This window comes from Breznakia pachnodae, from assembly GCF_030814225.1.
GTDB lineage: Bacteria > Bacillota_I > Bacilli_A > Erysipelotrichales > Erysipelotrichaceae > Breznakia > Breznakia pachnodae.
Window position 1 is genome coordinate 1,151,035 of record NZ_JAUSUR010000001.1, and the last position, 115,343, is coordinate 1,266,377.

Below are 115,343 nucleotides of genomic sequence, written 5' to 3' on the forward strand. Positions count from 1 at the left end.
AACCTTAACACCAACTCCTGGAGCTGCATGTGCTAATGCAAACTGTGGCATAATCACAATATAAGGTCCTAACTCTTTAACGCTATTCACCATGTTCTCTACATAGATTGGTTCGATTGAATTGTTTTCCAGTAATGGTTTACTAGTAATACGAATTGCTTCTTCCCAATCATTTACTTTTTGATTTAATTGAATATTTTTTATATTAATTATTTCACTCATACTTCTCTTCCTTTCACTAATCATGCATACTAAATACTATTTCCTTGGAAATATCTTTTGCTTCCAATTTTTCAATATTCCATTCTTTTTCTAATATATAAGCAATATTCAATAAATCATTTTCTTGCTTATTTTTAATTCCTAAAATTACTATCGTTCTTACTAATTTAGGATTCATATATCCAAACATAATCGGATTCTTTAATATCAGAATTGCGGTACAATTCTGATAAATCCCATCATTCACACCTGCATGCACATATGCTGTCTGTGGTGTCATTACCATATAGGTACCATATTCATTTACTGCATAAATCATTGTCTCTACATATTGCTGTTCTATATAATGTTTCTCTAGCAGTGGTTTCGCAGCAACTTGAATTGCTTCTTCCCAACCATTTACTTCATCTACAATCTGAATGTATTCTGCATCAATGTAATCTTTAAGATAATGCTTCTCTATCTGCTCTATTGCTGGTGCAACCGAATTAATAAAGGATGAACACATCTTTGAATAAGAGAACTGATATAGTTTGCTCTTAATTCGTTCAATATCTATCTGATTTAACATTGGATTTACTGTAATTACAGGTATATCTTCATGTTCATATTCACTGGTTGATATAATTAGATCTATTTCATTATTTTCTAGATAACTAACTGATTGCTTTTCTGATACTGGTCCAATAATTGCTAACTCTGGTAAGAACTGAGATAGCCTAGATTTTAGAATTGAACTAGTTGCCAACCCGAAGGAACAAATCAATAGAACATTTACCATATTGCGATTTTTATTTCCTGTTTCATAAATTGAAGCAATGTACATTGCAATATATGCAATTTCATTTTCATCAAAGATTAAGTTGTATTGTTTCTCAACCTGATGTAATTGTTTTCTAGTAAATTCATAAAATAAGGAAATCATCATTTGCGTCTGATCAACTAAATCATTCTTTACTTTTAGATTATTTCGACAACGATGAATCGCCGTCTTTAAATGTAAAGTTAAACCATCTATCATTTCCTGAACCGAGTCTTTCTCAAGTGGTTGTAATGACTGTAAGGAATCTACCAAGAACATTGCAATCTGATATGCTTCATCATCTTCGTTCTTATCACCATACATCAAATCTGATAACTGACTCATTCGTTCACTAATCATAATCGTACTTAAGTAAATACATTCCTTTTCATTTGGAAGATATGGGCTTAAGAATTCAATAAAGAAATTCAAACTATCATGTGGTGGAAACTCAGGAAGTTTAAAATCATCCGATAATAAATTTCCATTTTCTATTCTCAATAACACAAAGGATATAAATCGTTTTAATCGATTGGTATCTTTAAATGAAATATCATGCTCACTATCTAATCGATTGAATATTTCTTCTGCTGTTTCATTCAATCGATAAATATGATCATTTGTACCTAATAACTCGTCTATTTCATTTGGACAAGGATTATCATTTAATATCTGCAGAAACATTCTGCGTATATCAATTTCACTTCCACTTAGCTGTAATCCAACTCCTTGAATTTTTTCAACTTTTATATTTGATGTTGCTACATCTTTTATAATGTCATCAAATCCATTAATAATTGTCTGCTTACAAACCAGACAGATATCTGCCAAATCCTGAAATGTATTTGTTGGAAGTAAACACAGATAAACCTTTATTAGACTATTACGTTCTTCCTTAGAGAAGTTTCTTGTGTAAATCATATCCATATCTTTTCTTACAGCTGCTTTTTCACTTTCATCACAATTTAGCAAAACACCAACACCTGCTTTTTTAACTAACTCAATTCCTTTTTCCATGAGGAAAAATTCAATTTGCTTCATGTCATTTCGAATTGTTCGATTACTGACAGATAATTTCTTTGCAATTGAATTAAATGTAATATAGTCATTCTGTAAAGATAATAAATCTAAAATTTCTTTTTGCCTTTTCGTTAAAACAATCATGTCGCTTCTCCTAAGTTCATTATATAAAGTACCCAATTTTTTCCAATACTAAAAGTTTACCGTAGTTGTGGCAACTTTTTTGTTTTTGCACATTCACACACATCACCTCTCTTCCAACAAAAAAAGGAATCAGCTAAGTTTTACCAACTTGAGTTAATCCCTTTTCGTTCCTATTTACTTTCGTCCAATTTAAAATAATTATTTATTCCTACATACATTACCAGTATGGAAACAATAAGCGCTCCAGCTCGAATGAAATAATTCATTCCTATTATCTGAAAATCACTTGTAATGTATAGTCCACTTTCACTTGTCAGCATTAGTGGTATTAATAGAATTAATAGTCCTACTACAATATGTATTATTAATTTTTTCTTCTTCATAATCTATTCCCGCCTTATATAAATCTCAATCTATACACCTATTTTACTATATTTTAGTAAAAATAAAAAGATAAGGCTGTTTCACCTTATCTCTACACTATAAACTTACTGGTTTTCTTTGATATTTCCCTTTAGGAATAATTAATGGTGTATTCGATACTGGATCATTGATGACTTCGCAATCCAAGTTAAATACAGTACTAATTAAACTTTCATCTACAATATCACAAGGATCACCTTCAGCGATTAACTGTCCATCTTTCAATGCAATCATATGATCAGAATAACGTGCTGATAAATTGATATCATGTAGCACCATTACAATTGTAGTTCCGTTCTTCTGGTTTAATTCTCTCAATAAATCTAGAATTTCAATCTGATGAGTTACATCTAAAAATGTTGTTGGTTCATCTAAGAATAGGATATCGGTCTGCTGGGCAAGTGCCATGGCAATCCATACTCTTTGACGTTGTCCTCCACTTAGTTCATCTACCTCACGATTAGCAAGGTCAGTGATTCCCATTGCATCTAAGGCATCATTCACTGCTTCATAATCTTCACTTTTCATTCCACCCATAAATCCCTGATAAGGAAAGCGTCCTCTTGCGACTAAGTCCGATACTCGAATTCCTTCTGGTGCAATTGGTGACTGTGGTAACAATCCAAGCGTCTGTGCCAGTTGTTTGGATGGTATCTGATCAATCTTTTTTCCATCGAGAATTACTTCTCCATCACTTGGTAGAAGTAAGCGTGAAAAAGTTTTTAGTAGTGTTGATTTTCCACAGGCATTGGAACCTATGATTACACTAACTTTGTGATCTGGTATATCTACCTGTAAATCATGTAATACGGTTTTCTTGTCATATCCTGCTATTATTCTATTTGCACTTAATGTATGTTGGCTCATGATGTACCTCCTGAACGATTTAATTGAATTAATAAGATTAATAAATATGGTGCTCCTAGGATTCCTGTAATAACTCCTACTGGAAATCTGGTTGTAAAGAAGAATTGACCAATTAGGTCACCACCCAATACCAGAATTGCACCTACACATGCAGAAGCAATCGAATTGGATTGACCTGATCCAACAAGTCGTTGTGCAATTGGTCCTGCTAAGAATGCTACAAAGGATATCGGTCCAGTTACTGCTGTAGAAAAGGCAATTAAGATTACTGCACTAATCATTAAAGCAATACGAATATAATTCACTCGAATTCCTAAAATAATAGCAAGGTCATCACCCAACTCCATCGCTTTTAAATGTTTTTGCAGTGCTAGAATGATTGTAACAAACACAATTACTACTACAGCTAATAATGGAATATTCTTCATTTGTACTCCATTTAGACTTCCACTCAACCAACGCATCGCACCTGATACCTCATATTGATTTGCTTTCAACAATAAGTAAGAAATAATAGCATTGACCATTGCCTGAATACCAATCCCAATTAAGATTAATCTTCCTCCTGAAAACTTACCAATACTAGAAAGTGCATAGACTAACATGGTTACAACTAATCCACTGATAACAGCTGCTAGTGATACACCAAATCCACTCATATTTAGAATTAGAATACAGAATACGGCTGCTACACTTGATCCTGAACTTACCCCAATAATATCTGGACTGGCTAGTGGATTATGTAACATTTTCTGGAATAGATTTCCTGCAATACCTAGTGAAATACCGACAAGTAATCCTGCTAGCATTCTTGGTAGACGAATCGTCATAACTGCAAACTTTGCACCTTGAATTTCTTCACCAAGAAGGGTTCTTACAATTACATCTAAGGAATATTGAGTGTTACCAAAAATCAGCATACAAGCCATTAAAACAAGTACAATAACTACCAGTACTGAAACAGCTATGATTGCACGATATTTACGTTTTCTCATTCCCTGCATGATTAAATTTGAATGATCGATCATAATGCTTTCACCTTCGTTTTAATTGCAATGATAATAAAAATTGGCGCCCCAATAAAGGCAGTTATAATACCTACTTCGATCTCTCCAGGGTTTGCTAACACTCTACCTATTACATCCGATAATACAAGTAGGATTGCTCCACCCATTGCTGATAGAGGAACCAATATTTTAACATTACTTCCAAATAATAAACGCATTGCATGCGGTACCATCAGTCCAACAAATGCAATTGGTCCTGCAAGTGCTGTAACACTTCCACATAACAACACTCCAGCAATTGCACTAATTGCTCGTGTACGATTTACTTTTACTCCAAGCCCCGTTGCCATTTCATCACCAAGGGCCATTGCATTAAGTGATGGAGAGACTGCAATCGCAATTACAAAGGCAATAATGACAACTGGTAATACTGTCATAATAGAATCCCATGTTGCTCCACTCACACTACCTACCTGCCAGAAACGAAATGATGTCAATGACTGTACTCTTGGTAATAAAATAAGATTTATCATAGAGGTAATAGCCGTACTTGTGGTTGCTCCTGCTAAGGTTAATTTAATCGGGGTGGCTCCTCCTCTTCCCAAAGATGCAATTGCATATACAAAAAATGCACTCAATCCTGCACCAGCAATTGCAAGTACAATATATTGTGTAGCACTATTAATATGAAAGAATGCAAGTCCAATAACAACTGCTAAAGCTGCCCCTGAATTTACTCCCAAGATACTTGGATCAGCAACTGGATTACGAGTTAATGACTGCATCAAAATACCAGATACTCCAAGTGATGCTCCAGCGATCAAAGCAAACACAGTTCTAGGTATTCGCTCCTGTATAACAAGAGCATTAAATGAAGAAACAGATGGGTTAAATAACCCATCTATTACCTCTTGAAACGGAATTGTTTTTGCACCAAATGCAAGTGATGCAATTACACTTAATCCTAATGCAAGTGCAAGTCCACCAATAATTAATGTATACTTTACTGGTTTCATCTATTTTACTTTAGCTGCTGCTTCACCCATCAATTTTGCATATTCTTCAATTGAATATGGAATTGATAAAGATGATGGTGTTGTTGAAGCTGCTAGAGTTGAATTATTTTCTAATATAACAACAGCACCATTTTGAATCGCTGGGATTGTTCCAATTAATGGATCATTTTGTAATGCTTCTAATGTTGTATCATCTCCATAAAGAATAATTACATCTACATCACTTAAGTCTTCTGCTTTTTCAGCAGAGAAGTAAGTACCAAATTCAGTTGTACCATCTAAGATTTCACTAATACTGTCTGCTTGTGTAAACCCTAAATCTTGTAAATATGCTGCACGTGGATCATTTTCTCCATATACATATACCTGACCTAAATCAGCTACATCAAAGTACATAAATGCCGCTGTCTTTCCTTCAATTTCAGGATACTTCGCAACTTCTGTAGCAATTGTCTCTTCTAATTCTTTCACCAATTCTTTTCCTTCTTCTTCCATCCCAATTGCTTTTGAGTTTGTAAGAAGTTGTTCACGCCATGTTGTTTGGTATGCTGCTTCTTCATAAGGAATTACAGGTGCAATTTCACTTAATAAATCATATTCTTCTTGTGTGATTCCAGAATATGTAGCTAAGATAATATCTGGATTTGCATCACTGATTGCTTCATAGTCCAATCCATCTACATCATCAAATACAACTGGATCTTCTACTCCAAGTTCTTCAAATGCTTCTTGTGTCCAAGGAAGTAGTTTTTCATCTTCACCAATTCCATAGTTTGCTTTTGAAACACCAACTGGTGTAACTCCTAATGCTAAAACATCATCTTGGTTTCCCCAAGCAATCGCAACAATGTTTTCTGGTTTTTCTTCGATTGTAGTTTCTCCAAATGCATGTTCAATTGTAATTGGAAACTCCCCATCACTGTTTGATGTATCTTTGTCGTCATCTGAAGAACTTCCATTTGAACATCCAGAAACGATAATTGCTAACGCAAAAAATACTGATAATAATTTTTTCATGTACTCCTCCTATAGTGTACCAGTCCATAGTTAGCCTTCGCTAACAATATCAACTTTATCACTATAGTATATAGCTTGTCAATTCATTTTGTATCAATATTCGCAATAGAAAAAAATCTTCATTATTTTCGTAATAAAATGAAGATTTTTGATTTGGTAATTATTATTTTATATTTGACAACCTTCTTCTTTTCTTGGATATTTTCCAATTGGAATAATTAGTGGTGTATGTGATATAGGATCACTAATAACCGAACAATTTAAGTTAAATACAGTTTTAATTAAATCTTCATTCACAATATTACATGGGTTCCCTTCAGCAACTAAATCACCATCTTTTAAGGCAATAATATGATCTGCATATCGTGCAGATAAATTAATATCATGTAGTACCATAATAATTGTTGTCTTTTTTGTTTCGTTTAATTCTTTTAGTAAATCCAGAATTTCAATCTGATATGTAATATCTAAATACGTTGTTGGTTCATCTAAGAATAAGATATCAGTCTGTTGAGCAAGTGCCATCGCAATCCAAACTCTTTGTCGTTGACCACCACTTAACTCATCAATACTACGATCAGCTAAGTCAGCGATTTTCATCATTTCTAAAGCTTCTTGAATTGCTTCATAATCTTTCTCAGTTAGTGAACTCATAAATCCCTGGTGTGGGAAACGACCACGAGCTACCAAATCAGAAACTCGAATTCCTTCAGGAGCAATCGGGCTTTGTGGCAATAATCCAATTACCTTGGCCAATTCTTTTGTATTTTCCAGATGAATGTTTTTACCATCCAGTAATATTTCACCCTTTTTCGGTTGCAATAGTCTGGCATATGTTTTTAATAACGTTGATTTTCCACAAGCATTTGCACCAATAATAACACTAATCTTTCCATCAGGAAGGGTTACACTTAAATCATCAATTACTTCTTTTTTATCATAACCAACATTGATATGATTTGCTTCTAATTTGTGTTGTTTCATGATACACCTCTTGTCTTGTTAATTCGAATTAATAATATAATTAAATATGGAGCTCCTATAACTCCAGTAATCACTCCTACTGGAAATTTTGTGGCAAATAGAAACTGTCCAACCATATCCGCACATAGCACCAGAATCGCACCAACCAGTCCTGCAGCAAATGCATAAGACTGACCACTACCAACCAATCGATGAGCGATTGGTCCCGCCAGAAACGATACAAATGCAATCGGTCCTGCTACTGATGTAGCAAATGCAATCATAAAGACACTACATACAATTAGTAAAATACGTACAACTTTCACTCTAACTCCCAATACCACTGCGATATCATCACCTAACTCCAATACATTCAGATAACGTTCCAGAAGTAGTATCGCAATTGTACAAACAATAACAACGATAAGTAAGGTTGGTATACTGCTCATCTGCATTCTGTTTAAACTTCCACTTAACCAGCGCATCGCACTGCTTACTTCATATTGATTTGCTCTTAATAACATATAAGAAATTAATGCATTCATAATTGCCTGAAGACCAATCCCAATTAGGATAAAACGAGCACTTGAGAATCTGCCAACACTTGATAACATATATACAAGTAATGCAATTAACAATCCTGCTGCCATTGAAATTAGTGAAACACTAGGTCCGCTCATCTGTAAGATTAAAATACAAAATACTGCTGCCATACTAGTACCAGATGATATCCCAACAATATCAGGACTCGCAAGTGTGTTTCTTAACATCTTCTGAAAGACACTACCTGCTAGACCTAAAGAGAATCCCACTAGCACTCCTGCAAGCATCCTTGGCAAACGAATTGTACCAACAGCAAAACTTGCACCACTAATGTTTTTATCTCCCATGATGACCTTAAATACTACATCAAGAGGATAGAACGTATCTCCTACCATTAACGTAATTCCCATTAATAATAAAACGATAACAATTAATGTGACTACAACTATTCTAGCTTTCCGCTTACGTTTTCTTAATCCTGCTAATATATCGTTCATTATAAAGCTCTCACTTTCGTTTTCATTGCAACATAAATAAAGACAGGTGCACCAATTAAAGCAGTTAAAATACCTACCTCTACTTCATAAGGATAAGCAATTACTCTTCCAATAACATCTGCACCACTTAATAAAATGGCACCACCAAGGGCACTAAACAATAACAATAGTTTTACATTATTTCCAATAAGTAAACGCATCATATGTGGAATCATCAATCCCACAAAACCAATTGGTCCTGCAATCGCTGTAACGGTTGCAGACAATATAACTCCAGATGCAGTTGCCAGTAGTCTTGTACGTTTTACTTTTACTCCTAGACCAGTCGCTGTTTCATCACCTAACATCATTGCATCTAATGATGGTGATACAAATATGGCAATTAATAAAGCTCCTATGAGAAATGGCAAACTTATAAGAATGTTCTCATAGGAAACACCACTAATTCCTCCCACCTGCCAGAAACGAAATGAAGCCATCGAGTTAATATTAGGCAATACCATCATACTAATTAACGAAGATATCGCTCCATTAATCGTTGCGCCAGCCAGTGCCAGTTTCAATGGAGTCACTCCACCCTGACCAAGGGAAGCAATCCAATATACTAAAATGGTAGTAAGAATTGCACCAACTAATGCAAATAAGATATATTGAGTAGACGATTGAATATTAAAGAATGTGATACCGGATACAACTGCAAGACTCGCTCCAAAGTTTACTCCAAGAATACTTGGATCAGCAATCGGATTTCTTGTAATTGATTGCATTAATAAACCTGAAATTGCTAATGCTGCACCAGCAATAAGACCAAACACTGTACGAGGAATTCTTGCCTGAATAACTGCTCCATTAAAGGATTCAGTACTTGGATGAAGCAAATGATCAACGACCTCACCAAGGGGTATTGATTTGGAACCAACAGCCAATGATAAAAGCGCAATAAAAGCTACAGCAATTAATAAAATTATAAAATATAATACGTATTTTTGCTTCTTCATTTTTCCTCCTGTTTTTAGTTAACTTAGTCTAACCACCAATCAAAAATATCATTAATAATACTTGATGTCAAGGCAATAACAATCCAATATTTTTCTTATCACTAAATGATAAAAATACTGGGAATTAGTTAGCTCCCAGTATTTTCTAAAATTACGATTTAATTTTTAAAAAGTAGTAACAAAGTAATAATTATTACTTAACTTTTTCTGCTGCTCCACCAATCATTTTCACATAATCTTCCACTGCATATGGAATTGATAATGCTGTAGGTGTAGCTGCTGCAATTGTAACTGGTTCATCAGTTTCTAGTAATACAACTGATCCATTTTGAATTGCTGGAATTTTCCCTAAAATAGGATCTGCCTGTAATGTAACTAACAATTCCTCGTTACCACCATAGATAACCAAAATATCTGTATCATTTAAGATTTCAGCTTGTTCAGCACTGATTGTCGCAAAGAATCCACCTGCATCATCAGTAACTGTTTCTACTTCACTAGGTAATTCTAATCCCATATCTTGTAAGTATTTAGAACGTGGATCTGCATTACCATATACAAAGAATGACGACGTATCACTTGCATCAAACCATGCAAATGTAGCTGTTTTTCCGTCTAATGATGGATACTTCGCTACTTCATCATTGATCATTGCTTCTAACTCTTCAATTAATGCTTTACCTTCAGCTTCCAAACCTAACCCTTTTGAGTCTTGTTCGATTTGTTCCTGCCATGTAATTACAAATGGTTCTCCTGTATAAGCAATCACTGGTGCAATTTCACTTAACATATTATAATCTTCTTGTGTAATACCTGAGTAAGCCGCAAGAATTACATCAGGATTCGCTTTTTCAATTGCTTCAAAATCCAACTCATTTAAATCATTAAAGATTGTTGGCTCTTCAGCATCTAATTCTTCATATTTCTCTTTTGTCCAAACACGCATTGTTTCATCACCTGTTAATCCATAAGCAGGTGTCGACATCGCAACAGGTGCAACACCTAAAGCTAATGCAACATCTTGGTTTTCCCAACCAATTGAAACTACACGTTCTGGTTTTTCTTCAATTGTAGTCTCCCCAAATGCATGTTCAATTACAATTGGAAACTCTCCATTAGTATTTGATGTATCTTTGTCGTCGTCTGAAGAACTTCCTCCTGAACATCCAGTAACGATAATTGCTAACGCAAAAAATACTGATAATATCTTTTTCATGTACTCCTCCTAATTAGTGTACTAATCTATAGTTAGCCTTTGCTAACAATAACCACTTTATCACTATCATATAGAGGTTGTCAATCCAAATTACTTATATATTTTATTAACTATATTTCTTTCTGCTAATATACAATAAAGTCATCATTTTACGCTAAATAAAATGATGACTTCTTAATACTATTATTAGTTTTTCTCAATATATGATTCAATTTCTTCAAATGTTGGAATACCAGTTTGTGCTCCTAATGATCTAGTTGACATAGATGCACCAACACTTGCGAAACGAACTGCTTCTTTCAACGACATGCCTCTTGCTATGGATGTTACAAATACTCCATTAAATGTATCTCCTGCTCCAGTAGTATCTATTACTTCTACAGGATATGCTGGGATGGTCTCAACTTTTCCATCTTCAACAAATGATACTCCAGCGCCTCCTCTAGTTACGATCAGTTTTGTAGAGTGTTCTCTATCCCACTTCACCATTTCTTCGAAGAACACTTCTTCTGTATCTAGTGTTTTATTACAAAGTTCCTCAAATTCTATTTCGTTAGGTGTTATGTAATCTACATAATCTAATGTATCTAGAATTTCACTATTAAATGGGGCTGGATTTAAAACAGTAGTAACTCCATTTTGTTTAGCTATTCGTAATGCATACTTCACTGTTGAAACTGGAATCTCTAACTGCATCAGTAAAATATCTGCTTCTTTTATAACATCAACAACTGAATCAACAAATGTATTATCTACTAATTCATTTGCTCCAGATATTACTGTAATACAGTTATCTTCTGGTAATTTAAATATACTTGCAATACCAGTAAAGAAATTAGGTTCAATCATCAGATGACTTAAATCCATTTTTTCTTCCTTTAAATAACTAAGAATTTTGTCACCAAATGTATCTGCTCCAATTTTTCCAAGAAGTGCAACATCTCCACCACTACGTGATATTGCCACTGCCTGGTTGGAACCTTTACCTCCCACAAGATAATCGATTCCTTTTCCAACAATTGTTTCACCGATCTTGGGCAATCGGTCGGTATGCAAAACAATATCAAGATTAATACTACCTAATACAACAACGCTATTTGTCAATCTATTCTCCCCACTTTCTTATAATATAAATGGAAATTACCATAAGCTTTACGCTCTTCTATAACAAATGATTCAACTACTCTGAAGTTCATTTTCTCAAGTACTCGCTGCATTGGAAGATTGGTATGATTTGTACAAGAATACAATTCTCTATCTTTCAATTCACACTTGTCTATATATTTATCAATTAATTCCTTCGCCAATCCCTGTCCACATGTATTTGCTTTTACGATTAGACGTTTAATAAAAACTGCTTTTGTATCAATTGGAATCGTAATTTCTTTGATGGAACTCTCTGAAAAAGTTCCCATACAAACAATCGTATCCGTTCGATCTTTTAATATGTATAGTTCTTGCTTATCGATATCGTTAAGGATTAACTCTCGATTTGGATATTGTTTATTCCACTGATAAATATTCTGTCTTTCCATGTTTATTTTTGCTTCTTCTAAAATTTGCACCAATTCATCAATATGTTGTGCAGTAGCTACTTCAAATTTCATTAGTCCTTAATATGGAAGAATAATAATTGATAACACTACTACTAAGATAATTCCGACAATTGTTGGTACACTAGTACGTTTCAATAACTTCATTGGAGATACTCCAACTGAAGATGAAACAATCATCATTACTGCTGCTACTGGTGAAATTGTTCTAGCTAAGTTTGCAATCATTTGCATTGGCAAGGCAATAAGAATACCATCAATACCTGCTCTAGCTGCAATATCAGGTAGTAATTCAATTGTTGCATAGAACATTGATAAACCACCACCAGCAAGAACACCAAAGATTGTTGTTCCACCACTGAAGATTAATGAAGTCACGATACCTGCTGCAGATGTATTTTCAACCATACTCATCAATGAATCAATAACACCTAAGTTTTGAATTGCTGTTGTTACAAGAACCCCACCAACTACTAACAATACAACTTGACTGAATCCTTGTCCCATTCCTTTGAACATTTCAACTGCTGCTTCTTGTGATAATTTAAGTGACTTGTGTCTGATTGTTTCAATAACAACAACAATAAAGAACGAAATTACTGTTAATACAAAGATATCCATAGAAATTTCATTTGTTACCATACTTGCAATACCAACACCAATAATCATAACTAATGGTAATAATGGTAACAATGCATAGAATGTAGGTACTTTTGCTTCTTCTACTTCAGATAAGTTAGAAGTGTCAACTTTTACAAATGCTGCTTCACCTTCTGTTTTATCACAGTGTTTTTGCCAGAAGTAATGTACAACTGCTAAAATCAATAATACTGGAATTGAAATTTTTGCATGCCAGATTACATAATCCAATAAGTTATAATTTAATACTTCTGCTGCAATTACGTTGTCTGCACCTAAAGGTGTAGGCATAATTGTTGCTGTCATTGCAATAACTGCTGCGGCAGTCATTGATGAAATACCGATTCCTTGTAATAGTGGATATAGAATTGCCATTAAGATAACAGCAAGACTTGATGCACTTGGAACTACTAGTGACATTAAGTTACCCAATAAGAATACAATTGGAACAAACAATGCCTTTGATTTAATTTTCATAATTGGTTTTACAAGTACATTTACTGCCTTTTGATTTGCACCAATATGGTTCATATATCCAGAGTATCCAAACAGAATCATTACAACTAATCCTGCTCCGCCAATTTGACTAATAATTGCATCTTTGAATGATAAGAATATATCAAATAATGCAAATCCTGTTCCTTCTCCTTCAGGATATAATGCATGGCCTAATAATGTTGCACACGCTAATAAAATTAATCCTGCTGAAATTAATACAAATGTTGGGTTATAGTTCTTAACAATTAAGTAACCTACAACACCCATAACTACGATTACTAATAATGCTTCTATCATTTTTCTTTCCCCCTATACGCATTTCTCAATTGACTCTAAAAACCAATTTTTAAATTGATCTGGGTCAACGTCAACACACACTCTACAATTACTTTCCCTTCCCAAGTATCCTTTTAAATCAATTGAAGTAGCTCCTGCAGTATATACACCATTTACTTCAATACCAACAAATGTTTCTTCAATGGTGAACATTTCTGGTTTTAGTAAATACGCTACTGCAAAACTGTCATACATTTTTAAACCAGTTTGGAAACTTCCTCCACGATATTTTTTAAATAACAGATACATCATATTACCAACATTATTCATATCTCTGATTTTTTCGCTATCTTCAGGCACAACAAGTGATTTCCAAGCAACATCAAGTGGTGCCAGCGCTAGTGGTAATCCACTTGTGAATACAATTTGTGCTGCCTCTGGATCTACTGCAATATTAAATTCAGAGAGGACTCCTTTATTACCACGACCAAGTGCTCCACCCATCATGACAATCTCTTCTACTTTATCTAACAATTCAGGATACATACGAATAAACATTGCGATATTTGTAAGTGGCCCAATTGCTACAATCGTTGTTTTTTCTTCTGACGCTCTGATTGTATTTGCGATTGCATTTACTGCATGTTCCTTTAACAATAACTCATTATTTGGTTGAGGAAAGTCAAAGCCTTCCATTCCAGTTGCACCATGAATATCACTTGCATCCACTGCATCCTTTAACAGTGGTCTTGTTGCTCCTTTTGCAATTGGAGTATCTTTACCAAAAAACGTTATTAGTTTTTTAGCATTCAATGTGACCTTCTCACTACTCACATTTCCAGCAACCGTTGTTATTAACTTAACATCTAATTGATCTGAGTATAGTGCGATTGCTATCGCAACTGCATCATCGATTCCTGGATCTGTATCAATAATTACATTTCTCTTTAATTCGCTCATCTTTTTTCCTTTCTTTGATAAAGCGCTTTATCAAATTATCAAAAATTAATACTTCACCTCTTTTCTCTACTATTCATACATGAAAACATTAAAGGTAAAGCGCTTTATCTAGATTTTAAAAATTAAAAGAAATAAATTTTTTATTTCTTTCTATAACTCGAGATTAACATATAATGTAAGCGTTGTCAAATTTTACTTTTATTTTCTGATTTCTATACTTCAGTTACGATATTTATATTTCATTATATTTAAATGCTATTTTTAGTTTTCAACAATTTCAAAAAAATAATGAGCATTATCTACTCATTATTTTCTAAAAACTTAAGAATACTACTCATGCTTTCCTTTGTACAAGTTCGTTTATAATCATACAAAAAGCCATGTTGTGCATCTGTATATGTCTGATCAAAAAATACATCTGTCACATTGATTCCTATTTGTTTTGCCTTCTTTACAAATCCTACTGATTGTGAATTATGTAAAGGATCAATCTCACTTGAAATAACAATTGATTTAGGAAAATTTTCAGTTATATAATCAATTACAGATGCTTCATTCATTAAGTCCATATTATTATCGACATCAACTGTTCCTAGAAAAGCATTATAAGAAATATCTAATAATGGAAACTCTGAATGAACTGCTGTTCTAAAATCATAAACTCCATAAAATAGAATCATCCCTTTAATAAAATCAGCATATTCTGGGCGTACTAAATCATATAACTTTGCATATGTTTCATTAGTGCAAACAGTTGCTACTACTGCAGCTAAATATGCTCCTCCAGAATCCCCTGATAAAATAATATTCTTTGCATCTCCTTTATATTTTTCAATATTCTCATAAATCCATTTTATTGCTTCTAATACATTTTGCTCCTGATCAGGATGTGCAGTTTTAGGTGCAAGATTATAGTTAATTGCTACAGTTGTATACCCTTTCGTAGCCAGATACCTACAGTATCCAAGTACGTCTTTTTTATCACCTACAGTCCATCCTCCACCATGTATATGAATAATAACTGGCTGATTTTCACTTGCTTCTTCTGCGACAAAAATATCTAATTTACTTTTTCTTCCATAGTTTTCTGAATATTTAATATTTTTATATATATGAATTTTTTTATCTTCTGGATATGTTTTATTCCATTTAATTCTATTAAAAATTGACAAATTATATAATAGTTTAGTTAAGTATATTTTTAGTTTCATCTCATTGTACCTTATCAAATCGATAGATTAAGTTCCCTTGTACCCCATCTATTCGTTGACCTTTTTGATCTACACGTTTAGCGTAATAAAAACCTTTTTCTCCAAACACTTCTGTTTCAACATGATCATCTTGTTTATTCAAGATATCATCACAACATGAAATTACATTATCCAAAATAGATGGATCAGATTCAAATGTTCCATGGTTTCTAATCACACGATTATACTTTGATTCATATTCTTTTTTTATTCGAAGTAATGAAGTTCGATATTCCTCAACAGTAGTTGCGTAATCTTCAAACAGCAAAACACTCACTCCACATGCGTCACCAAATAACATCATCTTTTCTTCAGGAATTAACATCATCATTGTACCTTTTGTATGCCCAGCTACTTCGATTGCCTCTATTGAAATTCCACCTAAATCAAAGCTTTCTTTATCGCTAAGGGGATGAAAATTATCTTTTATTGGACTGCAGGATATTTTCATAAACTCATCTCCTCCTGGAAATTGTCCAAAAAACTGACTGCGATATTCCTGAGAGCTATGTTCTCTGTATACTTCATAATCCTTAGGATTCAAATACACATCTTCAAACAGTCCAGCACCTCCCACATGATCGACGTGGCCATGTGTCAACACAACAAATACTGGCTTATCAGTTAATGTCTTTACATACTCACTTAGATTACCAAAACCATCTCCTGTATCAATTAAACATGCTTTATTGTCACCAATTACAAGATACATCGCTACATTTATTGGATCAATAATTCTTATAACTTTGTCACTAATATACTCGCTTTTAAAATGATTCATATAGACTCCTTGTTTATATTCTTTTTATTGCTGATTCAGGACATGATAGTGTTGCCCTACCATAACTAACAAGATAACCTGTCCCTGTATTACTCACAACTTTTGTATAATATGCACTACCATTATTTATTTTATCAATACCTCTGATGTAATCATCAATCCAGTATATGGATAACGGATACATCTGATGTCCTGGATATATTTCTTCAAATAATGGATATACATCTCTTAGCTTATTTAGGCTTTTCTGGTAAATATCTAATGAAGCAGAATGGTCAAAATGCAACAATACACCTTTCTCACATACACTATCTCCAACATACAAGCGTTTCTTTTTTGAATCAAGTACACTTATTGAACCACAAGTATGTCCTGGTGTATGAATTATTTCCAACACTCTATTTCCTAAGTCAAAAATTTGTCCATCATAAAGTTCTTTATATTTATTCTGCTTGGGAAGGCGACAGTGTTTATCGAGTTCCTCTTGAATCATAGGTAAGTGAAACAGCCAGTTTGGACAACCTTTATCCATGATTCTTTGTGCAATAAGATGATGACGATATTCATAAGAAGAATGTTCTTCTAACACCTTTTCATCTTCTGGATGCATGTAAATAGAATCAAACTGATGGTTATTTGCTATATGATCCAAATGGCCATGGGTATTAATAACGATTACTTCTTTTGAAATTAATGTTTGAGTTATACCTTTCAAGTCTAAAACACAAAGTCCAGTATCAATTAACACAGCATAATCCTCTCCTTCAATCAAATAATTATGAGTTTTACCATTGCCACTTCCATTAGAGATAATCCATGTGCTATCATCAATACTTGAGATTTCTATATCTTTCATATTTGTTTGTCCTTCTGTGCTAAACACCAATGTATTGCTTTCTCGAGATATACATCCCAAAAAACCCAATCATGTTTCCCACTTGCAACCTCCCAACAGAGATTAATTCCAGAATCGCGTAGTTTGTTTACCATGTTTACATTATTATCATAAACATAATCCTCTTTTCCACAAGCCATATAAAGCGCAGGAAGTATTCCTTTATTATGAGCATTTATCGATGTAAATAATGGGTCTTTTTCACTGTTTTTTATAGTATCAAAATCGCCAAATATATTTTTGAAAAATGCCGGTGTTGCTTGAGCTAGATAATCTGGATGTTCTTCTTTCACTAAATCTTCAGTAATAAATCCACCAGACAAACAGAAAATAGAATCAAAAGTCTCGGCAAATCTACTTCCTACTAATAAACTACCAAAACCACCCATAGATATTCCACCAATAAATGTATCTTCTCTTTTAGAGGATAGTGGAAACATTTTTCTAGTTACCTCTACAAGTTCTTTTCCAACATAACTTCCATACAACATTTCTGTATCTTCTTGGTCAACATAGAAACTATTTTCCCCACTTGGAAATACAATTGCCAAATTAAGATCCCTTGCAATTTTAAAAATTCTACTACTATATAAATAATCACCTGCATTATTTGCAAATCCATGAAGTAAATACAGTGTTTTGAATTTATTTGGTTTATCACTAGGATTCTTGTCAAAACTCTTTGTATCCTCAATTGGTAAAATCACTTTAAAATCTACATATCTTTTTAAGCAATAAGACATGTAAGTCACATTCATCACTGCCATAATAAGTTTTCTCCTTTATAATTCATCATATGTAATACAACTAATATGTTCTTCATTAATATAAGTTTTTATTTCATCACTAATTAACATCTGTGTTTCAAATGGACGAGATAATGTTAAAGAGGAACTTTCTAAAATATATGCATCTAAGTATCCTGGATGATAAACGATTAAACTGCAAGAATTATCATCCATATTAGAAACCACTTCATATAAACATTCTTTAGGACTTTTTTCTTTTGTACTTCCTCCATATAAATATACCATCGTATTACCAATTTCAACTGGTTCTTCCATGCTTATAGGAAGAGGGGAATACTTAATTTTATATTTATCTGCAATCATCATAATTGCTTTAAAAAAGTTATTACTTGAAACAGCATGTCCATCCATATAAGCAGGTTTTCTTCCAACTAATTCAATAAATTTATGGTATTGTGCTTCAACTTCTAAAAGAGCTTCTTCTAAAATTACAATATCCTCTGTAGATTGTGTATATTCTTTTGTTGATTTAAATATACCTTTCTCTGTAGTTATACTTTTGATGCTTTGAAGTTCTGATAATGGATATCCATTACTTATATTTACATGTAATCCTACACATACATCTGTTGATGTTATCAAAGCAATACCATGATCACTTGCTTCCATATTTACCATTATGCCTATATTTCGGATTAATCCATTTTTAATACTTTTTTCAATTCCATAATTAACGGCTTCACTATAACCTAAGTCATCTGCACGAAATAATATCTTCTTCATATTTCTCCTTCTTTCCATTCCATTTTTTAAAATCGGAATAAGATAGTAAAGTTATATTTTCTTTACGAATAAAATTTATCAATGATTGGTTTTCAAATACTTTTAAGTCTTTCTCTCGATCACTATTAAGCACTGAAATTCTTTTAAGTAATTCATCACAATACCCAGGATGACATCCTATTTCTACAACCCCACAAGTTTCTAATGCAATCTCCAAGTATTCTATAATTTCTTCAACCGTGTGATAAGGCAGCTTCGTATTAAAGAACAAGTGATTTGTTTGCAAAATCTTTGCTTCTTTATAATAATTCATTAGCCTTTTATCACCTTTTCTTGATGCTTCATTTCGCAAAGGAACATCATATTTAATTGCTAATTCAATAAATAACTTTGTCATTTCTTCTGACTTATTCATAAATCCATGATGAGTGTCTAAATGATTCAGTTTTAATCCTGTACTAGTAAATCGTTCAATTTGTGCTTCTAGTTCACTTCTAACTTCATCTATATTTACTTCTCTATGTTTAAACTCTTCTCTGCTATAGAAATAACCTTTCTCATTCACCAAAGATTTACATTCACTTACTGGTAAGATAGGTTGCCCCATTGTTAGTAAACAATGAAGCCCCATCTCACATATATCATTCTCTAATGCCATTTTTGCACTTTCAAGAAAATCTGTTGTCGATACAATCGCACTTGTATCACTAATAATTCCCTTTTTCATTCCTTCTATAATACCTTTGCTGACATTTACAGTTAATCCATAATCATCTGCATTTATTATTAAGTTCATTTTATTCTTCTATTACTTCTTGATTTTCATCAAATCCCAGAATAAAAGTTAGAATAAAAGCAACAATAATTGCTATTGCACAACCTATACATGCATAAATAAAGTTATTTGATTCTTCACCTAAGAAACCTGCAAGAACAAATATATTTGACCCCATTAATGCATACATTTTACAACCTAGGAATCCCATTACTGTTGCACCAGTAAAGGCTCCAATTGATTGCGCTACAAATATTTTTTTATAAGGTAGATAGATTCCGAACAATGTTGGTTCAACAATACCTCCTACTGCCTGCATGATAGTTGCAGTAATTCCTAAACTCCTGTTCTCTGCTTTTTTTGCTTTTATGATAAATGCTAAGTTTGATCCTAATACCGAAAGGATTGCAGCTGCTGCAGCTACGAAGATCACATTATCATAACCCATACTTGTCATCGTAACAATTGCCGCAAGATTTACTGCATGATGCATACCAGTAAGAATAAGTGGCAAGTATAAAGCAGCGATTAGCCCAATACCTAATGGCCCTAGAACACTGTGAATTGCTAAGAATGCACTTGTAATATAGGTACTTAGAATACTTCCTAAAGGTCCAAGAACACATAATGCAATTGGTAACATAATTACTACTGTTAATACATCTACTAAAATCATTTTCAGCATTTCTGGCATGATATGATCAATAAATCTTCTAACATATGACATTACCCATACAATTAATACGATTGGTAATACACTTGATGAATAATTTACTAATGTTACTGGCAAACCTAGAAAATCTAAACTTCCACCTTCTAATACGATACTCATTAGTGATGGATGAACTAGAATAGCACCTAGCAACATCCCAATAAAGACACTTGTCTTAAAATGTTTTGCAGAAGTATATCCTAAATATATTGGCAAGAAATAAAATCCTGCATCACCTGCAAAAGATAAAATTGTATAAATTCCTGAATCTGCGGCGATTAATCCAAGCATGATAGGACCAACGATTACAGCAATTAACTTCAGCATCCCTGCACATATAATTACTGGCAATGCTGGTGTAATACATGCTGTAAAATTTGTAAGAATCTTTGAGAATACATTTTTTATTGTTAACTTTTCTTTTTCTGGTTCTTTCCCAACATTTTTAGCTTTTCCATCAATTTGCGGAGCAATTACATTCAGCACTTTCTTTACGTCCGGACCAATAATAATTTGAAATTGTCCACTTGAAAATTGACAGCCCATAACTCCAGAAAGAGCTTTAATTTTGTTTTGATCAACTAAACTTTGATCTTTTAGATTAAATCTTAATCTTGTGACACAGTTTGTCAGTGAACTAACATTGTCTTTTCCACCAACTAATTCTAATATTTGTGTACCTAATACTTCATATTTATTATTAGACATTGTCTAACCTCCTAATTTACTTTTAAATTTATTTCCATCTATATGCAAACAATGTAAGCGTGCTTCTACACTGATTTTGCCAAAATAAAACCCACATATAAAAAACAACAAGTGCTTTTTATGTGTGGGGGTTATGCTCGTTATCGATGACAATCCTCTCGAACACACAGTCTATTAATATGTAAAATCATATACAACAATTCTTCATCACTTATATCCCACATAAAATTATTATGTAAATAATCCTTAATGTGTTTTGCACATAAGTATGCATTACTAAACTCACTCTTCATCGTATCAAACAATACTTTGTTATCACTTGAGATACTAGTTTCACTATCTCTTCGCTTTAATAAATACTGGATATGGCTTACAAATCTTGAATAATTCAATCCATCCTTACTTATCACGATAGAGAAATCTTCCTCGATAATTTTGGTAATTGAATCAATGATTTCTCTTTCATCAATATTACCAGTTATTACTTGCTGAGTCTTTTCAGCGTTTATAAAATGCATTGCAATACTTGCTGCTTCTTCTCTTGGAAGTTCAATTTTAAGAATTTTCTTAATTATTACAAGTGATCGATTTCCAATTTCCATTTCTTTAGGATAAAGATGCTTTATCTCATGAATTAAAGGCATTTTAAATTTTATACCTTCTTCTGTTCGCTGAATTGCGAAATTGATATGATCAGCAAGAGTAAATACAATATTTGTATTTAACTCCTTTTCAATTGTATTGGCAGCTACCTCAACTATCTCATAAGAGGCATTTATTATTTCTTCAGATAATTCATTAATTAAATTAATATACATACTATTAATTCCATAAAAAGTTCGATCAATCTTTGATAAATTATCTAGTTCATATGGAATTTGAGGAAATCCAATTCCTCTGCCATAGGCAATTAATTCATTGTTATTTCTATCCAAACATATTGCAAAGTTATTATTAATTTTCTTAATAACTTTCATGCTATGACCTCCTTATCACTTGAAATTTACCAGTTTGAGCATTCGTTATATAGATAACTCTATCACTCAGATATCTATATCAATAATGTCCTATCTTAATTATAAACCTTTATAATCAAGATAACAGTCCTAACGTAAAAAAACTCTTCAGAACACATAACCACAAAAAATAAACATAGTGTATCTTTTTTGATGTTATGCCTCCCGAAGAGTGACAACCTAACTTGTACCTTGATAATAGCATAAGGAAAATTTCTTGTCAAATATATTTTTTCACGCTATTTCCTGCAAAGATTTCTGGCGTTAATACACGCTTTTCATTACCTTTTATACTTCCATCTATTTCACCAATCAGTAAACTAACTGACTCTTCAGCCAGCTTATCACTATCTTGAATAATGGAAGATAATGGCATAATCATTGCCTCTAAAATCTCTGAATGGTCATACCCAACAATTGAAATATCCTCAGGTATTTCCAGTTGTTGTTCTTTCACTTTTTTGATAAATCCAAGAGCCATCATATCATTGGCAACTGCTACACCAGTAATTTCTTGATTCTCTAATATTTGTGTAGCTGCATCATATCCACCTTGTACACGGTAGTTACCTGTAGCAACCCAATCCTCATTGATTTTAATCTTATTTTCTTTCATTGCTTTTTGATATCCCAACCAACGATCATTTGCATTTTCTATTTCACTAGATGCCTTAATAAATCCAATATTTTTATGTCCAGCATCAAGTAACATTTTAGTTGCTAAGTATCCACCTAAAACATTATCATAGTACACTTGCTTACAAGCTAGTTCAGGTAGATTACGGTCCATTAATACGTATGGGACAGTAAGTTCATTTAACTTTTCAATCGTCTTTTTCTTGTCACTATAAGATTCATTAGAAAGTGTAATAAGTAACCCATCAACGCCAATATTGATTAATTGATCAATTAACTGAAATTCATTTTCCTGTGAATCATCTGAATTTGTAAGTATCAAAAAATATCCTTTTTCTCGTAGCATTAAATCAATATTCTTTGCCAATTGAGCAAAAAAGGAGTTTTCAATATCAGGTATTACCAAACCAATCATATTCGTCTTTCTGCTAGCTAAACCTCTCGCTGACATATTTGGACGATAATGATATTTCTTGGCAAGTTCTTTGATTTCATCCTGTTTCTTTTTTGATATTCTACTTTCTTTATTATTTAAAACTAAAGATACTGTTGTCTCAGAAACACCAGCCATATTTGCAATATCTTTCATCTTTATTTTCATATATAATCCACCTTGCTTACTGTCTTCATTATTATAGCACAGTATAATATACATCTATAAGTATGTTTGTATAGTTATTCAAAAGTAGTTAATTCTCCTGTCCCAACATTTATATTATACACTTTACCTGTGCATTTATGTATTGCAAATCATTACCTGATGCTACTGAGTTAATGCTTGAATTTTCTCCATCATAAATAGGATTTTCTTTGTCTAAATTTGTTTTATTATTGATTGTTTTATTAGTTGTTGAACATAACATTAATAGCAACATGAAGACTATTCCCAAAGTTATTCTTTTCATACTTAATTCCCTACAACAAAACAATACCATATTCCTTACTACATAAATGTGATTTATTAAATGACTTCACTTTTGTGTTAATATTTTATATTACTTACTTTATTACTAATGGAACATATTAAGAAATTAATTTATTATATCCTTGAATTTCAATTGCTGTTATAATTTGATAGATACATTTGGCATGGTTACCTCCATTTCAAATGTATCTTCCCTTCGGGATGTTCAACTTCCCTTTTTGCAATTACAAGGTTTGAACATCCCTTTTTTATGCCAAAATAAAAAGACAGCGTTCACTGTCTTCCGTTATAAAATCATTTTCAATCTTTTATCGTGGTTATCTCCGCAATGATATCTTCATGGGTGAATGATCCATTTTTATAGCTCAATTTTCGTTCTTCATTTATTTCCGTAAAGACTACAATCAAACAATTATCTTTTGCATGTTCTTTCAAATAAGCAAGATTGCCTTTCATCAAAGGATCGCCTTGTGATACTTTTTGCCCACTTTCTACAAATACTTCAAACCCTTTGCCATTGAGTTCAACTGTATCTAAACCAAAGTGTAATAAAATAGCCGTCTGATCTTTTAAGCGTAATCCCATAGCATGTTTCGTAGGGAAAATCATTTCCACTGTTGCATCACAAGGGGCATATACTGTTCCTTCAGTTGGGCGGATCATTACTCCATCCCCCATCATTTGGCTAGCAAATGCTTTATCATCTGTCTCTGTAATAGAATGTACTTCTCCATCCATTGGACTATAAATATTAATATCTTTTGTCTTTCTCTTAAATAATGCCATAAAAATCTCCTATATATTTAATGCAATTGCATGCCCTTCAAATGTTGCTTCAAGAATTAGGCGTGGACGAACACAATCACCAATCATTGTTGTATTCGGTGTGATTCCATAAAATGATTTTGCTAAATCTGATTTCGCTCTAAGCCCGGTACTAATAATAATATAATCAGCAGGTAGTTCTTGAATATTGCCATCTTTATCTTTTACCACAACTACATCATCTTTGATTTCCAGACATGATGTTTCCAGTAATGCAGTTAGCGTTGTACATTGTTCCATCGTCTGGCGCAATCCTATTTTGTATAGTTTATTACCTTGTGGTGCTAACTCTACTCCCATCTCCACAATTGTCACATTGTTGTTATGAATAAGAGATTGTTCAAGTGCAATTTCTGCACCAACTGTTCCACCACCAATGACAACAACATTCCCTTTGATTTCCTCTTCTTTTTGAATTGCTTGTGTTCCACTCATTACATGAGGTTTATCAATTCCAGGAATTGGAGGCGTTAATTCATATGCACCAACAGCAATAATAAGAGCATCTGGATGAAGCTCTTTTACCATCTCTGGAGTCACTTCTGTATTCATATGAACATCGATATTACTTTTCTTTATTTGAGCCTGTAGGTACTCCAAATACCTTCTCGCATCTTGTTTGAAGTGTTCTTTTTTAACAAACCTTAACTGTCCGCCAAGTTCATTTTCTTTTTCAAATAATACAACATCATGACCTCGCTGTGATGAAGTTAATGCCGCCTTCATACCTCCAGGTCCTCCACCAATCACAACTACTTTCTTCTTTTCTTTTGCAGTCGGTACATCTCTAGGAATAAATGATTCATTCATAAATCTTGGATTTACAGAACATGCCACATTCTTATGATTGGTTGCAATGTGATAACAGTGCATACAACGTAGACATGGTGCAATATCTTCATCTTTATCTTCCATTGCTTTGTTTGCCCAATTAGGATCTGCAATGAAAGAACGACCAAAGGCAACTAAATCAACTTTACCTTCTTTGATTAGATCATCTGCTTCTTGAGGTGATAACACTGCACCAACTACTGATACGGGAATTGATACTTCCTTCTTTACTTCTTGCGCCCATTTTACATTTGGCATATGCTCAATAAAATTGGTTGTTACACAGTGCACATTACCTTCTAAGTTAATATCCAATCCTGCAGATACCTGTACCGTATCAATCAGATGTTCTACTTCTTTAATAAACGTTTTCACATCTTCAAATTCAATTGATCCTTCTACCCATTCATATGCACTGATACGCATATCAATTGGAAAATTAGGACCTACTTTCTTACGAATCATTTCCAGAATCTGTTTAGGAAAACGCATTCTGTTTTCTAATGAACCACCATACTCATCGTCTCTTTTATTAAACAATGGTGATAGGAATTGAGCTGGTAACCAACCATGGCCGAAATGTAAGAAAATCATATCAAATCCTACATCCATTGCATTCTTGGCAACCTCAGCATACGCTTCACACACTTCCTGAATCATCGCTTCATCCATTGCTTTTATTTCAAATCCATCATCTCTTACTTCATCATTTGGACCCATTGCATAATCCAGTACTCTTGCATAACGTCCACTATGAATTAATTCAATCGATGCTTTCGCACCACCTGCATGAATTTTACGAACTCTTTCTACCGTTTTCTCAACTTCATATTTGGAGAATGCATCGCTCTCTACTCCACTGGCAAAACTAGATTTACCATATTGAACAATCGCATGCCCACCAATGACAATCCCTGCACCTCCAATTGCTTTTTCATCATAATCATCACCAGTAGGTGCAGCAACAATCCTATTTTTTGAAATCATTCCATTGATTACTATTGGTTTATATAAATGTTCAAACTTCATTTTGACTCCTTTCTTGAAAGAAACAATCAAGAGACAAAGCTCAAGATTGTTTCTTGTTTTATCCGATTCGAATCAAAGGTTCTTTTTTAGAAAGATAACCAACTTCATCTGTAACATAGACCATTTTTCCTTTGGAACTGGTAATCACCATAATTACAGATGTATCGAATCCTTCTTCCTTTAATTGCTTATGATCAAATGTAATTAACGTTTGACCTTTTGTGATATTCTCTTTTTCCTGCACATGCGTTTCAAAATATTTGCCGTCCAAGCACACGGTATCAATTCCAATGTGAATTAATATTTCAACTCCATTTTTCGCCGTTATGCCAATCGCATGTTTCGTTTTATACAGAATTGATACTGTCCCATCAATGGGAGCATATACTTCATCACTTGCAGGAAGAATTGCAATACCTTCACCCATAATTCCATTTGAGAATAATGAGTCATTTACTTCTTTTAATTGAATTACTTCTCCTTTAATTGGAGAAACAATTATATTTTCTTTTTTATAAGCGCTTGGACTTAAGCTTTTTTTCTTTCGTCTACCTTAATTACTAGTGCTGTCAGAATAAATCCTGCACTAATTGATGCAACAAGTGCTACTACATAGAATGGGAAGTTAACAGTACTTAACCATGCCCCAAATGATAATACTCCAGCATAAGCAAAGTTAACTGCTGCTACATCAAATAGTGCACAGATTAGTCCACCTAATGCTCCAGCAACACACATAACACCAATGTATTTCTTCTCTTTTAAGATTACTCCATATAATGAAGGTTCAGAAATACCACATAGTGCTAAGGTAAATGATGCAGAACCTGCGGTTTGTTTCATTTCTCTATTTCTAGCAAACACCATTACTGCAAGACAAACACCTAAGATTGCATAGTTACTCATTCCACCTGCTGCCAAACCATATTCAAATCCTTGTTTCGCAAGTAGGTCTAACATAATTGGTGTAAGTGCCCAGTGCATACCTAACAGGATAATTAAACTGAAGAATGCTCCTAATAACAGACCACTTAGAATACGTACATCCATTAGTGCTACATAAGCATCAGAGATTCCATTTGCTACAAAGCTACCAATTGGACCAAATACCATAATTGTTAATGGAACAAAGATAAACAGACAAGCTGCTGGAACAATCGTAAATTGAATTGCTTGTGGTACATATTTCTTAAGCCATCTTTCAAAGTGACTCATACAGAATACCGCTAACAAGATAGGAACAAATGAACTTGCAAAGTTATATGCAGGAAAGTTAATTCCAAACATATTTGCGCTCTCACCATTTACCAACATATTTGATACACCAGGATACATAATAGCTGCACCTAATACAGCTGCAACATATTGGTTACCCTTAAAGTGTTTTGCTGCTGTATATGCAAGCAAGATTGGGAAGAAATAAATCAGTGAATAGAAGATTGAATAGAATGACTGATACGTTAAGCTATCTGCATTTAACACTCCCCAGTTCACTAATAATCCAGCAATCCCACTGGCGATACCACCAGTTGCCAGAATTGGAATGTATGGAGCATATACTGCTGACATCATTCTTGTGAAACGATCAAATAAACCTATTTTTTCTTTTGGCTCATCATCAGCAACTTCTCCACCACCTTGAATTCCCGTTCTTTGAATCAACTGACTATATACATCAATTACATGTGGTCCAATCAGAACATGGAATGTTCCAGCACCACTTTGTGTTCCTAATACTCCAGGAATTGCTTCTATCTTTTTCACATCTGCTTTATCTTTTGCTTTTAAAGTAAACCGTAATCTAGTTGTACAGTGGATCACTGATTCAATATTATCTTTACCACCAACACCATCAATAATTTTATCGATTAATTCATCGTAATTTTTCATTATGTAATTCTCCTTTTTCTTTCTCAATAATTCGTTGCATATGAATCATAAGATACATCAACTCCTCATTTGATACTTTTTTAGAAATACTGTCATGAATATACTTTTTAATCTTTAATGCACATTCATAGACCTCAGGATGTTGACGAATAAGCGACTTAAACAAGAAACCATCTGCATTTCCATCGCCTCGTCTTTCATCATTTAATAAACTAGCTACAAAGTATCGCAGATGAGTCATCAAGCGATTATAGTTCATTTCATCTTTATCAAACTCAATTCGAAAATGAAATTGAATAATTTTAATTATATTTGAAATAATTTCAGCTGACTTATAAGTTGTTTCCATAAGAATTTCAGGATCTTGCGCATTATAATAATGCAAAGCAATCATTCCTGCTTCATCTTCTGGGAACTCAAATCCAGTTTCTTCTTTGATAATATCCAACGTTTTTAAAGCTGCTTCAAATTCTTTTGGATATGTCCTCTTTATTTCCCATAACAATTCGTTATGAAGAAAAATTCCTTTTCCTGCTCGAATCAATGCATAGTTAATATGATCCAATATTGCAATATAAATACTTCCATTAAATTCAATATGAAGGTCTGCTTCTGCTTGTTTCACAATTCGATAGGTTAAGTTTGAATATTCTGATGGGATATCATTTAATAGCGTCACAAAATGAGATGTCTGCTTTTCACTCAGTGTAAACATCTTTTCAATACGATCACTATCTAAATCATCCCCATGTTTCTTTTGAAATCCTACACCTTTCCCAAAAATAACAACTTCGCTTTCATCTTTATAAGCTAACACTACATTGTTATTAAAAATTCTCTTAATTCTCACAAAATCAGTCCTCCCTTATATTGCTTGGCTTTTTAATCAAAAAAAGCCCAAATAAACATAAATCGAAAAAATGTTGGTATACATTTATATGATTTATATCTACTTAAGCTTTGCCTGCTTTACCAGTAACAACCTTAATAACCAAATGAATATGTGCACAAATTCATTTGTAATTAACTAGTTAACAATATATTAGCACGAAAGATTTAGAGTTTCAACAGTTTCGTGAATTTCTTAAACCAATAAAAAAAGGATTATTGGAATTTATCAACAATCCTTATTATCTTAAAATCTTATAAATAAATCTGTAAGTTGAAATAAGTGTAAGTATCTCAATATCATGATTATATCATCATCAAATCAATTTTTTATTACACTTTTTTTCTTTTAACAACTACTGCAAATACAAGAATTGACACTCCTAATAACATATATAATTGAATTAAACCTGTTGAATCTCCTGTATTTACATTATCAGTAGTTGAGGTATTCCCACCACTTACCGTTGGTGTAGTTGAAGGTGTACTTGTTGATGGAGCAACCGATGGATTCCCTTTAACATTCACAGTTAATGGAGTAGCTACTTTTGCACCACTTGCAAATTCTATCTCTACATCATATGTTCCATTTGCTAAAGTCTTTAAGTATGCTTCATTAATTGTAACCACTGTACTTCCACTTGTTACAACATAATTACTTGAAGGCAACAATTTACCATCTACATATACTTTTGAGAACTTTTCCACAGGTGCATCAATTTTTGTATATACACTTCCTGTCCCTGTAAATACTTTGAATCCTTCAAGAACTACAAAGTGTTTTTCATCATATTGCTTTTGTGCTTCTTCCAACTTATCTTTTAGTTCATCCTTTACATCACCAGCAGGTAATTGATTAACCAAATCTTCAGCATTATCAATATCTTCTTGTGTAAGATCCTCCTTAATAGTTCCATCTGGATTAAATAAATCATCTACTACATTTTCTGCTTCTTTCTCATCTAATTGTTTTTGTGCATCATCCAATTTATCTTGAAGTTCTTTCTTTTTATCTTCATCAGTTACTTTGTTAACTAGATCTTGGGCATCATCGATATCCTCTTGTTTCACATTATCTTTAATTGTTCCATCTGGATTGAATAAGTCATCTACTGCTTTTTCTGCTTCTCTTTCGTTCAATTGATTTTGTGCATCATCTAATTTATCCTGCAACTCTTTCTTCTTATCTTCATCAGTCACTTTATTAACTAAATCTTGGGCATCATTGATATCTTCTTGTGTTACATTATTTTTGATTGTTCCATCTGGATTAAATAAATCATTCACTGATTTCTCTGCTTCTCTTTCGTTAAATTGATTTTGTGCATCCATGATTTTATCTAGCAACTCTTCCTTTAAATCTCCATCAGGTAATCGATTCACAATATCTTCAACATAATCAATATCTTCTTGCGTTAATGAATCTACTATGTTTCCTTCTGAATTAAATAAATCATCTGTACAAGATGAAATAACAATATCATCTGCTGTTCCAACTAAACCATCATCACCACAGTAAATATAGTAATCATCATCGTTTCCTAAACTACCATCTTCTCCTGCAGTATAATAAACGCCATTACCAACTTCAAGGTAATGTTTACCATCTTCCCCTGTGATATGTTTTAAACCACCAACAGTTGCATCACCATCTATTTTAGCATTTCCCACACCCATGATTAATTCGCCATCGATGTTTCCATTTATTGTTACATCAGATTCTATATTAGATGTTGTAAAGTAGACTCCACCTTCTACATCACCAGTTATTGTTCCTGATGAACCATTGGTAATACGAATTGCCTGATTATTTGTACTATTATTATTACTGAAAACAACACTATCTAAATTAAATGATGTTCCACTTCCATTTATTGTAACGACTCCACTCACTGAAGTATTATTTTTTACTTCTGAATTTTTGAAAATAACATGTCCATTTGTTTGAATATTAATAATTCCACTTGCACTACTCTCATTACTATCAAAAACACAGTTATCAATCAATAATGTTGAAGTCGATAAATTTAAAAATGTAAATAACATTCCTGAATAATTATTATTAGTAAATGTACAATTTGTCATTTCCATATTACTGCCTTCAGTCTTTGCATAAGTATAAATAACTGGCATATTGTTGACTGTACCATCAAAACCATCAATTGTAACATTAGATAAATATAAGCTTGTTGATGAAGAATCCCTCATATTAGAAACTCCATTTCTAATAGCATGAGACATTGTCAGATTCTTTAAAGTCAATGATGCCTGTCTATTTTCACCAGCACCTGTATTTACATCAAAAGCTCTCCCTGTATTACCAACAACACCTGGTAATAGTGTATATCCAGCGCCATCAATTGTTACATTACCATTTGTCATAGTAATTGTGCTATCAACTGAAATATCATTTGCCAAAGTTAACACATATGCATTTGTTGGATTAGCAACTGCTGTATTCATAGCTGTTACTAGGTCACTCCAACTAGTAATTGTTGTTTCAATAGAAGAAAGTGGTGTAACCATTCCTTCACTTCTACTTATCTTACTATTCGTTACTTCTTTTTCTGTTTCTCCCGTAGAATCTTCAATTAAAGATTCTTCATTTTCAGTTTCTTCATTCTCACTAATTTCTTTTTGATTTTCTATTTGATTTTCTTCAACTACTTCATCGGTTGGTTCAATATCTATTTCATTTGCTTTAATAATATTTGTTGTAGTAAGCCCAACTACTAATCCACCAACTATTAAACTTAATAATAATTTTTTCTTCATTTTATCCTCCATATTTTACTTTCTAAAAACATTTTCATATCTATACTCACAATTATTTAAAATCTAAGTTATATTCAATAAAATCCTCATTATAGTTAAATAACGTTACTTTAACTACACCATCGAATTTTCCCTTTATCTTGTAATCTTTTGGTATTTGATATACTTTTCCTCGCCACTCTATAAATGATTTCTGAAAATCAATTTGTGATTGTTCATCATTTATAACCAGCAATAGATATTCATCTTCATTAAATGCTTCCACTAGTTCAGGTGCATAGATGTCAATATTGTCTATTTCAAAATTCGTCTTATATTCATCAGTAACAATAGTATATACACCGTTTTCTCTTACTTTTAAATATATATCCTTTTGATTTTTTTCAAAGCTCAGTTCTTCATTATTGAATAGTATTTTCATATCAGTTTCTTCTATATCTACTTTTAGTTTAATCGTAACATCTATACCTTCTCGCATTGGAAATTCTAGATATGTTATATCCTCAATGTATGGATGCCCTTTACTTTTTTGATACATCCCCTGATCATTAAAAGCAGATAAAGTTGTTTTATCACCAACTTTATTCGTATCCTGATTTGATAAACCAATAATTACAACAGCTGTAATCACTCCAACCACCACAATTGATGCAATTACAATTGCAAGCTTTTCTGATAACATTTGTAAGAAATTGAATAATAGTGAGTTATTGCTAACTGTATATAAACTTTTGTCATATTGCAGGTTTTGCTTATTACAAATATCATCCTGATAATCTTTTAAAATAACTCCAAGCAATGGCAATATTGATGCACTGTATAGTTTTACGTTATTTCTTTCCTGATATTCCTTAATTTGAAGTTCTAGATTTTTCCTACCTGCATGCAAACGAGATTTTACTGATCCTGCATTGTAGTTAAGTATTTCTGATATTTCATTTATCTTCATCTCTTCTAGATAAAATAATGTAATTACTTCTCGTTGTTTCATTGGAAGGTTATCAATAAATTGTTTTATTAGTCTTTTTATCTCCTGTAAGTTATATGCTTCTTCAGGAAGGCTATCTCTTCTTTCTTCAATAACTGTTTGTTCATACTTAACAGTATAATCATCTGAATCTAATACTAGTTTGTCGCTACGTTTATGTACTTTCAAATGGTTATAGCATACATTTCTGACTAATTTATACATCCAAGAACTAAAGTATTCTGGTTGTTGTACTGTTGCTATTTTTTTGTATATTTGAATCATTGCTTCCTGTGTTAAGTCTTTTGCGGTTGTGTCATCTTTTACAATTGTATAGCACCAGAAATATATTTTGTTAATAATTTGTGAGTATAATAACTCAAATTGCCCAATATCTTCTTGAACTGTTTTGACAATCTGGGTAAGTTCGTCTTTCTTATCCATATTGTTTCGCCCTCCTTATTCATAAAATTAGCTTACCCTACAATATACAAAACATTCACACATGAAAGGTTCGCTTTTTTTATTATTTTTATTAGTGAAATATTATCGGATTAATTTCACTTCCTAGATATTAGTCGAAATTATAAACATCTTCGTTCATTTTTTATACTACATAGATTATAAAGTAGAAAAAAACATATGAATTTTCCCGAAGGAATCTCATATGTTTTCATTTTTTATAATATTTATTAATTTCCTTAGATATATTATATGCAAGTTCAACCATTCCATGATTTGTTGGATGTATCAAATCACTACTTAAGTTATGTATTGAGATACAATTATGGGAATCAACTAGAATAATATTTTTATCATTTAATTCTTCTATTGCTAATCTCAGCTTTTCTTTGTATTTATTTGAATTTGAAATACTCGTTTGTTGAAGATTTACAAAACCATAATCGGCCCAATAAGGTAAAATATCAATACATACAATTAAGCTATCTCTTTGATATTTTCGTAATATTTGTAGCATCTGCTTTAAACGTTTATAGTATTCATCTTCATGGTATCCTAATGAAATCATATTCACGGATGCTTCAATCGTAATCACATCATATTGATTGCTTTGAGCGATAAACTTTACAACTTCTTCTTCACATAGACACTTGCCTGATAAAGCATAGTTATAAGAATCCATATGTAAGTTTCTTCCTAGAATCCAAGGATAGGACATATCTGGTGAGGTAGCTCCAATTCCTTGGGTGACACTCGTTCCATATGATAGTACCTTTTTTGATGGAATCTCAGATGAATTTGGTAAACGATACTCACCACTAATATCTTTGATATAGAATCCTTCTCCATGTAATATAATTCGTACCACATCTAGTGAAAAATCAGATTCATCATCCAAACGATTGGTCTGCTCTTTTACAGGAATATCAAACTTCTTTAAAGGTTCAATAAGAAACGTTCGCTCACGATGAATAATAAACTCTTCAGGTGATGCAAAATCACCATAGTAAATCATACACTTTGGTTGAATAAAACTAAACTTACTTGCAATTGTGATAGTTACTTTTCCAAGTGGAACAAGTCGTATTTCTGCTGATGTGAACTGATATGCAATATTGTGTCCTATTTTATCATTTATTCTTTGAGGATATCTTGAGAAGATATCACAACCATCAATCTCCACAATATCATTAATACCATGTAAATCTAATCCTTTGTATATCATAAATGCCTCTAATAACTATGCGTTATTAAACACTAAACAAGCTGCACCAATCAAACCACTATCTTCATCAAGATTTGATTTTACTACTCTTACATAATTCTCAAGTCCCATGTAAACTTTTTGTTTTGCTCGCTTCTCTACTTCTTCCACAAACCCATCTATTTTTAGTGCTACACTACCACCTAAAATAATGATTTCCGGATTTACTACTGCAAAAATTGCAGCTAATGTATTTGCCAGATATTCTTTAGCATCATCCATTATTTCCTGGGCAATTGCATTTCCAGATATGGCTAAGTCATTTACTTCTCCAGCATGTTCTATATCCATTCCAGCACTCTTGGCACGGTTAGTAATGGCAGTTCCACTAGCAATTCCTTCAATTGCTCCTGGTGATAACTTCCCATGAGCAGGTCCTTCCTTCCACATAATCATATTGGCAATCTCATTTGCATAACCATGTGCACCTCTGAAGATTTCTTTGTTAATAATCAATCCAGAACCAATACCTGTAGATATAGTAAGAAACTGCACATAACGTAATCCTTTTCCTTGACCAACCATTGCTTCTGCCAAGGCAGCTAGGTTTGCATCATTTTCTAGAAATGTAGGAATTCCAGTAATCTCTTTGAATCTTTTTACTATTGGATAATTTGTCCATCCTCCAGATAAGTTTGGTGGATTTAGTACCATACCATTAATTAAATCCAATGGTCCTGGACAAGAAACACCAATACCAACGATATCTTTATCAAATACATTTATTGCATTATTGATTCTTTCTAAAGTAATTTCTGGATCCTCGCTATTTGTAGGAAACTGTACTCTTTCTATTAACTGTAATTTTTCATCATATAATGCAACTCTGGTATTTGTTCCACCAATGTCAATCCCTACAGCATATTTCATTATGTTCTCCTTCAGTTATAATTATAACTGTAATAAATTATTTACTTCTGCTTCTCTATTTTCTAAATAACTACTTGATAATTCTTTCAAACTAATCAAATATAAATAGTCGTAATAATTTGGCATATAAGGTAAATCCATCATTAACTTAGCAAATATATGTGCTCCTATTTCGCTTGTTCGATTTATCCTCGCATATAATTTTTTTCCTAATATTTTTGCTCTTTCAACACTATCTAACTGATTAGCAACGACTCGGTTTTTGGTCATTTCATCATAATGAAAAAACTCATGACTCAAGTACATTTTCATAATCGTATCGAAATCCATACCAATATGTTTGGCAAGGTCATCAATTGATTTTCGATAAATATAAACTTTATGGTTACCTGCTTTATCAAACTCAAATTGTGCTCTTAAACGAACTTTGTAGAATTCTCCATCACCTGGATCAATAACGATTTGTATATTATTTTTCTCATAAAGGTCTAAAATATCTTCACCTTTATATTCTTCATATACGTTTGTTCCTTGTTTTATTGACTCTTCAATAAAATACCGATATTTTTCTTTCGGTATTTTATCAAAGAATAAGTCTTGTTGGAGTTCTAAAAAAGCGTATAAAATATTAGAATTGTTTTCCATAATTACTCCTATTTGTATGCTACTGCAATGATAGAATCATCATCTTTTAGCATCTCAGTTTCAACATCCATAATTGATAATAACTGTGTCATATTTTGCATTCCAGTTAAGTCTAACATTTTTTCTTTATAAAACAAGAAGACTTTAGGAATTGTTGCATTGGCATCTGAGTATACTGTATTTTCATCAATAAAGGGAATGAATACATTTTCTCTTTCTTGCTTATTAAATATTACATAATTAGTTTTTTCTCGTTTAAATCGAACAACACCTTCACGGTCAATAACTGCAACACTTCTGATTTTTGATTTAAATAAGAATTTCTTTTGTTCAGTAACTGACTCCATTAAGTACCAACGTCCTGTTTTGCAACGACATTCTACTGTTTCCAGTGGAGTGACTAATGCTTCGGATGAAATCTTTAATAATGCATCTTCATCCAATTCAGTTGCATTCAAATCTTTGTTTCTAAACTCAGTTGAACCAGTCGCCACCGCACGTACGACATTTTTTTGTGAGTCAATTTCAATACTTACATCAACGGTTTCTTCTTTTGCACCTGATTGTACTATTTTTTCAATAATATCTGAACGAATTTGTTTGATATCTTGTTCGGTTGGATTTGAAATTGAACGTTCAATTTCTTCACTTACCATTGCAAGTGCAACTCCAATTGTTGAGATATATGGAGCATTTTTGGCAATCTTACATTGCATTCCCATCTTTTCGGCTAAGGCAGGAACAACAACTGCTCCACTTCCTCCACCACCAACTAAAGTGATAAATTTCTTATCAAGCTCATATTCATGGACTAATTCATCAATTAATCCAACTAACTTGTCAGTCGCAACATTTATAACTTTACGTGCTGTATCTTCTACACTCATTCCTAGATAGTCAGCTAATACTTTCCATGCCTTTTTATTATTCTCAGCATTACCATAAGCATAATCACCATCTGGAATATATCCAAGTAAGTTTGCTGCTCCTGCTAATGTATAAGAATAGTTATTGCCTTGTTCACATTTTACAATTGCATATTCACAAGGATCGTCTTCTCTTGGTGATACAAACTCAATATCTGCAAAATTCGTAGAATCTGAGATAAAACATTCGTATTCAATTCCTGCAATGTGTGCACTTCTTGGTCCAACATCTACAATTTCTTTGTTTTTCACACGAATCATACTTCCACCTGCTACTGCTAGAGTTCTTACATCTAAAGAGCGTAAGTATGTTTTATGTCCTCCAACTTGTGCATATTTAATCATTACTTTTCCATTTTTAATAACAGAAATATCAATACTGGTTCCACCTACTTCGAAGAAGATACCATCACTAATTTTCTCATACATTAATGCTCCAGCAACTCCTGCAGCCAAACCAGAAAGCATTGTCAGGATTGGTCTTTTTCTAACTTCATTAATACTCATGACTCCACCATCACAACGCATAATCATTAAGTTTGATGAAATCTTTGTATCTTTTACTGCCTGTTCTGTCATATTTGCTGTTTGCATCATCTTTGGTATTAAAGAAGCATTTACAACAGCTGTTCTTGTTCTCATCTTTAACCCATATAATTGTGAAATTTCATGTCCTCCAGTTGCATATAATCCTTTTTCTTTTGCATTATCAATTACTTTTAATTCATTTTCAGGATTGTCCACACTATATGCTTCACTGGCTACAATTACTTCGCTATTCTTTTCTACTAGTAGATTAATAGTCTCACTTATCTGATCATCACTCAATGCATTTGAGTCAAGAAATTCAAATGCTGTATGAAGATATTTGTTTGGTGCCAGTTCAATCTCTTGAACATTTGTTTCTTTTTTAGCACCTCTACCATCAATTCCTGTTCCCATACCAACAACACCTACACGAGCAACATCACCTTCCAGCAATGCATTGGTTGCCTGCGTTGTACCATGGGCAATAAAGTTTACATCTTCAGGAGCAATATTATTTTCTTCTAGTAATTGTTTAATGATCTTTACAATACCTACAGCAACTCCTTCTTTGTGGGTAGTTGGTATTTTTAACTTTGCCATTAATTCATATGTTTCATTATTGATGGCTACAGCATCTGTGAATGTTCCACCAACATCAATTCCAATTCTTACCTTACTCATTTCAGCCTCCAACTTCTATATTCTTTCTATATAACTACCTTGTTCAATCAGAACTTCTTGTAGTTTATTCATCTCTATATTATTTACATCCTCTGTTTCTAACGCCATCACAGCTGCAGTCCCACATGCCTGGCCCATCGCTGTTAATGTTGGTGTTAAACGAATTGCTGCCTGTGCTTCAAAAGTTGCTGAAACAGATCGTCCACAAACCAATAAGTTCTTGTATTCATTTGTCATCATTATTTCAAAAGGAATACTGTAGTAATCATCAAAGATACTGCGATCAAATGAGCTTGTATCATGTTCATCAAATGCTTTGTCTGATGTATGAATTGCAGTTGTTCCTTCTCCTTTTGGATTATGAATATCAATTGGATATCCTGAATGGGCAATGGTAGAAGCAAATTTCTTTCTACTAATAATATCTTGCGCATTTAGTACGTATTTCCCAATAATTTGACGCGTACTTCTCATTCCAATATTTGGTCCACTATATGCTATCTGAGCATTTTCAAATCCAGGAATATACTTTCTAACAAAATTATACAATTCTTCACATTGTTTTCTACCAATAATTTCGGCATCACTGATACTAAATGCATCTACTCCATTATGATCAATGATCCTTGTAGTATTCATAATGAATTCGCCAGGCGTATTAGTTTCGAAGAATAGTATATCTTCACGAGGAATTGAAATTTCACCTCTGGCTTTTGCTTCATTAAACTCTTTTTCAAATCCTACAAAGGATAATCGACTTGATGTCTTCATAACATCAATGTCGCGATTTAGTCTTGGAAACTTTTTTGGATCTTCTAATACACATTTTCTTAATCTATCTGCATCTACTCCATATAACTTTAAATTCATTGTCATTGGCTGCATTGCATTATCACTTTCTCTACCTACTTGCATTGGAACATTACTTGCAGTTGCTATATCTGCATCTCCAGTTGCATCAATAAAGATTTTTGCTTCGTATTTATGAACTCCACTCTTATTTGATAAATATAAGGAAGTAATCTTATCATCCTTATAGTCTACACCAATCATATAGGTATGAAACAACACCTCACAACCAGCTTCAACAATCATTTCATCTAATACTATCTTCATTCCCTCAGCACTAAATGGTGTTACATAAGAGATAAAGTTTGTGGAATCCAGTACATGACCAGGAGAATAACCACGATCTTTCATACGTTGAATCATTTCTTCTCCCAATCCTTTAATCACCTGTTTCTCCCCAGCAAAGAAAGTCATCATTGGACCTACACCACATGCTGTTAGGTTTCCACCAAAGTATCCATATTGGTCAAATATTAATACTTTTGCACCGTTTCTTGCTGCTGCGATTGCTGACATAGCACCAGCAATTCCACCACCTGCAACAATTACATCATATTCATTTTTATTCTCATTAATCTCAAACATATGATTCCTCTTTCCATAATATAAAGGAGGAGAAGTCATTGACTTCTCCAACCCTTGACTTTCTTATTTAATATACAACCATTGCAGCGACAACTAATCCAAGGATTGTTGAAACTACTAACCATAATAATGTTTTCTTTAAGATTTCATTAACGTCTACTTTAACAAAATCTGCTACCCAAACATTTTGAGAGTTTGTAGGATCACAAACTGCTTGTACATTACTATCCAAACGTAATGCAACCATTGCGGCAATTGGATTCATTCCAGCTGCTGCTAATAAAGCGATAATTCCACTTCCCAGTCCCCAAACATTTAATGGACCACGATAAATCGCAAGTGGAGATAACAAACCAAATACTAATACATACATAATTGGGTTTGTAGGAATTAATGCATTGATTACTGGTTGTAGGATTGTTGCAACTTCCGGCGCCATTACCGCATTTAACAACATTCCAATTCCAATCATTAATGCCATCGCTCCTGCAACTTCTTGTATTCCTTCCACGAATGCACTACTGCAGACATGAATTGGATTCTTAGGAGTACTCAATATTAATGTAATAATGATACCTGCAATTACAGATGGTACTAAAGGTACTTTCAATATAAATACTAATAATACTGGTAAGATTGGCGAAACAAGTGCAATTGTACGAACGTTTCTTTCACTCATTGATGAAGATGCATTTGGCATCATCCATGCTTTTCTTGTCTTTCCCTCAAATTTAATAAAGTAAACAATCATTGCTACTGCTACTGCAATTAATGGAATTCCACATAACCATGAATAACCAGTAACTGTATCTAATGGCAATCCAAGTACATCAATGTATACCCCTAAAGTACCAACTGAGAACGTAACTCCAATACCATTTGATAATAATAGTACGATTCCACTCACAAGTGGTGATACCCCAGCACTAATCATAATTGGAATAATGATTGTCCCTACCAAGATAACCATTCCAAGTCCATTACTTGCTGCAAATATAATTGAACATACTGCTAAGAATGCTAACGCAATTGGTAGAGGTCGATCCCCTGCTAACTCTGCTGCTTTCTTAATAATTGTTTTGGTTACTCCTACTTTACTTAGGACCTTACCAAACCATGATCCAAATACTAGTCCTGCTATTGCTGTAGACATTCTCATTGCTCCAGCTTCCAGAACATTTGCTGTTACACTAAATGTTTCAGGATCATCTGACATTAATGGGATACCTGCAATAACTGCAATTAGAATTGCCATAACTGGTAAAGCCAAGATTGTTGGAAGTTTCCTTGCCATCATTAGACCAACCATTACAACAAACGTTAATAAAATTAAAACCAACTGTAATGTTTCCATTATTCTCTCCTTTTATTTATTACTTGATTGGACAACTGTAAAGATCGTCCTTTGGTAGCGCTATCATAATTCTATATTACTTATATTTTCAAAAACTGTCAAGATATTTGTATATTTTTTTCATTAAAATGATTTTGATTGACATAAAATTGCATTTTTTGTCAATTTATGACTATTTTTTTCTTATTTTTGATAGTTTTTGAAAATATAATTCTTAAAATGTGAATGATTTCGTAAAAATCTACCATTTTCGCTAATATATGGTATAATTTTGTAGATATAGAGAGGTGATACAATGGCATCTACAGTAATAATGAAAATAATGTCTTTACAGTCTAGCTTCACTTCAAGTGAAAATGAGATTAGTCAATTCGTTATGAAAAACCAAGATACCGTTATAACTAATACAATTACAACTTTAGCAAAAAAGATTGGCACATCGGAAGCAAGCATTAATCGTTTCTGCAAGAAAATAGGATTCAAAGGATTTAACAGTTTCAAGATTGCTTTAGCTCAAAGCCAATTCCAAGATGAATCACTTGGGATCAATGATCCTACAAAAGAATCAAATACACTGGATTCATTGTCGTATGATTATCGTCAAATCATTTCACATACAAGTGCGATGATTGATTTAGAAGCATTAGCAACTTGTGCTGAATATATGACATCAACAAATAGAATTCATATATTTTCTGCAATCAATACGGAATCAGTTGCTAGAGAGTTTTCTTTCAAACTGAAACTAGTTGGTATTGATGCTGATGTTCACTGTGATAGTATTGATATTCAATTATGTCTATCATCACTCAGTGAAGATGATTTACTAATTGCGATTGTTCCTTCTATCCTAAACAAGGACATCTATCCAGCATTAACTTCTGCCAAAGAAAAAAATGCAAAGGTAGTCTTAATTAGTAGTACAGACTCAACAAAATTCAACGATATCATTGATGTTAAGTTTATTACTCCTGATCGATTGATTTCTAAATATTCAAATTCAATTTCAAATACATTAATGTATTTATTTGTTTGTGATTCAATATTTGAAACCCTACTACGTAATGATAAAACATTGCGTCAGAAGAAACTAAATTCTGAATCCATTATTAATTCTAACCAGTCAATTGATTCATACTATATGAATTTCTAAAATTAAAACGTGGTCACCCACGTTTTTTGTTTACTTACTTTTTGCTTTTTTTCTAATTATACTGAATCCAACCAAAGAACTCATTGTAAGAATCATCAAATATAACTGTACATTTGTTGTATCTCCAGAGTTCACTCCACTAGCTGTGCTAGGTTTTTGAGTTGTACTTGTACTTCCTCCATTTGTGTTTGATCCATTATTTCCATTTGAACCATCGTTAGGCTCAGTTCCTGGATTAGGGTCTGGGTCTGGAGTTTGTTGATTCCCATCATCTTTTTTTGTTACTTTTACATTTATTTTAATTGTCTTTGTATTATCATTATCAATTACACCAACTGCTTTATATTCTCCTGGTTTATTAAAGTCAACGGTACTGTAATCCCAGCCTGTAATTGCTAATTCTTTTTCACTTCCATCTGAATACAAGGCGATTACCGTTTTAGGTAGTAATGCAAAAGCTTTTTCTGGAGTAGTACCTTCTTCCACTGTAATACTTAGTTCCTTTAGTTTTGTCTCCACAAAAACAACATCTTCTTTTTCAATTTCAAACACTGCTTTTATATCCAAATCACCCTGAACATCATTTAAAACCAGATGTTCATTTGTTACATCTGAAAGATACTCTACTCCATTAACCGTAATTGATGTCAATTCATACCCTTCTTTGGCTTTTACATCTACATCTACTCTTGCGCCAATATAAGCTGTTGCTGAAGAAAGTGTTATTGTCCCTTCACCATCTACTGTTTTTGTGACTTTATATTCTCCTGCTTCTTTTGCATGCAAAATATTGTTACGTAATCGCAATCCACCTTCATAGAACATATGCCAGCAGTCGTCATCGTCTTGCAGAAATACTGCAGCACCTGCTCTACCTAAATCTGAACCTCCAGGCACTGAATCATATAATGGTCCCCAGTGAATTTGTTGATCAAAGTTTTCACCTACTTCTACTACCATCACATCACCGTTTGATCCATGAGTTAATAAGAACCAGCGATCTTGCCAATTCATCAGGAATGGTCCTGAAAGGTTCGCTCCTGACATTCCACCATTTGTTCCAGGTCCATTAAATCCTGCACTACTGTAATCAATCCACTCAGGTGCCAATAATGGATCTGCAAGTGGTGTGGTTACTGCTGTCCAATCTTTCCCATCTTTAGAATGTGCCCAGTATATTTTTCTTACATTTGCATTGTCATTAATCATTAATAACATTACATATTTATTTCCTAATCCATCTATTTCATGCTCATATACACGTGCGTAACTAGCTTCATTTCCCTTTGCATTAAAATCTTTTGCACTCACTGCAATATCACCATAGGTCCAATTGATTAAATCAGGACTTGTTGCATAACGAGTTACCGTATTATTTCCATGGAAATACATAAAGAATAAACCTTCATCTTCATTGTACATAACATCTGATGATGAAACATGTGGTACATCTTTATAATAGTATCCACCTTCTCCATCAGCCCAAGAGTTTTCAATAAATGGATTATCTTCGTAATCAACCCATGGACCATCCAAACTTTGTGATGTCATAAGCATAATTCCACCTGGATCATTGTGAGGTGCATAGAATAAATAGTAGCGATAAGGATTTCCTTCACTATCCACTAGATTATTTTCTTTCACTAGCGGTGTTTCATGTGTATCAATAATACTTGGAAAGTTCCACTCTGAAGGAGTTACATTAGGATTTAAATCACTTTTGTAGGTATGGTCTTCAGGTACTACTGGTTCATCTGCATATGCAAACTTTGGAAATGTAGGAGCACCTTCTTCATTTACCACAAAGAAATAATCAGAAATAAAGGATGTTCCTTCATAGCTAATTTTTAATTTATACTTTCCTGATGCTAAATCTTCTGGCACTAATATCGTATGTTCTGTATTATCACCAGTAGATGTAATCTCTTGTGGTGTAAAACTACTTACTTCTGTTTCATTCTTATCTAACATTGAAATTTGATATTTACTTCCTGACTTTATCGCTAAAGAATGAGCAGTAAAATTCAGTGCAGTACTTTGATTCATCACTACATAAGTATTTCCAAGAGTTACATCAGTAATCTCAGGATCAACATTTGCTTTTACTTTTGTAGTTCTTACATCTAAAGAACTTGTACTACCATTGTCATGACCCATACGAATCAAGTCTCCACCTTTCATTTGTGGAGCTTCTAAATCTGATAATTTCTTTTCACCATTTACATAAAAATCAAATTTACGATTTTCATCTGCATCTCTTTCTTTAATTACAAACTTATATGTATTCCATTTACTAACATCTAATTCTATTTTATGTTGTCCAGATTTACTATAAACCACTATATGCGCTGCATCATCTGCAGTTTCATTCTTTAATATAACTTTAGCGATTCTTCCACCAGCATCTGTCGTACCAGAAGCACGGATTGAAATCTCGTTAGCCTCAAAATCTGTTGGTTCAGCTATTCTTGCTTCTACCTCAACTGCGATATCATCTTCCGTTGGAAATTTTAAATTCGTTGGCGAAACCAAGAAATAATATCTAGATTTTGATAAGTTAGCTTCTGTCACTTCACCAGTTGTTGCAATATTAATATAATCAGAGTTTTGGGTAATCTCATTTTTCACATCGTTCCCACCACTTGATATTCTCCAATTATCATAATCCGTAAATACTTTATCCATTACATTCCATTCTTCGCTATCCTCAGCCACTATAGATTGAATGCTACCAGCAAATGATACCAAACAAAAAGATAGTACAAGAATAATGTTAGTTATTTTTCTTTTCATTTTTATGTCATTAACAATATTGTTAATAATCTCCTTTCATCTTTGACCCCTTAAAACAATCAAGATGAATTGAGTTTCACTATATGTGCCCTACTTAAAACATTACTTCTATAAAGTAATCTTGTAATGTTATGAAGTGAAATCAATCATCTAATCAAACTTTAGACAATTACACTTGTTTTAAGGGAGTTATCCATAAACCTAACTATACTTCCCTGTAATTTTTACTTCTTTTGAGCATACGAATATAACTCTTTGGTAGCGCTATCATGACTACATCGTACTTATATTTTCAAAAACTGTCAAGTTTTTTGTTTGTTTTTGAATATTTTTTTCATAAATATCACTTCTTTATAACTTAAAATTGAAAAAACCATCATTAATGATGGTTTTCAATCTTATTTCACTATAAATCAGAATATATTTTTCATTTCATATGCTATCGTTAGTTCTCAATCAAATGTAGTATATCAAATATTTCTTTTTCACTATTTGAATGCAATAAAGCCGAACGAACATCTTCATCTGTAAGATTACCTGCAATATTAGATAATACTTCTATATGTTTATCTGGATATTCTTGCTTCGGCATTCCTATCATTAGTACCATTTGAACATCTAAATCATCCCATTTAAAATCTTCTTTTGATCTACTAAATATAATAAATGGTTCTTTTACTTCTTCACTTTGTCCATGTGGCATTGCAATCAGACAACCAATTGCTGTTGTAAATTCAGCCTCTCTTTGCAGAACTGAATGTTCATAATCTTTAGCATTAGTGACCTTCCCACAATCACTCGCTAGTTTTGATAACTCTTTAATCGCTTCATATTTATTATTATACTCTTGATCTAAACATATGAATTCTCTTTCTACTAACATAGTATTCCTCCCTATCGTTATAAAATACTTCGTTTTCTATTTCTCATATTATCCTCATCACACTATTCTTTTAAAGCTTATTTGTGTATAATCCCTTTTATTCCTATATTCAACTACTTATATCTATATTTTTCCATATTTACGCCAAATAAGGTATTCACAAATGTAACCATTTTTAATGACAAATGTAATTTTTAGCATTTAAAAACAGCAATTCTGCTGTTTTATTTTAATATTTGGATTTTGTTATTCTTTTAAAGTAGCATTAATCTTATTTTGTAATGACATCATTTCAGTTTTAATATCACTCTCGCTATTAATGATTCGATATACTTCATTATCAATTAAGGATTTAATACTGTCATATTTATTAAAGTGATGTTCAAACTCACCATTCTCCATAACATCATTTAGTAACGTCATCTCAAAGCCTACTTCACCTGGATTATCGCTAAAAAGAATATCGATTGTTTCTTGTGAATCTGTTACATCTTTAATAACTGATACGCCTTGTGAATATTCAAAAATATTCTTTTGTGTCGTTTGATCATAGGAAATCATTTTTAATAGTTCCCAAGCTTCTTCCTTATGTCTGGAATCGCTGCTCATGCCAATAAGTAAGGTATCAACCTTAGACACATTACCACCTTCTTCACCAGCTGGCATCTTTACACAATCCCATTCAAAGTTTGAATATTTCTTTACTCGCCAAGGGTATGGCATGTATGTTCGATACTCTGAGAATGGCATAATACAGAAAGCAACTTTTCCTTCATCAAACATTTGTGAAGTTACATTAATATTATCATTCAATTGATTTAATTCTCGCATAAATTCAATTGAGGAAGTGGTTCCGCTCTGATTAAAATTTAGGGTGCTAGGATCATCCGAATTATAAAGGGTTACTCCATTGGAAAAAATTGCGTCTTCCCATGTATATCCATATACACCAAACTGATCTAGTTTTCCATCACCATCTGTATCTTTTGTGACTTGCCTACAAATTTCATAAAATTCTTCCCAAGTCCAATCATTTTCAGGAAGTTCAATTCCTTCCTGTGAAAGTAATGTTTTATTAACAAACACCAAGTTGGGTACACTTTCGTAAGGAAGTGCATACATATGTTCATTGATATGACCACTTTGGTAAGATGGCTGATAATACTTATCTTCATCAAAGTCAGGATCATTTTCGATATAACTGTCAAGATTCTCTAGAAGCCCTACTTGGGTAAAAGTTGGAAAATCATTGGATAACACAAAGAAAAGATCTGGTGCTTCACCTTTCAATGCCTGTTGTGATATCCACTCCGAATAGTCTTCCTTCCGTATACCGCTTATATATTCTACATCAAAACTTACATTTTCTTCTTTATAACGAGCAATCACATCATCAATGATTTTGTAAGATTCGGCATCTGGAACATCCCAGTTACTTCCCACAAAGACACCAATGCGAATTGTTTTATCAGAATTTAAATTGGCTGTAACTACAAAGGCAATTCCCATAAGTGCAATTAGTATAACAAGTATCATTTTTCTTGTTGATTTCATTCATTACCACTCTTTCTATTTTTACCTTGAAGATACCAAATAGCAAGTTGAGTACGATCACGTAATTGTAACTTATCCAAAATAATACTTAGATAATTTCGAATTGTCCCTTCCGAGAAATGTAGTTCCTGTGCAATCTCTTTATTCGATAATCCCAAACTTACCTTCTCAATCACCTGCCACTCCTTATCACTTAAGTTCTTCACTCCATCATCACCTGGATGAATATTTACAGCACTTTGATTTGCCAACTCTGAGAAGAGATTGATTGCTTTTGTGGTAACACTTGGATGTATAATAGAACCACCCTTAGACACCGTAATAATGGCATCTGTCAGTTCTTTTGGGGATACTTCTTTTAATAAATATCCATCAGCTCCATACTTTAAAGAATTATAAATATATTCATCATCGTCAAATGTCGTAAGAAGAATAATATGAATATCTGAATATTTTTCTTTGATGATTCTGGTACATTCGACTCCATCAATCACTGGCATACGAATATCCATTAGAATAATATCTGGTTGTCTTTTGGCTACACTTTGAATTACTTCTTTTCCATTTTCAACCAAATCGATTACTTTAAATTCTTTATTTGCACTTAATAAGATATTTAAACTTTCTCTAATCAGTTCCTGATCATCAGCAATTATAATTTCAATCATGTATATTCTCCTTTCGATATGGTATTTCAACTACCACAACAAATCCATCTAACCCATATATACGAATGGTTCCATTTAATAGTGCTACTCGTTCCTGCATATGATGTAGTCCAAATCCATATTGTATTTTCTTGCTTCCTCGACCATTGTCTTCAATTAATACAATGATTGTATCCGGATTAACTGCAATGGATACAAATATTTTAGTAGCATTTCCATGCCTCACTGAATTGGTAATACACTCTTGAATAATTCGATAAATCGTATCTTCTTCATCCTGCTCAAAATTTAATGTTGGTGTATGACAGGCAAAGCGAATTTCAATACCAGATAATGATTGAAAGTCATTAATCATCTGTTCGATTGCATCTTTAAGAGTATGACGTTCAAGGGCATCAGGACGCAAGTGTTTCACCGAACGACGAACATCTGTAAGTCCTTGCCTCGCTGTCTTAGATAATCGTTCCAGCTGAGTTTTTGATAGTTCAGGTTGTTCATCCATAATGGTAAGAGAAGCTTCAATTCCCATTGAGATACTTGTCAGTGTATGCCCTAAAGTATCATGAATTTCTCTAGCAAGACGATTTCGCTCTTTAGTCTCTCCCATTTTCTCTTGCAGACTCGCATACTCTAATAACTGTTTATTTGCTAGCTGTAGTTCTCCATTCAACTGCAGAACCCGTCTGCTTTCATTTACTTCTTTTATAATCATCATTACCATAATTGTGATAAATAATACAATACTAATCGTATTTAAAGAATTTACAACTGCTATTAAAATTGACTGCATTTCACTATTAAAAAAACTTATATAATCCGAAAAAGAAACCATTGATAATAGTGAAGTAATATTGAAATTACATAACATGTAAATAATAACTGTAAATATTAAATATGCATAACGTTTTTCATTATATTGAGAATAAATGAAATAATTTGCCATCACTACAAGTAAAATTGAATTGCTTACAAAACTTGTATAATACATCAAGACAATGCATAGTGCGAGTACACCTAAATATATAATAAGATTAAACCATGATAGTTTTTCCTGATGTTTCTTTATATATAAAAGGCATATTAACATTCCAAATGCGCAAATTGAAAAAACTAGAATTTGAATAGATGGTGTAATTGGTAAACTATTCACTGATTCCAAAAACGAAAGAGCTGAGTAGTTATCAAGTATTCTTTCTATACTAACCAACATCACTCCACAAATAAAAGCAATAATAATAAAGTTAATACAACATAGAGCGATATACGCAAAATCTAAATAATCATTAATTTTAGTAGCATCATTTTTCATATTTTACTGCCACCCTTCAATTGTATAAGATTGAATATTTTCTTTTGTGATCAGTTCTACTGGAATAAGTTCTAGTTTTCCTTCAGCTTTTCCCTCTAATAACTGGTACCCAATTTCTACTGCTTTACGCCCCATCACAATTGGTCGTTGCGCCACACTTCCACGCATCTTGTCATCACGAATCAGAGCCTTTGTCTCAGGCGTTCCATCTACTCCATACACAAGTACTCCATCCAGCATATCATTTTGTTGCAGTGCTCCTAAAGCACCTAATGCACTAGGATCATTTAGTGCCATAATCACATCAAATTCAATTCCTTTTTCGATTACTGAATTCACAATTGGTGTAGCATTTTCCAACTGTCCATCACAGTTTTCACGATACACAATCATGTATTTCTCTTTATCAATTGTATCTTCAAATCCTTGAATCCTCTGGGTTGCTGATTGTACATTTGTATGTTCTAGCAGTACAATCTTTGCGCTATCCTTCTGTGCCATCATATCGTTTGCAGCCTGTACTCCAGCATCATAATTATTAGATACTACTGTATAATCAACAAGTTCATCATCTTTTATATTGGTATCAACAACAACGACCTGAACGCCTTCTCTTTGACATCGTTCCAACACTTCTTCCAAACCATCCCAATCTACTGGGTTTAAAAAGAGAACTTCTATTCCCTCGTCAATCATATAATTAATTTGATCAATCTGATTATCTACAGATAAAGCAGGATCCTGTGTTATTAAAATATCTCCATTTGCTTCCACAACACTTTTAATTTCATTATTGATAACTACAAAATAAGGGTTATTCATTGTCATATAGGATGCACCAAAATATATTGGTTCTTTACTTTGATGTTTCATATTTGTTTTAGAGTAATAATCAACACCAAAAACAATCCCGATTGTGATTGCGATTGTTAAGATTATTAGCCCTGTTGCCTTAAGATAAAATGACCGCTGTTTATCCATCCTAAAAAACTCCTTTATTTTTTTATAATACCATAGTTTATTACCTTATTGAATGGAATAAGAAAAAAGATTATAACTTTATAACCTTTTCTTATCTGGTTATTGAATTATAATCTTTTCATATAAAACTTATAGTCTTATTTATACTGACTGATTGACTTTCTTAATATGACAACAACAATTTATAGAGTAACTGTTTGTATAATTAAATAATAAATGAAAATAACCAATGCAGTACTTAATAAAGTACCTAAAGATAATATTCTGAAAACTGTATATCCTCACTCAATTTTTTATAACGAGCAATCGATTTTTCTGTAAGTACAAACCCTATTGCACCATATTCACCAGCAAAAAGCATCATTAGTATAATTGACCTTTCTAACATTCCAATAAAACTAACAGCATTAGGAATCCCACTGCTTTCCTTTGCTTTGGACATTTCTTTTTGATACTGTGAATTATTTAGTAATAATTTTACTGAATGCTAGAATGATGCACTGTAAAGGTCATCATTGCGTTTGATGCCCTCTAGAAGACATCATTTCTAAAATTGTAAATTATCTTTATTATCAAAAAATCCTAATTATATATTGAAAAAGGCTAGTTACACTAACCTCTTACATATTCATTAGTTTATTATTTTGTTAATGATTCTCCATTGGTTTCAATTATTTTTTTATACCAATAGAAGCTGTCTTTCTTATATCTATTTCCTGTACCATTTCCTTCATCATCTTTATCTACATAAATGACCCCATATCGCTTTGCCATCTCTGCTGATGAGCAACTAACGATATCAATCGGTGACCATAAACAATAACCAATTAGATCAACACCATCCTTAATTGATTCACTCATTTGAATGAAATGATCATTTAAATATTGAATTCGATAAGGATCGTGTACTTTATCACCTTCAAGTATATCACGTTCTCCAATTCCATTTTCAGTTAAGAACAATGGACATTGATAACGATCATAATATTGATTCAATGCAGTTCTTAATCCAAGAGGGTCAATCTCCCATCCCCACTCTGTTGCCTGCAAATATGGATTTTTTGTTTTATCCATTGGACTGAAACTATTTTTTTGTGCATCATTTACTTTTGTATAATAATAACTAAATGATAAATAATCCATTGTGTTATCTTTTAATAGTTCTTCATCACCATCTTCAAATTTTATAGTAATGTTGTTATCACTAAAGAAACGTTTTGCATAACCTGGGTAATAACCACGCATTGCTACATCTCCAAAGAGAAATTCCATTTGATTCTTACGATAGTTAAATAAAACATCTTCTGGTTTACAGGTTGCTGGATGAGCAATCTTATCGCTTAGCATAGTCCCAATTAACATTTTTTCACCATAAACTTTCGCCAGTTCTTTTGCTTTTGCTTGCGCAATGAATTGATGATGTACTGCCTGATAAGTTGCTTCTAATTCATTATCAGCAAACTCATCTAGAATACCTAATGAATTAAATGATAATAGATTGATCTGATTAAAGGTAATCCAATATTTTACTTTATCCGCATATCGCTTAAATAGAACATCACATAAATGTGCATAAGCATTCACTGTTTTACGAGAATACCAACCACCATATTCGCTTACTAAGTGTACTGGCATTTCATAGTGTGATATTGTCATCACTGGTTCAATATCATTCTTAAGTAATTCATCAATCAAAGAATCATAAAACTTCATTCCTTCTTCGTTTGGTTCCTCTTCATCACCATTTGGAAAAATACGGGTCCAGTTAAACGATGTACGAAAACATTTTAATCCCAGTTCTTTAAATAGAGAAATATCTTCTTTATAAGTATGATAGAAATCAATTCCATCACGTTTAGGATAATACTTAGAAGAATCTTCTACTAGAGATGAGCGTGTATTTAATATCGTTGAATGTTCTGCTCGATCATCTCTATTTTTCTTATTAATGTATGCATGAAAGTCAGCAATTGATAATCCTTTTCCATCTACATCATAGGCACCTTCTGCCTGATTGGCAGCAATTGCACCTCCCCACAGAAAGTCTTTTGGAAACCTATTCTTCAACATCAACCGCTTCTCCTAATTCCAGTTTTTGAGCATTATTGTCTGCGATTTTAAAGAATGGGAACCAGATAAACGTTGTAACAGCAATTGTAAAAATCTGTAACGCTGCTCCTTGCCATCCACTAAGTAAGAATCCAGATATGATTGGTGGAATCGTCCAAGGCAGTGCTGCTCCATTGGTTAATGGTACAAGTCCTGATGCCATTGCTACATAAGTGATAACTACTGCAGCTACTGTTCCTAAAACAAATGGTACTAGCATAATTGGGTTCAATACAATTGGTGTACCAAAGATTACTGGTTCATTGATATTGAAGATACTTGGAACAGCTGATAATTTTCCCATTGTTTTATATTGTTTTGATTTCGCGAAAATAACCATACAGATAACCAATCCGATTGTACAACCTGTTCCACCAAGTTGAACAAAGTTTGATTGAAACTCCGTATTTACGATATTTGGAATTTCTGATCCTGCTGCGTATGCTGCGGCATTTGCTGCTGTCATTGGAATCCAAATTGGATCCATGATTGCCCCAAGAATTACCGTACCATGAATACCAAATGCCCATAATAAACAAGCAAATAAGTTCATAAAGATCATCCAAGGTAATGAACCACCTACGTTTGATAATGGTGCTTGAATCAATGAGTAAATAAAGTTTTGTACGGTTCCCCATGATGTTGCTTCAAATCCAATTCTTAGTGTCACAAATACCATTACAACTGCAAATGATGGCAACAGTGATGTAAATGATGATGAAATGTTCGCTGGAACACTTGCTGGCATCTTAATTACGATATCTCTTTTAATAACAAACTTTAAAATTTCTACTGTTAATATTGCTGTTAAAATCCCTAAAAATAATCCTGAAGCTCCAAATGCTTCTGCTGATATTCCTGCTCCATCCTCAATAAATGGAGTTAAAATAATGAATGCTACTAGTGCTGATAATGCTGCATTAATATCATTAATTTTATAATGACTTGCCAGTGATCTTGCAATTGCAAAAATAACATACAATGTCATAATATTCATCGTTGCATCAAACGGAATAGTAAATACACGATCCCATCCTACTCCAAAAATGGATGCCATAAAATCTGCATATCCATCAATTGGTAAATTTGCAAACACTAATAAAAACGAACCAATGATTAAGAATGGCATTACTCCATAAAAACCATTTTTAATCGCATCTAAATATCTATTTTTGTCGAACCATCTTGCAATCGGTGCAAGTTTTTTGTTCATAAGCTTCATAAAATTATCCATGATAATCCTCCCTAAATATTTCGATTAACTCTTTTGTTATATCTTTAAGCATTAGTGTAGTCATTAAGTGATCCTGTGCATGTATCATTAGTAGTGACTGTTGTGTTTCATTTCCTTGTAGTTCCCCTTGGATCAAGTTTGTCTGAATCACATGTGCTTTAAGAATTATTTCATCTGCTTCCCTCACTAGTTCTTTTGCCTCATCAAAGCTCTTTTTGCGTATCTTACGCATTGCTTCCATATACTTACTTTTTGCGTCCCCAGCATGTGTAATGAGTTCCACAATACTCATTTCATTTTGATTCATTACTTCTCTCCCTCTTTAGTCTTTTCAATAAGTTTCAGTGCTACATCAAGCACTTTCCCTCCATTCAACATTCCATAATCAACAGAATTGATAACCGTTACAGGTATGTTTGTATCAGCCAACACCTCTTGTGTATCTTCAAGTAGATATGCAACTTGTGGTCCAAGTAGTACAATATCAATTTCTGCTTTGTGTTTTGGAATTTCAGCCTCTGGTGCAGCAAAGATTTCCACATCTACCTCATTTAATTCTGCTGCTTCTTTCATCTTCGCAACCAACAGACTTGTAGACATTCCCTGTGCACACGCTAACATAATCCTCATAATGTATTCCTCCTTATGATTTCATTCTAATTCTTACCTACAATAATTTAAACATTATCCATTTCCGTTAGGTAACGGAAAAAAATATACGACATAAAAAGAAGCGATTTCCCAACCACTTCTTCACGTAATATTATTATTTTATCTGAGATTACCATAAATAAGCCAATCACTAAACTCATTAATACTTCCACTTGCTAGTAATGATTTCACTCGTTCAGGGTCATTAATTAATTCCGTTAGAAAACTAAACACACTTTCAATATCGTTTTCACTATCTGTACCAATGTTTAATAAACAAACTAACTGAACTGGACGATCTTTCCATTGCACTGGTTTGGATAGTGTCACAAAGGACAAAATTGTTTTCTTATAAAATGATTTCATCGCATGAGGGATTGCAACCAGATTTCCATAACAAGTAGAACCTCTTGATTCACGTTCAAAAACACTGTCCTTAAAGTCCATTTCAATATGATAATAATCAGCTACATTAACACATAAGAATTCAATTACCTCTTCCCAGGAATTAATATCCTGATTTAAATAAATCAAATCTTTATTTACATGTTCTTCAATACTATAACCAATACGTGTTTTTTTGTGCGATTGCATCCAAGAAATCATTTGAAAATGGTGATGTGATCTGAACAACTGGAGTTAAAATATAACTCCCTAAATCTACTGTACTGACAATCAAATCTACCTCATCTTCTGCATATTTGCTTAATCCCTGAATGTCAGTATAAGCAATTACACAAATTCTTTGACCAAACTTACTAATAATTTTATTCTTTATTAGTTGACTAACCGATTCGCTGTTTGGATTCACGATAATAATTCGTTTCACATCATGATTCACATGTTTTTTATTTTCCATTTCTGCACCTATATACAAGGCCAAAAATCCAACTTCATCTTCAGGTATTTCAACTCCTACAAAATCTGAAATAATTTTACTAACATGAATTGCCACTTCATGAGCAAGTGGATAATTTAGTTTAATCTCATCCAACAATACATTACGAATATTCATTTTAAATCGAATGCGATTAATTGCTGGTTTCAAATGCATTACAAACAAACGGACAAACTCTTCACGAGAAAATATATCAAGGCCAAAACTTAAGACAACACTATCACTAATCGCAGTAATTAATGTAGCTATATCATCATCAAACACTTCTGCATGTTCATCATCACCTAGATGAATACCTAACAGATGAATAACTAAATAGTCAATTTCTTCATCAGGAAATTTAATCTGATATTCTTCTTCAATCTTAATTAATAGTTTTCTTGCGATTCGTTGCTGAATCTCATTTGGGGTTAGATGACTAATCTTTTCTGATATGTAATTATCTGATGCTATGCGCTTAATCATAATTGTTAAATGTGCAACTAATGCATTAAGTGTCACATCACTCAACTGGATATTCTCTTCATTGAATACGTTAATAATTATCATCTTTAATGCATCATATTGTGCAGGATTTAACAATTTTCGATATCGCAGATAAGACTGGGACTCATCATTATCAGTTATCAGAACTGAAGATAAACAGAATCGTTTATTCATTTCACTGCCTTCTACCTTTAATCCATGCCATGACTTGCTTTCTATTTTTAAATTATAAGACTCAAGTAATTCTTTTACTTCCGTTAAACTTTTTTGTAGTGTCGATTTACTGACAAACAACTGATCAGATAGTTCCTGAATCGTAATATAGTCTTTTCGTTCTAACAACACTCTCACAATATGTTTGATTCGATCCGAGCGATAATCATAAAATTTATGATATCGAAATAAAATCGAATTCAATTTCTCCATATCATTTACCTTCAACGAAAACCCCTTTGATTTTTGCATTGTTATCTGTGCAATATCTCCAAGATAGTTTTTCAGAAATCCGATTTCTGCTCTCACTGTTTTTTCCGAACAATTTACTTCTTCTGCGATTAATGAACTTGGACACACTTCATTTTGACGCAATAAAAATTCAATTATATCAATCTGTCGTTGCGATAATGAATCTTTCATAGTTACCCCCAGTTTGGTTGAATACACTCACGTTCAATACTATAATAGTTGATCCCTTTAATATTTTAATTATTCCATAAGATTACTGAAATACTCAATCTTTCCACTAAGTACATCATCATAAAACTTTTGTTTGTTATCGATATAGTCAATATTATCTTGAATATCTTTTAACTTATTCTCTAATGCTTTTCTTTTAATATCTAAAATTTCTTTTCGTTTAGGAATTGTTCCCTCTCCTTCCAAACATAGATCAAGATATTCCTTCATCTCTTGAATTGACATTCCACAATCCTTTAAGCATGTAAGGCTTGAAATCCATGCAATATCTTTATCACTGAAAATACGATAATTGTTTTTATTTCGTTTTACATTTGGTACTAATCCTTCATTACAATAAAATTTTAATGTTTCATAACTCATATTCACTTTCTCACAAGTCTCTTTCATTGTATACATAAATTTCTCCTTTTTCGCTTGACCGGTAGTAACTACCGCCCATTATAGTTAGATTGTACTCACAAAAGAGTGGGAAGTCAAGGAGGTATAAAGTATGGAATATATTACATTAAACAATGGTGTGAAAATGCCAAAACTAGGATTTGGAGTATTTCAGATATCTAAGGAAGACTGTGAACAATGTGTCCTAGATGCGATAAATGTAGGTTATCGTTTGATTGATACTGCACAAAGTTATTTCAATGAAGAAGAAGTTGGTAATGCAATTAGCAAGTGTGGTATTCCAAGAGAAGAATTATTTATCACGACAAAAGTTTGGATTGATAACTATGGTTATGAGAAAACATTAGAGTCAATTGATGAATCAATGAAGAAACTAAAAGTTGATTACTTAGACTTAGTTCTGCTGCATCAACCATTTGGAGATTACTATGGTTCTTATCGTGCACTAGAAAAACTATACAAAGATGGAAAAATTCGTGCGATTGGTGTCAGCAATTTTTATCCAGATCGTTTGTCTGATATTTGTGCATTTAATGAAGTCACTCCACAAGTAAATCAAGTAGAAACAAATCCATTACACCAGCAAATCGATGCACAGAAAAATATGGAAAAGAACAATGTTCAAATTGAAGCATGGGCACCGTTTGGTGAAGGCAAGAATAATATGTTTGAAAATCCTGTGTTAGTTGGTATCGCAAACAACTATCATAAATCAGTTGCTCAAGTAATCTTAAGATGGTTAGTACAAAGAGATGTAGTAGCTCTTGCGAAGTCTGTTCGCAAAGATAGAATGAAAGAAAACTTTGAAATATTTGATTTTACTCTTTCTGATGATGATATGAATACAATTAAGTCATTAGATACAAATGAGAGTCTATTCTTTAATCACCAGACTCCTGAAGCAGTTGATATGTTTATTAATTTAATTAAGCAAAGAAGAGATTAAGATTTATTGAAGGGTGGAAAACAATGAAAAAGATTTTTACAATAATTTTAGGATGCTTATTAGCAACATCACTAGTTGCATGCAATAGCACAGATGATCAAGAGGATACCTGCAATCCTAAAATAGTTAAAGAAGAAAACAATATTAGCGACAGTGGCAAGATACTTGTAGTATACTTCTCAATGCCAGAAACAACTGATCCTAATAATATGAGTGAAGAAGAGGAGAACAGTGCCATTGTAGTGGATGGAGAAGTCCTTGGAAATACACAGTATGTTGCACAAGTGATACATGAAAATACAGATAGTGAATTATTTAGAATTGAACCATCAGTACCTTATCCAACTGACCATGATACACTTGTTGATCAGGCAGCGAATGAACAGGATGAAAATTATCGTCCTGAAATAAAAGATACGATTCAAGATTTTGATCAATATGATACAATCTTTGTTGGATATCCAAATTGGTGGGGAGATATGCCAATGATTTTATATTCATTATTTGATGACTATGATTTCTCAGACAAAACAATTGTTCCTTTTAATACGCATGGAGGTAGTGGTTTCTCCAACACCATGGAAACAATCACTGAATTAGAACCTGATGCTACTGTTATCACAGATGGATTCACAGTATCAAGAGATAATGTAGATACTTCTGAAGAAGATATCATTCAATGGTTAAAAGATTTAGGTTTTTAATAATTATTAAAATTGATGCGCTTATTAGCGCATCTTTTACAATGATGTGGTATATAGCAAAAGACAACTAAAATGAGTAGTAATCTATTTCGTTACAACTCCTTTGCCTTCTTAAATTTTTAAATCTTAGTTTATTATATTTACAAGAATCTAATTACTTTGATTCTCTTTATCCACACTAAATATTTTTGAACTTCTCCCTTTAGGGAATATATATGGATTGACTTCACTAGGTTTTGCATGATGATGTGTAAGTAGTTTAATACCTTTGATTCGATCTTCTTCTTTCTGGTAAAGAGCTAATACTCCACCTAATACCAAAAGAAACATTACCAACATAATGATAATATAAAGTTGTTGACTCATTACCTTTTGCACTTCACTACTTGGAATAAAGGTTGCTACAAATACCAAGATGGTAGATATAAGACCAACGAAACCAATCATTGTTTTAACTATTTTACCTCCTGGAATTTGGAAAGTTCTCTTCAATTTTGAACCTTTGAATAGAATTCTTAAATAGGCAATAAAGATAAACATATAGGTAACCATATACATCATTACAGTTAAAGACATAGATATTTTAAATGCTGAATTATTTCCACCAAAAGCTAATGTTAGAATTGCTCCTATTACACTTACAACTACTCCTTGAAGAATAACTAAGCGAACTGGTACATTGTGTTTATTTCCCTTTGCAAAATAAGCAGGTAAAAGCTGATCTTGTGCAGCTGCAAATAATGTCCGCACAGGTCCAACGACCCATGAACTTACCTCTCCAATCATTCCCATTGCTAGTAAGATTGCAATAAATCTTGTACACCAGCTAAGTGCAGGTGCAATTTCCTTAATCGCTATCTGAATCGCTTGTAAGACTCCACTATTCATTGATAATTCACTCACTGGTACAACAATACCTACTGCCAATCCACCTAATGCATCGAGTACAACTGCAAATAAAACCAACAGCAAAATTGCAAGAGGATAACTACGCTTAGGGTTCTCCATTTGGTTTGCATAAGAGGCGCTTGCTTCAATACCTGCAAAGGCCAATATAAAAGGGACAAAACTAGATATTGAAAACTTATTAAATGAAATAGCAGAACTACTTAAATCTATTTGTGGTGGATTCCCTTGTAGTATATAAGTAAAAGCTAATACTAAGAATATAATAGAAGGAATAATTATCCCAAATATAAAACATATCTTTACAATGATATCTGTTTTACTTATACCACCTAACTGTGAAACGGTTAAAGTCCAAAAGATAATTAAGAATAATACATACTTTATTACTGGATTCTCATTTAGAATTGGGACATTCACTGCAAATGAAATTGCACCAATAATAAAATATAGCATTGTCACAAAGTTAATTGTATTTTGCATCCACTGCATAGCCACTGCTACAAATCCTGCACGTTCTCCTAGAGCGTTTTTTACCCAAGTAAAAACTCCACCTTCTTCCCAACCATCAATGGTCGCCATTTCGGCTGAACAAAGTGCGACAGGTAAAAACCAGATAAGGGCAGCTACAACTAAAAAAACAACTGCCATTAATCCTGACTCTGCAAAAGCAGGATATTCATCTGCTGACATAAGCATTGATGCTGTCAACGTGAAAAATCCAAATAATGTTAGTTGTTTTTTAGATATTGATGAATTGTTTTTTAATTTCTTTTTCCCTATCATTCGTCTTCCCCTTCTATCATGTAATCATTTTATCACTAGATTAAAGAAATGATAAGTTTGATGCTAGAGATATTTAGAAAGAGAAATCATGTAATAACATTAGTTATTCAACATAAATGATTCTCCTGGAGCAAGTACTTTTACCCTTTCAGGATTCACAATCATTTCTTTTAAAACATTTGGGTCGCCATTAAACTCAGCCATAGTAGGTGCATCCACACAGCCCCAATGAATCAATATTAATGGTGTATTTGGATAAGCATCTGCTAGCTGTTTTGCGCCATCCAAACCAATGTGCCAACTACTATCAGAGAAATCAAATAAAATGACATCAGGTACTGGCATCTTTAATTGTTCTGGTAATAACCTTGAGTCTCCTGGCATCCAAATCATACCATCTTTTGTTTCTATCCAATATCCACAAAAATCTTCATTCTTATAAAAGCGAAGTTTGCTGTACTTCTCTCTTTCATTCTGCCATGCATGATCAGCAGCGGTTAGCGATACTTGTATATCATTGATAGCAAACGATTCATATATAGTATGACCATTTCCTTTAATTCCTTCTTCTTCCAGTAATTCTGCTACATAGTGAGGTCCATGAAATTCATTACATTTATTCTTTAAATCTCTACATGTAGATCTGCTGAAGTGGTCGTTATCACAATGCGTAAGTAGCACTGCATCCAAATGAGGAATATCATTTACTGTTGTTGGCATATCTACAAGTAGTGGCATATCAAAATCCTGTAATAAGGGATCTATCATAATCGTTGTACCTCTACTATTGATAAATGCACCACCATTCCCCAACCATCGAATTACTGTATCTCCTGTTTCTTCAAAAGCTTCCTTTCCAAAGTATTGTGCCTTTGGAGCTACTGCCTGACCTTTTTCATTATAGTTCATTATTATCCAACCTCTTCTAAGTCTTTAATAACATTCACTGCATTAATAGCATAAGGAAAACCAATATATGGAAGACAATGAAGTATTGCTGATATCAATGTTTCTTTCGAGTTTCCAACTTTCAAATTCCCTGCACCATGCTGTTGAATCTGAGGATTTGCATTGATAGCAACCAAGCCACATAATACAAGTAATTCACGGGTTTTTATATCCAATGCTTTTCTTGTGTAGAAATCACCAAAACACATTTCTGTTAGAAAACGTGGAAGCGCCTCATTTAGTCCCTCTGGTAATGTTGCCATTTTGTTTTTGATTTCATCACCATAGATTGGAAATTGAATATCAAAACCTTCTTGAAATCGATCTTCTTCAGTAATTGTTTTTGCACTTTCTAGTGGTAAAAGATTACCTCTTTCCTTAAATACCTCATTAATAGTTGCAACAGCATTCAATACTTTTGGAAAGCCAATAAATGGTGCACATTGATAAACGGCTTCACGAATTTCTAATGGGGTTACTCCTATATTTAATGATGCATTTGTATGAGCCTTTAATTGTGGTAATGTCTGTTGCATTGTAAGCAAGACAATTGTAATTAATTCACGCTCTCTATCACTAATATTTCCTGTCTGAAATACTTCACCAAAAATAAACTTTTGAAGAATTTCCATCAATTCTGGATCATCACCAATTTCATAATTCATTTCCTGTTGGAATAATTCTTTATACTTCATCTTACTAAATTCTACTCTATTCATAATATCCTCCTTTTGTTTATTTCTCTAACTCATAAATCAAAAAATCTATTGTGCTTATATTTTCTTGCCTTTTGTGACATTGATTTAAATTTTTAAGTCTCTCAATATTTAACATTTGTTTTAGTTCTTCTATGTCACCTTTATTTTGATATTTTAAATCAAGATATTTCTTAATTGATGATATCTTCATACCAATCTTATAAAGTGTTAGTATTTCACTTAATCGATTAATATCATCTGCTGAATAAACATACTCTTCTCCATTTTTTAAAACTGACGAGAATAATCCAGCACATTCAAATTTTCTTAGTTTCGTTAATGAGATTTGGTATTTTTCACTTACTTCATGTGTTGTCATAATCCTCCTAATGCAAATAAAAATGCAGGTTGCTTATACCTACATTTTATTTCTACTATATATAAATGTCCAATACTCGTTATCTATCTATGCTTATGCCTATAAAGCATTCCTTAACTGTTCAATAAACTCTGTTGTGGCTGGAGAAAATACTTGATGTTTCTTCCAGACAATTACACATCCTGTTTCTAAAGGTGGATAGAAAGGTTTAAATACTACTTTACTCTGTGGATTGTCCATAACCAATTTATCGATTGTAATAGCATAGCCAAGTCCATCTTCAACTAACAGAGTCGCATTATAAATCAAGTTATAATAAGCTATTATATTTAACTTATTGAAATCATATTTCAGCCAATTCGCTATTTCATTTTGAACAATTGAACGTTTCGTTACAATCAACGGTTTTTCAACAATATCTTTCGATGAAATATGTTCTTGTTGAGATAATGAATCATCTTTTTTCATCAAAACACCCCAACGTAGTTTCTCTGGTATACGAACAAAATCATATTTTTCGATTGATACTGGTTCATTCAATAAAGCAACATCAATTAACCCATTATCAATCTTCTCTTTTATATCATCAGCATTACCACTGAACAAATCAAATTTTACCTGTGGATACTCTTTAGAAAAATCACTCATAATCTTCGATAGATAATGAAAGGTATTCGCTTCTCCACTACCAATTGCTATTTCTCCACTAATCAATGTTTTATTTTCTTTGAATTCTTTTTCGGTTTTTTCAGCTAAATCAAGAAGTTCCTCAGCTCTACGCTTCAACAACATTCCATCATTCGTTAATCGAATCTTACCTTTGTCGCGATTAAACAATTTCTTGCCAAGTTCCTGTTCTAGCTGAATAATTTGTCTAGATAATGTTGGTTGAGTAATATTCAATACTTCTGCTGCTTTAGTTATATTTTGTTCTCTGGCGATTGTTAGAAAATAACGTAAAACCCGTAGTTCCATAGGACACCTTCTTTCATAGTTCTATTTTAAAACGAAACTATACATTATGTCCAATAATTAGTAAAATTGCATATTCAATGCTTTGAAAGCATAAAATAAGTAAAGCATTATTTTAATAACACTTTACTTATTTTTAATATATTTAATTATTAAGTATGAACTCTTTATACCAATAAAAACTATCTTTCTTTATTCTCTCTAAACTTTTTAAATCGTCTTCTTCACGATCCACATATACGAGGCCATACCGTTTACCATATCCCTGATGCGTACTTACTAAATCAATAAATGCCCAAGGACAGTATCCAATTAGCTCCACTCCATCTGTGATTGCCAACTGTGCCTGATGAAAATGACGTTTCAAATAATCAATTCGATAATCATCATGAACTGTTTTATCTGCCTGCAGTTCATCTTTCGCACCTAATCCATTCTCTGTAATTAGTAGTGGTAAGTGATAACGATCATACACTCTTCTTAAAGTCACTCTTAGCCCAATTGAATCAACCATCCAGCCAAAGTCTGTCTGCTCCAGATAGTTATTAACACCAGCTCGATAGACTCCTTCTTCACCAATCATTACCTGCTGATCACCATTTCTTGGCTGACAGTCAGTACCATCATTTTTACTTGCACAAACAGTTGCAGTTGCATAATAGTTTACTCCAATATAATCTGGCTTTGCTTTGGCAATTAGTTCCATATCACCAGCTTCAATATCTGGTGTGTAACCTTTCTCTTCCATATAAGACCAAGCAATTGTATTGTATCTTCCATGCACTGCAATATCTAGATATAACCAACAGCGAATACTTTCCCAATCATCAGCCGCAAGTGCATCTGATGGATTACATTTCTCTGCATAAATAGCGGTTATATTTGGAGCAGGTCCTATTTTAGCATCCTCACACATCTCATGACATAGTAGAGTCGCTTTGGCAGAAGCAACAAACATATTATGACTTTGTTGGTAAAGTTCTTTTTTACTTGGAATTCTACCAGGATTCATTGCATTGGGATGGTTAATCATTACATTCTGTTCATTTATGGTAAGCCAATACTTAACTTTACCACCATAATTCTCAAATAGAATTTTACTGTACTTTTCAAATGCATCAATTGTTTCTCGATTAGCCCATCCTCCATTTTCATGGAGTTTATAAGGTAAATCAAAATGATACATTGTGGCAATCGGATCAATATTATTCGCAAGTAATTCATCAATTAAGTCATGATAAAATTGAAGTCCTTTTTCATTTACTTCCCCACTGCCATCTGGAATAATTCTAGTCCAGGCAATTGAAAATCGGTATGCTTTCAACCCTAATTCTGCCATTAACTTTATATCTTCTTTATAGTGATGATAATGATCACTCGCTACTTTAAAATCCGTTATTCCTGGAGGAGGAGTATGAACATCCTGAACAGATAATCCTTTACCATCCTCATCATAAGCACCTTCTACCTGATAAGCAGAAGTGCTAGCTCCCCAGAGAAAATCTTTTGGAAACTCTTTTAATTCTTTATAAAACATACGAATCCTTTCTTAACTTATCTAGATAAAACCAACAATGGCTTTGATGCATCTGCAAAATTTGCTGACACAGATTCATAGTCTGCTGTATTGGTAACAATTACCATTGTTTGGGTAGAAAAACCAGCATTCTTAATTTTATCAATATCAAATTCTACTAATGTTTGTCCTACTTCCACATAGTCTCCTTGTTTTACCTTTGCATCAAATCCTTCTCCATTCATTTCAACTGTATTCATACCAATGTGAATTAATACTTCTACTCCTGAATCAGATGTTAATCCAATCGCATGTTTTGTAGGAAATAGAACTGAAATAGTTCCTGAAAATGGCGCTACCACTTTTCCTTCACTAGGAAGAATTACAACTCCATCACCCATTGCTCCTGTTGCAAATGCTTCATCTTCTGCTTTGTCTAATGACATGACTTCACCTTTTACAGGTGTTAATATAGTACCTTCATCAATTGATAACTCATCGGATGAACTTTCAGTTTCTTTCTTTTCATATTTAAAACTTAATACAAATGTCAATATTGCCGTAATAACAACTGAGATAACAATTGCAATGATAATGTTATAGAAATATACCATTGTGTTATCACCAATGTATAAAGGTGCTGCAAATATACTTGCTGATCCTGTAGCAAATCTGTGTGTACCAGTTAATCCTGCGAATAACCCTCCGCAAGCTCCTCCAATCATCGCAGCTATCAATGGATATTTCTTTGGTAAAACAACTCCATATAATGCTGGCTCTGTAATCCCAACATAAGCAGTAATACTTGATGAAGTAGCTAATTGTCTAGATGTTTTATCTTTTGCTCTAAGAGCAACTACTGCTGCTGCAGTTGCCACTGCCATGTTTGAACAAATATTACCTGGCCCCCATATTCCATCATATCCAAGGTTTGTCATCTGCACAACTCCTAATGGTGCTACTGCATTATGCAATCCAATCATTATCATTAATGGACATGTTAGTCCAATTAATAGTGGTGGTGCCCATGATGCATTAGTACTTAACCACATAAAGAAGTCAGCTAAATATTGTCCTAAAATATATCCAAATGGTCCCAAAATTGAGAACGCTAATGTCCCCATTACCAAGAACGTAATAAGTGGTAAGAATACCAGTTCAATTGCTGCAGGTATAATTTTATGTAAGAATTTTTCCACAAATGATTGTACTACAATAATCAAGATAATTGGGATTACGGATGAACCATAACCTACTAATGTAAATGGAATTACATCAAAGAAGTTAACTGATTCCCCTGTTGCTACTAATGTGCTCCAGTTTGGATGCATCATCATTGCCGCAACAGCAACTGCTAATATTGGATTACATTTCATTTTTTGTGCTGTCGTGTACGCCAACATCATTGGTAAGAAATAAAATACTCCATCTGCGAATATATTATTCAATAAGAAATATGTTTGTGAATCTGTAGAAATAACATTTGCTACTACTAAAATTGCCAGTACTGCCTTTACCATTCCCGCTCCTGATAGAGCTGGAATAATTGGCATGAATACTCCAGATATAAAATCAAATAAAGAACTTGCGCTAAATTTTTCTTTTTGACTATCGTCTTTTTCAGTTTTCACATCTACTAGTTTCTCAATTTCTTCAAAAACATCTGCTACATGTGGTCCAATTACAACTTGATAAGAACCTGAATTACTTATTACAGTAGATACACCTTCCTGTGCTAATAAAGCTTCTTTATCTGCATTGTTTTCATCTACTAATTTAAATCGTAATCTTGTTGCACAATGGTAAACACTAATTACGTTTTCCTTTCCCCCTACTTTTTTAATAACATCCTGTGCTAGTTGTTCATATTTTTTACTCATTTTCTCCTCCTAGCGTTTTCACACTTTGATAAAAGAACTCTTTGCATATCTAAATTTTAATAATTGATCGATCATTTTATTTGCACTGTTCTTCACGACCTCAATCTAACATACAAAAAAAGCGCTTTCAACGAAATCAAAGTTTTCGAAAAAATGTTTCATGAATATATCCTTTTCGCATGATTCATATGAAAAAAAGTGAAATTTTTTATAAAAAATCAGCATCTAATTTAAGATACTGATTTAATTATTATTTAAAAATCATCTTTCATTTCTTTCAATATTGCTGTTCGCTGTTGTTCTAATAATTTAGAGTTCTGGATTTTAAACAGACTATTTTCATTGTAGTTTCTCACGAAATAACATGAGAATAAAACATTTAATATATAGGAAATTGATTCTTCTGTCGCAAAGTTTGATATCTTCGTATATAATCTCTCTTTTGAAGATATCGTTAATATGCAATCAATATTCTTTCTAATATAGTTTTCTCCTCCACTAGTAATCCCAATAATGGGAACATTATTTTTTAAAAGTAATTCTACATTACTAATCGGTTCAGCTAAATTATTACTTCCTGAATAAGAAATAATAATTGCACAATCATCCCTACCAAGAGTATGTGAAATAATACCAGTTTCTCCTGAGCGAGCTATATCAACAACTTTGCCAATCGTTATTAATTTCCTTCTAAACAGCTCTCCTAAATAAATATTAGGACTAAGCCCAAAGATAACAATACGTTTTGCTTTCAACAAATAGTTAACAGCTTGATTCATATTATCAACATCCATGAGGTCAGCCGTATCTTTGATACTCTCTATTTGTAACTGCTTCATCTTTTCAATAATATCTTCTGTCGTATCACTTCCTTTAAATGGGTAATTTACGTCAATGTCGCCCTGATGTGATTCCTGATATTTTATTTCAGCAATAAAAGCTTTCATAAAATCTTTCCAACCATCAAAACCCAAAGTTTTCGCAAACCTTACTACTGTTGCATTGGAAGTAAATGTCTGCTTTGCAATTTCACTAATTGTGTAATTATATAAATTTGACTGTTCTTGTAATACAAACTGACCAATTGCCTGACGAGCATCCTGGTGACTCATCATTACTTCTTCTATTCTCTGAAATAAAAACATCATTATCTCCTTTCAAAATTTATTAAATAACTCGATATTCCATCCATTGACCACTTCGATAGCGAACTTGAAATATAATAGAACGTGCTAACCAGTCCATTCCCATTGCCATCCATACACCAATGACACCTAAATCAAGAACAATTCCAAATAGATATGCACTTCCCAAACGAAAAATAAGCATTGATATAATTCCCGCGTACATTGTGACTTTCACATCTCCAGTTGCTCGAAGTGCATTTGATAACAAGAACGACGATGGATGCAGAAGGAAACATAATACATTATGAATGACTACTAATATATAGGTTAACTCACTTACTTGTGGTGATAAATCATAAAGTTGCAGCAACAATGGTAACGCTAAAAATACAATAACATTTAAAATAAAGGTAGCAATGTAGGATATTTTCATCATTTTCTTAATATAGTATTGTGCCTGCTCATATTCATTCGCACCAATACACTGACCTACTACTGTTATAATCGCCAGATTCATAGCATTAATTACAATTGGCACAATTTGATCAATGCTGTTGGCTACTCCATTGGCAGCAATATGCGTTGTACCAAACAAAGCCACAATACTTGTTACCAATACCTTACCTAAATGAAATAAGCCATTTTCTATTCCATTTGGTAGTGCAACCTTGAGTATTCTTTTTACCATTTGTGAATGATAGTTTTTTATATCATTCCATTTTAGTTTAATTGCATCTTGATGAAATGCTAGAGTAAACATCATTATCCCCGCAAACACTCTAGATAGTAAAGTAGGTATTGCAACACCGGCCACTCCTGCATCGAAAACAAATATTCCAATTGCATTTCCAACAATATTAATTAGATTCACCCCAAGCGACACATACATGGTTACCTTGGTCAAACCCAAAGATCGATATAATGCTGCTGATGCATTGTACAATCCTAAAAATGGTAGCGAAAGTAAACAGATGATAAAATAAGTAACCGCTGCTTTCATTACATCGTACTCTACAGAACCAAATAATAATCGAAGTAATGCATTATGAAACACTAAACACAAAATCATTGTAACAGTAGAAAAGATAACTAATATTCCAATTAATTGTCCTGCTGCCAAACTAGCATTATCATCGTCTTTATTTCCAAGATACTGTGATACTACAACTGCTCCACCTGTTGCAATCGCTGCTAATACATACATAATTAAATTGTTAATCATATCTACTAACGATACTCCAGAAATTGCTGCTTCTCCCGCATATGAAATCATAATTGTATCTGCCATACCTACAAGCATCATTAATATCTGCTCAATAATTAATGGTATAATTAATCGTTTTAAATCTTTATTACTAAAAATAATAACTCCCCCTTAGCTTTATTTCATCATAATATTGATTCTATTAACTGTCTAATACCTGTTTTCAATGAACTATCATACTTTCGAGGCATTGTTTTAAAAAATCAGTATTTTACTACTGATATAAATATTTAGCAATATAGTTAAGTAAATAATAATTATTTAAATTCTTATACTTTATCAAAAATTCCCTTCAATTATTTTGTATTCATATTATTCTATTCTTTCAGAATATATGAATCCTTTATGCATATTTTCTTTATTCTCTTTCTAAAAATAACAAACAAAACCAATGAAATAACTGGTAAACATGCCATTATTCGAAACATAGCAGAATATCCAAATAATTCAACCATTTGTCCAGATAATATTGGACTAATTAAATACCCAATATCCGTGCCATAATAACTAGTTGCACTTGCTGAACCACTTCTATTTCTAGGTACACTTTTAATACATAATGCTTGTATCAATGGTTGACAAGATCCATAACCAATTGCTGAAAAAACAGAGGCAATTAAAAACATTATTAGATTAGTAGAAAAACTAATCAGTAATACAGAAAATGAAAAGCATATAATCGCAAATGGTAATACTCTATATTCACCAAATCTCTTTGAACATATACCAAGACTTGGTTTAGAAATAATTAATGCAATTGCATTTACTGTAAAAAACATTCCGATATTCGCAACATTTATTGCATCAGCATAAAGAGTTAAAAATGAACTAATGCTATTATATGTAGCTGCTAAAAAAATCATAATTATTGCTGGCACAAGTGCTTCTTTAGCAACTATTTTGTCTAAAGAAATTTTCATTTTATCTTGTTTATTATGAATAGTAGTATTCGTCTTTAAAGTCAAAGTGAAAATAAACGCAATTATCATAATAACCATTCCAATAAAAAAAGTCTGATTATATCCAATCGTATTAGATAAGTATAGTCCAATTGATGGGCCTACAGCACCAGCAATAGCTTGTACCATTCCATAATAAGTTATTGCCCTTGTCAAATCTTCTTTTCCCACTATATCTGTAATTATTCCTAGACTAGCAATAACTGTAAAGGCCATACCACAACCATGTAACAATCTGAAGATGAAAAGAAATATAATGTTATAGGAAAATGAATATCCCAAGAATGCAATACATAGTATAAAAATGGAGCCTGCTAAAATATACTTTTTATTATAATAATCAACTGCAGGTCCTGAAATTGGTTTCAATAGTAAAGAAGATATTGTAAAGCTACTTGTTATAAATCCTACAATTACTGGAGAAGCACCTAACTGATCTACATAGCGAGGCAGTAGTGTATTTAACATAAATTGCCCTATACTCATTATAAATCCAACAATACATATGTTAATGAATACTCTATTTAATGATTTTGTCACACTTCCTCCTTCTTGATATGAAAATCAATTTAATAGTACTCTTAAATTGATTTTCTATTATCTAGTACTGTTGATTATAGTTTCCAAGTTATTATTTTATTTCACTTGAATCAATACTTGCACCAGATGATGATATTAGCTTTCTATACCAATGGAATGACTTTTTCTTATATCTTTTATAATCTGCATCACTGTAATCAACATACACAAACCCATAACGTTTCTCGCTCTCCCCTGTACTTGCAGATATGCTATCAATAAAGCTCCAAGGTGTATATCCAATAACTTCAACACCATCATTTTCGATTGCTTCATAAATACTCCTTATATGCTCTTGATAATATTTTATTCTATATTCATCATTTACAACTCCATCAACCAATTCATCTTGTGCACCTAATCCATTTTCAACGATAAACAATGGTTTTTGATAGCGATCATAAAGTTCTAAAAGTGCTAATTTCATTCCAATTGGATCGATTGTCCATCCCCATTCACTTTCAAGTAAATATGGATTTTTTGGACCTTTATCAATCATATTCCCACGACCACTATTTTTCATAGATTCATCTGCGGATTGTGTACCAGATGAGTAATAACTAAATGTTACATAATCACAAGTTCCACCCTTCAATATTTCAATATCTTCCTCAGTTAAATCTATATCTATTCCATTCTCCGTATACTCGATTAATTTGTACTTTGGATAATACCCACGAACTTGCACATCACTATAAAAATAACAATGACTCATAAACTTCCAATTCTTGTATACATCTGCTGGATTACACGAATATGGATACGATTGGGTGTATCCTATCATACATCCAAACTTAAAATCAGGATTTATTTCTTTTCCCAAAGAAACTGCAGATGCAGCTGCAACCAGTTCATAATGACTTGCATTAGCTATTGTAGTTGCATCATTTTTAGTAACTCCTGCTGACATAAAAGGAATTATTCTAATATGATTTATTTCATTAAATGTAATCCAATACTTTACTAGTTCTTTATATCTAGTAAAGATTGCTTCACAAAACCTTTTAAAACAATCTATTGTACGTCTATCCTTCCAACTTCCCCATAACTCTGTTAGTTTTAAAGGAACTTCGTAATGGTTTATGGTTACAATAGGCTCAATATTATATTCTTTTAATTTACAAAAAATATCCTCATAAAACTTCAATCCTTCTTCATTGGGTGTTTCATCTATTCCATTAGGAAAAATTCGAGACCAAGAAATTGATAACCGAATAGCTTTTAAACCAAGCTCATGCATTAATTCAATATCCTCCATACAATGATGATAAAAATCAGCAGCTATATGATTTGGATATTCTTCATCCTCAAAACATTCAAAAATAGCACTATCTGGGATATCTTTTGAATGAAATAAAGGCGTTTTCATTTTACTGCCATCTTCAAGTGTATAAGTAATAAATCTTTCTTTATTCTTTCCACCTTTGGTTACTACATCAGTATTTGAAATCCCTTTCCCGCCTTCACCATAACCACCTTCCGTTTGATTTGCAGCCATTGCCGCTCCCCATAAAAAAGTATCTTTAAACTTCATACATTACCTCCTTCTTAAATCTTTATGTCCAATTAATTCAATATTATGTTGTTTTATCCATTCTTTTATTTTGTCTGAGCAAAGTGCTTCTGTATCACACATCCTCACTCCATTAAAACTACTTGTCTTCATAATTTCAGCATCTACAAAACCAGGATGAAAAACTAACATAACATACTCTTTATCTAGTACTTTCTCTAATTCCTTAATAATATAGCTCGCAACATTTATTTCAAATTGTGCAATGGGATTATTATTTTTAAAAATATCCATTGTATAATCACTTGCTGGTGGGCAATATAAACTATATTCATTATTCTTATCTCGTGGATTAAAGTATAAAATACTATGCTTTGTTGCAATATCCTCAAGTACTTTCTCAAAAGTTATTGATGGAATAGCATGTCCTTCCAAGTAGTCTGGTTTTTTTCCTCTAATTTTAATAAATCGATTAAGCTGCGCTTCTACTTCTATACTTATTTCGTCATAATATGGAAGTACATCGCTTTGTTTCTTTTGCAAATCTCTATAGTATTTACTTGTGTTGAAATTACCATTTTCATCAACCAAATGTGGAATTTTTTTAGGATCTGAGATTGGTTTTCCAATTGTTATATTTGTATGTTGACCAATATTTATATGACCATACTTTTCAATAATTTTTATTCCTCGTTCTGCTGCTTTCATATTGGGCATACATCCAGTTGAAGTAAGAATACCGTCTCTTGCAACTTTTTCAATACCTGCATTTACTCCGTCGCTCCACCCTAAATCATCACCTCTTATTATTAATTTCATTTTTACACCTCATTATTATTAAAGGAATGGTAAGACATAGTTTATCGTTATATAAATATGCCTTACCATTTCCAAATATATATACTTCGAATCTATCAATTAGTCTTTTTGTGGATCTTTCCCCAACAAGAAGTATGCTAATACAAAAGATAAACCAAAAGCAATCAGTTGACCAATACACCAAAGGATTGTATTGCTAAATCCTGCTTCTGACATTGTTAGAGTTATTTGAAGAATTCCATTAACCCCTCTACCATAGGTTATAACATTAGTTGCCATTAAAAATATACCTGCAACTCCACCTCCAATGATTGCTGATAGAAAAGCTTTTTTGAATGGCATAGCCACTGTATAAATAGCTGGTTCAGTTACTCCCATTAATGCAGTAACACCTGCGGATAACGAAGCACTTTTTAAGTTCTTATTTCTTGTTCTCAAGAATATAGCAAGTGACACTCCAACTAATGCAAACATTGAAGCCGACACAGGTGCTGCAGTTACATCAAAACCTTGTTCTAAGAATAACTGCATTGTTACTGGTCCAATACCATAATGAAGTCCTGCTAATACGATAATCTGCCATACACCTCCAAATATAATTCCTGCAAATACTGGAACAGATTCTAAAACCCAAAGGATTAAACTAGCTAACCAAGTAGAAATTTCAGTAATAACTGGTCCTACTACCATTAGAGTTAATGGTGCTGTAATAATAATTGTGATAAACGGTACTACGATTAATTTTAATAAATCCGGAGTAATCTTTGTCATAAATTTTTCAATTTTTGATGCTATCCAACTAGCAAATATAATTGGTAAAACTGATGCTGTATAACTACGCAGTAGTACAGGGATTCCTAAAAAGGTAAGTTCTGTTCCTTCTGAAAAGGCAGTAATTAGAGAAGGATATATTAACGCACCTCCAATAATTGCGGTAATCATTGGATTACAATTAAATATTTTTGCCGCATTAAATCCAATAATTACTGGGAAGAAATAAAACAATGAATCTGAAATGGCTTGTAAGACTATATATGTACCACTTGTATTATCTACCCATCCCAATACTACACAAAATGATAAAACTCCTTTTATTAATCCTGTTGCAATTAATACACCAACAACTGGAGCCATACTACCAACAATAACTTGAATAATTCTATTCAATCCTTTGGCCTTTGGTTTATTCTCATCTAGATTTTCATCTATCGTACCAGATTGTTTAAAACCACCTACTTGACAAAAAGCTTCATAAACATCTCCAACATTTGATCCAATAATTATTTGCAATTGTCCATTGGCCCATTGACTTCCCATTGTTCCATCCAAAGAATCTAGTTTCTCTTTATCTACTTTATTTTGATCTTTAATTTCTAATCGTAATCTAGTAATGCAATGCATTACAGAAGAAATGTTATCTTTCCCACCAACAAAATCGATTATTTTGCTAGCTAGTTCATTATAATTTTTAGCCATATTTTTTTTCTCCTTATCGCTTATGGTTTTATATGAAATAGTAACCTTGCCTCTAGACATTTCTACGTGACTTATGGTTTCTATTCCTTTGATTTCAGATAAATCTACTAAACCCATATCCTTTATAAAGAAATATTGAAAATTCCCCTTTCTAATCATTTTCGTAATATTTGATTCTCCCCCTAAGTACTCCATTATTTTTTTATCCATAGTAGATCCTCCTTTTTTATAAATCTAGTGAATATATAATAGTAATTACAAATTAAAATCCAGAGCATCTAAAAAAGAAAACTTTTTTAAACACTCTGGATATCGTATCTATTTAGATTAACGCTCCTTATTGTTTAATTCGATTAATGTGTAACATTAAATATAGAATTTCATCATCATTGCACTTCCAACCCCATGTACCTTCAAGATAACTTGCAACCTCATTTGCACAGCGCTGTATTTCTGGATATTCTTTAGCAAGTGTTGCCAACATCATTCTATTTTTTACTTCTGCATGTTTATCAGTAGATAAACGCTGAATTAAATATCTTAGATGTGCTATAAATCTTGAGTATTCATATGTCTGATTATCAATTTGAATATTTAAACATTTTTTTACAATACCTTCTATTTCATCTAATATCTTTGTTGTTTTCATTACTGCATTGATATCATCAACATTTGACTCTGCATTAATCAAATGTAACGCAATATTGATTGCTTCATTTTCTGGTAGCGTAATATTTGCTCTTTCTTTCAAAATAATCAAAGCCTTATCACCAATCTTTACCTCGTTGGGATAGAAGTGGCGAATATCATAAGCAATTGCATTTGTCAGATTCATTCCTTTTCTCAGTCTTTCAACTGCAAAGTTTAAATGATCTGCTAATGTAAATGGCAAACTTGGATTTAAATTGGATCCCAGTTCCATCTCTGCCATTTCTACTATTTCCGCACTTGCAATAATAATTGGTTGAGGTAATGTTCCAATAACACCAAAATATCGAGAATTAACATCATAAAATGTTCGTTCTATTTTACTTAAATCTGTTAGTTCATATGGAACCGGTGGAAATCCTATACCTTTACCTATTACTACTATTTCTTCACCATTAGAATCCAAGGCAATTGCAGCTGATGTATTAATTTTTCTAATAATTTTCACTGAAGTTACCTCCTTTACAAAAAAATCCTCAAATGCATACTAATACCATTAAGATATATAAGTAGCGCTTCCGAGGAATATCACCTAGTTGATATGTTATGTCAAGTAATCGCCCTATTAAGGTAACGAACTTTACATACAAATAATATCACTACATTTTATTTTTTGCAACCCCTTTCAGTTTATTCACAATTGGGTTATGAACATAATAATTTGAAATAATAAGTTTGTTTAACGATGGATATTAAAATTATTATTAACTATATTTAAAATATTAATTTGAAACGGAGATATTGGTAATCCATTCTTCCCGTAAATACCTACCTTGCAGTAATTAATGAATCCATAACTAATTATTCCATCTAAATTATGATTGAATATAATTTTATTCTCCGTTATCTCTCCGACAATAGTTATTTGCTTACCTTTACTCTCAACGGTAAACTCTTGTTTTTTTTCACTGATTAGTTCCTTGTCAAATTCTATTACAGTATTAGAAGCAATTTCTACTTTTTTTATATATGGCGAATGACCATCAAAATCTTCATCATAGAAAACTTCTTTTATTCGCATATAAATACGCTTAGCTAATGGTTTTTTATTAGCAGGGTGAATATTAAATTCTTCACCGCAGTTCATTGCCACAACTAGGAAACAATTATCTTTGTCTTCACACACTAGTCTTTGTGCTTCTCTTACAATTGGCCAGTCATCTGTTTTATCATCACGGTATTCAGGTAATTGAACAATGATAAATGGAATGTCACTCTTCATATCTTTACGCCAATTATTTATTAGTAAGTTTAATAACTGATAATATAAATGGGCTCTTTTAGTATCTTCTTCACCTTGGTACCAAATCACTGCTTTCGCTGAAAACATAGATACTTTTTCAAACATAGTATGATATAGTCCTGCAGGTCGACAAAAATCTTTCTTCCCCTTTGGACCGGGCCAAGGAGTATGTCCAACATCCTTCTTCAATTGATTTGTAGTTCTTTTTGGATATTTACTTTTATAAAGTTCAACCTTCTGTATATATTCTTGAAGTTGCTTTCTATACTTTGCAATTTCAAGTTCTTCCTGTTCATCAGTTTGATCAGCAATTGAATCATAATAATCATCATAGTATGTTTCTTTAATTTCTTCATGTTGTTTCAGATAATCTTCACTCATCCAGCAAGAAGCAGAAGTTCCACCTTTATTTACTGAAATTAGACCAATTGGTATGTTTGTATCACGTTGAAGAAAATCAGCAACATAATATCCGATTGCTGAAAACTTTAAAACTGTTTCTTCATTACACTCTTGCCATCCTTCACTATGTAAATCAGGAATCTTCACAGTATCATCTTCATACTCTATTCTGGGAACTTCATAATATCTTATATATTTATTTTGACTATTCTTTTTATCTTTATTTACTGTTTCACAATCTTCAAATCTAAACTCCATGTTCGATTGTCCAGCTAGAAAATAAACATCCCCAATCAATATGTTGTTTAGCTCAATCAATTCTGATTGTGTAGAAACAACCAATCGTTCATCTTCACTTATTTTCAAATCTGAAAGTTCCACAATCCAACGATTATTTTTTACGATTGCTGAGGCCTTTTTATCTTGTATACAAACTGTTACTAGTTCATCATTATTGCCTTCACCAAAAATGTTTATTCGTGTTCCATGTTGTAAAACCATTCCAGAAGTAAAAATGTCATCTAATCTTAGTTTCATATTTTTCATCCTTATATTTTTTATACACAACTACTAAAGAAATATTTCAATTATATTTCTTTAGTAGTCGGTTTATTACTTTATTTATATTATCCCAAATCTTCTCCATTTGATGCAATTACATTTTGAAACCATGAGAAACTTTTTTTCTTATAACGATTTAAGTCTTTTAAATCTGTTTCACCACGATTTACATAAATAAATCCATAACGTTTTCTCATTTCAGCCTGTGAACTCAATATATCAATTGGTCCCCAAGTTAAGAATCCAAAACAATCAACACCATCTATTTCAACTGCCTTTTTCGTTTCATTAATATGATTGCGTAGATATTCAATTCGATAATCGTCTTCTACTGTATTTTCATCATTTAGGGTTTCTTCCACTCCTAACCCACATTCTAAGATGATAATAGGTTTCTTATAACGACGATAAATATCATTTAATGATGTTCTTAAACCAACTTCATCAATTGTCCAAGACCATTCACTTTGTTCTAAATATGGATTCTTTTCCATTTTATTACTCATCATTGTTATCATAATATTTTCCATTTCAGTAGGATTATTATCATCTGCACTTTGATCACTTACTAATCGAGATGAGTAATAACTGAATCCAATATAATCTGATGTGTTATTCTTCAATAACTCTAACTCATCATCGCTCATATCAGGCATAATATCATAACGTTTCCAAGAAGCTAATGTTTCTGAAGAATACTCACCTAATACCATTGGATCAAGTGTTAAAAAGTTAAATGCTTCCTGAATTCTTTTCGCTTTATTAATCGTTACTGGATTACAGTCTACCGGATAGAATGGAGCATAGCTAATCATTCCTCCAACTTGTGCGTCTGGATTTACTTCCTTAACATATTTTCTTAAGAATGCTCCTGCTACTTGAGCATTGTGAATTGATTGAGTTGATCTTCTATCTCTTCCTTTTACATCGTTTTGTGCTAAATCGCTTGAAGGAAACAAAGCTGATGAGAACATCATGGCATTTTGCTCATTGATTGGAAACCAATACTTTACTTTTTTTCCAAGTCGATCTACTACTGCGATTGTAAGTCGTTTAAAAGATTCAATGAACTCTTTTGACCACCATCCTCCATGGTCTTGAACTAATTTATTTGGTACATCGAAGTGATGCATGCAGACAATTGGTTCAATTCCATTTGCTATTAACTCATCAACTACATCTTCGTAAAAGTCCAATCCTTTTTCATTCACTTCTTCATCACCAAACGGTAAAACTCTTGCCCATGAGATAGAGAAACGATAACTTGTCATCCCCATTTCAGAAAACAGTTTGATATCTTCTTTGTATCTGTGATAAAAATCAATTGCTGTTTTCCAGTCAGAATGACCGTCTTTGATTACTCTTGCATCATAATTCGATTCACCTTTACCATCTTCATTCCATGCTCCTTCTGTTTGCATGCTGGATACGGATCCACCCCATAAAAAGTCTTTTCTTAACATTACTCAGTTACCTCCTCTTTTTTATATCCAAATTTAAATCCTAAACCAAATGTTACAATACCAGAAATGATAATTGCGATAATCATATTTATTAGATTCATTGAATCTGGTCCAACAAATCCTGGTAATCCTAAGAATCCTACAGTACCTGCAATGGCATAACAATATACATTGGTAATACCTGCATATAAACCACCAACGAAACAACCAATCATTGAAGCATAAATTAATCGTTTATTCTTTAAAGTAAATCCAAATAATGCTGGTTCTGAAATTCCAGCAACAAATGATGTAAATGTACAAGTTAATGCTTCAGAACGTTCTTCTGTATCTTTTGTTTTTACGGATGATAATAATGCTACTACACCTTGGTTAATTGTATATAACATACTTGCAATAACAAGTAATGGGTCATATCCAACTGTAGTTAGCATTGTAAATAATACTGGAAGCGTTGCTGTGTGCATTCCTGTAAGACATAGAGGAAGATACAAAACACAAACAATTCCAACAGCAAAGAAGCCAGTTGTATCATATAACCACATAATGAAATCAGTTATATATGTTCCTAAAATAGATCCTAGTGGTGCTAATAAACATAATGTTAATGGAAGCATAATCAATAATGTTAACAATGGAACAACCATTGATTTCACAATTTTAGGTGTATACTTTGTTATAAATCTTTCAACATATGACAGTATAAATGTTGCTAAAATCATTGGGAATATTGTACTTCCATAAGTAGTTGCATATACTGGAATACTATAGATTGAAAGTGGTGTTCCACTTGTTATCATCTCAATGAATTGTGGATGAATCAGGGTTGCTCCAATTAGCATCCCATATGCCATGTTAGCTCCAAACTTTCTTGCTCCTGTTGCTCCAATAAAGACTGGAAGGAAATGGAATGCTGCATCTCCTGCAAATGATAAAACTATATAAGTTGGATTTTCTGGTGTCATTAAGTTTAATTGAAGCAAAATTAATAACACTGCTTTAATCATCCCTCCACCAATCAATAATGGTAATAGTGGGGTTACACAACCTGAGATACTATCAAAAATAGTATTTAAATTAAATCCCTTTTTCTTATCTTCTAAATTTTCATTGATTGAACTTTTCATCTCAAAGTCATGTTTTTCACATATTATTTTATAAACATCACCAACATTCTGACCAATGATAACTTGTAATTGATCTCCTGACCAATTGATACCAACTGCACCAGGTAATTTTTCTATCTCATTATCTTTTACTTTACTTTTATCTTTTACTGTAAAACGTAATCTTGTTATACAGTGCGCAAGATACGAAACGTTTCCCTTTCCCCCTACTAAATCTATAATTTGATCTGATAATTCTTCGTATTTTTTCTTTGCCATAATTTTTCTCCTTTAAATAAAAACCCCAACTCAAAACGAATATAAAATAATATACTTTATACTATTCGTCTTGTGTTGGGGTGACGCTCTTTCGATTACAATCCTCGCGAACACATAAGCGATTTACATGTAGAATCAGATATAACATTTCTTCTTGGTTAAGTTCTATCCCTAATTCTTCATATAGATAATTTTTAATTTTTAATACTGCTTCATAAGTATCGTGATACTCATTACTAATTGACTCAAACATCTTTTTATTATCAGTGGCTATTAATGTTCCCTTCTCACTTCTCTTTAATAAATAGTGCAGATGTGAAACAAAGCGTGAATAATTGAATGTACTCTTGTCAATGTAAATTCTGAAATACTGGGCGATGATATCCGTAATATCATCAATAACTCGATCAATATATGTATGTTGATTTAAATTCGATGAAACTGTTCCAGCATTTATAAAATGTAATGCAATGTTACTAGCTTCACTTTTAGGTAAATGAACATCCAACTCCTTTTGAATTATTTTCAATGCCTCTATTCCAACATTGTATTCTAATTCGTAAAGGTACTGTACATCGTACTGCAGCGGTGTAGGAACCGTAATATTCTTCTTACATCGATCAATTGCAAAATTAATATGATCAGCTAAGGTAAACACCAGATTAGAACTTACCGGCTCTGCAGAATGTGTTTTATAAATTTCAACAATATCTGCAGTAACATCAAGTATTTTCTCAGGTATTGTATTCATTGCCTCATAATACATAGGATCTACATTATAATACGTTCGATCCACAATATCTAAATCACTAATTTCATAAGGGATTTTAGGAAATCCAATTCCTTTGCCAAAAGCAATTAATTCGCAACCGTTATCATCTATACACACTGCTGCATTATTATTGATGTGTTTTATAACTCGCATGAACTTCACCTCTCATCGATTTTAATACATGTAGGAAATCAAAACAGATATATTTGTTTTATTAATCCTAATTCATATAGATAATCATTACATATAACTCTTTTTCATATGGCATTCAAATAAAAAAACTCTTCGCTAGCTACTACCATATGACACATCATTAACTTGCATATATGCTTATTAAAAATCTGTATCTCTAGTCAAGCCTCTAAAGAGTAACCCCTGTAATACAATTTCATAATATATCATCATGTAAGCGGTGTCAATAGCAAATTGAAATCTCTTCACATTTCACAACAAATTATATATGGGTTAAAAAAAGTATGATGATATAACTATTCAACGATTTCTATCATCATACTTTAAGCAGTTTAGTATTTTATTTTTTCTTATTTATGGCTGTTTCGCCAGTCTTTAATTTGCAGTAATCTTTGTGCAACCTTTACTTCACTTCCCTGATTTGTTGGATGGTAATACTCTTTACCTTGAAGTGATTTTGGTAAACACTGCATCATGGTAATCTTCTCTTGTGTATCATGAGCATACTGATATCCTTTTCCATAATCGAGTTCTTTCATTAGTTTTGTTGGTGCATTGCGAAGTTGTAAAGGCACTGGTTCCGCTAACGTACTATTTGCATCTACTTTCGCTTGATTATAAGCCATATATAAAGCGTTTGATTTTGGTGCTAATGCCAGATAAGTAACAGCATGTGTTAAGTGAACATTGCACTCAGGCATTCCCAAGTAATGACATGCCTGATAAGCAGCAACACAAATTTCCAGTGCTCTACTATCCGCCATCCCAATATCCTCACTGGCAAAGCGAACAATTCTACGTGCCACATATAGTGGATCTTCTCCTGCTTCTAACATTCTTGCTAACCAATAGATAGAAGCATCAACATCACTATTACGCATTGACTTATGTAAAGCAGAGATAATATTGTAATGCTCCTCACCTTTCTTATCATATAACAAAGATTTTTTACTTGTACATTGTTCTACAATTTCCTTTGTGACAATACTTTTGCCATCTTCCTGTTTACTATTCAATACCACCATCTCTAAAGTATTCAAAGCAACGCGAGCATCACCATTACTAAAACCTGCTAATACTTCAAGAAGCTCTGGGTCAATTTGTACCTGAAAAGACTTAAGTCCTTTTTCACTATTTAATGCAATCTGCAGCAAAGCAACAATATCTTCTTGGTTTAAAGAATGAAGGACGAATACTTTACAACGTGATAAGACGGCAGTGTTCAGTTCAAAGGAAGGATTCTCAGTAGTTGCCCCAATAAGGATAATACTCCCCTTTTCCACAAATGGTAAAAAAGCATCTTGTTGTGCTTTATTAAAACGATGAATCTCATCGATAAAAACAATTGTCTTTTTTCCAACCTGACGATCCAACTCTGCACGATTCATCACTTCTTTGATTTCTTTTATCCCACTTGTAACAGCACTAAAATCAATATAATGTGCATTTGTTGTTTTCGCAATAATATTCGCCAGGGTTGTTTTCCCAACACCAGGAGGTCCCCAAAAAATCATCGAAGAAAGACGATCTTGGTCAATTAATTGTCGTAATAATTTATCTTTTCCTAAAAGATGTTCTTGTCCAACATATTCATCCAAAGTCTCTGGACGTAAGCGTGTAGCTAATGGTATATGATCTTGACGATCATCAAATAATGTATGTTGTTTCACTAACATCACCACCTTTTCTTTAGTATAACAGGTTTGTCAATTCTATTCTTGTAACTTTCATAGTGAATGCTCATTTCAAAAATGTGAGTATTTATAAAATCAATATTGTTTACTTAATTGTATCTTTAAAATTCAAATTATTCTATAACAATTTTCGTATAATAGAAACAAAAAAATCTGATGATTCATCAGACTTTTATGCTTCAGACAATAGTTTCTTTTTCTTCCATATTCCACTCTTAAAGTATATAAATGCAACTATCCCTGGCAGCAGTTGACAAAGTGCTGCACCCCAGAAATAACTTTGAAGTCCTTGGTCAAATATAGAAAAGAAAATGATACATACAAGAATACGTGATACTCCATCAAGCACTCCTACTACAAACGATAAGTTTGCTGCACCTACTCCGGTTATGATTGCCTTAAAACTATTGGCAATTGATGAGGTTAGACAACCAATGCTGACAATCCTTAGGAATGTTACTCCCATTGCTATAACTTCTTCATTCGTAGTAAATGCTCCTAGTAATATTTCTGGAATACTCCAGAATAACATAAGAATTACAATCCCTAAACTTAGTGAACAAGCTAATGTTGAGTATATAACTCTATTGATTCTTTTGATTTTCTTCGCCCCAAAACTTTGACCAATCATTGCACCTGCTGCATGGTCAACACCCCAGACAAAGACATTCAATAGTTTCTCAATCTTATTGCCTACACTATAAGTTGCACTGGCAACTACACCATAGGTATTTACATTGGATTTCACCCACAACATCGAACCATGTACAGATAATGATCGAATAATTTGTGGTACTCCTAGCTTAACAATTACTCGGCAAGGTTGTTTGTGTATTTTGATAAATTGTCGATTATAACGAACATCAAAATATCGATAAACATAAAGACTTGCAATTATAAACAAGGTTGCTTGTGCTAATACTGTTGCGATTGCTACTCCTGATGCTTCCATGTGCAGATACCCTGTAAAGAACAGGTCACCTACAACATTCATAATCGCTGCACCAATTACAAATAGTAATGGTGCCCTACTCTCACCTTTTGCTCGTAGTAATGCACACAAAGCATTATAACCACAGACAAATGGCATTCCGATTGCTGTAATAATCATATAATCGGTTGCCTGATTCATTGCTTCGCTTGGACAATTCAGCACTTCTAATAACTGAATATGAAAGAGTGCAGCAAACACAATACAAAGAAGTGAAAATCCCATCATGATTGTAAATAAGGTTCCAGCAGTTTCTCTAATCTGCTGATCATTTTTCTGTCCTGCCAACTGTGACATATAGATTTGCCCACCCATACAAAAGGCCATTGATAAAGGTGTCATAAAATCTAGAAATTCACTTCCTGTTGCCACTCCAACCGTTCCAACATTACCAACATATAATCCAATAATAGATAAATCAACTGCTGAATATAGCTGTTGAACCAAATTAGTTAATATCATTGGAAGTGCAAATACTAATAAACCTTTAACTACAGATCCTTCGCTAAGATCTCTTCCTATACTTCTCAACTACTTAACATTCTCCAATTTATAACGTAACGCAGTACCTTGATGAATATTTTTCTTATACATCTTTTGTACTGTTCCATGTCGCTCCATTACGATCTCTTTATCAAAGTTTAAAGGATTATCAATAATCTGATTACATGTATCTAATAGGTACTGCAGAACCGTTGGTGTCTGATCTAACATCCCATGACCTGGAAACACTCCACTCATTTCATCAAATCGAGGTTTTAATTTTACTAACGCATCTCTTAGTGCAGTAACTGTACAAAACTCAGTAAATGGTTCACCTTCAAAGATCCGACCTATTCCAGTTGTATCACCTATAAACATTGTCTTATTATTTAAATCATAGAATCCACATTGCCCTGGTGTATGTCCTGGCAGATGAACTGCCTCTACTTCATATCCATCACCTAAATCAAAGATATGTCCATCCTTTACTCCTACAATCTCATACTCGTGATATTCAATAAGATCATTACGGTCAAACTCAGTATAAATAGGTTTTCCATTTTCATCAAATAAATAATCCCATATCTTATCATTGTTGGTTTTCTTCATTCGTTCTACTTCCGCTTCATGACAATAACAACGTTCAAATTGAGCATTACCATATGCATGATCAAAATGAGCATGGGTATTTACAACAATCAATTTTTTATTCGGAATCAGTTCTTTTATTAATCCTTTTAAATCACCAACTCCAAATCCTGTATCAATTAACATTGCTTTCTTTGGTCCTTCTATTACATACATCCAAGGATCACCAGCACCATCAAGACTTTCACTGTAAAGGCAATATAAGTTATCTCTGAACTTATATACTTCTACATAAGGATTAATCGCAAACTCCTGTTTTAATGTACTATACTCTCTTAATACTTTCATAAACGACCATCGTATTGGATGTTCTTCTTCAAATACAATTCGTTTTGATTTTAAGTTTGATTTTATATATCTTGGTTCTTTCATAGTTACCTTACCTTTCTAAATAGTTGCTTTTTATTAAGTCAATATCTTCATAACTCAATCCAAACTCTTTCATATAGTATTCACTAAATGACTGATATTTATTGATAACACTTTCATACATAGAATCCAGTAGTTCTTCACTAACCATATTACTTTTCAAAAATGCAGTCGTTTGTTTCTCATTATAGTTTTTTGCTTTTGCTCTTATTAATAATCGCTCTTTTCTTCCTTTGTTACTAAGTAAATAGTCCTCTAGAATATACTTTTCGCGAATCCCCAATAGTTTTAAAACAATTGCCACCATTACACCAGTTCGATCTTTACCCGCACTACAATGAAATAAAATACTTTTATCTTCTTTCATTAGTTCAAACACCTCTTTAAGCATTGGATGAAATGGCATTGTTTTATAAGCATCATGAATTACTTTGCTTACATCTAATATTTCTTCACTGGTAATTGCAGCTTCCAACTTTTCTTTATAAAAGAAATCTTCAATGGAATTATATTCACGAATAAATGGCAGATGCAGATAACCAATTCCTTCAACCTTATAACTGTTTGCTTCTACTTCTTCATTACTTCTTAAATCTATAAAGTAATCAAGTTTCATACCTTTTAAATACTGTAACTCTTCATCACTAAACTTATGAATACTTGAAGAACGAAATAACTTACTTTGTTTGATTCTATATCCATCAATGCTTTCTAATCCACTCAGTTCTCTAAAATTATTCATCACACCTCCATAAAGAGAAAGTATCCTATTATTTGCGGAGGATTACTGCTACCACGGATATAGGATACTTTTCTTGTCTATTTAGAAGAAATCATGCTCTTCCTTTTCAAGACAACAATTCACTTGCGTTAGTTGGTTTGAAGCAGATTCAACGATTTCATTTATTACATCTTGAGTAATTTCTTTCTGACAAGAAATTAACTCGAGTAGTAAGGGTAAGTTTATACCACTAAGAAGTGTGATATTCTTGTCACTATATTTAAGAATACGTTTCATGAAGATTTGATTTACACTTCCATATTGAATATCCGTACAGATAATCAAATGTTCATCTTCTGAAACATCTTCAAATATCTGATCGATTTCTTCATCAGAATAACTCTTTCCCTCAACATAGAAACACATTGCATAGATATTATCTTTTGGACCTCCAATTAGTTCCAAAGTATCTTTTAAACCTTCTGCCATCTTTCCATGTGTGGCAATTATTAGTTTCATCAACATTCTTCACCCTTTCTACTATTACTTAATCAACAAATCACTCTGAATGCTTCGCAAATGATTCTGATACTCATTTGTGTTATATAGTGCATCTCGTGTATTTATTAATTCAACTTTTTTATCTACTATCCAGCATTTCAATTCCTCACTGCATAGTGCTTTCACATCTGTTACTCTTGCTTCACCTAATCTAGATTCGCTCATCACATAGTAATCTAAATATCCTGGATGCCATGCCGTTAATGTGATTTCTTTGCTTAGAAGGTCACCTTGATCTTGGGTATAGTAGTTTACAGGACTATATTCACTTCGCTTTGAATATTCATCACTGTAACAAACCTTATATACCGTAGCTGGCTGGTTTGGCATATAGATATTTAAGTCCTTATATTCTTCCCTAGCTTCTATCAAATTACCTTCATAATCAGGTTTACTAAAGAAGTTATATACGATTCCATACTCTTCACAAATCTGTTTTCTGGCACGTTCAAACTCTGTACCATTGTCTTGAATCGTTGCAACATCAGGCACTTTACCTAAATATTTAATACATAATTCCATCTGTGCTTTACATTCTGCATATACCTCATCATACACACACTCAGCTTTTAACTTTTGGTCTTTTCGAAACTTAAACTTTCCTTCTTCATTAACCATAGATGGTATCAGTGATGGATCTAAGATTGGTGCTCCCCAGAAATGAGAATGCCAACCAATACTAATCCAAGGATAGTCTTTTATTCTTTCCAATCCATCAATCGTTCCCGGTGTATCAAACATGATATCTACAGCAGTTACAATTCCATTTTCAATTGCCTCGATTGTTCCATCATTATGAGTCTTGGTATACCCATAATCATCGGCTCTAACTATTAACTTCAAGATGATTCCTTACATTACGCCTAAGAAATTCATTAGAATTCCAAATCCCATAATTAAGAAGATAATCTTTACTACTGATACTTTTTTCTTAACTAACCAATAAACCACAAATAATACTACCAGTGATAATCCATTAGGAAGAATTCCATCTAAAGTTTCCTGAAGTGATACTTCAGCTTCACCAAAGGTAATTGCCAGTGTTGTTGGTGCACTAACTAGTGTTGCTGTTAAACATCCAACCATTGATAATCCCAGAATTGATGCTGCTTTTGTGATTGAGTGTATCAATCCTTTTTCAAATAAATCATTTAAATATTTTGTCCCTACAGTATAACCTGCCTTAATAAGTGGCCATTTAATAACTTGGAAACATCCTCCATAAATTAGTAAGAAGATTAGTGCTCCTAATGGATTTCCTTGCTCTGCAAAGGTAATCCCAATACCTGCCCCAACAACTCTTAATGTAACATGGAAAATCGAATCTCCAATTCCTGCAAGAGGTCCCATAAGCGATGTTTTAATGTTACGAATAACATCACCAGTAACTGGTCCACCTTCTGCTTTCGATTTTTCAAGTGCATACGTAAGTCCCATTAAGAATGTTACTGTACTGGCATGTGAATTAAGAAATTCATTATTTCTTTGCATCGCTTCAATACGTGCTTCTTCATCATCTTTATATACTCGATCAAGTAGTGGAATTAAGGTATAACAGAATCCCATTCCCTGACGTTTGATTGCCTGCATTGACCCATTAATCAAGTTTGATCTGCGCCATATTTGTTTCAGATCTTTTACTTCTTGTGTCGTTAATCCATCTTTTCTCATTCGAAAAAGTCCTCCTCACTTGATGCTGACGCTTTCACTGTTTCATTACTTCTAGCTACGTCAGAGAAGAATACAATTACTGCAACTGCTCCCATAATAACAGCAACTGCCATTGTACCTAAACCAAGATATGCTGCAAGGGCGAATCCAATAAACAGGAATCCTCCTTGTTCTTTATTAAAGATCATACTTAATAAAATTCCTAACCCAACTGCTGGTAACATTTTACTTGCTACTGATAATCCATCCAATACGAAATCTGGTAATACTGCAAATACATTTTGAACTGCATCAGCTCCTAACCACACAGCAAAGAAAATAACGATTGCTTGTACCGTTTTACCAATTGCGAAACGGTAAAGTTGTTGAAGGAAACAGAATTTCTTTGAATCTCCTTCTGCTGCAAATCTATCAAACATATTTACGAAAATACCATGTAATGGAAGAATAATTTGAGGAATACGTGCAGTAACTGTTCCAATTGGAATTGCTAATGCCAATCCAGCTTCCATACTTAATCCACCATGAATAACAAATGCTGTACAAATAATTGTTGATCCAAACGCATCAGCAGGTGCTCCCCCACCAACACTTACAATTCCCATATAGATAGCTTCTAACATACCACCCATAATACAACCAGTTTCCAAATCCCCTAATACCAAACCAACAATTGGTCCAGTAACGATTGGACGTACCAGTGCTTGCCATGAGAATGACTCATCTATAACAAATATTACCCAATATGTAAGGGCAACGATTAATGCAATACCCATAATTTTTTCTCCTTTTTATTTTACTAATTTACTTAAACTTTGCGGAGTTAACGTTGGTGTCATCTGATAATTTGACTCAGGTTTTAACTCAGCAATTTCTTTGAATGCCACTCGTTCTGCTTCATTGATATAGAACGATGTTGATAACATCTCTCTACTTTCTTTATCAGAAAGCATTCCAAAGTTTCCAACATTTACATATGGAACTTCTTCAACTGCTTTTACGATTTCTAAAGCATCAAATGGATTCTTACATAAAACTAAAATATTTAATTTTTCACATCTAGGATCCTTAAGTAACGTAATTGCGTCTTTCACAGTTTTTACAGCTACTTTCACCCCATTAGGTGCAGCCATCTTCAGTGAGATTACACTTACTTCATCAGTAGAAGTTTCATCATTAGCCACAACGATATTTGTAATGTTAAGTTGTGAACACCATGTAACTGCTACTTGTCCATGAATTAATCTTTCATCTACTCTTAAAGCTTTAATCATATAATTCTATCCTTTCTGTTTATGCATAAATCTAAAGTTTTGCCTGTAGTTAATAACGGCCGTGTATCACCACTGGCAACCTTTACATCTACAATATAGCACTCAATTTAAATTTATAAATTCAACTAATTTCGCTAATACTTACGCAATTATTTAATTGCAACACTTAATGCACTAATAAAATTTTCATAATTTGGGTTTGCTAAAATCAAGCTTACAAAGGCTTCATTATTACTGAATTCAGATAAATAAGTCCATAAATTAAAAGCCTTTGGATTATCTTTTTCGACACTAATCAACAATACAATTTTTACGATATTTCCACTGTTGTCCCACAGTAAATCATCCTCCAATATCGCTACTGCAATATGCGTTTTATCGGTCGTTGGATACATTGTATGCGGCATGGCAACACGATTCCCATAATAGGTACCACCCATCATCTCCCGTGCCTGTACCTGTTCAATCAGCTTCTCAGTATCCTCTCCATGAATCGAGTTACATAATGTTTTAATAATGTTTGATTTCCCTTTACTTTTCCCCACATAAAATGATTCACGTTTAAATAACTCTAGTATTTCTTCTTTACTCGTATACCCATCGATTGCCATCATGATATTACGTCGATCTTCATCTCCTGGGAATTGTGATATCTGAAGCACATCACTATCAAAGAAGAAATCATTATCTTCCGTTGTACACACAACGGTATAATCATCAAAATTTACTTGGTCTAAATCATATACATTCACAACATTCAAATCAGAAAACGCATTTCCCATCAAATACTTAATCCGTTCTCTCAGTAATAAGGTTTCACTTCGTTTAAGCGAACTAATTACTAATAACGTATTCTTCTGATCCGTCTTTTTATAAGACTCTAAAGCATTATTAAAATATATCGCAAAATACGAAGTTTCATCTTGAGTTATTTTATAGTTAAACTTTTTCTGTAATTCAAATGAAACAAGCGATGCAATATCAAATGCTAATGGATAGGTATTTCTAATATGAGGAAGTAATGAATTTTTTAATTGAATATCATACTTCAATCTTGTAAGTAATGGAATCATATGTAATGCCAAAGAAATACGAAGTTGAAAATTGTCAATAAAATCAAATCCAAACTTCTGCTTAATCACAATCATACTGTCCAATACAAAATCATCAATCTCTGTAGTAATATAAGATTCCTCATTATAATCTGATTTCCCTTTCAAATACACTGCAAGTTTAATTACTTCATTGTCTACAATTGGAATATTAAAGATCTTTGTACACTTTTTAAAGATTGTTTTCGCTATTTCAATTTCTTCATCCAATTCACTAATTTCTGATATCTTTTCATTCAGATAAAATCCATCATTAATTCTTCTCACAATAATATCCAAATGAACAATAAGATTTTGTAATGCAATATTAGAAATACGATACTTATACTCCGTTAATGTATTTACTAAAATATCTCCTAATTTAGGAGTGTATTCTGACATCTGTCCAATTCCCAAATATTCTGTATAGGTCTGTGACATATCAATATTTTCTTTGATAATACATTTTCTGATTTGCGCTTCGCTAGCGACAATCAGAATTCCTTTGTTACGTTTATTGGCAATCTTTACATCATAACGATCCAACATTTCTTTCGCCAACTTCAAATCCCCAGTTAGAGTTGACTTCGAAACAAATAAGCGATCTGCTAAATGGTCAATTGTGATTCCTTGCTTTGAATTGAAAAGAATAGATACAATACGGTTGATACGATCTTTCTTAGAAGTTAACACCTGAGTCTTTAACACATCATCTACAGCTGCCAATAACTTCTCCATCTCTTTTTCATCTTCTACATTCAATTTACTACCCTTTGATGATATAGAAGTAATACTTAAGAAGTCATAGTTACTTATAACTTTTCTAATCTCACTGATATCATTTTGAATTGATCTAGCACTAACATTATATTTACTAGACAATTCTTTCGCTGATAAATATTCTCCTTTCGAATTATACAAATCAATCAATAACTTTTTCTGTCTCTCACTCATCATGATATTACGATATTTTTCCATAACTTTTGTCCCCTTTATACTGACAATCTAACTTAAGTCTTTTACTCTTATAATATAACATGCACTCCTTATATATAATTCATTCTTTTTCATCAATGGTTGCGCAAAACACTAATTTAAAAAATTAGATGTATGTTCAAAGGTCACACCTTAACTTAATTGATTACTATTTAATTTGCTCAATATGCTATAATAATTTCATAGAAAAATTAAAGGAGAACATATGCCATTTATTAATGTAAAATGTGAAAGTTGTGGTGGAGACGTACAACTTGATGATGCTTTAAAACAAGGATTTTGTATGTATTGTGGATCAAAGATTGTATTTGTGAATGAACAAACCAACACTGGTGGTAAAGATCTAACAAACCTATTGATCTTAGCGAAAACTGCCTATAACAATGCAAACTACGAGGAAACATTGCGCTATGCAAATGAAATATTAGAAGTGAAGTTAGATAATTATGAAGCTTGGGAATTAAAAGGAAAGGCTTCTGGTCATTTATCTACTATTGATAATATTAGAATAAAGGAAACTACATTTGCTTTTGAAAAAGCAATAGAAAATAGTCCTAAGAATAAAAATGAATATAGAGTAGAACTAGCTGAAACTTATAAAGAACTATGTAATGCTGTTATTGATAAATGTACAAATGTGGATACAAATAACTGGACAACACAGTCATCAGAAAAGCTAACTTCAGCAATGGCTTTATTAGCAACTGAAGCAGATAACTTTTTAGGTACTATGAAAAACACAAATGATGAACCGCTTAATAGTGAAGTACTAATACATATGAGTTCCAAACTGTATACAGCAGGAGTATCAATATATAACAATGCGAAAGGATTCCTTAGATTACCAGATTCTCAGAAAACTGGTATCCTTTGGCAAGAATATATCAACAAAAGCAATAGTGCCAGAGCAATGCTGTTAGTTGCAATTGATCATTATCAAACGGATTTTGATAATAAAACAATTGCACTAAAAGAATTAATCGATATTAACTCAGATATGATATATTCAGGAAGTTATGAATATAAAATTAACAGGAAAACCAAAGAAGGAGAATATGTAAAAGATAAAACCCTTCCACACGCGGAAATGTCAGCATTGGTCAGTGAAAACAAAGAACTAAGAGCACAAATTAAACAGGTAGACTATGATAAAGTTGATCTTGCGAATCAAAACTTTCAAAAATATCGTGAGGAACATGCTGCTGAATATGAACGATTGGTTGCTGAGCATAAAGCTATTAATGCAGAATTAGATGAGATATCTGATATGCCTGGTTTTCTAATTGGAGATAAAGCCAAGAAGAAAAAAGAACTAAAAAAAGATGCAGAAAGAAGATTTGATGCGATTAGAGAATTATTAAAACCATTTGGTGGAGTTCGAAGATTAGATTAATTAATTATTCTTAAATTATTTAGAATAGAACAGTCAAAAAGGGGAAGTCGATTCCCCTTTTTGTTTGATTATTAATACTACAGGATAAATTAATTAGTAACCCATTGCCGCTTTAACCTCAACAGCTTTTTGTTTTGATGTTAACATTTCTAGTAATTGAAAGGCTACATCAACAGCAGTTTTTGGACAAGAGGAAGTTATTATATTGTCATCAACAACCAGCCATTCATCGCCCAAGATAACCCCATAATCTGCTAACTCATTTCTTTTATATCCACCTCTAAGATGATATGTGGTAGCTTTTTTATCTTTTAAAATTCCACTTTTAGCTAAAGGAAAAGCAGCTACACATACGGAAGCAATTATTTTTTGCTTTTGATTAAAGTCTTGAATCAGTTTTAATGTCTTTTCATTATAAGCTTCATTATAAAATCCATACTCTTCAAACCCACCTGGGATTGCTAGAGCATCATAATCATCAATTACCACATCATCAATTAAGATATCTGTCTCTATAGAAACCCCAAATGTACTTTTTACTATGTTAGTATAACCACAAATATCAACTTCAATATCACAGTCATAGTCATCACGAGCCCAACCCATTACATCAATAAAGGGACTTAATTCCATTGTTTCAAATGCGTTTAAACATAAAAGTAGAATTTTCATATTAACATCCTTTCACTGTAGTAGTTTATATAGAAGTATTATAGCGATATTTAAGTATTCAAACAATAGTCAAATTTGACATGAAGTATTTAAATCAAGTTGACACATCATCTTATTTTTGATAATTTATATATATAGCGATATATAAGTAACTATTAAGTAAGGTGGTGCGAAAAATGAATATGAAAGAAACAATTGCTATTAATGCCAGAAAACAATTTGATAAACATGGCTATCATGGTGCGGCATTACGTGAGGTTTGCGAAATGTCAAACTGTAAAATGCCAACGCTTTACTACTATTATAAAAACAAGGAAATCTTATATGATTGTGTTGTGGGTGAAGCATTTATTGAATTAGTATCGCGTCTATGGGAACAGTTGCCTACCAATGTGGATATAAAAGAATACTCTACATTGATGGTTATTCAAAAGAAACACCTTACTGAAGATGAACGTATCATTTATCGATTAGCCATGAAAACCTGGCTTGGATTTGAGGAATGTGGACAGTGTAGAGAAAGATTATTGGACTGGGAGCAGACTACTTATGATAATAGTTGGAAACAATATCAAGACATTGTCGGATCAAAACAATGGGCAAAATTTATTAGTCGATCAATCACATCAATTATCCAACGGATTATTCTCTTAAATGAGGAGATATCTGATAATGAAATACGTGAAGAAATTATAATGATTTTTGAAGTTGCATCAAGTTCAAAAGATAAAATTAGAAAGGAGTAACCATATGGATACTATAAATATAAAACTTAAAACAATAGATGATAAAGCAATGTTCAGCGCTACAGCACGTGATAATCCTGAATTAATAATAGATTATTTTCCACCTGTTGGTACTGGAAATGGCTATACTTCTCTCGAGTTACTTATGGCAAGTTTTGCTTCATGTGTCAGCACAACTATCTTAAGCCTTTTACGTCATAAAATGCAGAAAACAGTAGATGGCATTTCAATAAATGTTAATGGGACTGTTCGTGAACGTCATCCAAAGGCATTGGAGCACATGCATGTCGACTTAAACATAAAAGCTAATAATTTATCTGAAGATGATGTACAACATGCACTAAAAATTTCAGAGGAATCATTTTGTCCAGTTTGGTCAATGATTAAAGGTAATGTAACAATAGATTTTGATGTATCTATTTCATAATCTAAAATAACGTATTAATATAATTGAAGAAACCGTATAAGCAAATATAAACTTATACGGTTTTATATTATCTGTCATATAAATTCATAATAGATGATCACGCATAATATATAATTATTTTTTTATTTGTAAGAAATTAGAAAAAGAACACTCACTAATAGAATGTTCTTTATAAGATATTGGTTATTGTTATATTTTTGACTTCTTTCGTCTAACTCCATATAAAACTATAAGCAATGAAATACCTGCCATTCCTATATACCATGCATTATTAGTATCATCACCAGTCTGAACACTCTGACTAATACTTATACCGTCTTTTGTAGCAGTACTAGGATTAACGATAAAAGATAAAGGTGATTTACGATAGTAAACTTTCAATACTAGACTTCCATCTTCTACTATCACTCCACTTATTTTGGTTCCATTTACTGAATTTGTATATACATAACCATTATATGTCTTTATATTCGCATTCACTACTGAACCAATTGTTCCTGAGAAGTTGTCTGTATCTTTTAGTGTGTAAGATCCATTTGGTTGTTGCAAGTAATATTCTACTCTATATGCCGCAGTTTCATTTACACTTACATTTGCTTTGTAATAAAGTTTTAATGTTAGACTTCCATCACTTACTATAATACCACTTACTTTCGTTCCAGTTATTGTACTGTCATATGTATATCCTTCATATGTCTTTGTAATTGCAGTTACTGTTTTTCCAATTTCCCCTGTAAGATTTTCTGTATCTTTTAATGTAACTAATCCATCTGTTTGTTTTTAAATAATGTTCTACTTTATATGAGGCATTCTTATTTACTACTATATTTGCTTTATAATAAAGTTTTAACGTTAAACTTCCATCACCTGCTACAGTACCACTTACTTTTGTTCCACTTATTGTACTGTCATATGTGTAACCTGTATATGTTTTTGGAGAAGCATTCACTGTAGCATTAATTAAGCCAGACAAAGTCTCTGTGTCTTTTAATTTATAAGTACCATCGGTTTGCTCTTGATAATGTTCTACTTTATAATTTGCAGTTGTAACTTTTGGAGTCCATTTTGCATATAATGTCATGTCTCTAGTTATCGCAGTATTGAAATCCCACTGTTGTGATAATGCACTATCCTCATACCATCCTTCAAAATCAAAATCAGTTTTTGTTGGTATTGCTGGCATTGTAGCTAATGCGTCTTTTCTAACAACTTCATCTGCTACTGCACTACCGCCGTTCGAATTATAAGAAACAGTGAAGTACTCTGCCAATGGAACAATTGCATTTCCAGAAAGCGTTCTAGTTCCATCTCCACCAGGATTGACAACCTCAGAAAAATCGAAACTTACTTGTTGTGGAACAACACCACTAAAATTCCATGTGATTTTGCTATTGTCAGGTGAAACAGTACCACCATCTGAAATGTTTGTAGGCATTACAAAATTACCATTCACTTTAATTGGATTATCAATCACAACTTGATTATTTGAAATACTTACTTCTGATAATTCTACTGCTTGGTTATTAAAGTAAGCAAAATGGCTAAAGTCTTTAACTATATCATACATCTCAGGACTAATCTGAGAAATCTTATTACCATCTGCCATGATGTTAAATAGATTTATATTCTCTTCAATTGGTGAAAGATCAGTTATTTTGTTATTTGAAAATTGAAGGGTTCCCAATGTTTGTGTTCCTCTTAACGGCTCTAGACTTTCTACCTGGTTATCAGCAAAATATAGTCGATATATTGAAGGCATATTTTCTACTGGAGTAAGATCACTTACATTATTATATCCAAGATTTAAATCCCACATACCTGTCATATCTTTCAATGGCTCAATATCTGAAATATTATTTGTACGCAAGTTTAGCATTGTTATCGATGTTAGATCTGCGATTGGTGATAAATCACTAATTTTATTATTGTTTAATGTCAAAATTGTTAAATTAGGTAAATTAGCACCTTCTAATGTTGCCAGTACATCATCTGTAATTCCATTATTACTCGCGTCAATTTTTGTAAGCTGTGTCATATTTTTCAAAGGTGTAAAATCTTGAATATTTGCTCCAATTAACTGAACCGTATGAATTTTAGTTAATCGATCAATACCTGTTAAATCCTTGGCTCTTCCATTCACATTACTGCACGCAAGTGTAGCATTATAATAATTCGCTGCATCTTCTATTGGAGTGTCTTCAGTAAATCCTTTCCCATAAGCATTGTTGATAACACACGCTTTTAATACATCGTCTGCGAATACATCGCCAATGGTATCACCTGCAGCATTCATTGATGTATTTCCTCCTGCTATAATACTAATTCCAATCATTATTACGATAAGCATATTTATATATTTTTTCATGTTCTCTCCTTACTTATTGAATTTTAATATTAAGTTCATTCCCAGCATTATCCTTAACAAATAATTCATGGGTAGAATAATTATTGTCATTTTGAATAATAAGTTTACTATTCTCTATATCCATTACATATTCATTCGCCAGTACACCATTTTTGTAATGAGTAATGCTTCCCCAGTCAATTCCTGAAAGATCATCGCTCAATAAAATAACAAATGTATCACCTTCTGTAGTACCTGTAGCAACTGGACTATTTCGATCAAACATTGTGACTGTAATCTCTTTCTCATCAATTGTATCGTTATCTTTTAATAGTTTAACAACGTATGTTCCATTGTTATCAATTTGAAGTGTCTCTATTTCATTTACTAGAATCTTATCGAAATTACTATTGGTCGTTGTAACATCAATATCGAGAACTGAGTTTCTCCAATTTGGATCATAATTAATATCTTCTATTTTTGCTACTGGAATTTCAGGTAACATCTCTTCCATTGGCGGTGGATCAAATGTAATATTTTTTTCTTCAACATTATTATTTTTGCTCAACAAAATACCACCACCTAAAACAGTAGCAGTTGTTAATCCTCCAATAATAACTTTTGATAAAAAGGTAATTCCTCCTGCAGCTGATGTCGCAGTGGCTGCCCCACCACCGATTGCAATCAGTAAGATACGTTCTGCAGATGCTTCGTTTATTCCTAATTCATATCTTTGAAAAAGTAACTCATATGCCTCATACATTAATGCAGGTGTAAGTATTGCAAATCCATAATTATTATGGATTCCATGCTTTTCCAAATCGATTCTTAGTATCTTTTTTATTTTCACTAGTCTAGTTCCAATTGTGCTTTTGGGAACATCAAGAATTTCTGATATTTCCTCAATTTTCAGTTCCTCAAAAAACCTAAGTACACCAACCATTCGCAACTGATCACTCATACCATCTAGAGAACTCATGATCACTTCTTTTATTCTTTCATTTTCAATCTTATCAACAATATCTACTTTCTTCGTATCTGCAAAATCTTCAACTTGAACATCATCTGATAATTCATACACTACTAACTTTCTTCGATTACGGTTTTGACATATCCGATATGTTAAAACATGCAACCAAGAACTAAATGCTTTCGGTGTTTTTAATGTATGAATTTGTTTGTGTACTTTAATAAATACTTCCTGTACAACATCTTTTGCTGTATCTTCATTTTTAAAGTATTGAACCCCCATAAAGTACACTCGTTTATAGAAAGTTCTATAAATTTCTGAAAATGCTTCAGTATCGCCTTGCATGGCCTTAGAAATCGTTTCTTCTGAAACCGTATTAGGTTCATTCAAAACTACATGCCCTCCTTTCTAATCTTTGCCTCCCTGTGTCCATTAATGTTTTATATCGCTCAGCTTATTCACCATAAATTAACACTAATAGAGTCATACTTATATTTTATTGATACCAGACTATTATTAAGACACAATAAGAAAATATTTTTTCGGTTCTTTTATGATTTTGTCATTTTAAATTGTTTTTCAAATAATAATTGATATTCATTTAAATATAATTTTACTTCATTTCAAACATAAAACGTCAAACAATAAATACATTGTTAGACGCCAGTATAGTATAAATATGTCTGCCTACCTATATCTTAGTCGTAATAAAATATCATATCGTTCACTTATTATTTCATCTTAGCAATAAATATTTATCTTTTTCACTGTAACCATAGATATAAAAGAGTATTAAATATATATGTCGAACTACTAATTAATTTAAACGTTCAGCATTACCGAACAGTTGTACCATAATGAACGAAAGCTTTAGTACTTTCGACTAGTTAATGTAAAGGACAAGATTGTACTAAGGGCAGAAGATGTGAGAGATGGAATAAAAAAGAGAAAGAATTAAGGCGATTATTCTCAATATATTTTAAAAACATCTGTTTAGAATCTAGAAGCAAGATCCAACTACAATTAACTTTCAAAACCACTATAAACCTTCTTCACTATCTGCCACTTAGTCTAGGAAGGACAACATTATGACTAGGTTAAGGGAAGAAAAGATTCAAAAATTCAAAGATGGAGATGATTATGTATTTCCTGAAATTTTTAGTAGGTATCAGAATAAAATTTATTACCTTGCAGTAAGTATATTACACAATGAGGCAGATAGTGAAGAAGCAGTTCAAAATACATTTATTGAAGTAATTGCAAATAGGGCTTCATTAAGAGATGTTCGCTCATTTAACTTTTGGTTATATCAAATTGCATATCATAACATTTTAGATATTTATCGCAAAAACAAGCGAAATTCTACTACAAGACACGGAGAAACTATACTAGAAAATTATTCTGATCAAAAAAGTGACTCAAATGATATCATAAGAAACAAATTACTGTTTGAATTGATTCTAAAAGAAATAGACAAGCTCCCTATAGAAATGCGTGAAGTTTGCTTATTAAGATTTATAAATGAATTTAGTATAGATGAAATATCAGGTATTATGAGTATTCCTGTTGGTACTGTGAAAAGTCGACTACATCGTTCTAAAAAACAGTTAAAAGTAGAATTATCCAAGCATCATGTAATGCCAATATAATAGAAAATAAGCTAGTTAATAAAGTGTTTATATAATTGTTTTTACACTCCACCTATAATATAAGGTATGCACATTTGAAATTTCATTAATGAAAGATATTTTACTAATATTTGGCAAGAATCCAAGAAAAAAGAGCTGTAACTCCTATCATTAATCATTTGATTAATAGATTTCGTTATAGGCTCTTTCAGTATATATGATATATATATTTCTTTTTTCGTTGATTTAACTTACCTGATTCTCTTCAAGAAATGAGTTGAATCTCCTTTTTTTCCATATCCTATCTCATTTGCAATACTGAGTACACGTCTTTGTAAGCATTCTTTACACTGCGCTGCCGTTTCATTAATACAAGGTTTTTGATCATACAATTGGTATTTTTGTCGTTGCTCCTCATTCGTAATGATTGGCATCAATACATTTGCTCCTGCTTTTAATGCTTTTTCTCGTCCCAAAGGGTCAAGCGCCTGCAATGCTGTTGTTGCCGCAATATTGACATCTTTTAGCAAAATTCTTGCAATTGCTATCATTTTTAAACTCATTTGAAAACGCCACTGTTTATCTCGCAAAATTGGATAACCTACTTTTTCTATTTGCTGATAAAGCGGAGTATCCTTTTGTTCAATGTAGGGTCCCATGCCAATCATATCGATATCTTCTCTTTCAAAAAATAACAAATCATTTGCTAAATCTTCACAAGTTTGCCCTGGTATTCCAATCATAACTCCACTACCTACTTGATATCCAATATCTTTCAAATAACGCAAACATGCTAGTCTTGTTTGAAAAGAATGGTTCTCATTTTGGGGATGAATCTTTTGATACAATAATTCATTACTTGTTTCTATCCTTAATAAATAACGACTTGCTCCTGCATTAAACCATTTTTGATAGATTTCCTTTTCTTGTTCTCCCATAGATATTGTAATGCCGAGTGCATGTTTAGTTTTTTTATTTATTTCTAAGATTATATCCTCACAGAATTTTACATAATTAGAATTTGTTTGTTCTCCTGATTGTAATGTTATTGATCCATATTGTTCTTGATAAGCCCAAAGTGCTTCTCGCAAAATTTCTTCTTTTTCCATTTGATAGCGCATCACTTTTGTATTACTTTTTCGTATTCCACAATAGAGACAATCTTTATTACAAATATTGCTAAACTCAATCAAGCCTCGATAATACACCTCTTTACCAACATATTGAATTCTTATCTTATTAGCGTATTGGAAAAGTTTTTTGATATCCTCCTCCTGACTTAATTCTAATAAATAAATCAAATCTTTTTTGCTCCATTGCTTTTTCATTAGTATTTCATCTATCATATCACACCAAAGTTATTGTAATTTAATTGTAGTAATACAAGTAGGTGATTCTTCATCTGTTTCAAATACTGCAGCACCAACTGCTTCATCTTTTTGAATGTTAATAGTATATGATTTGTCTTTTTCTAACCACACTCCATAAAATCCATTTGCATTCGTTGTTACATTATCATCAAAAATTACATTGTCTTTTTCATTAACAATAAGAATATGAATTTGCTCATTTACCAGTTCACCTTGGCAAGATGTTAGACTATGATAAAAGCAATCATGTGTCTTATAAATATATGGTGCAAAAGAGACATAAAATAGATCTTGCGAAAATGCCTCTTCATACTCTTTATCACCTTCGGTATAAATAATTCTATCATTTCGAATAGAGGCAGAAAATTCATCACTTTTTTGTGATTTCTCCTCTAAATATGCGATTTGTTTTTCAGCAGTAGTACCTTCTATTTTATAATTTGCAAGAACAGGATTTTCCTCTCCCTGTTGCCAATAAACAACAACACCAATCACAATTACCAATAGTATAATCACACTAGATTTTTTTGCATTCATACTTTACTTTACTTCTCCACTTTCTACTACTAAGTTTTCCTTATCAACTGCATCACCATATACTGGCAGAAGTGTTTCATCATAAGCTTTATGGAAAAATTCTTCATTTCCTAAAGTTTTGATTTCTTCATTCAGCCAATCCAGTAATTCTGTGTTCCCCTTTTGCACAGCTGGTGCTATTGTATCAATATTACCAATGCTTTCAATTCCTACACCAAACCCTTGATTTTCCATTGCCCATGCAATTACTTCTGTATTATCCGTAGATAATGCAACTCCTCTACCATCTAACAGTGCAGTAAATGCTTCTGTATATTGATCGTATTTTTGTAATTCGATTTCAGGATAATTTTCCTGAAAGTAAGTTTCTGCTGTAGTCCCTTTTGCAACAATTAGGGATTGTCCTTCCAACTGTGTGACATCTGTAATACTTCCATCTTTGGAAACTACACCTAGAGCCACTTTCATATAAGGAAGAGCAAAATCCACTTTCTCTGATCGCTCTTCTGTCACTGTGAAATTGGCTAAAATGATGTCCACTTTTCCTGATTCCAAATATTCTACTCGATTAGCTGGTTCAACTGAAACAAATTCTACTGCACTTTCATCACCAAGCAAATCTTTTGCAATTCGTTTTGCGAAATACACATCATATCCTTGATATTCACCTTTATCATCTACATATCCAAATGGTTTTTTATCACTGAAGACACCAATTTTTATGGTACCACTCTCTTTGATTTCTTCCAAAGTACGATAACCCGTTTTACTTGTAGTTTTTTCTTGTTCACTTGTCCCACATCCTTGTAAAAATACAATGGATGTTACAACTAAAATGCTTAGCGTTAATCTATAAAATCTTTTCATGTTTTTTATTCTATATAAGTATCTTTCACTTACATAGACTCCTTTCTATTTGTATTCTTTATCAAAGTTCGTATTTAAATGTTTTTAAAAAGCGTTTTGTTCGCTCCTTCTTTGGCGTATCAAATAATTCTTTCGCCGTTCCTTGTTCTACAATTATTCCTTCATCCATAAAGATAATTCGATCTGCTACTGCTTTTGCAAACTCCATCTCATGTGTAACAATCACCATTGTTACATTTTGCTTTGCGAGTTCTAATAATAACTGTAATACTTCATGTACCATCTCAGGATCCAAAGAAGCAGTTACTTCATCAAATAACATCACTTCAGGATGCATGCATAATGCACGTATAATCGCAACTCGTTGCTTCTGTCCTCCTGATAATTGTCGAGGATAATCATGTTCTCTTCCTTCTAGTCCAATACGTTTCAAATATTCCAATGCTTCCTTTTCAGCATCCCATTTTCGCTTGTGTTCTACTTTTCTTGGAGCTAGTGTTATATTCTCTAAAATTGTTAAGTGTGGAAAAAGTTCATAATTTTGAAATACCATTCCTATCTTCTGCTGAATGTTTTTCCCATCCTTTGCAGGAGAATTTATATTACTACGACGCAGCATTATGCTTCCTTTCTGAATTTCTTCTAATCCATTCAAACATCGAAGCATAGTACTCTTTCCACAACCAGAAGGTCCAATTATTACTACACGTTCCCCTTCATTCACATGGAATGAAATCCCATTCAACACACTGCTATCACCATATGTTTTCCAGACATCACTTATTGTCAATAATGCTTTCATTTTCTTCTCCATTCTAGTACTTCCATCTTTCTTCTAATTTCTTTGATCCAAAAGAGATTGGAAAACATATCAGAAAGTAAAGAAGAAATATAATACTATATAAGGTTAATGCTAAGTTAGGATATTCGTATCGATTGGCTTCAATAATTTGTTGCGCCGTTTTACTTACCTCTACAACTCCGACTAGAATAATCAGAGATGTTGTTTTAATCATTCTTGTTATTAAATTCATGAGCTGTGGGATTATTTGTCGCACAATCAGTGGCAGACTAATATATATTAAAATTTGCATCTTATTCATTCCAAGTGAAATTGCAGTTTCATGGTGATGTTTTGGTAATGAAACTAAAGCACCACGAACCAAATCTCCTAATTCTGCACTTCCCCATGCAGAGAAGACAAGTATAGATGCAGTTTCTCCAGAAAGTTGAATTCCTAAATGTTTGGAAAATCCAAAGAATACAACTATCAACATTACTATTTGCGGCATCATTCGTATAAATTCAATATAAATTTTCATTAACTTTTGGATAAAACGATATTGAGATGTCATCATAATTCCAATAAAAATTCCAATTGGTATACTCAAAAATAATGATATTCCAGCAATTTCTATGGTTGTCCATAATCCTAACAACAGACGTTCCATATTGTTTCCTCTCAATAATACTTCAAGACCCAAAGCTTCCATAACGCACCTTCTTCTCTACAATCATAAATATCAAAGAAACAATACCAATCAAAACTAAATATGAGATTACCAGTAATAATAATGCTTCATCTGTATTATAGGATATACCTATCAGATCTTTTGCCACATATACCAAATCTGGTAAAGCAATAATACTAAATACTGATGTTTCTTTAAGCAAAAATACTGTATTTCCTGCGATGGATGGAAGCGCAATCTCAATTGCTTGAGGAAAAATAACATAGCGAAAGATATCCAACTTAGTCATTCCTACACTTCTTGCTGTTTCAATTTGTGTTTTAGGGATCGCTTCTAAACCACTTCGTATACTTTCTGCCATATAGCTTCCTCCTAAAAATGTTAATCCTACAATTGCACATGATTGAGAATCCAATAAAATTCCAATTTTTGGTAAACCATAATATAAGAGAAACAGCTGGATAAGTAAGGGTGTATTCCGTGATAACTCAATATAAATTGTCACAACTCGAGAAACAAATACAACCTTGTAATATTGAATGAAACTACAAATAATCCCTGTTATGAATGCAAATGCAATTCCGATGCTTCCAACTGTAATTGTTAACTTTGCTGCTTCTACATATATAGGCCAATACTCATTTATAAACTTCCAATCCATCATGCTCCTACTTTCTATCCAATTCTTTGGAATGCCTGTTCTAAATCTTCGATTAAATCTTCAATATTTTCTGTTCCTATAGATAAACGAACAGTATTTGGATAAATCCCTTGTTCACTCAATTCTTCGTTTTGTAATTGTGAATGTGTTGTACTGGCAGGATGAATTACTAATGACTTTACATCTGCAACATTTGCCAATAATGAGAATATATTCAAATTATCAATAAATGTTTTTGCTGTTGTTTCATTACCTTTAATTTCAAATGTAAAGATACTTCCTGCACCTTTTGGAAAATACTTTGTATACAACTGATGATAGGAATCACTAACAACAGTTGGGTGATTTACTTTTTCTACCTTTGGCTGTTTTGCTAAATATTCAATAACTCGAATCGTATTTTCAATATGACGCTCTACTCGCAAAGATAACGTTTCTAAACCTTGTAGAAGTAGAAATGCATTGAAGGGAGAAATACATGCACCAGTATCTCTTAAATACACTGCTCGTATTCTTGTAACATACGCTGCTGCACCCACTGCTTCGCTAAAAATAATTCCATGATAACTTGGGTCTGGAGTTGTCAACTGAGGAAATTTTCCTGATTCTTTCCAATCAAAGTTCCCAGAATCTATAATTAGTCCTCCCAAGGTTGTTCCATGTCCACCAATAAATTTAGTTGCAGAATGCACCACAATATCAGCTCCATGTTCTATTGGACGAAATAAATATGGAGTTGCAAAGGTATTATCAACAATTACTGGAATTTTATGCTTATGTGCAATTGAAACAACTGTATCTATATCAACAATACTTGAATTCGGGTTTCCTAAAGTTTCAAAAAATATTAATTTTGTGTTTTCTTTGATTGCTTCTTCAAAATTTTCAGGATAATCTCCATCCACAAATGTTGTATCAATTCCATAAGCAGGCAATGTGTTGATAAGTAAGTTATAAGTTCCACCATAGATTTGCTTTGCGCTTACAATATGATCTCCACTTTTTGCAATACTTGTGATTGCATAAGTAATTGCTGCTGCTCCAGAAGCTACAGCAAGCGCACCTACTCCACCTTCTAATGCTGTAATTCTCTCCTCTAATACTCCTTGTGTTGGATTTGTTAATCTTCCATAAATATTCCCTGCATCTCGCAATCCAAATCGATCTGCAGCATGTTCACTATTATCAAACACATAGGAAGTCGTTTGATAAATTGGAACAGCTCTTGCTCCTGTTGTTTTATCTGCTTCTTCTTGTCCTGCATGTAACTGCAGTGTTTCAAATCTTAATGCTTTTTTTGTCATTATGTTATCCTCCTTTATCTTTTATCTGCTAACATGACAATTCTTCTCCTATAAACAAAAAAAGGTTCTCCCCATAGGACGAAAACCTTCGTGTTACCACCTAAATTTATTATAGTTTCACAACTATAACCTCTTCGAGTACTAGCATACTCTATCGATTTAACGTTCGAACACGGTAATACCTAACCACTTGGCTCAATATCACAACTCCACAGCCATATTCACTTATATACTTTGCTTATCCAATTACAGCATACATGGACTCTCTGTTAAGCTATTCTATAAGTTACTCTTTGTATCATAGTTTGTCTATATGTTAACTATGTTATTTTAATTGTGATGATTTGTCAAGAAGAATTTTAAGAAAAAAAGCAATTTGTAAGAAGTATCTTTCAAATTGCTTTTAGTTTAATATCTATTTATTTTTTTAAGAAAACCCCGCATATATATAATAAATAATCAGACCAGGTAGACTAACTCTCCTATCCCTTATTTAATTCTTAATACTAACTCTTTTAAGCTAATATTACCTTTTATTACCCAATCAACTCAAAGTAATTAATATTTCAAAAACTGCTGCAAAACTTTTCTCTTTTCATTTGAAGTTAGGTAATTGTATGCTTTATAATTAGAGTTTTTTTCATTCTTTAATGACTTTTTCTTAATTTCTTTAATGTAGCAATCACCAATAAACTAGTTAATTGCGTTATTAAATAAATATTTGCTGTTGTCTTATCACTTGTATCAACTTTCTGATTTTTTTCCTCATTACTTGTAGTATTACTACCATCAATATTTGGTCTTGCATCTACGGACGGTGTTTCATTATCCACTATAGACGTTCCTTTTGCCTCCCATTTTGCATAAAGTATAATATTTCCTACTGTATTCTCTGGAACATTTGTGATTTCTTTCCCCTTGTCATCAGTCCACATTATAAAATCATAACCCTCTTTTGTTGGAGCATAAAATTGAGAAACTCCTGTCTCAGTTGTATAAGAAGTAAGATTATTGGGATTATTTATCCCTCCATCTAATTCATAATCAATTGTATAATTAATAGCTTCCCATTTTGCATATAACTTTATATCTTCTGCTGTTGTAGCAGATACACTTGTTACCTTATTTGTAAATAAGGGACTGTCGTACCATCCTGCAAAATTGTATCCTTCTTTTGTTGGTTTATCAAATGAAGTTACTCCTGTTCCAAATACATACTTAGTAGGGTTGTTTAAGTGATTTATTCCTCCATCTAATTCATAATCAATTGTATAATTAATAGCTTCCCATTTTGCATATAACTTTATATCTTCTGTTGTTGTAGCAGATACACTTGTCACCTTATTTGTAAATAAGGGACTGTCATACCATCCTGCAAAATGATATCCTTCTTTTGTTGGTTTATCAAATGAAGTTACTCCTGTTCCAAATACATACTTAGTAGGGTTGTTTAAGTGATTTATTCCTCCATCTAACTCATAAGTAATCTTATACTCAGAAGCTTCCCATTTTGCATATAACTTTATATCTTCTGCTGTTGTAGCAGATACACCTGTCACCTTATTTGAAAATAAGGGACTGTCATACCATCCTGCAAAATGATATCCTTCTTTTGTTGGTTTATCAAATGAAGTTACTCCCATTCCAAACACATACTTAGTTGGATTGTTTAAATCATTTACTCCACCATCCAACTCATAGGTAATCATATACTCAGAAGCTTTCCATTTTGCATATAAATTAATATTACCTTGATGTGTTTTTGAAATATTTGATATTTTATTTATAAATAACGGATCCTCGTACCAACCAATAAAATCATAACCTTTTCTTTCTGGAGACTCAAAAGAATCAACTCCTGTTCCATAATTGTAAGATAAAGGATTATTTAAATCATTTGTTCCTCCATTTAGTGTATATGATATCTCATAGGTTCCATAATATAACCAGACTTCGCTATTTGCATTTGAATTTGTAAGAATAGAATCACTCAATAAATTTACATGCTTCTCAAAATTTACTGTTGGTTTCACAAATGCAGATTTGTCTGTATCATTTAATAGTGGATAATTTTCAGAATGGAGTGCAATTACAATTGGTGTACTCTGATTAGTAGAAGAAACATGTACAGATTCCTCTAATTGAATAGTTGTATCCGTTAATTTTTCTTGTACTACTGGTATTGCTTTAGCATCAAGAATGTACAAACCATTTACTGTATTTCCTTTCCATAAATTTAAGCTTCCTTTATTATAGATTCCTGAACCTTTTATTCCTGTATTGGATTGAACATCACTTTCTTTTAAAGCTAAAGTTCCTCCATTATAAATTGCCCCTCCATTTACTGTGGATTTATTATTTTTCATAATTGTTGAGGAAATAGAAGAATTCCTATTCGAATAAAACGCACCCCCATTTTTTGCCTGATTATTTTCCATCACTGAATTTATAATTTCAATTGTTGAATTTGAATACACTGCTCCACCTTCATTGCTAGCAATATTATCTACTATAACTGCATTCTTCAAATGTAAGTTAGCATTCGAATAAATTGCTCCTCCTTTATCAGCACTGTGATTATTTATATTAATATCTGAAAGACTTACTTCACTACTAGTATGAAGATAAACTCCTGCACCTTTAGTTTCAACTATTGAAGATAAAGAATTGTTTGTAATACTTGTACCATTAAAGTCAAGATCTACTTTACCAGATGCATTCACATATACACCGGCTCCAGCAGTACTCCTACTTAATGAATCAACTTTATTCTGGCTAATAACATTATTTGAAAATACTGCTGAGACTGCTTCAGATGTAACCGTCTGGAAATAAATACCAGCTCCTCCTCCTTCATTTGACACATTACTAGATATAGTTGAATTTCTAATACTTACATTATCTGTTGGTGCCAAATATCTGAAATATATCCCTCCTCCAAGTCCAGCATTGGCAGACGTTCCTGTCACATTATTAGTAATCTTAGCATTATTAATGTCAATTGTTGAATTCTCTCCACTACCCTCAATCGTAAAGAACAGTGCACCACCTCCTGAGTTAGTAGTAATGTTAGAAAACGTACTATTATTTGTAAATGTTGCACCATCAATATTTATTTTGGAAGCAGGATTTCTTAATACGCTATATACTGCACCTCCATACCCATGAGTTTTATTACCTGAAATAAGCACATTATCTCTTATATCTATATTAACAACTCCAAAATTAGTCGTTTCTGAAACAGCAATTGCTCCACCGTTTCCAGACTTATCGAATGCAACAGTGCCATAGGCCATGTTATTAGCTAGTTGAGCACTATCTTTTACTATAATATCTACCTTTCCATAACCAGGAGTAGCACCTTGTTTTCCCCCAAATATAGCACCACCATTTTTAGCTTCACAATTTCGTATAATTGAGTTTGACTCCATTGTTATACTATTATCATATGTTCCTCGAAGACTTACAGCACCACCCCAGTCATTCTCGGCTCTATTATTCTCTAGGATAGTATCTGTACTCAGTATCAAATTACCTCCATTTACTTGAATTAGTGGTTCACTTGCTGTGGTAAATGAAGTTTCCTTTTTTCCATTAATTGTAATATTCATTAATTTCAAATTTGAATTTTGTGGTATGGTAAAAAGAAAACCACCAACTCCCCTATTTATTGTATAGTGATCTCCATCTATCGTGATATCGATATTGTTTACCATTGCCATTCTTTTCGTTAATAAAATATCATTTTTTAAAACAAGAACTTTATTATGTGATGATGCATTTTTTATCGCGTTCTCTAAATCAGTTTGAGTATAAATATCAATAACTGATGCTTTATTTAATTGATTTTCATTCGATTGAACTGTAACTGATTCAACATCCTCTTGTTTTGTTGTTTCCTGAGTTTCTTGTTGCAATTGTTTACTTTTACCAGACTCATCATTTTGAGTATCATCAGCAATAATATTCTTTTCTTGCAAACACATTACAAATAGACAGGTAAAGGTTAAAAATATTTTTAATATTCTTCTCATTTTTTCCTCCTTCTTATGTTTTTCTTTTTAACCCTATTTAATTAAAAGATTCTTTAATTAAAAATCTTTTAATATCTTCCTTAAATTTGACGTAATTACTTAGTCTTTCGTTCATTTTTTTACCATAAAAATTAAAATTTCGATAATATCGTATTTGATTCGATTTCTCCGGTCTTTATTTCAATAACCTGTGATTATATTTTTAAGTTAATCGTAATGAAATATTATGTCATTCCTGTAATTACTTGACTAAAGAGAAAAGAATCTACTTCAATCCTCAATAAAAGTGGATATAAGGCTAAAATGATTCTTACCTTATATCCACTTTTTATTTTATTAATTATGTTTAACTCTTAATTTATTTATAGTATTAATCTAATTCTTCTCCATTACTTTCAATTACTTTTTTATACCAATTAAAAGATTGATGTTTTTTATATCGTTTGAATGTGCCGTTTCCATTGTTATCCATATCAACATAAATAAATCCATATCTCTTATCAATAACACCTGTACCTGCAGAAATAATATCAATCGGTCCCCAATACAAATATCCCATTATATTGCAGCCATCTGCGATTGCTTCTTTTAGTTGATATAGATGTTCTCGAAGATATTTTATCCTAAACTCATCTTCATTCACTATAGTTCCATTAAGGGACTCTTTTAAACCTATTCCATTTTCAACAATAAACAATGGTAAATTATAGTGATCAGTTAAAAAGTTACATAAGTATCTTAACCCTATTGGGTCAACTGGCCATTTCCATGGCTCAGGAGAGTATGTTTTAATATATTCATTGTTGGCACCATAGGCACCACCAGTGTCAGTTTTCATGACCTCTCCATCTTTAATAACACAACTTTTATAATAACTAAATGCAATAAAATCTACTGTGTTTTTATTAATTAATTCTAAATCGCTTGATTTGATCTTAAGATTTATTCCCATTTCTTTCCATTCTCGTTTGATATAACCTGGATAAATTCCTTTACAGAATAAATCTAAGAAAAACATTTGTTGATGCTGAAATTTCATAGCAGCTATTACATCTTTAGGATCACATGTTTTTGGATAAGTCACAAGGCTAGATAATGATAACATTGCACCTATTTTAGCCGAAGAATCAATTTCATGTAATTTTTCTACAGTTTTTGCATTTGCTATGGCAATATAATGTGCTGCTTGATATAAATCAGCTTTTGTTAAATCCTGATTGACATATTCAGTATGTTTAGGATTAATGTCAAGTACACCTCCTGCAGCAAAAGGAATTTTAAATAAGTTGTTTATTTCATTAAATGTCAGATAATACTTAACTTTTCCTTTATATCTTTTAAAGACTGTAACTACATACTTCATCCAAAACTTAATCATTTCATCATTTAACCATCCACCATATTCAGTAAGCAAATGCAAGGGAGTTTCATAATGACTTAAAGTAATAACGGGCTCAATTCCCAAGCTAATCATTTCATCAAATAAGTCATCATAAAATTTTAAGCCTTTTTCATTCGCTTCTGATTCATCACCATTAGGAAAAATTCTTCCCCATGATATACTTGTTCGTAATGCTTTAAATCCCATTTCTGCCATTAATGCTAAATCTTCTTTATAATGGTGATAAAAATCATTTCCTACATGATTAAGAATTATTTCATTTCCAATATCAGGATTCCATCTAGCTCCATTCCATTTCATTTTGGGTTTACTCAATAACCCCTTTGATACATCAGAAACATTTAACTTTTTTCCATCATCTAAATATGCACCTTCACATTGGTTTGCTGAAATTGCCCCTCCCCATAAAAAATCATTTGGAAATTTAGAATTATTCATTATTTTTACCTCCTACCTTCAATTGCTTTTTAAAATAATCAATCATAATACTTTTTATTTCGTTTTGAAAAAACTCTTTTGACCCATGCCCAGCATTTGAAACTGTGTAGAAATCAATTTTTTCATCCATACCCATTTTTTTCATCTTATTATAAAATTTTTCACTTTGCTGTAAAGGGACTATTGGGTCGTTATCCCCATGTAGAATTAATATATTTGCCATGTCTATATTGATATATTGAATAGGTGAAGCCTTACTCGCGTACTCTAATATCGTACTTTCTGTTCCTCCTACATATTTTCCCACTAATGTTTCCATAGAAAATTTTGCATTTGAAAAATACTGATTTTTTATTTCATATTCCATCCAAAGTGGTAAATCTGTAATTCCATACATAGAACACGCAGCTTTTATATTTAAAATTTCTTCTCCATATTTGCAGCCAAGATTATCTAAAGTCATATTCATCCCCGCCATTAACGACAGACACCCTCCAGCAGAGCGTCCTAATATTCCTATGTTTTCTTCATCAATATTATATTGATTTGAATGATCTTTTAAATATTTAATTGCTGTGTAAACATCTTCAATTTGGGCAGGAAATTTTGCTGATGAACTTAAACGATAATCAATGGTGGCAATAACATATCCCTCTTCTGCTAAAAATTGTAATTCTGGAAGAATTCGGTTTCTTGCGCAATGAGTAAATCCTCCACCAGGAATACAAAGTATCACTGGTTGCTTTTGCGTGTCTAATTTTTCACTTACAATTATTTTTCTTTCCACATTAACATTTTGAATTAACATAGACATATACAAATTTACTGAATCTCCATTATCATTTGATGTTTTTGAATAAATAATATCATCAACTAAAGAAATGGCTTTTCTTTTGTTTTCAACATTTATTGTTTTTTTCATCTAAAATATTCCTTTATTCTACAATCGCAATACTTTTCTCATTTGATAATGTCCATGTTATATCATGATTCATTAACTCTGGAAATACAAGAATTGTAGTAACATCGTATCCTTTATTTCTTAAAAATTCAAAATCCACTTCTGCAATAGAATCTCCTGCTTTAACTTTGTCATTTGCTTTCACTAAAGATATAAAACCTTCTCCATCAGTGGATGCCGTATCTATTCCAATATGTATAATCGCTTCTAGCCCATCATCTCTCAAAATTCCATAGGCATGATTCGTAGGAAATATTGTAATGATTGTCCCATCAAATGGGGCATATATTTGATTACTTTCAGGTATAAATGCAAGGCCTTCACCCATCATTTTTTTAGAAAACACTTGATCATTTACTTCTTCTAAAGCTATTTTTTTTCCTTTAACAACAGGTCTGATATCTTTTTTATTTGTAATATTTTTTTTATCTGTGCTGTTTTTATCTTTATAAAATAAATATGTCACTGCACATGATACTGTTATAGTTACAAAGCAAGCTATTGCTGCTGCAATAATCGTATCCTGAAATACAGGTAAAGCTAATATTGTATTCTTGGTCATTACGAAAGCTTTCATTCCAAGTAATCCACCTGTTATTCCACCTACAAATGCACCAACTGAACATCCAATCATTGCTGATGTATATTTCATATTTATACCAAAAATACCTGGCTCAGTAATCCCAGCGATAACTGATGACACTCCAATAGAAATCATATCTACACGTTTAGCTTTTTCTCTCTGTCTAAAAGCAATACCAAACGCTGCTCCTCCAACTGCTAATAACTGAAGCAATAATGCAGGTCTAAATAATGGATCAAATCCTAAGGAGCTAAAGTTTTCTAACATGAATGGTGCCACTAAAGTATGAACTCCAGCCATAATCATAAAAGGTAATACGGCTGCAAGTGTCCCTAATGATAATGGCGCAGCAAAACTATTTAGCCAAACTAATCCATTAACTACATAATTTCCGATATAATTTCCTAAAGGTGCTAAAAAAACTATTGTTATAATAAATGAAACTAAGAATGTTAAAGGTAATGCTAATACATTTTTTATAATTCCAGGAACTACTTTATTAAAGAATTTTTCAATATTGTATACAACAAGTGTAGATAACATAGCTGGAATAACTGTAGTAGAATAGCCTAGTAATGGTACATCTAACCCAAATAATTTCTGTGGTCCTTCAAGTGCAATATAACTTGGATCAATCAGTGTACAAGCCAAAATCATTGGTAATACTGGCGAACAGTCTAATTTCCTGCTAGCACCGTAAGCCACTAAAATTGGCATAAAATAAAACGGTGTATTTGCAATAATCGAAATCAAGACATATGTAGAGTTTTCTTCTACGCCAGATATAAGTAGTGTTGCAAAATATAAGAATAATTTTAGGATACCTCCAGCCATCAAACCTGTAATAACAGGACTAACTGATCCAGACATATAATCAACTATACTTTTCCCAATTGTTTTTAGATTAAGTGGTTTTTTTATTTTCTCATTTGGAGAAGTTTGTTGTGTTTCATCTCCAAAATCATAATTTTTCATTAATTCCCCAAATACTCCATCCAAATGTTTTCCTAGTACGATTTGATACTGACCTGCACCAAAAGTGCTTCCTATTACTCCATTAATTTCTTCAATTCTTTTCTTATCAACTTTACTTTCATCTTTTAAGACAAACCTCAGTCTAGTCATGCAATGCGATACATTCGAAACATTGTTTGCTCCACCAATGTTTGATATGATCTGATTTACCATTTCTTTATAATTCATATTCTAGTCCTCCTATAAATTTCGATGAATTGGCCACTTCATATTTATATTATAAAACACTTATAAACATTTGAATAACGAGTATTACTTGTATATAATATAGATAAAATAGATATTAGGAGAATTACATGAACATAGATGAAATAATCACATTTTTAGAAGTTGTTGAGTTACAAAGTATTTCTGCTGCTGCTAATCAATTATTTATTAGTCAAAGCTCCGCAAGCAATAGAATTAATCACCTAGAAAACTCTTTAGGCACTAAACTTATTCATCGTGCAAAAGGTTATAAAAAAATCAGTTTGACTGAAGAGGGAGAATATTTTCTACCTATCGCACAACAATGGATGGCTCTTTATAATGATGTAAAAAATATAACTAATCTTCACCATGCAAAAACATTTAAGATTACTACAAATAGCATTCTTAACTCTTTTTTGTTACCCTACATATATACAGATTTTTCAAATAAATATAAAAACATTATGATTCACTCGCAAACTGAGCATTCTACTGAAGCACATCAACATATAGCTAATCAGACAGCAGATTTAGCT

The 115,343-nt window shown here is 32.4% G+C and carries 103 protein-coding genes and 1 other annotated feature (2 of these 104 only partly in view); of the genes, 8 read left to right on the plus strand and 95 right to left on the minus strand.

Annotated features, from left to right (window positions below; genetic code table 11):
- From J2S15_RS05425 to J2S15_RS05610, 38 genes are all read right to left on the minus strand, one after another.
- Positions 1-222, minus strand: partial view of a PTS sugar transporter subunit IIA gene (locus tag J2S15_RS05425; RefSeq protein WP_307406205.1) — the beginning only. 222 nt of this gene lie to the left of the window's left edge; the window shows 222 of its 444 coding nt (coding positions 1-222); its start codon is at positions 220-222; the stop codon falls past the left edge of the window.
- A gap of 16 nt (positions 223-238) precedes the next feature.
- Entirely contained in the window at positions 239-2,188 is a 1,950-nt protein-coding gene (locus tag J2S15_RS05430; RefSeq protein ID WP_307406207.1) for a BglG family transcription antiterminator, read from the minus strand.
- Between the two features lie 170 nt (positions 2,189-2,358).
- Complete coding sequence (locus J2S15_RS05435; RefSeq protein ID WP_307406209.1) at positions 2,359-2,571, minus strand: hypothetical protein; 213 nt, start codon at positions 2,569-2,571, stop codon at positions 2,359-2,361.
- Positions 2,572-2,668: 97 nt separating this feature from the next.
- A complete protein-coding gene (locus J2S15_RS05440; RefSeq protein WP_307406210.1) occupies positions 2,669-3,478 on the minus strand; it encodes an ABC transporter ATP-binding protein in 810 nt (269 codons plus the stop codon).
- Positions 3,475-4,506 carry a FecCD family ABC transporter permease gene (locus J2S15_RS05445; protein ID WP_307406211.1) on the minus strand — a complete coding sequence of 344 codons (1,032 nt, stop codon included), beginning with the start codon at positions 4,504-4,506 and terminating at the stop codon, positions 3,475-3,477. The genes J2S15_RS05440 and J2S15_RS05445 overlap by 4 nt, the downstream gene beginning before the upstream one ends.
- Complete coding sequence (locus J2S15_RS05450) at positions 4,503-5,501, minus strand: FecCD family ABC transporter permease (RefSeq protein WP_307406213.1); 999 nt, start codon at positions 5,499-5,501, stop codon at positions 4,503-4,505. The genes J2S15_RS05445 and J2S15_RS05450 overlap by 4 nt, the downstream gene beginning before the upstream one ends.
- A complete protein-coding gene (locus J2S15_RS05455; protein ID WP_307406215.1) occupies positions 5,502-6,518 on the minus strand; it encodes an iron-siderophore ABC transporter substrate-binding protein in 1,017 nt (338 codons plus the stop codon).
- A 168-nt stretch (positions 6,519-6,686) separates the two neighbouring features.
- Entirely contained in the window at positions 6,687-7,502 is an 816-nt protein-coding gene (locus tag J2S15_RS05460; protein ID WP_307406217.1) for an ABC transporter ATP-binding protein, read from the minus strand.
- Complete coding sequence (locus tag J2S15_RS05465; protein WP_307406219.1) at positions 7,499-8,521, minus strand: FecCD family ABC transporter permease; 1,023 nt, start codon at positions 8,519-8,521, stop codon at positions 7,499-7,501. Before J2S15_RS05465 ends, J2S15_RS05460 begins: the two co-directional genes overlap by 4 nt.
- Complete coding sequence (locus J2S15_RS05470; protein WP_307406221.1) at positions 8,521-9,519, minus strand: FecCD family ABC transporter permease; 999 nt, start codon at positions 9,517-9,519, stop codon at positions 8,521-8,523. The genes J2S15_RS05465 and J2S15_RS05470 overlap by 1 nt, the downstream gene beginning before the upstream one ends.
- Positions 9,520-9,712: 193 nt before the next feature.
- Positions 9,713-10,735 carry an iron-siderophore ABC transporter substrate-binding protein gene (locus tag J2S15_RS05475; RefSeq protein WP_307406222.1) on the minus strand — a complete coding sequence of 341 codons (1,023 nt, stop codon included), beginning with the start codon at positions 10,733-10,735 and terminating at the stop codon, positions 9,713-9,715.
- A 186-nt stretch (positions 10,736-10,921) separates the two neighbouring features.
- Positions 10,922-11,839 (minus strand): ribokinase, encoded by a 918-nt coding sequence (gene rbsK, locus J2S15_RS05480; protein ID WP_307406224.1) that lies wholly within the window; start codon positions 11,837-11,839, stop codon positions 10,922-10,924.
- Positions 11,836-12,342 (minus strand): GNAT family N-acetyltransferase, encoded by a 507-nt coding sequence (locus J2S15_RS05485; RefSeq protein ID WP_307406226.1) that lies wholly within the window; start codon positions 12,340-12,342, stop codon positions 11,836-11,838. Before J2S15_RS05485 ends, rbsK begins: the two co-directional genes overlap by 4 nt.
- A gap of 6 nt (positions 12,343-12,348) precedes the next feature.
- A complete protein-coding gene (gene dcuC, locus J2S15_RS05490) occupies positions 12,349-13,722 on the minus strand; it encodes a C4-dicarboxylate transporter DcuC (protein ID WP_307406228.1) in 1,374 nt (457 codons plus the stop codon).
- Between the two features lie 12 nt (positions 13,723-13,734).
- Positions 13,735-14,661 carry a ribonucleoside hydrolase RihC gene (gene rihC, locus J2S15_RS05495; protein ID WP_307406230.1) on the minus strand — a complete coding sequence of 309 codons (927 nt, stop codon included), beginning with the start codon at positions 14,659-14,661 and terminating at the stop codon, positions 13,735-13,737.
- Between the two features lie 299 nt (positions 14,662-14,960).
- Positions 14,961-15,872: an alpha/beta hydrolase gene (locus J2S15_RS05500; protein WP_307406232.1), complete on the minus strand. Its 912-nt coding sequence runs from the start codon at positions 15,870-15,872 to the stop codon at positions 14,961-14,963.
- 1 nt (position 15,873) lies between these two features.
- Positions 15,874-16,692 carry an MBL fold metallo-hydrolase gene (locus J2S15_RS05505; protein WP_307406234.1) on the minus strand — a complete coding sequence of 273 codons (819 nt, stop codon included), beginning with the start codon at positions 16,690-16,692 and terminating at the stop codon, positions 15,874-15,876.
- 13 nt (positions 16,693-16,705) lie between these two features.
- Positions 16,706-17,548: an MBL fold metallo-hydrolase gene (locus tag J2S15_RS05510; RefSeq protein ID WP_307406236.1), complete on the minus strand. Its 843-nt coding sequence runs from the start codon at positions 17,546-17,548 to the stop codon at positions 16,706-16,708.
- Positions 17,545-18,354, minus strand: a complete 810-nt coding sequence (locus tag J2S15_RS05515) for an alpha/beta hydrolase (protein WP_307406238.1) — start codon at positions 18,352-18,354, stop codon at positions 17,545-17,547. The genes J2S15_RS05510 and J2S15_RS05515 overlap by 4 nt, the downstream gene beginning before the upstream one ends.
- 15 nt (positions 18,355-18,369) lie before the next feature.
- Entirely contained in the window at positions 18,370-19,119 is a 750-nt protein-coding gene (locus J2S15_RS05520; protein WP_307406239.1) for a ChbG/HpnK family deacetylase, read from the minus strand.
- Positions 19,091-19,915, minus strand: coding sequence for a ChbG/HpnK family deacetylase (locus J2S15_RS05525; RefSeq protein WP_307406241.1), 825 nt, complete (start codon positions 19,913-19,915; stop codon positions 19,091-19,093). The genes J2S15_RS05520 and J2S15_RS05525 overlap by 29 nt, the downstream gene beginning before the upstream one ends.
- A gap of 1 nt (position 19,916) precedes the next feature.
- A complete protein-coding gene (locus tag J2S15_RS05530; protein WP_307406243.1) occupies positions 19,917-21,314 on the minus strand; it encodes a PTS transporter subunit EIIC in 1,398 nt (465 codons plus the stop codon).
- Positions 21,315-21,454: 140 nt separating this feature from the next.
- Positions 21,455-22,291 (minus strand): PRD domain-containing protein, encoded by an 837-nt coding sequence (locus J2S15_RS05535; protein WP_307406244.1) that lies wholly within the window; start codon positions 22,289-22,291, stop codon positions 21,455-21,457.
- Positions 22,292-22,550: 259 nt separating this feature from the next.
- Positions 22,551-23,567, minus strand: coding sequence for a LacI family DNA-binding transcriptional regulator (locus tag J2S15_RS05540; RefSeq protein WP_307406246.1), 1,017 nt, complete (start codon positions 23,565-23,567; stop codon positions 22,551-22,553).
- 109 nt (positions 23,568-23,676) lie between these two features.
- Positions 23,677-23,841 carry a hypothetical protein gene (locus J2S15_RS05545; protein WP_307406248.1) on the minus strand — a complete coding sequence of 55 codons (165 nt, stop codon included), beginning with the start codon at positions 23,839-23,841 and terminating at the stop codon, positions 23,677-23,679.
- A gap of 350 nt (positions 23,842-24,191) precedes the next feature.
- Positions 24,192-24,677: a PTS sugar transporter subunit IIA gene (locus tag J2S15_RS05550; protein ID WP_307406250.1), complete on the minus strand. Its 486-nt coding sequence runs from the start codon at positions 24,675-24,677 to the stop codon at positions 24,192-24,194.
- Between the two features lie 9 nt (positions 24,678-24,686).
- Positions 24,687-26,576 (minus strand): oxidoreductase, encoded by a 1,890-nt coding sequence (locus J2S15_RS05555; RefSeq protein WP_307406251.1) that lies wholly within the window; start codon positions 26,574-26,576, stop codon positions 24,687-24,689.
- Positions 26,577-26,634: 58 nt separating this feature from the next.
- Positions 26,635-27,078 carry a PTS sugar transporter subunit IIA gene (locus J2S15_RS05560; RefSeq protein WP_307406404.1) on the minus strand — a complete coding sequence of 148 codons (444 nt, stop codon included), beginning with the start codon at positions 27,076-27,078 and terminating at the stop codon, positions 26,635-26,637.
- 26 nt (positions 27,079-27,104) lie between these two features.
- Positions 27,105-28,466 (minus strand): PTS transporter subunit EIIC, encoded by a 1,362-nt coding sequence (locus J2S15_RS05565; RefSeq protein ID WP_307406253.1) that lies wholly within the window; start codon positions 28,464-28,466, stop codon positions 27,105-27,107.
- A complete protein-coding gene (locus J2S15_RS05570; RefSeq protein WP_307406256.1) occupies positions 28,450-29,316 on the minus strand; it encodes a PRD domain-containing protein in 867 nt (288 codons plus the stop codon). Before J2S15_RS05570 ends, J2S15_RS05565 begins: the two co-directional genes overlap by 17 nt.
- Before the next feature lie 371 nt (positions 29,317-29,687).
- Positions 29,688-32,129 (minus strand): right-handed parallel beta-helix repeat-containing protein, encoded by a 2,442-nt coding sequence (locus J2S15_RS05575; RefSeq protein WP_307406258.1) that lies wholly within the window; start codon positions 32,127-32,129, stop codon positions 29,688-29,690.
- A 52-nt stretch (positions 32,130-32,181) separates the two neighbouring features.
- On the minus strand, positions 32,182-33,540 hold the full coding sequence (locus tag J2S15_RS05580) for an RNA polymerase sigma factor (protein WP_307406259.1): 1,359 nt from the start codon (positions 33,538-33,540) through the stop codon (positions 32,182-32,184).
- 229 nt (positions 33,541-33,769) lie between these two features.
- The gene (locus J2S15_RS05585; protein WP_307406261.1) at positions 33,770-34,783 is read right to left on the minus strand and encodes an SGNH/GDSL hydrolase family protein; all 1,014 of its coding nucleotides are present in this window, start codon (positions 34,781-34,783) and stop codon (positions 33,770-33,772) included.
- Positions 34,784-34,798: 15 nt separating this feature from the next.
- Positions 34,799-35,692 carry an ROK family protein gene (locus J2S15_RS05590; RefSeq protein WP_307406263.1) on the minus strand — a complete coding sequence of 298 codons (894 nt, stop codon included), beginning with the start codon at positions 35,690-35,692 and terminating at the stop codon, positions 34,799-34,801.
- Between the two features lie 21 nt (positions 35,693-35,713).
- Positions 35,714-36,337 carry a hypothetical protein gene (locus J2S15_RS05595; protein ID WP_307406265.1) on the minus strand — a complete coding sequence of 208 codons (624 nt, stop codon included), beginning with the start codon at positions 36,335-36,337 and terminating at the stop codon, positions 35,714-35,716.
- 8 nt (positions 36,338-36,345) lie between these two features.
- The gene (locus tag J2S15_RS05600; protein WP_307406266.1) at positions 36,346-38,472 is read right to left on the minus strand and encodes a hydantoinase/oxoprolinase family protein; all 2,127 of its coding nucleotides are present in this window, start codon (positions 38,470-38,472) and stop codon (positions 36,346-36,348) included.
- A gap of 15 nt (positions 38,473-38,487) precedes the next feature.
- Positions 38,488-39,906, minus strand: a complete 1,419-nt coding sequence (locus J2S15_RS05605; protein WP_307406268.1) for an FAD-dependent oxidoreductase — start codon at positions 39,904-39,906, stop codon at positions 38,488-38,490.
- A 67-nt stretch (positions 39,907-39,973) separates the two neighbouring features.
- Positions 39,974-41,260 (minus strand): citrate transporter, encoded by a 1,287-nt coding sequence (locus J2S15_RS05610; RefSeq protein ID WP_307406269.1) that lies wholly within the window; start codon positions 41,258-41,260, stop codon positions 39,974-39,976.
- A gap of 295 nt (positions 41,261-41,555) precedes the next feature.
- Between J2S15_RS05610 and J2S15_RS05615 the strand changes: the two genes are divergently transcribed.
- Positions 41,556-42,413: a MurR/RpiR family transcriptional regulator gene (locus J2S15_RS05615; protein WP_307406270.1), complete on the plus strand. Its 858-nt coding sequence runs from the start codon at positions 41,556-41,558 to the stop codon at positions 42,411-42,413.
- Positions 42,414-42,443: 30 nt separating this feature from the next.
- Here the strand turns inward: J2S15_RS05615 and J2S15_RS05620 are convergent, their stop codons facing one another.
- The 14 genes from J2S15_RS05620 to J2S15_RS05685 all read right to left on the minus strand — a co-directional run bounded on the left by J2S15_RS05620 (position 42,444) and on the right by J2S15_RS05685 (position 57,074).
- On the minus strand, positions 42,444-45,206 hold the full coding sequence (locus tag J2S15_RS05620) for an Ig-like domain-containing protein (protein ID WP_307406271.1): 2,763 nt from the start codon (positions 45,204-45,206) through the stop codon (positions 42,444-42,446).
- 445 nt (positions 45,207-45,651) lie between these two features.
- Complete coding sequence (locus J2S15_RS05625; RefSeq protein ID WP_307406272.1) at positions 45,652-46,089, minus strand: PTS sugar transporter subunit IIA; 438 nt, start codon at positions 46,087-46,089, stop codon at positions 45,652-45,654.
- Positions 46,090-46,335: 246 nt separating this feature from the next.
- On the minus strand, positions 46,336-47,643 hold the full coding sequence (locus tag J2S15_RS05630) for an ABC transporter substrate-binding protein (RefSeq protein WP_307406274.1): 1,308 nt from the start codon (positions 47,641-47,643) through the stop codon (positions 46,336-46,338).
- Entirely contained in the window at positions 47,640-48,311 is a 672-nt protein-coding gene (locus J2S15_RS05635; RefSeq protein WP_307406276.1) for a response regulator, read from the minus strand. Before J2S15_RS05635 ends, J2S15_RS05630 begins: the two co-directional genes overlap by 4 nt.
- A complete protein-coding gene (locus J2S15_RS05640) occupies positions 48,304-49,620 on the minus strand; it encodes a sensor histidine kinase (RefSeq protein ID WP_307406278.1) in 1,317 nt (438 codons plus the stop codon). The genes J2S15_RS05635 and J2S15_RS05640 overlap by 8 nt, the downstream gene beginning before the upstream one ends.
- 3 nt (positions 49,621-49,623) lie before the next feature.
- Positions 49,624-50,601 (minus strand): sugar ABC transporter substrate-binding protein, encoded by a 978-nt coding sequence (locus tag J2S15_RS05645; protein ID WP_307406279.1) that lies wholly within the window; start codon positions 50,599-50,601, stop codon positions 49,624-49,626.
- 250 nt (positions 50,602-50,851) lie between these two features.
- Positions 50,852-51,043: a hypothetical protein gene (locus J2S15_RS05650; RefSeq protein ID WP_307406281.1), complete on the minus strand. Its 192-nt coding sequence runs from the start codon at positions 51,041-51,043 to the stop codon at positions 50,852-50,854.
- A 197-nt stretch (positions 51,044-51,240) separates the two neighbouring features.
- Positions 51,241-52,671, minus strand: a complete 1,431-nt coding sequence (locus tag J2S15_RS05655; RefSeq protein WP_307406283.1) for a glycoside hydrolase family 1 protein — start codon at positions 52,669-52,671, stop codon at positions 51,241-51,243.
- Positions 52,658-53,944 (minus strand): PTS sugar transporter subunit IIC, encoded by a 1,287-nt coding sequence (locus tag J2S15_RS05660; protein WP_307406285.1) that lies wholly within the window; start codon positions 53,942-53,944, stop codon positions 52,658-52,660. The genes J2S15_RS05655 and J2S15_RS05660 overlap by 14 nt, the downstream gene beginning before the upstream one ends.
- The gene (locus tag J2S15_RS05665) at positions 53,937-54,251 is read right to left on the minus strand and encodes a PTS sugar transporter subunit IIA (RefSeq protein ID WP_307406287.1); all 315 of its coding nucleotides are present in this window, start codon (positions 54,249-54,251) and stop codon (positions 53,937-53,939) included. The genes J2S15_RS05660 and J2S15_RS05665 overlap by 8 nt, the downstream gene beginning before the upstream one ends.
- On the minus strand, positions 54,251-54,574 hold the full coding sequence (locus J2S15_RS05670) for a PTS sugar transporter subunit IIB (RefSeq protein ID WP_307406288.1): 324 nt from the start codon (positions 54,572-54,574) through the stop codon (positions 54,251-54,253). The genes J2S15_RS05665 and J2S15_RS05670 overlap by 1 nt, the downstream gene beginning before the upstream one ends.
- Before the next feature lie 141 nt (positions 54,575-54,715).
- Complete coding sequence (locus tag J2S15_RS05675) at positions 54,716-55,189, minus strand: PTS sugar transporter subunit IIA (protein WP_307406289.1); 474 nt, start codon at positions 55,187-55,189, stop codon at positions 54,716-54,718.
- Positions 55,155-56,615, minus strand: a complete 1,461-nt coding sequence (locus J2S15_RS05680; RefSeq protein ID WP_307406290.1) for a BglG family transcription antiterminator — start codon at positions 56,613-56,615, stop codon at positions 55,155-55,157. Before J2S15_RS05680 ends, J2S15_RS05675 begins: the two co-directional genes overlap by 35 nt.
- A 69-nt stretch (positions 56,616-56,684) precedes the next feature.
- On the minus strand, positions 56,685-57,074 hold the full coding sequence (locus tag J2S15_RS05685) for a MerR family transcriptional regulator (RefSeq protein WP_307406292.1): 390 nt from the start codon (positions 57,072-57,074) through the stop codon (positions 56,685-56,687).
- A 94-nt stretch (positions 57,075-57,168) separates the two neighbouring features.
- Between J2S15_RS05685 and J2S15_RS05690 the strand changes: the two genes are divergently transcribed.
- Together J2S15_RS05690 and J2S15_RS05695 are read left to right on the plus strand one after the other, a co-directional pair.
- Positions 57,169-58,023: an aldo/keto reductase gene (locus J2S15_RS05690; RefSeq protein ID WP_307406293.1), complete on the plus strand. Its 855-nt coding sequence runs from the start codon at positions 57,169-57,171 to the stop codon at positions 58,021-58,023.
- A gap of 23 nt (positions 58,024-58,046) precedes the next feature.
- Positions 58,047-58,727, plus strand: a complete 681-nt coding sequence (locus J2S15_RS05695) for a flavodoxin (RefSeq protein WP_307406295.1) — start codon at positions 58,047-58,049, stop codon at positions 58,725-58,727.
- A gap of 150 nt (positions 58,728-58,877) precedes the next feature.
- Here the strand turns inward: J2S15_RS05695 and J2S15_RS05700 are convergent, their stop codons facing one another.
- The 28 genes from J2S15_RS05700 to J2S15_RS05835 all read right to left on the minus strand — a co-directional run bounded on the left by J2S15_RS05700 (position 58,878) and on the right by J2S15_RS05835 (position 91,756).
- Positions 58,878-60,419 carry an amino acid permease gene (locus J2S15_RS05700; RefSeq protein WP_307406297.1) on the minus strand — a complete coding sequence of 514 codons (1,542 nt, stop codon included), beginning with the start codon at positions 60,417-60,419 and terminating at the stop codon, positions 58,878-58,880.
- Between the two features lie 99 nt (positions 60,420-60,518).
- Positions 60,519-61,328, minus strand: coding sequence for an MBL fold metallo-hydrolase (locus tag J2S15_RS05705; protein WP_307406298.1), 810 nt, complete (start codon positions 61,326-61,328; stop codon positions 60,519-60,521).
- A gap of 2 nt (positions 61,329-61,330) precedes the next feature.
- Positions 61,331-62,086 (minus strand): carboxymuconolactone decarboxylase family protein, encoded by a 756-nt coding sequence (locus tag J2S15_RS05710; protein WP_307406299.1) that lies wholly within the window; start codon positions 62,084-62,086, stop codon positions 61,331-61,333.
- A 16-nt stretch (positions 62,087-62,102) separates the two neighbouring features.
- Complete coding sequence (locus J2S15_RS05715; protein ID WP_307406300.1) at positions 62,103-62,444, minus strand: MerR family transcriptional regulator; 342 nt, start codon at positions 62,442-62,444, stop codon at positions 62,103-62,105.
- A 99-nt stretch (positions 62,445-62,543) separates the two neighbouring features.
- Positions 62,544-63,419, minus strand: coding sequence for a LysR family transcriptional regulator (locus J2S15_RS05720; RefSeq protein ID WP_307406301.1), 876 nt, complete (start codon positions 63,417-63,419; stop codon positions 62,544-62,546).
- Between the two features lie 142 nt (positions 63,420-63,561).
- Positions 63,562-64,953: a glycoside hydrolase family 1 protein gene (locus J2S15_RS05725; RefSeq protein WP_307406302.1), complete on the minus strand. Its 1,392-nt coding sequence runs from the start codon at positions 64,951-64,953 to the stop codon at positions 63,562-63,564.
- A gap of 17 nt (positions 64,954-64,970) precedes the next feature.
- Complete coding sequence (locus J2S15_RS05730; protein WP_307406304.1) at positions 64,971-66,812, minus strand: beta-glucoside-specific PTS transporter subunit IIABC; 1,842 nt, start codon at positions 66,810-66,812, stop codon at positions 64,971-64,973.
- Positions 66,813-67,066: 254 nt separating this feature from the next.
- Entirely contained in the window at positions 67,067-67,957 is an 891-nt protein-coding gene (locus tag J2S15_RS05735) for a MurR/RpiR family transcriptional regulator (RefSeq protein WP_307406306.1), read from the minus strand.
- 22 nt (positions 67,958-67,979) lie between these two features.
- Positions 67,980-69,305, minus strand: coding sequence for an MATE family efflux transporter (locus J2S15_RS05740; protein ID WP_307406406.1), 1,326 nt, complete (start codon positions 69,303-69,305; stop codon positions 67,980-67,982).
- A gap of 215 nt (positions 69,306-69,520) precedes the next feature.
- Entirely contained in the window at positions 69,521-70,702 is a 1,182-nt protein-coding gene (locus J2S15_RS05745; RefSeq protein ID WP_307406308.1) for an MFS transporter, read from the minus strand.
- A gap of 91 nt (positions 70,703-70,793) precedes the next feature.
- The gene (locus tag J2S15_RS05750; RefSeq protein WP_307406310.1) at positions 70,794-72,275 is read right to left on the minus strand and encodes a glycoside hydrolase family 1 protein; all 1,482 of its coding nucleotides are present in this window, start codon (positions 72,273-72,275) and stop codon (positions 70,794-70,796) included.
- A 3-nt stretch (positions 72,276-72,278) separates the two neighbouring features.
- Positions 72,279-73,073: a ChbG/HpnK family deacetylase gene (locus tag J2S15_RS05755; protein ID WP_307406312.1), complete on the minus strand. Its 795-nt coding sequence runs from the start codon at positions 73,071-73,073 to the stop codon at positions 72,279-72,281.
- A gap of 99 nt (positions 73,074-73,172) precedes the next feature.
- Entirely contained in the window at positions 73,173-74,759 is a 1,587-nt protein-coding gene (locus tag J2S15_RS05760; protein WP_307406314.1) for a PTS transporter subunit EIIC, read from the minus strand.
- Positions 74,760-74,886: 127 nt separating this feature from the next.
- Positions 74,887-75,705: a PRD domain-containing protein gene (locus J2S15_RS05765; RefSeq protein WP_307406316.1), complete on the minus strand. Its 819-nt coding sequence runs from the start codon at positions 75,703-75,705 to the stop codon at positions 74,887-74,889.
- A gap of 231 nt (positions 75,706-75,936) precedes the next feature.
- Positions 75,937-77,439, minus strand: a complete 1,503-nt coding sequence (locus J2S15_RS05770; RefSeq protein ID WP_307406318.1) for a sialate O-acetylesterase — start codon at positions 77,437-77,439, stop codon at positions 75,937-75,939.
- Between the two features lie 89 nt (positions 77,440-77,528).
- On the minus strand, positions 77,529-78,926 hold the full coding sequence (locus J2S15_RS05775) for a glycoside hydrolase family 1 protein (RefSeq protein WP_307406320.1): 1,398 nt from the start codon (positions 78,924-78,926) through the stop codon (positions 77,529-77,531).
- Positions 78,926-80,311 carry a PTS transporter subunit EIIC gene (locus tag J2S15_RS05780; RefSeq protein WP_307406321.1) on the minus strand — a complete coding sequence of 462 codons (1,386 nt, stop codon included), beginning with the start codon at positions 80,309-80,311 and terminating at the stop codon, positions 78,926-78,928. The genes J2S15_RS05775 and J2S15_RS05780 overlap by 1 nt, the downstream gene beginning before the upstream one ends.
- A 61-nt stretch (positions 80,312-80,372) precedes the next feature.
- Positions 80,373-81,236 (minus strand): PRD domain-containing protein, encoded by an 864-nt coding sequence (locus J2S15_RS05785; RefSeq protein ID WP_307406322.1) that lies wholly within the window; start codon positions 81,234-81,236, stop codon positions 80,373-80,375.
- 389 nt (positions 81,237-81,625) lie between these two features.
- Complete coding sequence (locus J2S15_RS05790) at positions 81,626-82,951, minus strand: replication-associated recombination protein A (RefSeq protein WP_442319962.1); 1,326 nt, start codon at positions 82,949-82,951, stop codon at positions 81,626-81,628.
- 190 nt (positions 82,952-83,141) lie between these two features.
- On the minus strand, positions 83,142-84,491 hold the full coding sequence (locus J2S15_RS05795) for an MATE family efflux transporter (protein WP_307406324.1): 1,350 nt from the start codon (positions 84,489-84,491) through the stop codon (positions 83,142-83,144).
- Positions 84,492-85,463, minus strand: coding sequence for an MBL fold metallo-hydrolase (locus tag J2S15_RS05800; RefSeq protein WP_307406325.1), 972 nt, complete (start codon positions 85,461-85,463; stop codon positions 84,492-84,494).
- 7 nt (positions 85,464-85,470) lie between these two features.
- On the minus strand, positions 85,471-86,202 hold the full coding sequence (locus J2S15_RS05805; RefSeq protein ID WP_307406327.1) for a tyrosine-protein phosphatase: 732 nt from the start codon (positions 86,200-86,202) through the stop codon (positions 85,471-85,473).
- An 81-nt stretch (positions 86,203-86,283) separates the two neighbouring features.
- Positions 86,284-86,700: a PTS sugar transporter subunit IIA gene (locus J2S15_RS05810; RefSeq protein ID WP_307406329.1), complete on the minus strand. Its 417-nt coding sequence runs from the start codon at positions 86,698-86,700 to the stop codon at positions 86,284-86,286.
- 24 nt (positions 86,701-86,724) lie between these two features.
- Positions 86,725-87,585, minus strand: a complete 861-nt coding sequence (locus tag J2S15_RS05815) for a ChbG/HpnK family deacetylase (RefSeq protein WP_307406331.1) — start codon at positions 87,583-87,585, stop codon at positions 86,725-86,727.
- A 9-nt stretch (positions 87,586-87,594) separates the two neighbouring features.
- Complete coding sequence (locus tag J2S15_RS05820) at positions 87,595-88,413, minus strand: PTS system mannose/fructose/sorbose family transporter subunit IID (protein ID WP_307406333.1); 819 nt, start codon at positions 88,411-88,413, stop codon at positions 87,595-87,597.
- Positions 88,410-89,189 carry a PTS mannose/fructose/sorbose/N-acetylgalactosamine transporter subunit IIC gene (locus J2S15_RS05825; RefSeq protein WP_307406335.1) on the minus strand — a complete coding sequence of 260 codons (780 nt, stop codon included), beginning with the start codon at positions 89,187-89,189 and terminating at the stop codon, positions 88,410-88,412. Before J2S15_RS05825 ends, J2S15_RS05820 begins: the two co-directional genes overlap by 4 nt.
- 15 nt (positions 89,190-89,204) lie before the next feature.
- Positions 89,205-89,687: a PTS sugar transporter subunit IIB gene (locus J2S15_RS05830; protein WP_307406336.1), complete on the minus strand. Its 483-nt coding sequence runs from the start codon at positions 89,685-89,687 to the stop codon at positions 89,205-89,207.
- Positions 89,688-89,836: 149 nt separating this feature from the next.
- Entirely contained in the window at positions 89,837-91,756 is a 1,920-nt protein-coding gene (locus tag J2S15_RS05835; protein ID WP_307406338.1) for a BglG family transcription antiterminator, read from the minus strand.
- 223 nt (positions 91,757-91,979) lie between these two features.
- Between J2S15_RS05835 and J2S15_RS05840 the strand changes: the two genes are divergently transcribed.
- A complete protein-coding gene (locus tag J2S15_RS05840; protein WP_307406340.1) occupies positions 91,980-93,167 on the plus strand; it encodes a TFIIB-type zinc ribbon-containing protein in 1,188 nt (395 codons plus the stop codon).
- Between the two features lie 93 nt (positions 93,168-93,260).
- On the opposite strand, the gene J2S15_RS05845 is transcribed toward J2S15_RS05840, so the two are convergent.
- Entirely contained in the window at positions 93,261-93,839 is a 579-nt protein-coding gene (locus tag J2S15_RS05845; protein WP_307406341.1) for a DJ-1/PfpI family protein, read from the minus strand.
- 176 nt (positions 93,840-94,015) lie between these two features.
- On the opposite strand from J2S15_RS05845, the gene J2S15_RS05850 reads away from it, so the two are divergent.
- Together J2S15_RS05850 and J2S15_RS05855 are read left to right on the plus strand one after the other, a co-directional pair.
- The gene (locus tag J2S15_RS05850) at positions 94,016-94,585 is read left to right on the plus strand and encodes a TetR/AcrR family transcriptional regulator (protein ID WP_307406343.1); all 570 of its coding nucleotides are present in this window, start codon (positions 94,016-94,018) and stop codon (positions 94,583-94,585) included.
- Between the two features lie 4 nt (positions 94,586-94,589).
- Positions 94,590-95,012 carry an OsmC family protein gene (locus J2S15_RS05855; RefSeq protein ID WP_307406345.1) on the plus strand — a complete coding sequence of 141 codons (423 nt, stop codon included), beginning with the start codon at positions 94,590-94,592 and terminating at the stop codon, positions 95,010-95,012.
- Between the two features lie 189 nt (positions 95,013-95,201).
- Here the strand turns inward: J2S15_RS05855 and J2S15_RS05860 are convergent, their stop codons facing one another.
- The 3 genes from J2S15_RS05860 to J2S15_RS05870 form a co-directional block, all read right to left on the minus strand.
- Positions 95,202-95,561 (minus strand): LPXTG cell wall anchor domain-containing protein, encoded by a 360-nt coding sequence (locus tag J2S15_RS05860; RefSeq protein ID WP_307406347.1) that lies wholly within the window; start codon positions 95,559-95,561, stop codon positions 95,202-95,204.
- Between the two features lie 139 nt (positions 95,562-95,700).
- Positions 95,701-97,377, minus strand: coding sequence for an InlB B-repeat-containing protein (locus J2S15_RS05865; protein ID WP_307406348.1), 1,677 nt, complete (start codon positions 97,375-97,377; stop codon positions 95,701-95,703).
- Between the two features lie 13 nt (positions 97,378-97,390).
- Positions 97,391-98,716, minus strand: a complete 1,326-nt coding sequence (locus tag J2S15_RS05870) for an RNA polymerase sigma factor (RefSeq protein ID WP_307406349.1) — start codon at positions 98,714-98,716, stop codon at positions 97,391-97,393.
- Between the two features lie 698 nt (positions 98,717-99,414).
- Between J2S15_RS05870 and J2S15_RS05875 the strand changes: the two genes are divergently transcribed.
- Positions 99,415-99,975: an RNA polymerase sigma factor gene (locus J2S15_RS05875; RefSeq protein WP_307406350.1), complete on the plus strand. Its 561-nt coding sequence runs from the start codon at positions 99,415-99,417 to the stop codon at positions 99,973-99,975.
- Between the two features lie 230 nt (positions 99,976-100,205).
- On the opposite strand, the gene hydE is transcribed toward J2S15_RS05875, so the two are convergent.
- The 11 genes from hydE to J2S15_RS05930 form a co-directional block, all read right to left on the minus strand.
- Entirely contained in the window at positions 100,206-101,300 is a 1,095-nt protein-coding gene (gene hydE / locus J2S15_RS05880; RefSeq protein WP_307406351.1) for a [FeFe] hydrogenase H-cluster radical SAM maturase HydE, read from the minus strand.
- Between the two features lie 12 nt (positions 101,301-101,312).
- Positions 101,313-101,861 (minus strand): CueP family metal-binding protein, encoded by a 549-nt coding sequence (locus tag J2S15_RS05885; RefSeq protein WP_307406353.1) that lies wholly within the window; start codon positions 101,859-101,861, stop codon positions 101,313-101,315.
- 3 nt (positions 101,862-101,864) lie between these two features.
- Entirely contained in the window at positions 101,865-102,728 is an 864-nt protein-coding gene (locus tag J2S15_RS05890) for a cysteine ABC transporter substrate-binding protein (RefSeq protein WP_307406355.1), read from the minus strand.
- Positions 102,729-102,789: 61 nt separating this feature from the next.
- Positions 102,790-103,530 carry an amino acid ABC transporter ATP-binding protein gene (locus J2S15_RS05895; RefSeq protein WP_307406357.1) on the minus strand — a complete coding sequence of 247 codons (741 nt, stop codon included), beginning with the start codon at positions 103,528-103,530 and terminating at the stop codon, positions 102,790-102,792.
- 13 nt (positions 103,531-103,543) lie between these two features.
- A complete protein-coding gene (locus tag J2S15_RS05900) occupies positions 103,544-104,221 on the minus strand; it encodes an amino acid ABC transporter permease (RefSeq protein WP_307406359.1) in 678 nt (225 codons plus the stop codon).
- On the minus strand, positions 104,202-104,861 hold the full coding sequence (locus J2S15_RS05905) for an amino acid ABC transporter permease (RefSeq protein ID WP_307406361.1): 660 nt from the start codon (positions 104,859-104,861) through the stop codon (positions 104,202-104,204). Before J2S15_RS05905 ends, J2S15_RS05900 begins: the two co-directional genes overlap by 20 nt.
- 14 nt (positions 104,862-104,875) lie before the next feature.
- On the minus strand, positions 104,876-106,165 hold the full coding sequence (locus tag J2S15_RS05910) for an O-acetylhomoserine aminocarboxypropyltransferase/cysteine synthase family protein (protein WP_307406362.1): 1,290 nt from the start codon (positions 106,163-106,165) through the stop codon (positions 104,876-104,878).
- A gap of 71 nt (positions 106,166-106,236) precedes the next feature.
- Positions 106,237-106,476 (minus strand) — a binding site (T-box leader).
- Positions 106,477-106,812: 336 nt separating this feature from the next.
- Entirely contained in the window at positions 106,813-110,199 is a 3,387-nt protein-coding gene (locus J2S15_RS05915) for an InlB B-repeat-containing protein (protein ID WP_307406364.1), read from the minus strand.
- A gap of 370 nt (positions 110,200-110,569) precedes the next feature.
- A complete protein-coding gene (locus J2S15_RS05920) occupies positions 110,570-112,039 on the minus strand; it encodes a glycoside hydrolase family 1 protein (RefSeq protein ID WP_307406366.1) in 1,470 nt (489 codons plus the stop codon).
- A complete protein-coding gene (locus tag J2S15_RS05925; RefSeq protein ID WP_307406368.1) occupies positions 112,032-112,961 on the minus strand; it encodes an alpha/beta hydrolase fold domain-containing protein in 930 nt (309 codons plus the stop codon). Before J2S15_RS05925 ends, J2S15_RS05920 begins: the two co-directional genes overlap by 8 nt.
- A 13-nt stretch (positions 112,962-112,974) precedes the next feature.
- Positions 112,975-114,786, minus strand: a complete 1,812-nt coding sequence (locus J2S15_RS05930; RefSeq protein ID WP_307406370.1) for a glucose PTS transporter subunit IIA — start codon at positions 114,784-114,786, stop codon at positions 112,975-112,977.
- 128 nt (positions 114,787-114,914) lie between these two features.
- Between J2S15_RS05930 and J2S15_RS05935 the strand changes: the two genes are divergently transcribed.
- Positions 114,915-115,343: the 5' end (the start) of a LysR family transcriptional regulator gene (locus J2S15_RS05935; protein WP_307406372.1), read on the plus strand. Its footprint extends 477 nt past the window's final position; 429 of the gene's 906 nt are visible here — the first part of the coding sequence; its start codon is at positions 114,915-114,917; its stop codon lies off the right edge, out of view.

Bases quoted from the DNA above. Each gene is read 5' to 3' on its own strand.
- J2S15_RS05630 (WP_307406274.1), bottom strand. From the start codon at position 47,643: ATGAAATCAACAAGAAAAATGATACTTGTTATACTAATTGCACTTATG.
- J2S15_RS05675 (WP_307406289.1), bottom strand. From the start codon at position 55,189: ATGCAATCGCACAAAAAAACACGTATTGGTTATAGTATTGAAGAACAT.
- J2S15_RS05865 (WP_307406348.1), bottom strand. From the start codon at position 97,377: ATGAAAAAATATATAAATATGCTTATCGTAATAATGATTGGAATTAGT.
- J2S15_RS05750 (WP_307406310.1), bottom strand. From the start codon at position 72,275: ATGAAGTTTAAAGATACTTTTTTATGGGGAGCGGCAATGGCTGCAAAT.
- J2S15_RS05505 (WP_307406234.1), bottom strand. From the start codon at position 16,692: ATGAATCATTTTAAAAGCGAGTATATTAGTGACAAAGTTATAAGAATT.
- J2S15_RS05525 (WP_307406241.1), bottom strand. From the start codon at position 19,915: ATGAACTTAATAATAAATGCAGATGATTATGGATTAACTGTAAATGTC.
- J2S15_RS05835 (WP_307406338.1), bottom strand. From the start codon at position 91,756: ATGGAAAAATATCGTAATATCATGATGAGTGAGAGACAGAAAAAGTTA.
- J2S15_RS05705 (WP_307406298.1), bottom strand. From the start codon at position 61,328: ATGAACTATAATGAAAAAGGTCAGGCAGTAGCTCCAAAGGCACAATAC.
- J2S15_RS05850 (WP_307406343.1), top strand. From the start codon at position 94,016: ATGAATATGAAAGAAACAATTGCTATTAATGCCAGAAAACAATTTGAT.
- J2S15_RS05840 (WP_307406340.1), top strand. From the start codon at position 91,980: ATGCCATTTATTAATGTAAAATGTGAAAGTTGTGGTGGAGACGTACAA.
- J2S15_RS05800 (WP_307406325.1), bottom strand. From the start codon at position 85,463: ATGAAAGAACCAAGATATATAAAATCAAACTTAAAATCAAAACGAATT.
- J2S15_RS05925 (WP_307406368.1), bottom strand. From the start codon at position 112,961: ATGAAAAAAACAATAAATGTTGAAAACAAAAGAAAAGCCATTTCTTTA.
- J2S15_RS05785 (WP_307406322.1), bottom strand. From the start codon at position 81,236: ATGCGAGTTATAAAACACATCAATAATAATGCAGCAGTGTGTATAGAT.
- J2S15_RS05830 (WP_307406336.1), bottom strand. From the start codon at position 89,687: ATGATTAAAGCTTTAAGAGTAGATGAAAGATTAATTCATGGACAAGTA.
- J2S15_RS05575 (WP_307406258.1), bottom strand. From the start codon at position 32,129: ATGAAGAAAAAATTATTATTAAGTTTAATAGTTGGTGGATTAGTAGTT.
- J2S15_RS05775 (WP_307406320.1), bottom strand. From the start codon at position 78,926: ATGTTAAGAAAAGACTTTTTATGGGGTGGATCCGTATCCAGCATGCAA.
- J2S15_RS05895 (WP_307406357.1), bottom strand. From the start codon at position 103,530: ATGAAAGCATTATTGACAATAAGTGATGTCTGGAAAACATATGGTGAT.
- J2S15_RS05770 (WP_307406318.1), bottom strand. From the start codon at position 77,439: ATGAAACTAAGATTAGATGACATTTTTACTTCTGGAATGGTTTTACAA.
- J2S15_RS05440 (WP_307406210.1), bottom strand. From the start codon at position 3,478: ATGAGCCAACATACATTAAGTGCAAATAGAATAATAGCAGGATATGAC.
- J2S15_RS05720 (WP_307406301.1), bottom strand. From the start codon at position 63,419: ATGGAACTACGGGTTTTACGTTATTTTCTAACAATCGCCAGAGAACAA.
- J2S15_RS05465 (WP_307406219.1), bottom strand. From the start codon at position 8,521: ATGAACGATATATTAGCAGGATTAAGAAAACGTAAGCGGAAAGCTAGA.
- rihC (WP_307406230.1), bottom strand. From the start codon at position 14,661: ATGAGCGAATTAAAGAGAAATGTAATTATTGATACAGATCCAGGAATC.
- J2S15_RS05435 (WP_307406209.1), bottom strand. From the start codon at position 2,571: ATGAAGAAGAAAAAATTAATAATACATATTGTAGTAGGACTATTAATT.
- J2S15_RS05470 (WP_307406221.1), bottom strand. From the start codon at position 9,519: ATGAAGAAGCAAAAATACGTATTATATTTTATAATTTTATTAATTGCT.
- J2S15_RS05445 (WP_307406211.1), bottom strand. From the start codon at position 4,506: ATGATCGATCATTCAAATTTAATCATGCAGGGAATGAGAAAACGTAAA.
- J2S15_RS05600 (WP_307406266.1), bottom strand. From the start codon at position 38,472: ATGAGTAAGGTAAGAATTGGAATTGATGTTGGTGGAACATTCACAGAT.
- J2S15_RS05540 (WP_307406246.1), bottom strand. From the start codon at position 23,567: ATGAAAATAAAGATGAAAGATATTGCAAATATGGCTGGTGTTTCTGAG.
- J2S15_RS05645 (WP_307406279.1), bottom strand. From the start codon at position 50,601: ATGGATAAACAGCGGTCATTTTATCTTAAGGCAACAGGGCTAATAATC.
- J2S15_RS05625 (WP_307406272.1), bottom strand. From the start codon at position 46,089: ATGTTAGTAGAAAGAGAATTCATATGTTTAGATCAAGAGTATAATAAT.
- J2S15_RS05725 (WP_307406302.1), bottom strand. From the start codon at position 64,953: ATGTTTTATAAAGAATTAAAAGAGTTTCCAAAAGATTTTCTCTGGGGA.
- J2S15_RS05555 (WP_307406251.1), bottom strand. From the start codon at position 26,576: ATGAAGTTTGAACATTTATATAAACCAATAGTAATCAATGGAATGATT.
- J2S15_RS05430 (WP_307406207.1), bottom strand. From the start codon at position 2,188: ATGATTGTTTTAACGAAAAGGCAAAAAGAAATTTTAGATTTATTATCT.
- hydE (WP_307406351.1), bottom strand. From the start codon at position 101,300: ATGATAGATGAAATACTAATGAAAAAGCAATGGAGCAAAAAAGATTTG.
- J2S15_RS05535 (WP_307406244.1), bottom strand. From the start codon at position 22,291: ATGAAAGTTATTAAGAAAATTAATAATAACTTTGCAATATGTTTGGAT.
- J2S15_RS05885 (WP_307406353.1), bottom strand. From the start codon at position 101,861: ATGAATGCAAAAAAATCTAGTGTGATTATACTATTGGTAATTGTGATT.
- J2S15_RS05485 (WP_307406226.1), bottom strand. From the start codon at position 12,342: ATGAAATTTGAAGTAGCTACTGCACAACATATTGATGAATTGGTGCAA.
- J2S15_RS05515 (WP_307406238.1), bottom strand. From the start codon at position 18,354: ATGGCAGTGATGAATGTGACTTACATGTCTTATTGCTTAAAAAGATAT.
- J2S15_RS05450 (WP_307406213.1), bottom strand. From the start codon at position 5,501: ATGAAACCAGTAAAGTATACATTAATTATTGGTGGACTTGCACTTGCA.
- J2S15_RS05730 (WP_307406304.1), bottom strand. From the start codon at position 66,812: ATGAGTAAAAAATATGAACAACTAGCACAGGATGTTATTAAAAAAGTA.
- J2S15_RS05585 (WP_307406261.1), bottom strand. From the start codon at position 34,783: ATGATATACAAAGGATTAGATTTACATGGTATTAATGATATTGTGGAG.
- J2S15_RS05890 (WP_307406355.1), bottom strand. From the start codon at position 102,728: ATGAAAAGATTTTATAGATTAACGCTAAGCATTTTAGTTGTAACATCC.
- J2S15_RS05825 (WP_307406335.1), bottom strand. From the start codon at position 89,189: ATGGGTATTGCATTAATCGTTGCCCTTACATATTGGGTAATATTTGTT.
- J2S15_RS05605 (WP_307406268.1), bottom strand. From the start codon at position 39,906: ATGTTTGAGATTAATGAGAATAAAAATGAATATGATGTAATTGTTGCA.
- J2S15_RS05530 (WP_307406243.1), bottom strand. From the start codon at position 21,314: ATGTCTAATAATAAATATGAAGTATTAGGTACACAAATATTAGAATTA.
- J2S15_RS05690 (WP_307406293.1), top strand. From the start codon at position 57,169: ATGGAATATATTACATTAAACAATGGTGTGAAAATGCCAAAACTAGGA.
- J2S15_RS05680 (WP_307406290.1), bottom strand. From the start codon at position 56,615: ATGAAAGATTCATTATCGCAACGACAGATTGATATAATTGAATTTTTA.
- J2S15_RS05875 (WP_307406350.1), top strand. From the start codon at position 99,415: ATGACTAGGTTAAGGGAAGAAAAGATTCAAAAATTCAAAGATGGAGAT.
- J2S15_RS05500 (WP_307406232.1), bottom strand. From the start codon at position 15,872: ATGAAACTAAAAATATACTTAACTAAACTATTATATAATTTGTCAATT.
- J2S15_RS05565 (WP_307406253.1), bottom strand. From the start codon at position 28,466: ATGAAAAATTACGATGAATTAATCGATAAAATTATTGATGGTGTTGGT.
- J2S15_RS05590 (WP_307406263.1), bottom strand. From the start codon at position 35,692: ATGAAATATGCTGTAGGGATTGACATTGGTGGAACAAATACCAGAGTT.
- J2S15_RS05805 (WP_307406327.1), bottom strand. From the start codon at position 86,202: ATGAATAATTTTAGAGAACTGAGTGGATTAGAAAGCATTGATGGATAT.
- dcuC (WP_307406228.1), bottom strand. From the start codon at position 13,722: ATGATAGAAGCATTATTAGTAATCGTAGTTATGGGTGTTGTAGGTTAC.
- J2S15_RS05510 (WP_307406236.1), bottom strand. From the start codon at position 17,548: ATGAAAGATATAGAAATCTCAAGTATTGATGATAGCACATGGATTATC.
- J2S15_RS05455 (WP_307406215.1), bottom strand. From the start codon at position 6,518: ATGAAAAAATTATTATCAGTATTTTTTGCGTTAGCAATTATCGTTTCT.
- J2S15_RS05595 (WP_307406265.1), bottom strand. From the start codon at position 36,337: ATGGAAAACAATTCTAATATTTTATACGCTTTTTTAGAACTCCAACAA.
- J2S15_RS05855 (WP_307406345.1), top strand. From the start codon at position 94,590: ATGGATACTATAAATATAAAACTTAAAACAATAGATGATAAAGCAATG.
- J2S15_RS05820 (WP_307406333.1), bottom strand. From the start codon at position 88,413: ATGAGAAAAGATGGATTAACGACACAAGAAGTAAAAGATCTGAAACAA.
- J2S15_RS05710 (WP_307406299.1), bottom strand. From the start codon at position 62,086: ATGAATAGAGTAGAATTTAGTAAGATGAAGTATAAAGAATTATTCCAA.
- J2S15_RS05475 (WP_307406222.1), bottom strand. From the start codon at position 10,735: ATGAAAAAGATATTATCAGTATTTTTTGCGTTAGCAATTATCGTTACT.
- J2S15_RS05755 (WP_307406312.1), bottom strand. From the start codon at position 73,073: ATGAAATTAATAATAAGAGGTGATGATTTAGGGTGGAGCGACGGAGTA.
- J2S15_RS05550 (WP_307406250.1), bottom strand. From the start codon at position 24,677: ATGGCATTATTTAAGAGAAAGACAAAAGATATTAATATTTATAGTCCA.
- J2S15_RS05520 (WP_307406239.1), bottom strand. From the start codon at position 19,119: ATGAAGAAGATATTATTTCGTGCAGATGACTTAGGTTATAGTGAAGCC.
- J2S15_RS05920 (WP_307406366.1), bottom strand. From the start codon at position 112,039: ATGAATAATTCTAAATTTCCAAATGATTTTTTATGGGGAGGGGCAATT.
- J2S15_RS05460 (WP_307406217.1), bottom strand. From the start codon at position 7,502: ATGAAACAACACAAATTAGAAGCAAATCATATCAATGTTGGTTATGAT.
- J2S15_RS05700 (WP_307406297.1), bottom strand. From the start codon at position 60,419: ATGATAGGGAAAAAGAAATTAAAAAACAATTCATCAATATCTAAAAAA.
- J2S15_RS05685 (WP_307406292.1), bottom strand. From the start codon at position 57,074: ATGTATACAATGAAAGAGACTTGTGAGAAAGTGAATATGAGTTATGAA.
- J2S15_RS05670 (WP_307406288.1), bottom strand. From the start codon at position 54,574: ATGAGGATTATGTTAGCGTGTGCACAGGGAATGTCTACAAGTCTGTTG.
- J2S15_RS05580 (WP_307406259.1), bottom strand. From the start codon at position 33,540: ATGGATAAGAAAGACGAACTTACCCAGATTGTCAAAACAGTTCAAGAA.
- J2S15_RS05780 (WP_307406321.1), bottom strand. From the start codon at position 80,311: ATGGCAAAGAAAAAATACGAAGAATTATCAGATCAAATTATAGATTTA.
- J2S15_RS05735 (WP_307406306.1), bottom strand. From the start codon at position 67,957: ATGTTTTTATTTCAGAGAATAGAAGAAGTAATGATGAGTCACCAGGAT.
- J2S15_RS05930 (WP_307406370.1), bottom strand. From the start codon at position 114,786: ATGAATTATAAAGAAATGGTAAATCAGATCATATCAAACATTGGTGGA.
- J2S15_RS05635 (WP_307406276.1), bottom strand. From the start codon at position 48,311: ATGATTGAAATTATAATTGCTGATGATCAGGAACTGATTAGAGAAAGT.
- J2S15_RS05790 (WP_442319962.1), bottom strand. From the start codon at position 82,951: ATGTTAGTGAAACAACATACATTATTTGATGATCGTCAAGATCATATA.
- J2S15_RS05905 (WP_307406361.1), bottom strand. From the start codon at position 104,861: ATGGATTGGAAGTTTATAAATGAGTATTGGCCTATATATGTAGAAGCA.
- J2S15_RS05655 (WP_307406283.1), bottom strand. From the start codon at position 52,671: ATGTTGAAGAATAGGTTTCCAAAAGACTTTCTGTGGGGAGGTGCAATT.
- J2S15_RS05660 (WP_307406285.1), bottom strand. From the start codon at position 53,944: ATGGATAATTTTATGAAGCTTATGAACAAAAAACTTGCACCGATTGCA.
- J2S15_RS05695 (WP_307406295.1), top strand. From the start codon at position 58,047: ATGAAAAAGATTTTTACAATAATTTTAGGATGCTTATTAGCAACATCA.
- J2S15_RS05760 (WP_307406314.1), bottom strand. From the start codon at position 74,759: ATGGATAAAAAAATAATGGAGTACTTAGGGGGAGAATCAAATATTACG.
- J2S15_RS05640 (WP_307406278.1), bottom strand. From the start codon at position 49,620: ATGAAAAATGATGCTACTAAAATTAATGATTATTTAGATTTTGCGTAT.
- J2S15_RS05845 (WP_307406341.1), bottom strand. From the start codon at position 93,839: ATGAAAATTCTACTTTTATGTTTAAACGCATTTGAAACAATGGAATTA.
- J2S15_RS05715 (WP_307406300.1), bottom strand. From the start codon at position 62,444: ATGACAACACATGAAGTAAGTGAAAAATACCAAATCTCATTAACGAAA.
- J2S15_RS05650 (WP_307406281.1), bottom strand. From the start codon at position 51,043: ATGTCCAAAGCAAAGGAAAGCAGTGGGATTCCTAATGCTGTTAGTTTT.
- J2S15_RS05915 (WP_307406364.1), bottom strand. From the start codon at position 110,199: ATGAGAAGAATATTAAAAATATTTTTAACCTTTACCTGTCTATTTGTA.
- J2S15_RS05910 (WP_307406362.1), bottom strand. From the start codon at position 106,165: ATGACAAAAAAAGCATTAAGATTTGAAACACTGCAGTTACATGCAGGA.
- J2S15_RS05610 (WP_307406269.1), bottom strand. From the start codon at position 41,260: ATGGAAACATTACAGTTGGTTTTAATTTTATTAACGTTTGTTGTAATG.
- J2S15_RS05900 (WP_307406359.1), bottom strand. From the start codon at position 104,221: ATGGAAGCTTTGGGTCTTGAAGTATTATTGAGAGGAAACAATATGGAA.
- J2S15_RS05810 (WP_307406329.1), bottom strand. From the start codon at position 86,700: ATGAAACTAATAATTGCCACACATGGAAAGATGGCAGAAGGTTTAAAA.
- J2S15_RS05545 (WP_307406248.1), bottom strand. From the start codon at position 23,841: ATGTTGCTATTAATGTTATGTTCAACAACTAATAAAACAATCAATAAT.
- J2S15_RS05665 (WP_307406287.1), bottom strand. From the start codon at position 54,251: ATGAATCAAAATGAAATGAGTATTGTGGAACTCATTACACATGCTGGG.
- J2S15_RS05620 (WP_307406271.1), bottom strand. From the start codon at position 45,206: ATGAAAAGAAAAATAACTAACATTATTCTTGTACTATCTTTTTGTTTG.
- J2S15_RS05615 (WP_307406270.1), top strand. From the start codon at position 41,556: ATGGCATCTACAGTAATAATGAAAATAATGTCTTTACAGTCTAGCTTC.